Below are 115,343 nucleotides of genomic sequence, written 5' to 3' on the forward strand. Positions count from 1 at the left end.
AGGGCTATGATCATCATGGCGCGAGCTCCACCAATAAGGGTACCTATTCCGGCCCCTGCCACCCTGCTGAAAAAGCCCGATTTTTTTGGATGCTCATGGAGGGAGGAATCTGATTTTCCACCTACCATCAACACATAAATGGCACGCAGTATAAACTGGGCAATAGCATAACTGAGCATGAACAATACGGCGAATCGCAGCAGCGGAAAACCCTCTATCCCCGCCACAAGCGTATAATAAAATTGCTCAATCCCGCTTAGTTTTCGCTGTGGCAAATGCTCCATGTAAGCTGCCAGCCATTGTTGCACCTTCGGTGAAAGCCACATGGCTAATCCGAGCGAGCACAAAATACCCGCTACAGTCAGTATGCCATCCACAATAAGACTAAACAGCGCCCCTACAGATCTGGAAGCTCCTCGTCTCCAGCCCTGAATCAACGACAGCAGTACAATGACAATTAAAAACACCGTCACGCCATTCCAATGAAGAATAGGCTCCAGCCAGGATGGTTTCATTGTGTTCCTCCTGTCTCTACGGCGACTGTGGCGACTGTGTTACAGCCGAGCCTTTCGCACCTTCGATATATTTCTTGACGGTATCGCCCATACTCCACTCGCCCAGCGACATCCCCTGAAACCATACCTTGACCTTGTCACCATCAAATGGACCTTTCACTTCCAAGTTGGAGCTGGTTACCGAAAACGTACCATCCGCGTTGGATGTGTATTGGGCATCCCGTCCCTCTTTGATCATCATGTTCAAGGCCTCGCTCTGAACCTTGTTAATCGCATCATCCTTTGCCTGAGTAACGACCTTGCCGACCTGTTCAAAGGAAATGCCACTGTAGATAAGCAAGCCTGCAATTACGACGATGACAATCAGCCATTTTATGAGAGTTCTTACAACCTTCAATATGACTAACAATAGGACAAGCCCAATTAATATATACAGCCAATTATCTTGAACAATCTGCCAATTATGTTCCAAAAACTCTCTCCAGACGCCCTTATCCATTTCGCTACACTCCCGTTTTCAACTACATGATTCGAATTGCAAAATTGTCTCTGTAATTATACATGATTACGCAATGTCCTGTCAGCTTAGGTCTTATACATACCTTGTCTTTCAATTCTTGTCCATACAAAGTGGTCTATGTTCGTCCAATCCAGCGTACAACTTAGGAAGGGCCAATACGAAGTAACATGAAAGTTTACATTAGGGAAAGGGGGTCATTCACATGAAAACAGCCCTCTGGCTGTATCTCTTTTTGTTCATTGCCTTTTTTGATCTGCATGCGCAATATCCTATTTTGACGCCATTCGCCATCTCTCTGGGGGCAGCTCCTACCTTTATCGGTTGGATGATGGGGATTTACTCTCTGACTCACCTGCCTGGCAATTTGATGGCAGGTCCCAAAGTCGACAAACACGGCAGTCGCCGATATATTATGTTCAGCCTGACAGCTGCAGGCCTGATCCTGATCATTCAATCGTACATCCATACACCGTGGGAATTACTTTTTCTGCGTGCGATTAGTGGCTATGTGTTGGCTTTTTTATCTCCAGCCTGTCTGGCCATGCTGGCGCAACTGTCTGATCATCCGGTTACGCAGGGTAAATATATGTCGGGGCATGGTGTCGTCCATACGTTGGCCTCTGTTCTGTCTCCAGCCGCAGGCGCATTTATCGTAGCCAGTTTTGGCTTTAGCGAGACATTTAGTTCCCTTGGCATCATTCTCGTAATCACGGGGCTTATGGCTTATTTCACCTTACCCAAAAAAGCACCCGCTCCGCAGGCCCAATTATCTGATGGTCATACGATACCTGCTCCACTCTCGGCAGCACAGACGCGGTTACCATTCAATTGGCGTTACCTGCTTTTACCTTTTGTTTTGGCGTGCGCACAAGGCATTTTATTTTATGAGATCCCATTACGAAATAACGGTTCTGCGTCCATGATGTCCACCGGATTGCTTTTTTCCATCATCAGTTTGGGAGCACTCTGTACGCTTAGTTTGCTTTTTCTGAACAAATATTCACCGATGGTCAGGCTACTTTGTGGCATTATTCTGATGTCTTTAAGCTTCTATGCACTCGCCACCACGCCCGAAGCGACAATAGGCATCATCCTGTTTATTTTGGGAACAGCCAAAGGCATCATTTTTCCAGCGCTGGCCTCTCTCTTCATACGAATTGGAGGTGCTCGATTGGGCAAAACCTTTGCCCTGCAATCCATTGCAACGTCAATCGGCTCCTTTGCCGGGCCTGTACTGGCGGGTCAGCTTCCGGATCACATATCCCCTTTTTTTATCGCATTTCTGATTCTGATGGCTGGCCTGCTATTCGTTCCCGTTAAGCGCATATCTCCGACGCCGCCACTGTCTGCCACAGGACCTTATCATTCCTAGCTAGTCTGAGGCAGTGGGTATGCTAAAATGCTATCTTTAAAGCCCAAAATGCCGTTCCAGAGGGCAGATGCACAGTACACTATACCCCTATCCACATAGACTATTTTGACTGAACATTCACTAATAAAGGGAGGTGCAGCCTGTGAGCCACTGTCATCCTGTAAGCCCTTGCCCTGTTTTTGGAACTTCAACTGGCACCATTCTTGTTCTTTATATTCTGCTCGTCATCATTCTCCGTACTTGCTGGTTTTAATGTCTAAATTGCCCTAACATGTTGTCCCTTGTACCCATGCCTGCCACTTCTGGCAGGCTATTTTGTTATTTTTTGCATGAGAACCCTATTTGGAGCTACACTATACTCATATTCTTCATTTCCCGGGGAATTTCGAGCATATGTATCAGACAAGGGGTGAGCTTAAATGGCGATAACCGTGATCGTCGAAGGGAAAAATGACCGCAGCAAACTTCGCCGATTACTTGACCCGGAGGTTCACATTTTATGCACCTTCGGCACACTAAACTCTATAAAACTGGAATCCCTCCACAAGCGAGCCAAGCACGACGAAATATATTTATTTATGGACAATGACAGCTCAGGGAAAAAAATAAGGGGTGTGCTTGCAGACTCTTTTCCAGATGCCTACCATATGTATACCCGCAAAGGATACGCTGGCGTAGAAGGGACTCCAGACGAATATGTGATCGCTCAATTGGAAAAAGCAGGATTGGAAGAATACATTATATACCCGCCACCTGTTCTTTAGTCTTGAATAACAAAAAAGGCTGTCCTCAGGCCGCTTTCATGCCTGTTGGACAGCTATATGGTGTACTATAAAATGCCTCTAAAATGACATTAGAATTTATGAACCGTATCGACGATCATCAGCAAGAAGCTGAGTGTCAGATGGTTAATGGAAAAGAAAAATACTTTTTTGGCCCAGGAATCCGTTTCTTCTTCCTTAATCGTAAAACCTTTAAAGGCATAGAATGCCCACAGCACGGACAGTAACACGGACACGATCATAAAAATCATACCGGCATATCCATAAGCATACATAAGGATGGGTACCGGAATCAGCAATACAATATAAGGAATCATCTGAATCTTTGTCCGATGGATACCTTTTACGACTGGCAACAACGGAAATCCTGCTGCGCGATATTCCTCAACTCTGCGAATAGCAAGTGCCCAGAAGTGAGGCGGCTGCCATAAGAACAGGAGAGCGAATAAAAGCCAAGCGCCCATATCAATACGACCCGAAGCGGCCACATAACCAATTACAGGAGGCATTGCACCAGAAATACCGCCGATGGATGTACTCCATGTAGATGAACGTTTTAACCAAAGTGTATAAATACCGACGTAGACGAACATACCAAGTAATCCCAGTAACCCTGCCTTTACACCAGAGAAGAAGAATAGAACAGCTAACCCTACAACACCCAAAATAATAGCGTATGACAACACCGTTGTAGGGGTCAGACGCCCTGTTGGCAGTGAGCGATTACGTGTACGCTCCATTTTCAAATCCAGCTCACGGTCAAAATAGTTGTTAAAAACACAAGAAGACGCCATAACTAGCATTGTACCTAAAAGTGTAAGAATTAGCTTTATATAGTCAACGTCCCATTGCGATGCTAACCAAAAACCACCAAAGGCTGCAACCAGATTGGTACGAAGGATGCCTGGCTTGGTAACTGTAATAAAATCTTTCCAAGTGCCCGCTTTGCCGGGTGGTTTAGATTTTACAGAATAGGTAGCCGCATCCGAAGAAGTCTTATAACTTATATTATCCATTGTGAGTAACTCCCCCTTAGAGATGTATGAATTCGGGAGTAAGTTGAACTCCGATATAAATTTTATCATATACCTACCCCAAAAAGTTTGACAGAAAACGCACAAAACGTTCACAATTCCGATGGCAAATCGCCCCTGCTGATCGTTTACAGTAAATTTGGGTAGTAATAAGTACAGGAAACAATACAAAAGGAGCGACAGATATGGATACAGCCACACACTTTGTCATGGGAATCGGATTGGCCGGTCTGGCCTACACTGACCCTGTCGTCGCCGGAGATCCAAAGTTGGCCGCAGTGGTGCTGCTCGCTACAGTTATAGGGTCACAAGCTCCGGATTTTGACACTTTGCTTCGGTTGAAAAATAATGCAGCCTACATTCGCAATCACCGTGGACTGTCGCATTCAATTCCCTTCTGGTTGATATGGATCTTGTCCATAACAGGGCTAATTTGCCTGATCTTCAGAGATGTGCCCCCAGGTCATGTAGCATTATGGGTAACGATTGCCGTCTGCCTGCATGTATTCACAGATTTATTTAATACGTACGGAACACAGGCATTCCGGCCGTTTACAAACAAGTGGATATCTTGGAATATCATCCATATTTTCGATCCCTTTATTTTTGGCACCCATGTTGCTGCGATTATGCTGTGGATCACCGGATTGATTCCACCCGCTCCCTTATTTATTACGCTGTACGTCATTATTGGCCTGTATTACATTTGGCGAACCTGGAGTCATTTTATTACCAGAAAAGCGGTACGTAATATGGACAACGAGCGTCAGGAGGGCGACAATTATTATATCATTCCCACCGTATCATGGAACCGGTGGCATGTGGTAAAAGCTCATCAGAATGGAAGTTATGACATCGGTGGATTAAATGGCTCGCACTTATTTTGGACGAAACACGCAATTCCATCCACACATCCTGCCGTAGAAGCATCCAAATCCTATCGCGATGTGCAGGCATTTCGCTATTTTTCCTCCTTTGCCGTTGCCGAGGTGGAAGAACTGGAATGGGGCTATATTGTGCGATGGGGAGACGTCAGGTATCGACACCGGAGACAATATCCATTCGTGGCTGTGGTCGCGATGGATAAGCAGTTTGGGCTGATCAACAGTTATATCGGATGGCTCAGTGACGAAAAGATGCAAAAACGCCTTTCCCTGCATACGAATTAAAATCTGCTTACAAGCTAACAACCAGCCGTATGAACAAGAGACAGCAAGTTCCCCCTTAATCTGGGAGCTTGCTGTTTTTTTGGCCATTCGCGCCAAAAATCACATCTCATGAAAGCGCCCTCTTGACGAAGCGGACTTGCGTGATTCACAATGGTCATAAGCCATGCGTAAAAAAAATCCGGAGCATGATCGCTCCGGATTTTCTTCATGACAGTTGCTCATAATACAGCTTCCAAGATGGAGTGTTTATGTGTATTACTGCAAACGGCTGCTGCCCGACAAGGATTGTTCTGCTTGTTGGACTAGCTTTTTCGTAATATATCCCCCAAGAGAACCTGTTTCGCGGGAAACAACATTACCGAAGTAACCGTCCTGAGGGATGGTGATGCCAAGTTCTTGAGCTGCCTCATATTTTAATTGTTGTAAAGCGGCGTTGGCCTGCGGTACTTGCAGGTTGTTTGAACGACGTCTGCTCATATTTGAATCTCCTTTCAGTTCTTTGTGAGTGAGGTTCATTGCAAGCTTGCAAGATTATTATGGCTCGCTTACAACTACTTATTCCTGAAATTCAACATTCGAACACTGGAGGTTTTTACCAATGAGCAAAGGTTTATCCCTATGGTTCGCCGTTTCATCCATTGTCCTGCTGACCGCAGCCGCTATATCCATCAGTTATTCCGCATGGCTTGCCATTCTACTGGGGCTATTATCTGTCGGCAATATTGGCTGGGGTTTCGTGGTCAAAGCCCGACAACGCCGCTCCTAATCCAATCCTATAAAAGGCCTAATTCGTTTCGCCTCAATATGCTTTAGCGTAGACGTGGCAGAAAGCCCATGCGCTCTTTGACCGCAGACAGCGTGACTTCAGCAGCTTCTTGTGCACGCTCTGCGGATTGGGCCAAAATATGTCCAATTTCACCAGATTCCCGGATATCGCGATAGCGTTGCTGAATCGGTTCAAGCATAGCCACAACCGTCTCTGCCAGTTCTTTTTTAAATGTCCCGTACATTTGGCCTTCATAACGATCCTGCACTTCTTGGAGCGACAAACCGGAACACTGGCTGTAAATGCTCATTAGATTACTAATTTCAGGTTTATTGGCCAGATCATATCTAACCTCACTGCCAGAATCGGTCGTAGCGCGGCTGATTTTCTTGCGTATGACTTTCGGTTCGTCCAGTAGCGCAATAAAACTGCCTGCATTCGGATTACTCTTGCTCATTTTTTTGGATGCATCATCCAGGGACATAATTCTCGCCCCTACTTCAGGGATATACGGCTCGGGAATTGTAAAATAATCTCCATAACGATGATTAAAGCGGCCAGCCAAGTCCCGTGTCAGCTCCAGATGCTGTTTCTGATCTTCGCCCACCGGGACGAGATCCGCGTTGTAGAGCAAAATGTCAGCTGCCATCAACGACGGATATACGAACAACCCTGCTCCTACGGAATCCTTGCCAGCAGCCTTGTCCTTAAACTGAGTCATACGTTCCAGCTCGCCCATATTCGTCAGTGTTGTCATCAACCATCCCAGCTCAGCATGCTGAGGAACATGGGATTGTAAAAAGACGTTGGATTTCTCTGGGTTAATACCCGCTGCAATAAATAATGCCGCTACCGCCTCCGACTGCTCGCGTAATTGAGCTGGTTCCTGCGGTACGGTAATCGCATGAAGATCTGGAACCATAAAGTAACATTGGTGATCCTCTTGCAATTTGACAAAGTTTTTCATTGCACCAATGTAGTTGCCCAAAGTAAGTTGTCCGCTAGGCTGAATACCTGAAAGTACAGTTTTCATACTCTTCCTCCTCCGATTATTTCAATATTTAGAACGCAAAAAGGCCCCGCATCCTCAAGGGACGCGAGACCGTGGTACCACCCTTATTCATTGCCGTCAGCCTTTGCTTATCGGAGCTATGCGCCATGACTGATTGCAATCTTAAAGCTCCGTTAACGGGGAGCAATCGGCCGTCATACTGAGGACTGTAAAATCCTGTTCTGTGCGGCACTCCAAGGTCCATTCAGCAATGCAGGCTCACCGGTTCCCATCCACCACCGGCTTTCTGAAGAGCTTATGCGAAAGCTTACTTGTCCTCATCATCGCGTTATCCATGTCATTACTTTCTAAACTACATTAATGATAATTCCGCATAATGTTATTGTCAAATGACGATTGTGCCCTACGATCAAAAATCTGTTATCATAATGACACGAAGCTTCAACCGATTATAGTGGACAAAGGAGCATGGATATGAAACAAGTGACCAAAGAACACTGGAACGGTTACGACACGTATGTTTTACATAGTGGTGAACTGGAGGTTACGATGATCCCTCGCCTCGGGAATAATATTATCTCAGTGCGTGATCTGAAGCTCGACAGGGATATCGTACGTCGGCCCGGTGAGGAAGAATTGGCTTTTTATTTACAAAAGCCTTATCATTTTGGCTTGCCCATTTTGATTCCTCCTGGCCGAATTCGCAAAGGACAATTTGAGTTTGACGGTGTTCCTTACCAGTTCGACCGAAATACAGCCAATGACAACCATATACACGGTCTGCATCGTAATCAATCCTGGCGCTGCAGTGATATTGAAGAGGATGAAGAAGGTTGCAGTGTCACTACCGAGCTTTTGACAGAAAGTGATCCGCACTGGATGGAACAATTCCCCATTCCTTTGCGTCTGGAGATGACGTATCGCTTGCAGGGTGCTATATTAAGTCAAACACTGCGCGTAACCAATTTGGGTGAAAAAGCAGCCCCATTTGGCTTGGGATATCACACTTGGTTTATGGTGGACGGAGAACCTGAGCGCTGGCGCCTAAAGCTACCTGTAAACGGCGTATATGAACAGGATGCTGAACAGCTACCTACAGGTATCATTACTTCGTTGAATGACTTGGAACAGCTCTCTTCGGGTCTTTCTCTGAAAGGAACGAATCTAGATACGTTGCTGCGGGCAACGGAAGGCCCTGCTGTAGCTCTTTTGACTCGTGATGATGGTTATCAAATCCGCTACACAGCAGATGAGCAATACTTTAAGTATTGGGTGTTATACACCAAAGGTGAATGCGATCAGTATCTTTGCATTGAGCCTTATACCTGGCTGTCAGATGCTCCTAATTTACCTGATCCTGTTGAAGGAGGCGGGCTGATCCGTCTGGAGCCTAAGCAATCCATCGATCTCAAAACTCAGATTCATATCATATATCCGTAATTTCCCTCTAGTCACTTTCCTTCCTTCGGCGCATATTTTCATAACTCTGTCGCATACTAACCTCATCACAGCCGAAGGAGGTGACTACACATGAATGAAGCTAATCAAGGCAGAAGTCGTCGCAGTAACAACCTTGTTGTTCCTCAAGCCAACAACGCACTGCAACAATTGAAATATGAAGCTGCACAAGAGCTGGGCATCACCATTCCGGCAGATGGTTACTACGGTGACATGCCATCCCGTGAAGCTGGTTCTCTGGGAGGCTATATCACTAAACGCTTGGTACAGCTGGCCGAACAGCAATTATCAGGACGTTCAGGTCAATAAGCGTCATTATTCCACATGAGCATTCCGTTCATCGTAATTTACCAAAATGCGTTATAACGGGCATATAACATAGGCGGTCTTCCCAAGGAAGGCCGCCTTTTCTCTTTTTTAAATTAGGATTTTGCAAAATTCTCATATTGATGATTATTCCGAATTAGCCGCTCGGTATGTAGGCTTGTTGTAGCGGATCATGAGATTCGCCATGTTGTAGTTGGACTCCAGTGTTGCATCTACCAAAATCGTTCCTTGTCTGATGGCAAAATCGAAAGCAATCTCACCATGAGTCCAGCTACGCTTATGATTTAGCGTTTCTAGGGCCATACGCCGAAAATCCTCCCGATGCTTTGCTGATAACCCCGGTTCTACTGCTGCTAACGTGCCACCTTTACCTGCAAGCGGATTATGGCGAATCCCAAACTTCCCAACTACATTGTTACGTATTTGTACAAATACGATGCCTGACGACAAACCCGCCAGTTCATTATCCAGTTCTTTTAAAACGATATCCATCTGCCTTGCCAACGACAATTGACCTACTTCATCCATTACAAAAACCCTCCTATATACCTTGTTCAAAAATAATTAATAGGTCTTACGACTCAATTATATGCGAAGATTTTTAACCTTACAATCAAAACCAACATAATTGGGTATTTATAACTATTTTCTAAGTATATCCATCATTTTAAATTTCGCCAACAGGTAATGTTAATTACACTTCGACATTTTGCGACTTTGTTCATCATCTTCTGCAAAAATTACAAAAAAGGCCTCCCTTATAGGAGACCTTTCAAAAGTGTAAATCCGTTATTTTGTCATTTGTAAAAATTGCTCAATATCCTGAACAGTAACTTGCGCAGCATTACGCCAGAAGTCAGCCTGTGTTAAATCGGTACCTAAGTGCTTGGAAGCCAATTCTTCGACTGTCATGCGACCAGTATCACGCAGCAAGACATCATATTGGTCGGCGAAGCCGTCAGGGTTTTCCTTCGCAAAAGCGTAAATTCCTGCACTGAACATATACCCGAATGTGTACGGGAAGTTGTAGAAAGGAGTGTCCGTAATATAGAAATGCAGCTTGGATGCCCAAAAATGAGGATGAGCCTCATCCAGGATACCACTAAACGCTTCACGCTGCGCTTGTTCCATCAACTCGCTTAATTGTTGTGCTCCTACGACTCCTTTTTTCCGCAACTCGTAAAAACGGGTTTCAAATAGGAAACGGGCATGAATGTTCATAAAGAAGGCTACACCACGCTGAATTTTATCCTCCAGCAAAGCTACCTTCTCCTGACCCTCGGCAGCTTCCAGCAAAGCATCTGATACAATAAGTTCTGCCAGCGTCGACGCCGTCTCAGCTACGTTCATGGCATAATTCTGATTCAATGGGTGCAATTCATTCATCACATGCTGGTGATAACCGTGTCCGAGCTCATGGGCCAGTGTCGAAACGTTGGATGGTGATCCGGCATAGGTCATAAAAATACGGGTCTCTTTGCTTAGACGCAGAGATGTACAGAAACCACCCGGACGTTTGCCAGGACGATCCTCTGCTTCAATCCAACTTTTCTCAAAAGCCATTTGGGCAAAGTCAGCCATTCTCGAGCTAAATTTACCAAATTGCTCAACAATCGTTACAGCAGCATCGTCGTATGGGATTTTAGTGGTTGATGTTCCCAGCGGAGCTTCAACGTCATGCCAGGACAGCTTCTCTAAGCCCAGCAGCTTTGCTTTCCGCTCCAAGTATTTAACTACAATAGGCTTTGTTTCATTAATAACCTGCCACATCGTATCCAGCGTTTGTGCGGACATACGGCTGATTTCCAGCGGTTCTTTAAGCACATCTGTCCAGCCTCGTTTTTCATATAGCTTCAGACGGAAGCCTGCCAAATGATTCAATGTATCCGCGCAATAGTCCTCTACCTGAGCCCATGCCTCTTCCCAACGTGCAAACACATCTTTACGTACGCTGCGATCTGCTTCATCCAACTTATTAGCTGCCTGACCTACAGACAGGTTTACGATCTCGCCATTTTCTGGTACAGGGATCGTCATATTTTTGACAATGGTATCATAGAAGTCGCCCCATCCATGGTAGCCATCCACTGCCAGATCCAATGCAAGGCTTTCCAGCTCAGGAGCCATTTTTTCACGTGCTTCGTTCCGATATTCGTTCAGGACAAAAGAAATCGGCTGGATAGCTTCGCGCTCCATCCATTTCTGCCAAATGTCTTCACTGGTTTGTGCCAGCAAGTTCTGGAAAGATACTAAAGCACTTTTCCCTTGGGCATACAGCGTGTTGACACGCGCTCCCAGTTGAACAGCCAGCTTGTCGTGCTGGTTTTGAGCAGTTAGACAAGAGACAAAGGAACCCGCCTGCGACGCGCCATTAAACAGCTCCTGGATGCTACTCAATACACTATCCAGACGCTCGGTATCCAATACCGTTTGTGGTACTTTAGCTGCTTTAAGCTGGGACTGCAGCTGTTGGACCTTGCTTTCCAATTCTTCCAAAAATGCATGGAATGAGGCAGAGGAAGACCCTCCGCTAAAAATAGATTCCAGATCCCATGTTTGCTTTAACGGTGTTTTCATAATAGTTCCACCTTTCTTTTTTGGCGAATTCATGTGGTTTCATATACAATAAAGCTACATCGTGATAGTAAATCACTACAATTGGGAGGAAAACAGAATGAGACCCTTACAAATTTCGCCGGAAACGGCTGTGAAATTATCCGAAAAGCTCGGTATTCCGCTGGAACACCTTATGCATACACCCCAGCACATTTTGATGCAAAAGCTGGCCGAACTGGCTAAAGAAGAAACCGCTGACCCGAACGGCGGAGAATCGGACAAATCATGATCCCTTTTCATAAAACCTGGCCTTATGACATCGTCATGGGAGACGTTTATGTACAGTCTTGTCCGTTTTGCGACCAGGATAATGTATTGCTGCCCCTGAAGCCTAAAGAACTTAAGCTCATACACGAAGGTATGAAAAAGCTGCTTGTGTTTCCATGTTGCCATAACAAGGTTACTTTAGTGGATTGTGATGACGATTATTTGCTGTCAGATACCACATTGCGTCATCATTAATTCATGAGTTGTAAGAGAATATAACCCGTTTTACAAACAAGGTGTGAACCATGAGCCTAAATCGGCCATAGTGCACACCTTTATTTCTTCAGGAGGAGCTTGCGTCTTGCATTTCCTCCGGCAGTTGGAAATTTTTAGCCATCATTTGTTCTCGCAGTACAGACCACTGTTCGCGGGAAGCCCGGATCATGGCTGCATCCATAATCTTTTTGTCATTAATGACACGCGAAAACCAGCGTACCGCTTCGTTAAAGTTCCCTGTACGTCGATGCAATTCACCAATCAGATACAGCAGTTTGGCATTATTCGCCCCGACACCCTCCAGCTCATAAACCCGAACGTAAGAATCCAGACTAAATTTGAGAAAGCGAAGCTCCTGCTCCTCATTTCCCTGGTATCTGTACATCCATGCGATATGCTGTAATAGACTGGCTACTACGCGTTCCTTTTCTCCGATGACCTGGGCACAGAGTAAACCCAGTTTATACGTTTCTAATGCCTCTTCCCAGCTACGATGCCCGCCATATTCGCGAGACTGCCAGCGATTACCGATTTTATCTCTAAAAATCTTGGTTTGCTGATCGCTTAACTGAACGGTAGAGTGCTCTGTCGAGGTAAACCCACAATGAGGACAGACCCTTACGACATAAAAATCCGGATTTTCATTCTTATAATAAGCGCAAAAATCTGAATCTGTACGAATGGCCTTCTTTAGGCTTGGTCTGACACGAGATGTCTGAAATTCTTCTTCACAATGTGTGCAGGTGATTTTAATCTGATATAACGGTTCAAGTTCCAATGTTTTTACAACCCTCTCCAAAATTCGGCAATCCCCGCAAGCTTACGGGGTATTTACAAAATGATGCGCAGGACCAGACAAACGGTTAAGTATGATGGAACGAAGCGGCTCCTCAATGCCCGTATCCGTTAACGCACCTGCCATACAAGACAACCATGCCTCTGCTCGCTCCTCCGTTACGGGAAACTTCATATGTCTCGCACGTAACATTGGATGACCATATGCATCAGAAAAAAGGGACGGTCCTCCAAAAAACTGGCTCAGGAACATAAACTGCTTTTCCTTAACCGGTTCCATGTCTTTAGGAAACAGGGGACTTAACAACGGATCTTTATAAACTCTCGGGTAGAAGGCCTCAATAATAGCACGAATACCTTCCGCGCCCCCAAGGTTGTCATAAATGCTCAGGCTAGGGTTCACTTTTCCTCCAACTTTCTGTGCTATGGTAATAAATATACACCCGTATTATAACAAAAAACAAAAAATGACGCTAAAAATAAGCGTCATTTTATCAATTTAACATATGAAGAGGATGTGCTTCGTTGCACATAGCTTCGTCATTCTATAAATACAATTAATAACTCCGCCAATCCTCTTCACCGGAATGGACGAGAGAGGCACGAATAACATACACAAAAGCACATACGAACAGACCGGCAACGATACTCATCCTGATCACTCCATCCTTAAGGTTATGGATCGTTGTTTTCCTATTTTAACATACTATTTACAAAAATACAGCAACAAATGTAACCGTTTTCTTTATTTTTTTGTACTCTTTGTCCATCCCCGACATAGGTATAATAGTACAACTCCAAAGGAGGGGCCTCTATGTCGCTATACCGTCGTTACTCGCTTCCTCTGCTCATCCTTTCACTGCTATTCCTATTTATACTTATGGCTGTATACCCGCAATCTTCTCTGAATGCCGGGCTTCGGGGGCTTGCCATCTGGTGGGACGTGCTGTTTCCGTCTTTATTCCCGTTTTTCGTTATTTCCGAGCTTCTCCTCGGTTTCGGAATTGTTCATTTCATAGGTGCGCTGTTGGATCCGCTGATGCAGCCTCTATTCCGTGTACCTGGCTGTGGAGGTTTTGTCGCTGCGGTCAGCTGTGCATCCGGTTACCCGATTGGAGCTAAACTAACAGCCAAGCTGTGGGAGCAAAAATGGATCACACGCATTGAAGGAGAGCGTTTGGTCGCATTTACGACTTCCTCTGATCCGATATTCTTGATCGGTGCGGTTTCCGTTGGCTTCTTCCATCAACCAGAAATTGCACTCGTGCTGGGCGCGGCTCATTATGGTGGTGTGCTCATCATCGGGCTACTTATGCGCTTCCACGGTTCCCGTTCAGGGGAAACAGATACTCGCAGCGACCGCCCTCAACCTACTCCAAAAGCCTGGTCGAAGTCCACGAATACAAAAGCTGCAGGTCGCAATAGACAGCCTGGACCCCTACGCCAAGCATTATATGCCATGCATACAGCTCGTTTGGAAGATGGTCGTCCATTGGGTGAGTTACTCCGTCAGGCGATTACTTCCTCCCTACGCCTTATTATTGTCGTAGGAGGGCTAGTTGTATTCTTCTGCGTCATTTTAGAAGCTTTGACGAACTCCGGTTTAATGAGCGGGCTTCATCTGCTTACGGCAAACCTCTTGACTGCATGTGGTCTTCCTCCTACGTTAACGGAGTCCATCGTAGGTGGCATTTTCGAAGTCACTTTAGGAGCGCAGGCCGCAGGTAAAGCCACGGCAGCGGTACCATTCAAGGTAGCCGCAGCCGCTTTTGTGCTCTCCTGGGGCGGGCTATCGGTTCATGCGCAGGTTGCAAGTATTTTAAATATGACGGATCTTCGTTATATGCCATTTTTGTTGGCCCGGGCTGCGCACGGCTTCATCTCGGCACTGCTCGCTCTCGTGTTATGGCAGCCTCTGATGGGGCAGGGAAGCTCTCCAGTCTTTTTTCCAATATACGACATCGTATGGTCCCCTGGCTTCTCGTCCGCCATGCTGTTGCAAAGTCTGCTGTTTCTTGGCTTTATACTGGCTGGAATGCTTAGTCTCTCATGGTTGAGTGTGGGTACACGTCGCTTATACGTACGTTTGAGAAGAACACACAGGCAATGAACGATTGTGTTCTTGCTCATAATTGATTATGATCGATATATACCCATGACAAAGGAGCTTTTCATCTTGAGATATTATGTTCTGGATCGCGGGGATCAGCACTCCATGGACTTGAGTCAGCAATTTCACCGTCTTGCCCAAGAAAAGAATTTCAAGCTGGATGCCGAATCGCCGGAAATCGTCGTGTCTATTGGAGGCGATGGTACAATGCTTCATGCGTTTCATACCTTCATCGACCGCATTCCGGATATTGCCTTTGTTGGTGTACATACCGGTCATCTAGGCTTTTACGCCGATTGGCGTGCGGACGAGCTGGAGGAGCTAATCCACCTGATGAGCCAAAGCGGATCTGAGGGACCGCTTAACCCGAGAATCGTTAAGTATCCACTGATTGAGTTGGAAATTCACAAGAAATCAGGCAATGCTTCTTTTATTGCCTTGAATGAGTTTACGTTAAAAGGGGTGGATGGCACTGTCGTTGCCCAAGTAGATATTAACGATATCACCTTTGAAATGTTTCGCGGTGACGGTATATGTGTTTCTACCCCCTCAGGGACGACCGCCTATAATAAAGCACTTGGCGGAGCTATGGTTCATCCCACCATTGAAGCATTGCAATTGACTGAGATCGCTTCCATTAATAACCGCGTGTATCGGACACTAGGATCGCCATTGCTACTGCCCAAACATCATCATTGTGATATTTTTTCACGGAAAGATCAGCGTCTTTTATTGACAGTAGATCACCTGAACTTTCCTGTGGATGACTTAATCTCTGTTCGATGTCAGGTCGCAAGTCAGAAGATCAGCTTCGCTCGTTACCGTCCTTTCCCATTTTGGGATCGAGTACGCAACGCCTTTCTTAATTAGAACCTGTAAAAGAGCCGACTCTGGCTCTTTTTTTACAAACAAAACGGTTCCTGAAAATTCAGGAACCGTTTTGTTGTGGAGCAGTAAATGTTTTATTCTTTTTACTACCCTCAGTTTTTTCGGCTTTAGCAGCTGGATGGGTCTGACGCTGGCCCTCAGGTTCACGTGAGACACGAACTTGCCGTCCCTCCCGATTTTCCTTTGGTTGACGCTCATAGCGTGGTCCACGTGATTCCTTTTTATCGAAATTCCCTTGCTGATTGCGCTGTCTACGCGGTTCGCGGGCTTGCTGCCCTTCACCCGGATTGCGTCCATCCTTCGCTTCACGTGGTTCTCTTGGCTGGCGCGAATCACGTGCTTCACGTGGCTCACGTTGCCGATTTCCTTCACGTCCTTCTCTGGATGAACGACTTTCACGAGCTTCACGCGGCTGTCGCTCACGTACTTCCTGGGCATCCTTCGGTTCCCGACGTTGCAACTCGCGTGGTTCTCGGAATTCTCGAGGCTGCTCCACTCGCGATTCCTCCGTAGCTATGGAATCCTGTTGTGGTTGCGGCCACTCCTGTTCTCCAGCTGTATGTTGCAATACTTCTTGCTGCTCTTCGGTTTCTAACGTTCCCGCTTGTTCCCTTTGAGCATCTACCAACTGCTGAATATCTGGAGCAACGATTTCATCATTGACGCCGTTTTTATTAATCACTTCACGGCTTTTTTGCAGCACAAAATAGGCACAGCCAAAATTGCAGTATTCATTAATGTAATCGTCCAGTACCACTATAGATGTATCCTTATTTGCTTTGGGATGGCCGTCTCGATAAAAGCCCTTCAGACGCAGCTGATTGTAACCCCAATCACCAATAATGTAATCATAGCGATCCAGCACTTCACTATACCGATCACGAAACGCTTCGGGATTCCATCCGTTCTTGTGATCCTGCAACAATTCATAGTTTTTACCACCGATTTGAAACAAGCTATTCTGACCGCCTTTCCCGGATCAAGCCTGCGAAAGGGCGCTTTCTTCCTTATGCTGAGCGGCTGACTTCACCTGCTCATGCGCTTGGTAGGAGCTGCGGACCAACGGTCCAGATTCAACGTGGCTGAATCCCCGCTGTAATCCCTCTTCCTTTAACTTCGCAAAATCTTCCGGTGGATAATATTTTTGCACATATAAATGTTTCTCGGACGGCTGCAAATATTGACCAATTGTCAGAATGTCACAATCGACTTTACGCAGATCATCCATGGCTTGTAAGATCTCGTCCCACTCTTCTCCGACACCTAGCATGATGCTTGATTTCGTTGGAATAGCCGGATTTAATTGCTTCGCACGTTGAAGCAGCTCCAGAGAGCGACGGTATTTCGCTTTAGCCCGAACCTTGTCGGACATGCGCTCCACCGTTTCAATATTATGATTCAGAATATCTGGTTTGGCATCCATGACGATTCGCAGCGATTCAATATCGCCCATAAAATCGGGAATCAATACTTCTACACTGCACAAAGGTAACCGGCCGCGAATCGCACGAACCGTTTCTGCAAATATAGTAGCGCCCCCATCTTTTAAATCGTCGCGAGCCACACTGGTTACGACACAGTGCTTCAAATTCATGTTCCCAGCCGCTTCCGCGACGCGATCAGGCTCCTGCAAGTCAAGTTCCGTAGGCAATCCCGTATTTACTGCGCAAAAACGACACGCACGCGTACAAATATCACCCAAAATCATAAATGTAGCTGTCCTATTGGCCCAGCATTCATATATATTAGGGCATCGTGCCTCCTCACATACGGTATGTAATGTCTTGGAACGCATCATGCTCTTGATTTCTTGATAGTTATCGCCTGTCGTAAGTTTAATACGAATCCAGTCGGGCTTAGCTTCCTTCTCTTTTCTAGACAATGGCATAGACCTTCTTTCTGATAAGCTTAAGCTGTCATTGTCATACATTATAACATGAAAGCCATGGAAAAACCTCCATTCATTGTTCCCTTTTTGATATGACATTGATGCCGAAAAAAGTAAACTTTTTATATGGATAAAAGCGGCGGATATGGCTCAATCTAAACAAAAGCGCCCTATTCACGCTATTGAATAGGGTCTAGAATTTACTGGGCGGTTAAGCCCTTCTATAGGAGGTCGGTTCACGTGCCTTACCCTACGCGGACAGCCCGCGCTGTTCGTCTGTTATCGCTGCTGATATGCGCTGCTACACTGACAACGGCCTGTCCGCTTCCTGCCCATGCCTTTGCCAATCACTTACAATCCTCGTCCGCCGGAAGCAGCCTGACAGTTAATGTAGATGCTGAACATGCACAGTCTTCAATGTATATTTCCAGGCTTGCTTTATATCGTTCCATCGAAGCCCTGACAGGAGTCCCTTGGTACAGGCTGGCCGCCATCGACCAGTATGAACGTACACTTACGGTGGCCCATCCCAAAGATCGCAAGCATGCAGAACGGACCATAGGTATTTTCGTTACGGGACCGATCTGGTCCGGCTTGATGAACCCTGATTCGGAGGATCAAAATCCACGTTCCATAGAACTATTTTCCGGGCTGGGACAAGACGGTTCGGGTGATGGAATTGCTGACCGTAATAATGACAAGGATCTGCTGTTCAGCATCGCATCTTATCTCGGAAAGTATGGAAACAACGAGGATGAATTTGGTATTGCTGTTTGGGAATATTACCATAACAGCCGCGCAGTTCAAAGAGTTCAGCAGTTTGCCAAGCTGTATCGGACGTATGACAAGCTGGATCTGGTCAGTCAAGCTTTCCCCCTTCCTTTAGGCAGCATTTATAGCTACCGCAGCACATGGGGAAGCCGTCGCAGCTGGGGGGGCTACCGTATACATGAAGGAACTGATCTGTTTGCTGGCTATGGAGTTCCAGTTCGCAGTACCTGCTACGGTGTAGTTGAAATGAAGGGCTGGAATCCCTTTGGAGGATGGCGCATCGGAATCCGAGATCTCAACAACCGCTATCACTACTATGCGCACCTTTCCGGCTTTGACAAAACCGTTCACAACGGAGACGTCGTTACACCTGGCCAGACGGTTGGCTGGGTCGGAAGCTCGGGCTATGGAAAACCCGGTACCCAAGGCAAGTTTCCACCGCATCTGCACTATGGTATATATCGGGACAATGGCTGGGCAGATTGGTCCTTTGACCCGTATCCATTATTAAGACAGTGGGAGCAGTCCGAACGCAAAGCGCTCAAAACAGGAAAGACAAAAGGGACCTCCTCATAGGGTCCCTTTTATTTTTCCAGAGCAACTCACGCCACTCCACTCTGCTCTATGGCGTTGGGGGCTGACTAGAGGAGTTTGGGTCTTCCTGTACCTCTGGAACACTTACTATGCTGGAATCTATAGCGCCGCTACTCTCTATGGAATGGGGAGGCAACGCCAACTGCGGAGCGGCTGCACCATTTTTACCTACTGGTTTTCCCTGATTGTCATAGTAGTACATCGGAACGTTGCCCACCACCAGCAAATAAGAAACGGGGATTTCCGTCTCCACAATCTGAGGTTGCATCTCAAACGGTATAACCACAGACACTTCCGTCGTAATCCGAATATACACTTCAACCAAGATCATGTTTATGCCCGCATCCTGTTGCCGCGTATTTAAATCCACCTTGATCGCTCCATGCGGCTCCACCTTTAGAGGAATCTTGGGGCCATAAGCTGCCAACAATGGACTGCCCAATGCCTGACCAATCGGAACGCTCTCATCAAAATGGCTCATGCTGTCCATCGTTGCCTTAACTGCTTTGAGCGTGTCTGACGTAATTCTCATATGCTCTGCATAATTCAGAACAAAGCCGGAGGTTCTTCCTTGTGCATCCGTTCTCCATTCGATCAAATTATCAGCTGTCTTCCCCTGCTCTACCTGTGCTGTAATTGCTGAATTAATAGCCTCCGTCGCCATTTGTTTGACCCGCACTTTTGCCAGATGCATCATGGGCGGCTTCAAATGCTGCTCCACATAAGCAGCCACCTGTATGATTCCTACCAGCAGCGCCAGTACCACAATCAAAAATACTCTACGTCTGCCGCGTCGCCTTCTGTTGGGCGCGCTGTGCCATTGCGGTCTTCTCATCATCCGATCCCCCCGCAGCGTTGAACTTACCCTACAAGGATATGCAAGGAAGGGACGAAAAAGAAGCCGCCCGTCCGGCAGCTCCTCTAGATGGAACAAATATATAATTGCAAATATAAGGTGCACTCATTATTTGAAAATATGGTCAATCTTTTCGATATCAGCCTGACTCAATTGGACATTTAGCGTCTTCAGATTCGCCAGCACCTGCTCCGGCCCCTTCGCCCCTGGAATGAGGGCATCAATCGAATCGCGGGTCAAATACCATGCGAGCACTACGTGAGCAACCTCTGCATTCAACGCATTGGCAATCTCCCGTACCTGCTCCACTTTGTCCAAATTAAGAGCAAATGTATCTCCCTGAAACAGTGGATTATTCGCTCTAATGTCCGTGAAGGTCATGTCTTTCGTATACTTACCACCCAGCAATCCTGAAGCTAGCGGGAAATAAGGCACAAACGAAATGCCATTTTCCTTGGTATAAGGCAGCAGATCCTTCTCAGCTTCCCGTTGAAACAAATTATATTGGGATTGGAGCACATCTACATAACCGTCGCTATTCGCATCCTTAAGTTGTTCAATGGAAAAGTTAGATACGCCAATAGCCTTGATTTTGCCTTCGTCCTTAAGCTTCTTCAGTTCTCCGACTGCTTCTGCCTTCGGCGTAGCTTCATCGGGGAAATGGATATAGAACAGATCGATATAATCGGTCTGCAATCTTTTCAGACTGGATTCGACGGATTCACGCAAAAAAGCAGGCGAGTTGTCAAAAACGACCTCTCCGTTCACAAATTTGTGTGCACCCTTCGTGGCAATAACAGCTTTATCACGCTGACCACGCTCTTTCAATACCTCACCAATTAATCGTTCCGAGTGCTCAGGTCCATAAATAAAAGCCGTATCCAGAAAATTGATGCCGTTATCCAAAGCTGTGCGAACGACTTCTTTGCCCGTTTCATTGTTCAAATCGGAAAAGAGATTATGTCCTCCCACCTTATTTGCACCCAAACCGATTGGTTTTACATATAAATCTGTTTTACCAAGACGCACTTGCTCTGCCAATTCACGTCATCTCCTTTTCGAAAGTTACTTCCATTTTATTATTAAATTCCAAAAAAGGCAAAGTGCGTACCTGGCTGCTGAGCCCCATCCTATTTTCTTTTTCGCTTCATACTACGAATGGTCGTTTTTGTGGCCTGATCCACCCGATATGATTCCGTGATTTTTTGCAGAGCTTTATTGAAAGTAAAATCATCCAATGTATTATGATTTAAATACGCCATCGTTGCCTCAGGCAGTTTGATATAACAGATCGATATCGCCCATGCTACCGCCATTTGTACATAATAATCCTCACGATGGGTCTGATCTAGCAGAGCAAACACCCGGTTCATATACTGTTCCTCAATATAAAAATTCAGAAGCATAACTACACCAAACCGAATTTCATATTCTTTCTTGGAGAGCAAGTAGGGTTGAATAAACTCCCACACCCGTTCTTTATGATGTTTGGTGATTTTCAATCCGGCACAGAAACTATCACATACGGACCAATTATCAATTTTAGGAACAAACTTGGCGGTATAACTCAAAACTTCCTCTATATCCGTTTTTACAGAACCAATCACCATGCCTTGCAGCATGACTTCTTCGAAGTGATCACTTTCAGCAGTCTCCAGATAGAGACGCCAATCCCCTTTGGCGATATTTTGAGCTAGCTTACGCAGCATTGGCAGACGTACACCCAGCACATTATTAATCGTCGGAAGCAATGCAGCCGTGAATTTCTGAAAATCCGCATCCACATATGACAGTATTTGTTCTCTGATTGTTTTCTCCATCGTTTCCACTCCCTGATTTTTAACGAAATGAAATACTCCACAAATAAATGGAGGCCACCGAACCATAAGGCGAATAGACTCGGCGGTACTCCTCGAATTGCTGCTTGGTCAATGTATCCAGATGGTACAACTTCATCATTCCCCGTCGAATAGCCATATCACCCCAACTGACGACATCTGGACGCTCCATGCAATTCATCAGCATCATTTCAGCCGTCCAAGGTCCTATCCCTTGCAGCGAGGACAATTTCTCGATCACCTGTGCATCGGAAAGCTCATATAATTTCTGTAAATCCAACAGGCCCTGCTCGATCGACTGGGCTATATTAAGGATACATGTGGCCTTTTTCATGGTGATGCCACAGCTTTGAATATCTAAAGCCGTCTGAACAGCTATATTTTGTGGAGTGATCACGCCTAACTTCTCCTGCATCCTTGCCCATATGGTCTGAACCGCCTTGGCCGATATAAGCTGTCCCACAATTGCATGAACGAGCGCCGCAAACAGGTCAGGAATGATCACCCGTTCTACCTTGCCCATTTGCGTCATCGCTGCACCAAGTACGGTGTCTACGTTTTTTAGATAATTGATTTCCTTGTCCCCATAATCAAAGTTTTTGGTCATTACGGTTTGCATTCGTTCTCCCGCTGCCCCCTTATATGGTTCACTCTTGGTTCAATGGCATAGACTTCTGTTCCATCAAGGTTCGAATCCTTCTTTGCTCACGTAGAGCTGTTCTTTCGGGAAAACATGGAGAAAACGTTCATAAACCGTCTTATAGGCAGCAGGATGATACCATTCTTCCAGCCCCAATGACTCGTACAGCGCACCTATTTTTAAGCTACGCGTTCGTCTCCCCCCACTGCCATCTCCCATAAAATAATCATCAATACAGACACGGTTGACCAGAGGCAAAAGCTTGTCTGCAAAATGTTCACTGCTTGGAAGCATCGGAGCAATCGTAGCTTGCGTCGGTACACCTGCCTCCTTTAAGAGATGCAGCGTTTGGAGACGAGCCTGGATGGGAGGAGCTTCCGGGGTAAAATGTTTGCGTATATCTTCTCGATCTGTTTCTACAGTCATACTTACACGAACACGATCCCCCAATCGGAGCAGTAAATCGGTATCCCGCCGTACCAGTGGACTGCGCGTCTGTAAAAAGAGAAAATCTGGTGGCTCATCCACCATCACCTCCAGCAGAGACCGGGTCACCTCTTCCTTGTACTCAGCAGGCTGATAAGGATCTGTGCTTGACGACATGAAAATCGTGACTTTACCTTTGGATTTGGCTCTACGAAGTTCCTTGCGAAGAATATCTGCCGCCTGATTTTTAATATCAACCCATGTCCCCCACGCTTCCTTCCGAAATGTGGAGACTGGCAATTGGCGTACATAGCAATACGAGCAACCAAAGGTACAACCTGTATACGGGTTCAACGAGTGTGTATACCCTGACAAGAAGCCGGTCCCTTTATTCAGAAGTGTCTTTGGGGATTTGTAATACTCATTTTTCATACTGAACCAACGCCACTCTTTCCTTTTCGAGCTGCAAAAGCTTAACCTTCATGTCCAAACCACCACGATATCCGGTCATAGCTCCATTTTTACCAATGACCCGATGACAAGGGACCGTAACCAAAATCGGATTAGCACCGATGGCGGCCCCCACCGCACGAACAGAGGCTGGTTTTTGAATAGCGTTGGCAATATCTGAATAGGATAGTGTTTCCCCATACGGAATATCACACAACGCATTCCAAACCGCCAGCTGGAATGCAGTCCCCTGAAAGTCAAAGGGCAATGTAAATTGGGTGCGCTCCCCTTGGAAATATTCAATCAGCTCCTTGGCATAGGGCTGTAAAGCAGCATCCTCTTCAACTAAAGGGCTACCGGGAAATCGACTTCCTGCCCATGAAAACAATTCCTCTACAGGATGATTGGGCGAGCCCACATAACATAGTCCTTCCGATGTAGCTGCAATATATAAATTCCAATCCTCATGTGTCAACAATGACCAATAGATCGTTTTATTTATTTGATGTGCCATGCTGTGTACCTCCATTTTATGTTGCTTTCGATTTGAGTTGGCGATATTGCAATGGGGTGTAGCCTGTATTCTTTTTAAATAACGTAATAAAGTAAGGTGCATTGGACAGACCTACGTTCTCCCCCACTTCCGCAACAGATATATCTGAGCAGATGAGCAGCTCCTTCGCTTGTTCCAACCTGGTCTGCTGTATATATTCCATCGGGGTTAGATGCATGACCCGCTTGAAGGTACGATGTAAATGATACGGACTTCCATGACTTATCTCAGCTAGGATGTGCAATGTTAAGTCCTTCATATAGTTAGAATTCACGTATTCTGTAACCCGTGCGATCCATTCATCATCAGGCAATCGTTGTCCTATCGGTTTACATCTTTTGCATGGACGAAAATGCTCGGCCAATGCCTGTTCCGCTGTTTTAAATAGACGGATGTTCTCTCTTTTGGGAGGTCTGGATTTGCAGGAGGGGCGACAAAATATTCCCGTTGTCTTCACAGCGTACAAAAATACCCCATCATAAGACTTGTCGTTTTCTACGATAGCTCTCCACTTGTCGTCAGTTATGGATAAATCGGATGTTGTCATTCAAATCCCCTCTCTGATGCAAATGTGGCTCCCCACATACCATGGCAGGATTATTCAAAATCCCTCTGTCTAAATTATAAACTAAATAGTGAACATATGTACCCTTCTTGGAATGTAAAGGCAAGATAACGAAAAAAAGATGACTCCCCGCGGAGCCACCTTTGATCTTACTTATCTATCTTATTTAGGCTTAAAGCTTGCTCGGTTTAGCGGTGATCGTCAACTCATCTGAAAGAGGCTGATATTCCTTTGACCAGTACTCGGTATTTGAAATACCTGCCTTCTCCGGGTCAAACACCGGGTCAAGCCCTTGCCTCCGCTGCTGTTCGTAATCCTTAAGCACCAGAAGAGCAGGCTTGGCCAACAGAATCATAGCAATCAGATTCACCCAAAGCATAATGCCGACACCCATATCCCCCAGTGTCCACGCCAACGCAGATTCCTTGACAACCGTTCCATAGAATGTCGAACCCAGAATAACCAGCTTTAACAGGAACATAGGCCATTTGGCTTTACGATCGGCAATCAGGTAGGCCATATTCGTTTCAGCGATATAATAATAGGCGATAATGGTGGTAAAGGCGAAAAAGAACAATGTAATGGACAAAAGACTCGACCCAAAACCCGGAAATACCGATTCGATGGCAGCCTGTGTATATTGAGTTCCTTCTTCAACACCCGGAAGATGCTGCACAATATAGCCCCCACCTGGTCCCTTCACATTGTACATCCCTGTAAACAAGACCATGAAAGCCGTAGACGTACAGACTAAAAAGGTATCTACATATACAGAAAATGCTTGAACCAGTCCTTGCTTTGCGGGATGAGACACTTCTGCGGCGGCGGCTGGATGGGCACCAGAGCCTTGTCCTGCTTCATTCGAATAAATGCCTCGTTTTACCCCCCAGGCAATGGCTGTCCCTGCTATACCACCGAACACTGAATCGATACCGAAGGCACTGCGAAAAATAAGGGCAAATACATCGGGAAGCGCAGTAATGTTCGTCATCATAATATAGAAAGAGACAAGGATGTAGCCAAGTGCCATAAAGGGTATGACTACCTGTGCCACATTGGCAATTCTTTTTACACCACCAAATATGATAAGCGCCAGCAACACGACAACTACTATCCCGGAAACCTTCATATCCATACCAAACGAACTATGAAAAGCTACCGCAATCGAATTCGATTGAGTTCCCGGCAACAGTAAACACATAGCGACCAACGCTACAACTGCGAAAATAACCGCAAACCATTTTAAGCCTGTCCCTTTTTCAATATAAAAGGCCGGGCCGCCTCGATACTGACCATCACGCTTTACCTTATAGATCTGAGCCAGTGTAGATTCAACAAACGCAGTGGCCGATCCGATAAAAGCCATGACCCACATCCAAAATATTGCCCCGGGTCCTCCCATACCGACTGCCAGTGCAATCCCCGCAATATTCCCCGTTCCTACACGTCCTGATAACGCCATCGTAAAGGCCTGAAATGAGGATACACCTGCCTCAGAACTTTTCCCTTTAAAGACAAGGCGAATCATCTCTTTGAAATGTCTGATTTGCAGAAATCGAGTCATAATTGAAAATAATAGCCCCACGCTCAAACAGACATATACCACAGGATTGCTCCAAATGACGCCATTTACTGCCTCTGCCCACTTCTCTAACATTCCTTGCATTTCCCCCTGATCCATCAATTCATATTCAGTTAATGTTTTCAGAAAATTTTTCATATTTACAAGAAATTATAGAATAGTTTTCACAACCGTACAAGCTAATTTAATTGACATATTGTCAATTACAAATCGACTTATCTGCTACCTGAAAGGACGACAAAAAAGCTCTGATGATCCGGGAATATGGATCATCAGAGCCTTGTCCTTAAGACATTTAGGCAATGCTTTCTTTCTCATTCAGAGCGCTAGACAGTTTCAACAGCGGGGCCTGCTCCGTTACCTCTCCTTGAGCGATTGGAAGGACTTCAGTATATTCGGAAGAATTCGTAATGATAACTGGCGTAATCGTAGGATAACCCTCTGCCCTGATTTGCTCAACATCAAACTCAAGCAGTAGGTCCCCAGCTTTCACCTGATCGCCTTCTTTGATATGGGACGTAAAATGCTTACCGTCCAGCTTGACCGTATCTACTCCGACGTGAATCAGAACTTCTGCGCCATGATGCGAAACAACTGCAAGCGCATGTTTTTTCTTGAACGCCACGGTGATGGTTCCATCGAACGGGGCTACGACTCTGCCCGTTGTCGGTTGGATGGCGATACCTTTACCCATAGCTTCCGAAGCAAATGCTGGATCGGGAACCTCCGACAGAGCGACCACCGTTCCTTCAATCGGGCTTAGTACCTCTTCATTAGAAACTGCAACTGTAGATGTCGATTCTTTAGCCGAATTGTTAGTAGTTTCCTCTTCTTCAACTGGATCTTCAAAACCTAAAATATAAGTCAAAATGGCCGACACCAGGAATGAAACGGTAATCCCTAAAATCAATCCTGGGAAGCCTTGTCCGCCAGGACCGTAAAAGATCGGCAAGGTCAGCAATCCAGGTGCGCCGGAGGCAAATGCTTGCGTTCCCGCTTGACCGATAATGGCACCACCGACAGCACCACCGATAATACCTGCAATAAACGGACGTTTCAACGGCAGCGTAACCCCATAAACTGCTGGCTCCGTGATGCCGAACAAAGCGGTAAGTGTAGCGGAACCCGCTAGTGTTTTCAGCTTTTTATTTTTCGTTTTCAGCATAACACCGAACGAAGCGCCGGTTTGAGCAAAGATGGATGCCGCAGCGGAAGGTTTGATCCCGTCTCTGCCATTAACAGCAATATTATTAATGAATACAGGTACAAGACCCCAGTGAACACCGAAAATAACGAGCAACTGCCAGCAAGCACCAAGAATTGCTCCAGCCAGCAGCGGACTAAAGCTGAACGCAGCAACGAGCGCGGTAGCGATTGCGTTGCCCACATACACCCCGACTGGACCAAAAACCATCAGGGTCAGAGGAAGCATAATTACAAGTAGAATCAAAGGTGTAATAAAGTTTTTGACACTCTCATGGATCACGCGATTGCACCATTTTTCCAGCTTACTCATGACGATAACGGCTAAAATTATCGGAATAACGGTAGATGAATAACTCATCATCACAATAGGAATACCGAAAAAGTCTGTAGGTGTACCTTCTGTTTTCAACGTGACAATGGTCGGGTAAAGCAGCCCTCCGGCGATGGTCAGAGCAACGAAGATATTACCTCCAAATTTCCGTGCCGTTGTAACCGCTAACAAGAGCGGCAGGAAATAAAACAAGCTGTCAGCCGCAGCATACAAAATCATATAAGTAGTGTCTTTCGGAACCAACCAGCCGAGGTTACTCGCAATCAGCAGTAGACCTTTCAAAATACCGGACCCCGCCATAACTCCGAGCAACGGTGCAAAAATACTGGAAATTACGTCGATTACAGCGCCAAACCCTTTCTTGCCTTTAGCTGAATGATCTTCTTTTCCAGTTTCATTTAAAATGTTGGATACTTGGCCGATGGCATTATACACTTCTGGTACTTTGTTGCCGACCACAACCTGGAACTGGCCACCGCTCTGCTTGACCGTAATAATTCCATCAGTTTTCTCCAGCTTTGCCTTGTCTGCTTTTGCCTCATCTTTTAGTACAAAACGCAGGCGCGTGGCGCAGTGTACGAGCGATACTACATTTTTTTCGCCGCCTACCAGGTGCACAATTTCTTTAGCAAGTTGTTCATAACTCATGATGGACACCTCCATGTTCTAAGGGGCTTTTTACCATATTTAGGCACACAAAAAACCTAAGCCTTGAAAAATGGTGGGCACTTGAGTCCCGCAATTTTTCATGACTTAGGTTTTGCCTGCATAACCAGTAACAATCCCAGTTAAAAATTATTAAATTCCTGTTACTCACATAATACATTTAATCTACCATATTTGTCAACAAAAACATTTTAAATATATTTTTGATTCTTTTTTACTAAAAAAGTTCAACTTATCTGTTCACCACTCGTTCAATATGCACAGTCAAATACAGCTTTTCTTCGTTCGTCAATTCGTGATTGTATTCTTTTTTTACAAAGGTTCCGATTTTCTCAGTACAAGCAGCTGCTTCCTTGTGCTTTTCCTTAATCATGTCATACAAATGGTCATAGTTATTTTCATAGTGATTTCCCTTAAATACGCGCTGGGCAAAAAATTTCAGATGCGTAATAAAGCGGAAATAACTCAAAGAATCCTCGTCAAAATCAACCTTAAAATGGTACTTTGCGATATTGATAATTTGCTGGATAAACTTCGTGATACTCATGGTTGTAATGACTTCCTCGTTCATTTCAGCATTTACGATGTGAAGGGCAATATAAGCTGCTTCATCTACAGGCAGTTCAATATCGAGCTTTTGTTTGATTTGTTCCAGCGTTTTCAGACCTATCGCAAATTCTTCTTTGTATAGCTGTTTGATTTCCCACAACAACGCGTTTTTGATTTCCAATCCTTCCCGGTATCTTTCAACAGCGAAATTGATATGATCGGTCAGCGAAACATAAATATTTTCGTTCAGCTTTCTATTCAGATTATGCTTGGCGTCATTTATGACTTCCTCTACAATCATGATCAAATCAAGCGGTACCTCACGTAACAGCATTTTAAAGTTATCGGACGTCTGTTTGTTTTTCAGAGCAAATACCTTCTGAATTCTGGTTTCGTCTACTTTGTCTCCAGGCTTTTTCTTAAAAGCAATCCCCCGACCCATCACCACGAGTTCGGTACCGTCCGTCTGGTAGACGCTGATTACATTGTTGTTAATGACCTTTGCTATGTTCATCTTGATCCCCCGTTCCATATGCCAGCAAGAGCCACACTTGCTCCATCCTCTTTATTGTAAACAGAAAAAAACCGAAGCACGCCAAATAAACAAGACTGTAACATCTTCTTATTTGTGGCTTAGGTTTTGCCTGCTACGCAGTAACAATCCTAAAAATGATGGAATTGCGTCAAGTATAGCCCGAAGAGGAACGATTGTCAACGCTTTCAATGAAGAAACGAAGATCGGAAATCCCCGTGGGCCCGGGATGTCCGATCCTATTTACTTGTGGTACGATTATTCGCCCAGATTTTCTCCGTCGGAATGAATTACGTTTTTGTACCAGTGGAAGCTTTTCTTTTTAATCCGTTTCAACGAACCTTCGCCTTCGTTGTCGCGGTCCACATAAATATAACCGTAACGTTTTTTCATCTCTCCTGAGGAAGCGCTGACAATGTCAATAGGTCCCCAACTTGTGTAACCGATAATTTCGACTCCGTCTTGAAGAGCCTCACCCATTTCGGCAATATGCCGCTTGAGATAGTCGATCCGGTAATCGTCGTTAACTTCTCCTTCAGGCGAAACCACATCATTGGCACCAAAACCGTTTTCCACTACGAACAGAGGCTTTTGGTAACGATCATGCAATTGGTTGGCTGTGATGCGGAATCCTTTGGGATCGATCGTCCAGCCCCATTCGGACTTATCCAAATATGGATTGGCTACGGAGCCGAATACATTACCACTGGTCATATTCTTGACGATTTCCGGGTCTGTGCTGGTCGTCCGGCTTGAATAATAGCTGAATCCGATATAGTCAACGGTGTGATCTTTCAGAATGGCTGCGTCGCCTGATTCCATCTCAATGTTTAATCCATGATCCTTAAAGAAGCGCTTCGCATAACCAGGATATTCGCCGCGTGACTGAACATCAATGAAGAAGTAGGACTCGCGGTCTTTTTCCATGCCCTGATATACATCTTCGGGATTACACGTATACGGATAGAAGCTGCCGGCAGCAAGCATACAGCCAATCTTCGCATCTGGGATAATCTCGTGACACGCTTTTACAGCCAGCGCACTTGCAACAAGCTGATGATGTGCAGCCTGGTACTGAATTTGTTTAACGTTTTCACCTTCTTGAAAAACAAGACCGGCGCCGAGAAACGGCAAATGGAGAAGCATGTTAATCTCGTTAAATGTCATCCAGTACTTCACTTTATCCTTATAGCGGGTGAATACTGTTTTGGCATAGGTTTCAAACAGACCTACCAGCTTCCGGCTCCGCCAGCTTCCATACTTCTCGACCAGATCCACTGGCACGTCAAAATGAGCGAGAGTAACGACTGGCTGAATGCCATGTTTATGCAACTCGTCGAACAAATCATCGTAGAATTGCAAACCTGCTTCATTAGGAGTAACGTCTTCTCCTGTTGGAAAAATACGAGCCCAGGCAATGGAAACACGCAGCGCCTTAAATCCCATTTCTGCAAATAGCGCGATATCCTCACGATAGTGATGATAGAAATCAATGGCTTGGTGGGAAGGATAGAATTCGCTTTCAAGTGGAGTCAGTGAAGGAACATTCCCTTTCATTATGCTTCTTCTCTTCTCTCCGGTAGGCAGTAGATCCACCAGACTCAATCCTTTACCGTCCTCCAAATAAGCACCCTCGGCCTGATTGGCAGCAAGAGCACCGCCCCATAAAAAGTCTTTAGGAAAAATATAACTGGACATAAACATTCTCCTTCCAAATGTGTAATAAAAGGGGTAGCGAAGGGTGACAGACAATAAAAAAAACCCAAACCAGCCTGTGTACACTTACAGTGTAAACAAGCCAATTCAGGTTATGCCCTATCGGTAACATCCCATGAAAAGGTTATACGTATTTGTTTGAAACTCTAACAAAGATTTGGGAACCTGTCAAATTCATTTGATAAATGACACGCAGCCCCTGTGGGTTATATCATACAACAGCATTAATTCAAATGCCTATTGGGTAATGAATTGAACCATGAAGGAAACCCCAGATAAACGACTTTACGAAAGATACCTGGCTGTTCGTCTTTGTCTGGAAGGGCACGTGTTTTCGAAGATCGCCGATCTACTCAGTCGCTATTTTAAGATATTTTGTTGCAAGAAATTTAGAAAATCCCTTTGCATAGAGCCAAGAGGAAGAATTTTTTTGATTATCTTGAACCTCCAATGCTGTCCTTTAATGTTAAATGACCATATTGCAGAAGACAGATATATGGAATGATATTTTTGTTCTTGTAAATCAGCTACTTCAAATTCAACTTTCTGTACTACTTTAGTGGAAAATAGATTGAGGAAAAGGATAATAATTTTACCATTATTTGGGAGTAATATAGCTCGACTTGTCCAAGCCGAAAGGCTTTGAGGAGTTGAATAGCAGATAAGCATGTTAGGTTCTCTATGCGATTCAGTTAGCTTATTAATAGTTTTTTTGTTAATGAATATCATAATCAAATACCTTTCTATTTGGATGTTCAAATGAAATGACATTTTAAATAGTATCTTCCAAAATATTCAAAACTTGAATTGTTTCCAGTTGTTAATCCGTTTCATAAACTGGCCGACATGAAGCTTAATCTTATAAAACCTCTAAAAAAACACGTTATTCGCCACATTGGATTTAAGCCACAGCCATAGCCCCTCTACTGGATTTAGGTTGGGACTATAGGGCGGAAGAAAGACCAGGTGCAGGCGTAGATGTTCCTATCTCATTTGACAATATAATTAGTCTCATTTAATGTTATGAACCACATCTGGTGCCTCTTTTATCTGATATAACAAAGGAGGATAACCATTTCGAAATACCAGAACATCAGGCACATGTAACCAAAATTTTTTCTCTAATTTTTTTGTTTTATATGGGATGGGGACTTCAACGGGTTGAACATAGTAATATAATGTTGAAACATCCACCTCTAGAAAATAATAAAATAAACACTCATTCAATGAGTGGCACTCGACAGTACGCTTCATCTTTCTACTGTGAAAACTTCCGATGATGTGAGGCCTTTGCCAGCTGATTTTATTATCTACTCTCCGTTTTGGTGAGAATTCTTGGTCTCTTGTAGCCAGTTTTTATTATTCTACATTAAAGATTCCATGTAGAAAACCTCCCTTCCTGGTAATCAATATTACCAACCTCCAAAGCGTAAATCACTCGGCTATAATGCAATGCTAAGTTTGACTTCTGGCCCACAGTCCGTTATCAGATACGGTTGCTCGACAAGAAACACCGTGCTGAAAATGCGGTTTTCCTCTTTAGGAATATATCCCCTTCTCCTTTCGGGTAACAAATTAATTAGCTGATCTAGTTTTTATCTTTTCATAAATAAAATTAAGAATAGAGATTTTCACATGTAACCTCTAAAAAAGCGACACTACATATTTTCTGCAGCGTCGTCTCGTTAGTGTTATTTTTAATTGTTGTTTCAAAGTGTCTTATGGCAGTTATTAACCACATATAGCTTGAATTAAAAACGTTCTCAGAATATCTAAAGTAATTTAACGATACGGATTCAATTCAGACAATAATCTTTCTTATCTTTTAATAATTCATGCCTTTTATTTTCTTATAGAGCACAGTGTAAATGTATCCGGTAGATATATTTTTAGCTTCGCGGTATTGATCAATTTCTGTCATGAAGAACAAGTCCTTGTACTTCTCCGAGTATTCTACGAATCGTGTAGGTCCCGCCATAGCTCTAATGAACTTCTTTGCCCATTAGACGTCCTTGCATTTTTTTCAGCCGCTCCAGAGCTCCTTCTTCATCAATGGCCATGTCGTACATTTGGTGGGCAAGCTGGAACCCTTGATCACTGACCAGGGCTTGTTTCCATGGACGGGATATAATGGAGTGGGACAGATGTCTCGTTGAACGCGGTGCCTGCATGATCATCTCCGCAAGCTCCCATGCGCGAGGAAGAAGCTTTTCCCGGGGCAGGACTTCACTAACGATGCCCAGGTCCAAGGCGGTTTGACCATTGATATTCTTGCCGGTGTATGCGTAATATGCTGCTTTCTTGAAACCGATCATGTTCTGCAGTGTGAGCAGCATTCCATCTCCGGGAGGTGTGCCTCCCAGATAATGAGGATCAAAAAAGTCCGCGTCTTCAGTACAAATGGTAATATCGCAGAGAGTTGCGAGTTCACAGTGCGTTCCCGGCCCGTTGATCGCCCCGATGGTGGGGATGTCAATGCAGAATATCAAATTTTCAAGCAGTCTCAGCGATTCATGATACTGTTCGAGCTTCTTTTGCTTCGGCCAGTCCATAAATTTTGTATTCCAGACCTCAGGGTCCCCTATTACCCATTTATCCCCTGTTCCTGAAATAATCATTACCTCGTTCTCAGGGTCGCGGCCAATATCTGACCATGCATGGGACCATGCCGTATGGGCTTCCCAAGAATGCTTGTACGGCCCTCCGTCGGTATGCAACCGTACTTCGATGATTCCGTCACGGCGGGTCATTAATAGAAATTCCTTGTATTTCTCCGAGTACTCTTCAAATTTGGTTGGTCCAATCATACGTCTCTCTGTCATTTCAATTCCTCCTGGTTTTGTTGAGATATTATCTATTACTTTCAAGCCAATCTCTGGCGAAAGCAGCGTAAGCCGCAGCCCCTTTGTACAGCACCTCATCCGAGAACATCGTCTTTGGATGATGCACAGGGTAACCATAGCCTTCCTCGGTATTGCCTGCGTTAAGAAATACTGAGGTACTTGGCACCGCTTGTGAGACAAATGCGAAGTCTTCCGATCCCATTAATTTCCCGCCGGGTATCAATTGGGTTATACCGATTAAGGAACTGGCACCAAAAGTGTTTGCAATCGTAGTTCTCATTTGACGGTTAAGCCCGCTGTCCGTTTTCACCTCAGGACATCCCCTGGTATAGATCACATCCACCTTTGCCTGAAAAGTTTCTCCGATACCTGCAGAAATGTCGTGGATACGGGTTTCCATTTTGTCCCGCAATGCGGCGTTAAATGTGCGTACGCTTCCTTTCATTCTGGCCGTATCGGGAATCACGTTGTTTGTACTTCCGCCTTCCATCACGCCAATGGTAAGGACGGCACTCTCAACTGGCGGAATTTCACGGCTGAGAATACCCTGCAGCGCCAGATGAAGATGAGCAGCCACATTTAACGGATCGACCGCGGCACTCGGCATTGCTCCATGTGCACCCCTTCCGCGGATGATGATTTCGAACCAATCAGAGGAAGCTGAGATAGCTCCACCGGCCTCAGGCACTACAAATTGCCCGATAGGAATTGGCATTCCGGTCAACACATGAAGCATCATGGATGCATCCACCTTAGGATTGTCAAGAATCCCATTCTTAAGCATCATCTTTGCCCCGTGCAGAGTCTCTTCACCCGGCTGAAACATAAGCTTAACCGTCCCGCGAAGCTGCTCTTCGTTGGCCTTCAGGATCTCCGCAGCTCCGAGCAGCATGGAAGTATGCAAGTCATGACCGCATGCATGCATGTTTCCGTTCAACGACGCAAAAGAAAGCTCCGTTTCTTCTTGAATGGGCAGCCCATCCATATCCGCACGGATAAGAATCACCTTCCCGGCATGTTGTCCGCCGATCGTAACCATTAGACCTGACTCTCCTACGGGAGTAGGCTCAAGCCCCATCGACTCCAACACCTCTTTTACGTAGGCAGTTGTCCTCGGCAAACTTAAATCAAGTTCCGGAACCGCATGAAGATGATGCCTGTGCTTGACCAATTTGTCCTGCAGCTGATGGGCCATACTCAAAAAATCTCCAGCTTCTTCAATCACAATAAACATCTCCCAAAGCACAAATTGAATGAACGTAAGAACAGGGTAAACATTCCCCCCTTCATATTTTAAGACTTTTTAAGAACACTTTTATCGTACTTTTAAATCCATTCGCTGTCAAGAGAAAATAAGACATTTTAAGAACATTATTTTAGAGGCTGCCGGAACATTGAAATATCACATTTATTGTGATATAACTCTTTTGATTGAACTGTTTATGAAAGGAATCTATCATGAAAATCAAGCTGGGTATTATCACGCCTGAGACCCATATGGACTATTTCCGCGCCATTGAAGAAGAAATGCGGCCCTTATGTCAGTTCAGGTTTCTTACAATCAGTAACTTCCGGGAAACAACAGACATCTATCTCAAAAACTTAGATTCGGTGGATGGATTTGTGATCAGTGGCAGGATGCTTTACGAGTCAATCGATAAGGAATGCCTGGATGAAAAAGTACCTGTTCACATTTTGCAGGATGATGAAAACCTGCTTTACAGGGAACTTTTCCGGCTGCTGGTTACAGAACCTGGGCTTGATATATCCCGGATCTATGTGGATTATGCGTATATAATCAAGTCTTTCAGCGAATTCCAGCAATACCTGACTCATGAGGGAAAGCCCATTGACAGCGGTGATCTGCTCGAACGGGTGGAGACAATGCTGGAGAACCATATCACTCTATGGGAAGACAAGAAAATAGACTTGTCCATCACCGCGTTCGGCCACTTTGTTCCAGAACTCAAAAAGCACGGAGTCAGATATATCTTAATCCGGCCCACTTTGGAAAACGTTAAAGAGACCATAAGAGAGATCATCAACGAGATTACTATCCTCAAGCTTAAGAGTCAGAGGGCAGTTGTCGCATGCTTATCGACCAGAACGGCGGATCCGCTATCTGAAGAGCAGCTTCATGAGCTAAAGGTCCTTGTCGGCAGGTTTCTGCGCAGCGTGAATCTGGCAGACACGGCCCAAATTTCGGAAGGCTTTGTCAGACTATACACCACCTACGGAAATTTCATGAAAATCACCACTAACGCGCATAACTGCACCCTACTGGAGTATCTGGAAGAGCGCATAAGCGACAAGGTGAAGATCGGGTGGGGCTCGGGACATGAATATTTTCAAGCTAACATTAACGCCACCAAAGCTCACAGACAGGCGGAAGCCTTTACGGGCAGCTGCAGCTTTTTTATAAACGAGGATCAGAAGGTTATCGGCCCAATGCGGAGCATGAATGTCATACAGTTCTCTGAACAGGGGGACCCGGAAATCATCGCGTTAGCCAAAACTATCGGAATAAACAACATCAACTTGCAAAAAATCATGTCCTATGCAGAAATCATGAGAACAAATAAATTATCCTCTGAGGATGTTGCTGGCTGCCTGTCCATGACCGTCAGAGGTGCAAACCGTATCCTTAACAAAATTGAAGAAAGTAAATACGTACAAACGGTATTTGAAAAACGAGACAACAGTAAAGGGCGACCCAAAAAATACTACGAACTGTTGTTTCTTGACAAAGAAGGGCGCAAATTAAGCAGATGACACTCATTGTTACGTTTGCCATTTCGACTTTAAATTAATGGCAAAAAAGGCACATTTTCAAAACTGAAAACGTGCCTTTTTTTTTGAGCTTGATTTACCAAGCCAAATCACTTCCTGGCCGGACGACCAGCTCTGCATATGCTGCCCCCTCATCTGCGAACAACCTAAAAACATTATTTAACTCGAATTTGTTTCTTTAACAACATGATTTGTCCGATATGATATGCATTATGAATACTTAAATTAGAAACAACTCCCCACCAAGGAGCATTAAAATATTCTGGAAGTTGTTTTGTGAGCTTTGATTCATCTGTTTCTTCTAAAATAACTCTCCAATTGCTAAATACATTCTCAAGTCTATTTAATGTTTCCTTCCAGCCTAAATCATTCAATTGATCTTGAGTCAAAGAAAATGTCTCATCATTGTTAATAGCATTATTTAATATAAATTCTCCTGCCTTAAAACGCTCAAGCCATGTTTCATTCCAATAAATAAGATGATTCACTATGGACCATATGGTTTGTTTATTGTCATTCTCAGTAACTGCTTCCGTTGCTGTTAGATCATCCAGTATATCCGCAAGAGGAATGAACCAACTCTTATCGTTATAACATGCAGTTAATTGATCTATTAAAATTGATTTATAGGTCATCAAATGCTCCTCATCTCTTAATCGATTTAGGGTTCTTTCGGATAACGTTCCTATATTCACGACTCAGCGAATGCCGGACCCAGGACGAAATTCCGCAGCATGAATATTATGTTAGATGTAACGGCCTACTTTGAATTACCTTCAGTCGTTCTTACAAAAGAAAAACACCAAGCCACTTCTACTTGGGTTTTCGGGGACATTGACTGTCTCATTTAGATGGTATAAACAGTCTCATTTAATAATATAATTAGTCTCAATTGATGTTATAAACCACAGCCCCATGTTCACTCTCTTAGTTTCGTTGTCTCATGGCCTCAAATAACAGCACCGTAGAAGCCATCGCCGCGTTCAGTGATTCCGCTTGCCCCTGCATCGGAATGAATACCGACTCATCCACCATGCGCGCGGTAGCATCAGAAATACCTTGGCCTTCATTCCCAATCACAAGCCAAGTGGAAACACGCAAATCTATGGCATAGCATGACAAGCTCGCATCCAACGAGGTGCTGAGCAAGCGGGCACCTTTACTTTTGGCCTGCGGCAAAAGCTCCTCCAGACTGCCTTCAATCACCGGCAGGTGAAACAACGATCCCATCGTGGAGCGGATCGTTTTGGGATTGTACAGGTCGGCACAGCCATGACCCAATATTACGCCTGCGGCTCCAGCAGCGTCCGCGCTGCGGATGATGGTGCCTACATTGCCGGGGTCCTGCACCCCGTCCAGCACCATTACCAGTGCATCCGGCTGCTCCAGCAATGCCTGGAATGCGCTGCGCTCCTCCTTACGCACGATGGCAAAGACCGACTGCGGCGTCTTCGTATCGGTGCATTTTGCAATGACCGCCGCTGACACGGGAACCCATTCCACCGGCTGGTCTGCTGGATCCAGGCCATTCAGCTCGGCGGGAATGCCCTTGTCCAAATCATAGGCGACGGTTTCGACAGCCGCGTCCGAACGCAGCGCTTCCTGCACCAGATGAATACCCTCGACAATATATTTATGCTGCCGTGTGCGATGCTTTTTCTCCAGCAGTTGCGCCCACTCTTTTACACGCGCATTATTCGGTGAAATGATTTCCATTCGTTTAACCTTCCGTTTCTTTGTCCGTTTCAATAAAAATAAATGATGTATCACTTGCACTTGAACACAAGCCCTCATTAGGCTGCAAATGCCAGCTCCAGCTTGGTCAGGTCATCCTTGTGGCCCACAATGACCAGTACATCACCCGGCTCCAGACGATCCTCGGCATAAGGTGAAATGTTCATTTCCTGATTTCTGCGAATCGCCATCACATTGCAGCCGAAGCGTGCACGTATGTCTAACTCTTTCAGGTTTTTTCCAATCATGGAATCGGCGGCTCTCATCTCCAAAATACTGTAGTCCTTGGACAGCTCGATATAATCCAAAATGTTGGGGGATGTCAAATGATGGGCTACCCGTAACCCCATATCCCGTTCAGGATAAACGACTTTATCTGCACCTATCTTTTGCAACACTTTTCCATGCAGCTCATTTTGTGCCTTGACCACAAGAGCTGGTACGCCCATGTCCTTGAGAATCAATGTCGTCAGAATACTGGCCTGTATATCTTCGCCAATCGCAACTACGATTACGTCAAAATTACGGATACCCAGCGCTCGCAGCGCTTCCTCATCCGTCGAGTCGGCAGACACCGCATGCGTCACAATATTCGACATTTCCTGTGTACGCTGCTCGTCCGAGTCAATAGCCAGCACATCAAAACCCATCTCACTCAGCGCACTGGCAACACTGGAACCAAAACGTCCCATGCCAATAACCGCATACTGTTTTTTTGCCATTCCTTCTTTACCTCCCGATCACCATACTGTCCGTCATAGTATAGCATATCATGCTACAAACATAAATTTTGACATACTTATGCCAAATGCTTCTCCATGTATACTGGACAACAGCCCAAGCCATAATACATACGATCACTACTACAACATACGGGAGGTACACATGCCCATTACAATGGATTTACGACAAGCAATTGTTCACAAAGTACACGGCAAATCAGAAGCTGATCTTACGGATATGATTATTGGGTCAGTGGACGGGCCTGAAGCCGCTCTGCCTGGATTGGGTGTCATTCTTGAAATCGCTTGGAAGCATATGAGCCCAAATCAACAGCACGATTTCGTCCATTTGGCACATGAACAAATCGATAAAATCAAACCCGTGCCTTTAACCTAGCTCTAGCTATTTAACTTTTTGTTCCAATTTAATTGTGCTCATTATTTTACCCGTATTCGAAAATGAAAATAGTCCACTCGCATTCACATCGAGTGGACTATTCGTTGTATACACTAAATGACTGAGATCAAACTGTTCTGCTTATTCAATCTTACGGAGCCATTTCTAGAAACTTAGCTGTCGGGTTTTTCTCCATAGCCGTACGCATGGCATACTCGTTTTCGAACAAGGCGACATAATTGCCCTTCTTATCCTTTACCAGCGTAGAGTTAATACGGAACTTGCTCGGGTCAATCTGCTCATCCACAATCCAACGTGCAAATTGGAATGGCATACGCTGAAGCTGTACATCAACTCCATACTCACCCTTCATGCGGTACTCAAATACTTCAAATTGCAGTTGGCCGACAACACCTAATAGTGTATCGTCAAAGCTTACCGTACGGAAAACCTGAATCATACCTTCCTCGGTCAACTGGTCAATACCCTTCAGATACTGTTTGTGCTTCAAGGCATTTTTCACCGTTACCTTGGCAAAAATCTCAGGCGAGAAGGTCGGCAATTCATCAAACACAACCTCGCTACCTTGGCTGAGTGAATCACCAATACGGAAAATACCCGGGTCAAACAATCCAATAATATCGCCAGGAAATGCCTCCTCGACAATATCACGGTCCTGTGCCAGGAACTGCTGTGGCTGAGACAGCTTAATCTCCTTGCCCATACGTACATGCTTAACACTCATCCCGCGTTGAAACTTACCAGACACAATACGCAAAAATGCAATACGGTCACGGTGAGCCGGGTTCATGTTCGCTTGAATTTTAAATACATAGCCGGTAAACTTTTCGTTTGTTGGCTCAATTTCCCCAGCTGTACTACGGCGTGGCTCCGGTTTAGGAGCAAGCTGAAGGAAGTTTTCCAAAAATGTTTGTACACCAAAATTATTAATCGCACTGCCGAAGAATACCGGTGTTAATTCTCCGCGCTGTACTTTCTCCATGTCAAAAGGGTCACCCGCGACATCAAGCAACTCCAAGTCTTGGCATAATTGGTCATGCAAATATTCGCCCGCCATCTCACGAATGATCGGATCATTGTAATCTTCCACTTTTTGTACTTTAATCGTGGAATGGTCATCTCCCTGAAACAGCTCGACCTGATTTTTGACACGGTCATAGACACCGCACAGCTCGCGTCCTGTACCAATCGGCCAATTCATAGGCACCGAACGGATGCCAAGTACCTGCTCCAACTCCTCCATCAAATCAAAAGGACTGCGTCCCTCACGATCCAGTTTGTTAATGAAGGTGAAAATCGGAATTCCACGCTTCGCACAAACTTGAAACAGCTTAATCGTTTGCGCTTCCACACCTTTCGCTACGTCAATCAGCATGACTGCACTATCTGCTGCTGTTAATGTACGATACGTGTCTTCACTGAAATCCTGGTGACCTGGCGTGTCCAGAATGTTGATGCGGTGACCATTATAATCAAATTGCATCACTGAGGATGTTACAGAGATCCCCCGCTGTTTTTCAATCTCCATCCAGTCACTCGTGGCGTGTTTGCTTGCTTTACGCGCTTTAACTGAACCAGCAAGACGAATCGCGCCCCCGAACAGCAGCAGCTTTTCCGTCAGTGTCGTTTTACCCGCATCCGGGTGAGAAATAATCGCAAACGTACGCCGTTTGTCGACTTCCTGTTGAAGTATATCTGTTGTTTTACTCATTTCACATATCCCTTCATGATCAAATCCATTGCATTCCTGCTCAAGCTATTCATAAAAAGGCCATGATGCACGCCTGTTTTCATAAAATCATCGGCTCTATCGGCTCATTGCCGTTAGCCCCATTATTCGGCGTACCCCGTTACCATATTCATTATAAATACGATCTATTTACATGTTTTAGCCTGCCTTTAACTTAATAATCAGTTGCAAACTGAAAACCTGAGACTAAGCTATTATAGCACACTCCGAACGCAAAGCATCCCCTTACGTCCTAAACAGGACATAGGGGGATGCAGGACAAAACGGGATTACTGAACGCCGCCTACTCGCCAGATGACATTATCTTCATCCTGACCGCTAACCGGCCACCACTTGAAGCCATCCTGCTCCAATAGCTTGTGAGCACCTTCCGGTCCCCATGAGCCTGCAGCATAGGTTTCCAGCGTATCCGGGGTCTGCTGCCATGCTTTGGCGATTCGATCGACGAATCCCCATGCCGTGGCAACCTCATCCCAACGCGTGAAGTACGTCGAATCACCCTCAATCGCATCCATCAGCAACCGTTCATAAGCCTCCGGTGAGTTGATACCCACCATACAGCTTTGGCAAAAATCCATAGCCAATGGCTCAATATCTGATTCCGAGCCAGGTTTCTTGGCATTAATTTTAATGTAAATGCCCTCCATTGGATTGACCCGAATTACGAGCAAGTTCGGTTCCAGCTTATGCTTTTGACCGAGGTACACGTTCGTTGGCATGCTCTTAAATTCCACAACAATCTCCGTTGTTTTTACAGGGAGACGTTTGCCCGTACGAATATAGAACGGTACGCCAGCCCAACGGAAATTATCAACAAACACGCGTGAAGCAAAATAAGTCTCTGTGTTTGACTGTGGATCAACCTTGTCTTCTTGGCGATATCCCGGCAACTGCTGACCGCGATAACTGCCTTCGATGTATTGACCACGCACCACATTGGTTTTCACATCGTCAGACGTTTCAAAAGGGCGCAGCGAACGCAGCACTTTCACCTTTTCATCACGGATATCCTCAGGCAACAAACGACTAGGTGGCTCCATCGCAATCATCGTTAGCATTTGCAGCATATGGTTCTGTCCCATATCCCGCAAGGCGCCGGAATGATCGTAGTAACCTCCGCGTTCCTCCACCCCTACCGTTTCACTAAGCGTAATTTGCACATTGGCAATATGCTTATTATTCCACAGTGGTTCAAAGAAGGCGTTCGCGAAGCGGATCACCTCAATATTTTGTACCATTTCCTTGCCAAGATAGTGATCAATCCGATAAATTTCTTCTTCGGCAAATACTTCTCGTATTTCAACGTTCAATTCTTGTGCAGATTCGAGGTTATAACCGAATGGCTTCTCAATGACAAGACGATTCCACCCTTTGCCATCCATCATGCCGCCATCTTTCAAACTCTTAGACACGCTTCCGAATAATTCAGGAGCCAAGGCCAAATAAAACAACCGATTTCCCGGTATGTTAAACTTGCTTTCTATAGACTCCGTCTGCTGTCTCAACTCATGGAACCCTTCGACATTGTTGATATCAAGCGATTTATATTCAAAATGCTCGGCAAATGCCTGCCAATCTTGATCATTTTCTGCTTTGTAGCGACTAAACTCCTGTATGGAAGCATACAGGTCATTACGGAATTCTTCCTCTGTGCGAGGACGCCTTGCTACACCAATAACGGCAAAATCCTCAGCAAGCTTGCCTTCGCGGTACAAGCTGTAAATAGCAGGAAAAAGCTTGCGACGAGCCAAATCGCCCGTAGCGCCAAAAATAAACAGAACTGCGCCTTGCGTCACAACAGATTCTTTAGCAGGTATGTCAGCCATGTAGTACCTCATTCTTCCCATGTCAAGATTCCGCAATCCACAATCCCCGAAATCCGCATGTAGTATTGTGTATATTTATACAAGATCATACTTGATTTTCGAAAAACATGGAACTAAAGATTTGATGATATTTTAGCATATCCTACATGGATAAGCTATCCGATGAATCATCAATTTACCTTATAAGTCAGTATTCAATCGTGATGAGCGGAAAACCGAGCGTTATACGTGTATCCTGTTGCTCCTTATCTTCATGTACAGCCATCTGCATCTGGACCTGATGCTCACCGCTTTGAATCATTAACGGCAGCTCTGGAGCTTCATAGGATATAGCCACAGTAGTCGCATCCGTATATCTTTCTTTGGCCTGCATGGAGATGTTCCCTGTTAAGCTCGCTTCTGTCAGTTTCAACAGTTGATCTTTGGATTCCTTTGTATGCAGCGAACGCTGAAGGGCCGTGTTCCACTGCGCTTGAATCCCCATAGACTTTAATTGCTCAGCACAGAGTTTATGAAGCTGAATCAACGGCTCACGTCCTGCATCGTTGCTCTCCAGTTGAACGACTACATACCATTGCCCAGTTTGACGTTCCATTACATTTAAGCGGATTTTTAGATCCTCACTATTACGAACAGAACGATAAACCGTGTGTCCATTTTCCACGAGTTTGTTTACTGTGGGTATATTCAGCTGATCAGCTATCTGTGCCGCTACATCTGCCGGCTCTTCATGGTTAGAAATCCAATCGCCTTGCCACTTCACAACCAGCTTATCCAGCGTACCCGGGGCCTGGTCCGAGATGGTTAACAATGAGCGTAAAGCCGTTTCTGCCTCGCGGGAATCATATCGGTTTGTCTGAAGGGTTCCGTAACGCCAGCCAGCCAGTACCAGCACCGTTCCTATTACCAAAATCGTAATAATCCCTTTTCTAATCAACTCTGCTTTTAGCATTATCGTTCCTCCCGCTCCACAACCATCCGATTCCCACACCTACGCTCTGAATACTTTCTTTTTCGGCTGGTTTGAAATCTATGAATCTATTAATAGCATTCCCGTTGTCAGAGGTTTTATACACACAGCAATACGGCAAAGCCCTTCTAAAATATTCATCTGCCTACTGGGTGTTCGACCATACATCGTAGGCACCGTAAGAATAGACTATGATCACAATGCATCTTACACCAAAAGAGGTGAAATCATGTTTCCGATTTATCCTGTAAATGAAGCCAGTGTGGCACCTCATGGTGGACGTCTGGTCTGTGCCGTTATGCGTGATGGTACACGACACATCGGCATCTTAAGTGGGTGTAGCAAAGGCAAGCTGATGTTGAACGGATATCCACCCTCCTTTCCTGGCAGTCTCTATGCTGGGAGCTACAGTAACAAAGGAAAACAAACCCCTAAAAAGATTTCCTCTAAAAAGAAAAAAAGGAATCCTAAAAACAAAGTTCGCACCTCTGCCAAACTAAATGCCTTAATTAAGCCGCCCAATGCACCTCTGAGTCCATCCTTTCCTTATGACGCAGGCGGATTTGCTGGAAATGGCTATAGTAGTTATGGAAATGGCAAAGCAGGCTATCGCGGTGGGTACGGCGGATATGGATACGGTGCAGGGCTTGCACTAGATCTGACTTTAATCGCCTTTTTATTCCTCCTGATCTAAACACCTTGTTATAGAACACAAAAAACCGGAGAACTATTATCGTCTCCGGTTCTTTGTATTCGTTTATTCTACATTCTACTCTGCTAATCCGTTCTTATAGGCATAGATCGCCGCCTGTGTACGGTCTTCCACTCCTAATTTAGCGAGAAGGTTCGTGACATGGAATTTTACCGTCTTAATCCCGATAATCAGCTCGTCTGCGATATCCTGATTAGACTTCCCTTGTGCCAACAGGCGAAGTACCTCCATCTCACGATCAGTCAGCTCCGTATGGGCGGGCGCTTCAGCCTGTGGCTGGCGGAATCGATTCATCATCTTGGAGGCCACCTGTGACTCTAGTACGGACTGTCCACGTGCAGCTGCACGGATCGCATCCGCTATTTCGGAAGCGCGAGACGTTTTAAGCAAATAGCTGAATGCCCCTGCCTCAATGACCGGATACATTTTCTCATCGTCTAAATAACTCGTCAGCACAATCACCTTTGTCTCTGGAAGCAGACGAGTTACTTGGCGTGTCGTTTCGATGCCATCCATGCCATCCATGACCAGATCCATCAAAATCACATTTGGCTTGTATTCGGAAGCCAACCGTATGCCTTCTTCTCCGCTTCCGGCCTCGCCGACCACTTCAATACCTTCTTCCGTCCCCAGCACCGCCGCAAGACCAATTCGTACCATTTCATGGTCGTCTACCAGCAGTACGCTAATCGGTAATTCCGTTTCCATGATCATCGTTCCTTCCGCTTTCATCATTAATAACTGGCACGGACACCTCAATCCGTGTCCCTTTTCCTGGAGCCGTTATATACTGAATCGCTCCCCCAATTTCACTGACCCGCTCCTGCATCGTGGATAATCCATATGAAGTCTGCTTTTTCTCATCCAGCTCAAAACCAATACCGTTATCCCGAATCGTCAGCCTGATGGAATCTGGGCGTTGCACGATACGAATTTCCATGCGGGTTGCTTTGGCATGGCGCAACGTATTAGACATCGCTTCCTGCACAATACGAAACAAGTGGTTCTCAATGCCTTTAACCAACTGTACTCCGCTTTCAATCTCAAAATCAATCTCCATCGGTACCTTTGCCTGCAACTCTTGTACCAAATCACGCAAACCCTGCTCAAGCCGTTTCCCTTCCAGATAGACAGGCCGCAGATGAAGTAGTAACGCCCGCATTTCGGATTGTGCCACGGAAGACATTTCTTCAATTAGTGCAACTTGACGCTGCGCTTTATCAAAATCCTTATCCAGCGTCCTTCCCACAGCCGTCGCGGTCATTGAAATAGCAAATAATTGCTGTGATACGGCATCATGCAACTCTCTGGCCAGCCGCTGCCGCTCCTCCACAATCGCAGTCATCCGTGCCTGTTCCGCCAACTGAGCATTATCCGTGGATAAGCGTTGTAAAGACGTAACTTGTTCCTGCCATTTACGTCCAATCCGTTCCAGCTGCTCTCCCAGTCTACCAAGTTCATCATGCCCTAGGGGCGGCAACTCACGTGCAGGGGTTCCCTTTTCCCACATCAGCAACGTCTCTCTCAACATTTCCAGTCTGCTTTTAAAGCGGTAGCTTTCATAAAATCCGTACATTGCCCCTGTACCAATCAACACCAGTATAACGGCTCCTGCAACTTTCAATATCATTCCCCAGGTTGGGAACGACTTCACATATCCATATGTATACAGCATATAAAAGACAACTACGCCCACAACAACACACAGGAGGATACCTTCACCCATACTGCGGGTTACCATGTTGGACGCTTTTTTATGATTCATCCCGGCTCCTCCTGATTCAATAAAATCGGACGCGAACATCGCCCGCCAAGTACGAAACAACAAACTTCACTTTATACTCACTCTGCTCAAAATGGGGAGACTTCCAAACTAGTCGATTGAGCATCCCCGCCTCATGGTCCCGGTCGAACTGAATCTGTCCGAACAATATGAACATCTCCACCTCTACACCGTAATTATCCGGTAGGGTGATGTCAATATCACCGAAGATCCCCTGCAAAAATATGACGGGCTCACGTTCCTCTGGAAGAGCCAACGTCAGGTCGGCATCCACGTCCCCAACCACATGCCATATGCTTGTGCTGCGCAGGCTCCAAGGCACTTCATCCCATTTATGATTGGATATAAAATTGTGCTTGAATATGGAGCTTTGACCTTTATGCAGCTTCCTTGAACGTGAATAGAATATAGCTAATGATGCTAGTGTAACTACAACAAACAGGAACAAATGATCCAGCACTAACAATCCAGCACCAATCGCGAGCATCGTGTAACCCTTTTTGATTTTGGAATTGCGGATCTTATATATTCCGGCCAACATTAGGATCAGTGCAACCACGGAGAGGAACCCAATCCACTGACCGAATAAAATGATAATTCCGATGCCAATCCCTGCCAGTGCCAAGGCTGATTTTCTTCTCTCCATGCTGCACCCCCTTTTTGTTTATACAGGACGGAAAAGCCATAGTGGCGCAACATTCCGCCATATGGCTTTCCTGAACCATACAGATTAGGCACGATCATCGACCAATGTCCATTCCATACAGCATATCATAATGTCTTGTTTCCGAGTAGTCAGTCCTTCTTCATATCGACTGGTTTAACACCTGTCTGAATTTTGGACTTAAGCTGTTGAAGCTGCTCATCCACTTTAAACTGTTTTTCAGCCTCAGCCGGATTAACATATGCTTCTCCTGGAGCTTGACGGTAAGGAGCACGCAGTACGTCAGCTTCAGCTTCCATTTGCATAATTTTTTCTTCCATACGGTGGAAGCCCAATGAAGCAGACCCACTTTCAATCGTATGCAAACTATTGATTTGAGACATTTGCTTTTTGGCTTTCGCCATTTGAGCACGGGATACTAACTCATTGCGCTTGTTGCGCATTTTATAGAACTCATCTTTCATGTCGTGAAGCTGTTGTACTAATTCTTTTGCTTGAAGCTCAGCTTGTGTATGCAAGTCGCGGTATTCGTCCTGCTTTTGCACAAAATAAATCTTCTCTCCCAACAGCTTGCGCGCTACTTCTTCCTGACCATTTCGCAATGCGGATTCGGCTTGCTTCTCACGCTCATTGGATACACGTACCGCTTCCTCTAAACGCTGTTTCATACGTCGTTCATTCGCCATTTGCTTGGCAACCGTTACCTCAGCCTCGTGAATTTCCGCCTCCATATCGCGCAGATATTGATTCAACATAATAATCGGATCTTCCACTTTATCCAACACTTCATTCACCGATGCTCTTGTCATATCCTTCATTCTTTTAAAGATCCCCATTATTTACGATCTCCCTTCTCAAATTGCTCTACTTTTTTGCGTAACTCTGCCAATTCTTTTTTCATTGCCTTTTTCTCAATATCTTCCATCATGGAATCCAAGTCATTGTTCTGACCTGTGTTAAATTTGGATGAGTTGCGGGCATCTTGACCAAAAAACGGGTTCGAATTGCCATATGCACCGCCCTGGTTGTAACCAGTTCCCTGCCCATACTGCGATCTTGTATTGTTACTGCCATAATAGCGTGGATCCTGTTGATGGTAGGGCCCGCTGTCAGGGCCAAATCCTCCATCGAAAGGAGATCTCGGCTCCTTGGAGATAACCAGTGCCGCAATCACATAAATCATAAATGTGGTTCCTGCTGTAATAAAGAAACTGATCACAACCAGAATACGAATCCATGTTGAGTCCATTCCTGTTGCGTCAGAAAGACCGCCACATACACCTGTTATTACTCTATCCCGGCTTGATCTGTAAATTCGGGTCATTATCAAATTACTCCTTCCCGCTGTTGTTCAGCTTGCTTTTCAGTCTCGCCCACTCTTGTTCGAGCAGCGATCCACCGCCTTGGGCATCCTGTGCATGGTCGCCCTCACCCCGACGTAAATCACGCAGACTCATCGTTTCTGCTTCCATATCGGCTACCCGGTCTTCCAAGCGGTTGAACATTCGGGGAACATTTCGTCCACCGTATGTACCAGCCCGTTCGTTCATTTGCTGCTGGAGTCTCAACGTCTGTACACGTGCCGCATAATACTGACGCTTGCTGTGTACCGTTTGATATTCTGTCTTTAACGTATCTAGCTGTTGTTCTAGCTCACGTAGTGATTCACGGCTCTGCTCCCACAGTTCTCTATACTGCTCTTCTTTTTCTGCATATAGCATTTTCTCCTGTAGGGCCAGCTTCGCAATATGTTCTTCATCAGCCTTCAAAGCCAGTAGCGCCTGTTCCTCCCGTTTGGTCTGCATGGACAATGCATGATCCAACTGCTGCTTCATCTGTCTTGTATGCATCGCATACTGTTGATGGAGTTTTTCCGCTTCGGCAATTTCCTGGCGGGTATTATACAAGAACTGGTCAATCAGTTGCACTGGGTCTTGGCTTTGTTCCAAATGCTCATTGAAGGTTGCTACTGTGATATCGCGCATTCTTCGAAAAACACTCATTTGCATCTGCTCCTTTCACAATTCGTATCCCCATAATCAAAACTTCGTTACTGCAATATTTCTTCATTCGCTAAACTGCTAAAATCAGTAACGTCTTCTGCGGTCACTCAGCAGGGAAACACCAAATATGATCAATCCGATTGCCAGTAGTGGTCCCAGAAGCCAGGACAGTTTGCCGAGCAAAATCAGTACCCCAAGTACAAGTACGATCCAGCCGAAGAGCGCATTTCCTTTTTTCACACCGTAGTAGCCTAGCATAACCATAGCTATCGGAATTAAGTAACCAATCAGATGTCCTAAAAAGTGACCGAAAAACGGAGTAAACTTACCGAGCAGCATAATCGAACCCAACACGATCAGTACAATGGCTAACCCATTCCCTTTGTTAACTCTCATCATCTCTCACCGCCTTTCACTGTGTCTTGCTTATGTCCTTATTGTACGCTGAACAAGCGTTTGACAAAACGGACCCCAGACGGTTTTTGAACCTAGACCTAAGTCGGGGATGAGTATAGACCTGCGGCTATCTTCCTCTATGCTGTTCTGCTGCACGGGCTATCGAATGTTGCTCACCCGCTTGCTTGGAACGTAGTGAAAGGACGAGACAAGCCAGTAACGCTATAGCTGCAACCATATAAGGCAGATTAATATGAACATCGAACAACAGTCCTGCAATTAATGGTCCAATCACATTACCCAAGCTAGTATAGGATGAGTTCATGCCTGCCACAAAGCCTTGCTCATCTCCGGCCTGCCGCGATAGAGAAGTACTTACTGCCGGGCGAAGGATATCCATAGCCAGAAAAATGATGAAGGTCGTCAGCATAATCATCATGTACTGTTCAGCAAATAGGGTTAGGAAGATGAACAGGCCCCCAATAGCCAAGCAGAGATGAATTACTTTTTTCTCTCCAAAACGATTAATGATCCATCCAAATATAGTTGCTTGGACAACTGCTCCCAAAATGGAGCCTGTCGTTATGATGATGGCAATATCCATCGGTGTGAAACCATATTTATGGTCAACAAACAGTCCAAACACGGTTTCGAAATTCGCTAACCCAAAAGCAACGACAAATACAATGAGTAAACCCATGAAATATGGAGATTGATATGACTTGGCAAATTGCTGCAAAAGATTTTCTTTTTGACGTGGAAGCTCTCTATTATATTGTTGCTTTTCCTTGCTTAAAGACTCAGGCAGCACTAACACAGACAAGATAGCTGCTATTCCCGCAGCTCCAGCTGCCGCAAAGAAGGGAATGCGTATTCCATATGTGGCAAGCAATCCGCCAATCCCTGGCCCGATTATGAAGCCTGTGTTGATCGCCGCATTGATCATGCCCATTCCCTTGCCTCTTTCCTCAAACGAGGTCACGTCAGCGACATAGGCCATTATAGAAGGAGTCAGCAACGCTGCCCCTGCTCCACCCATGATTCGTGCTATGAACAGGGTAGGAATGGAATGAGCCAGTCCAAAAACAAGCTCTGATAACATGAAGATGAACATCCCAGAAACAATCAATTTTTTACGTCCATAACGATCAGACAACTTTCCTGACAATGGTGATAATAAAAGCTGAGTCAACGCAAAAGCTGCAACCATCAGTCCCATCGAAGAACCATTCATCCCTAGCTCACTTATAAATTTAGGTAATACAGGGACAACTAAGCCAATCCCCATGAACGCCAAAAAAATGTTAAGCATCAATAACAGCATTGCTCCTCGATTTCTTGTGAGTATAGACATATTTCCACCCTTCCTTTTCCGTATCTCTTTATTCGATATCAGGTAAACTTCATTATCCCTTTTCAAAAAACAATTGAAACTAAAAATGTTTTCTTAGTTTTCATATAAAAAAGTGGCCTCTTCAAATATGCAGCATATTGTTGAGGCTATTTTTTAATTCTCGACCAAACCGAACAACAAAATATCTACAATAGAATAAGTAGCTTCCTCTACCGTCACACTGTTATCCAGAAAGAAACGCTGATCAAGCGTTAAATTTACAGATTCAATAATAAGCTTCATGATCAGAGCCTCATTTTTGTTCACAATAATTCCTTCTCGGATGCCTTCCTGAATTAATGTTCTAATCGGAGACCAATCATTTAAATCGGCATGTACCCTTTTCCATTGTTCAGGATAATACTTTTTCATCTGGTCCAATATCCTTAAATCGTAAAACTTATAATACAGAGGCATGACCCTAATCGACTGCTTAATCTTGTCTAACAAAGATAACTCATTATTTTGGATAATCTGCTCAGTTTTTCGAATCATATCATCATTTGTACGCTCAATAAGTGTTTCTAAAATAAGCGTCTTAGACGAAAAGTTTTCATACAACGTACGCTTGCTAATAGCGAGTCTTTTCGCAAGATCATCCATCGTAAATTTCAATCCATTTTCATGAACTTCATCTACAAAAGCCTCCAAAATTCTTTCCTGCATATTCTTCCTCATTTCTTTCGCGCTCGGTAAACTAGAAAAGTTTTTTCAGTACCATCATCTTACGATAAGATCAAAGCGCTGGTCAAATCCATGTTAACCTTGTTGCCAAAATCATGAATATATAATAAAAAGGATGATAAAATGCCTTTAAGCATTTTATCACCCTTTTGTGTATGAGCGAGAGGACTAGAACCTCCACGGTTTCCCACTCGATACCGAATATAATATTGATAATACCTTGTTTAATGAAGGGAGATAAGCGCTGCTCGTCGATTTCGACCCGCAAGGTAATCTGTCAATGTACTTTGGTATTGAGCAGCGGGATCAACTTCCGTAGCTATGGTCTGCGACAGGACTAACTCAGTTGCTCAGTATCAAGGAATTTAGAACACTTGTACAACTTCTTTAATATCATCAATTTCCTCAAGAATTGCGCGCTCAATAGCAACCTTTAACGTAATCGTAGCACTTGGGCAACCATTGCAAGCTCCCAAAAATCTTAATTTTGCTATACCGTTCTCAACTTCGACCAGTTCAGCATCTCCACCGTCACGCAGTAAGAAAGGACGTAGTTTGAGAAGAACTTCCGATACTTCATCGAATAAAACTCCATTTTCATCCATTATGTCAATTCCTCCCATTTTCTTTACCAACCGTCATTCATACCTTTTTTCACCCTAGATCGTCTGAGTGATCCTTTGCTTTTTGCCGAAGAGTGACCTCTTGATCCGAAAGTTCCCTTATAAGCGTAAGAATAGAGTCTAAAGGTATCATCACACCACAACTTGCGCTCAATCCTGACAGCATATTGAAGCAGAACTGAAGTTTTCGTATCTCTCGGGTAATTTGAGCTAGTTCTGAATCGTCCGAATTATTTTTCTTCATTACTAGCACCTCTTTAAAGAATGATAAAGGTTTGATCTATTAAATTAATGAATCAACCGATGCTTCCTTCCATCTCAAATTGAATCAACCGATTCATTTCAACGGCATATTCCATTGGCAATTCTTTGGTAAACGGTTCAATAAAGCCCATTACAATCATTTGTGTAGCATCTTGTTCTGTAAGCCCGCGGCTCATTAAGTAAAACAATTGTTCCTCGGACACTTTGGATACTGTTGCCTCGTGCTCCAAAGTAATCTGATCGTTTTTAATTTCATTGTACGGAATCGTATCTGATGTTGACATGTTGTCCAATATCAACGTATCGCACTTAATATTGGACTTGGACCCTGCGGAATCGCGGCTGAAGCTGGACAACCCTCGGTAGTTTACTTTTCCGCCCTGCTTGCTGATGGATTTGGATATAATCGTAGATGTTGTCTCGGGAGCAAGGTGAATTACCTTCGCGCCAGCATCTTGATGCTGATCTTTACCGGCTACGGCAATAGACAGGATGGACCCCTTGGCTCCCCGTCCTTTCAATAATACTGCCGGATACTTCATTGTTACCTTGGAGCCGATGTTGCCGTCCACCCATTCCATTGTGGCATTTTCTTCTGCCACAGCCCTTTGGGTTACCAAGTTGTAGATATTAGGAGCCCAATTCTGAATGGTCGTGTAACGGACACGGGAATCTTTCTGGCAAATAATTTCAATAACTCCACTATGCAGAGAACTGGTACTATAAATAGGTGCTGTACATCCTTCAACATAATGGACAAAGCTGCCCTCTTCGGCAATAATTAATGTCCGCTCGAATTGACCCATATTTTCAGAATTAATACGGAAATAACCTTGTATAGGAACCTCGCACTGAACCCCCTTCGGAATGTATACAAAGCTACCGCCTGACCAAACCGCACTATTAAGCGCCGCAAATTTATTGTCGGCGGGAGGGATGATCGTCCCAAAATGTTGCTTAAACACTTCGGGGTATTGCTTTAATGCACTATCCGTATCAAGGAAAATAACGCCCTGATCCTCCAGTTCTTTCCGCATGCTGTGATAAACTACTTCCGACTCATATTGAGCGGATACGCCCGCCAGGAACTTTTGCTCCGCTTCAGGGATTCCCAGCTTGTCAAAGGTTGCTTTGATCTCGGAAGGAACCTCCTCCCAGGTCTTTCCCTGTTTTTCAGAAGGGCGAACGTAATACTGGATGTCATCAAGATTTAGCCCGGTCAAATCCGCTCCCCATTCAGGCATCGGCATTTTGTAGAATTGATTCAAAGCTTTCAACCGAAAATTGAGCATCCACTCCGGCTCTTCCTTGATCCGGGAAATTTCCCGGACAATCTCTTCCGTCAGACCTTTTCCAGATTGAAAAATAGACTGGTGCTTGTCGCGAAACCCATATTTATATTCGCCCATATCTGGTGCTTTTTTAGCCATTGGTATCACTCCTTTTTAACCTTTCAAGATTCATTTTGATTTGCTATGATCTGCCGAGCTTGCTTTCCACTAAATCTTTTAGGCGACTGCGAACACCTTCCAGCGGGATCTCCGAAATGACAGGAGCGAGAAATCCGAAAATAACAAGATGTTCGGCTTCACTCCGTGATATCCCGCGCGACATCAGATAATAGATTTGCTCTGCATTTACTTGCCCCACGGATGCAGCATGACCCGCGGTTACATCATCCTCATCTATCAGCAGGATCGGATTGGCATCGCCGCGAGCTTTAGGACTTAACATAAGCACGCGTTCTGTTTGCTGACCATCACAATGGGTTGCACCTTTTTCAATCTTTGTAATGCCGTTGATAATGGCCGTAGCTTCTTCAAGCATGACTGCACGCGTAATCATCTGGCTTACCGAGCTTCTGCCAAAATGCTGAGCTTGAGTTGTATAGCTCGATTTTTGATTGCCCGTGCCAATAGCAATCACCTTATTGTCGGAGACCGCCCCGTTGCCTTGTAGCAAAGTCTTGGTATCGCTCACGGTATAACCATTGTTCATCTCACCGATAATCCATTCCACACCCCCATCAGCAAGAACGACCGCCCGTCGCTGGGTGAAATCTGTTGTAGTTACAGCAAGCTGATGAACCGAAGCTACTTGCACCTTTGAGCCCGCCCCCGCGAAGACCTCCGTCACACCGTTATGCAATACCTTGACATCATCACCACTCGATACACAATTATCCACATAAGTGATCTTGCTGTTGCTCCCTGCCACAATTAAGACGTGAGGAGCAAAACACACACCGCTTGTATCGTTAAGAAAGATCGCTTGAATAGGTGCTTCAACCTCTACACCGTCTGGGACATATAGAAAAACGCCACCACTCCATAAGGCACTGTGTGCAGCAGATAAACGATGTTCTTCTGGCTTTACTGCCTGAAAGAGATAACGTTGAACCAGCTCCTCATGCTCTTTTGCCGCAGTATGCAGATCCGTTAAAATGACTCCCTGGGCGGCTAAGCTCTCGGACAATTTCGTATACACTACATCCGAGTTGAACTGAACGATTAGTCCGCCTTTCACCGGAGAAGCAACCAAACCTCGAACAACCTCCGGCGCTTCCTCCAAACTAGACCACGCATTCTCAGCTTTGTAATCTCCACTTTCGTAGATATCCCATTTTTCAAGATTGATTTTCTCCACTTTAGGCAACTCCAGCGTCCCTTCCAGTTCGAGTGCATGAACGCGGCGTTCAATCAGCCAACGAGGTTCATCCTTAGCGCTTGACCATGCGCGTAAATCGTCCACATTCATTGAAACTCTAGCTTGTATATCCACGTGCTGTTCCTCCTCTCCGGCTTTTAAGCATCCCTTACCGTCTCATCCGTAATCCCAAGTTCCTCCTTCACCCAATCGTACCCTTCAGCCTCCAAACGGTGGGCAAGCTCCGGACCGCCAGATTTAACTATCCGGCCTTGCATCATGACATGCACAAAATCCGGGGTAATATAATTCAACAGTCGTTGATAATGGGTGATGATTAAAAAGCCTCTATCCGGGCTGCGCATCTCATTTACGCCATTGGCCACAATACGCAGTGCATCAATATCAAGCCCTGAGTCCACTTCATCCAGGATCACAAACTTGGGTTCAAGTAGCATCATTTGCAAAATCTCATTCCGCTTTTTTTCACCGCCAGAGAATCCCTCATTCAAATAACGATGCATAAATTCCGGGTTCATCTCCAGCCCCTTCATTTTGCTCTCCATTTCACGGATAAAACGGATTAAGGATATCTCATCGCCTTCTTCACGCCGTGCATTGATGGCACTTCTGAGAAAATCCGAGTTGGTCACGCCAGCAATTTCACTTGGGTATTGCATTGCGAGGAACAAGCCTGCCTGGGCACGCTCATCCACCTCCATCTCCAGAAGGTCTTCATTGTCCAATGTCACCTTACCGCCAGTAACCTCATATTTGGGATGGCCCATTAAAGCTGAAGCCAATGTACTTTTTCCCGTCCCATTAGGCCCCATAATCGCATGAATCTCTCCGCCATGAATCTCCAGTGTGAGCCCTTTTAAAATTTCTTTCCCTTCAATCTTGGATCTTAATTCCTCAATCTTTAATGTCGTCATTTATCGTAAACTTCCCTTCGGAGTATTCTTCGGCACGCGCCACCAAATCACTCATAAATTTTCCAATAGTCTGCAGCTCAACCTCTGAATAGGATTCAATGAATTGGTAAAACCTTTCTTCTTTTTCTTTGTGCATTTCTTTATGCAAATGATAAACGTGTCTTCCCTTATCCGTTAAACTAAAGTAAATCTCCTTACGATTGCTGTTCAGTTGACTTCTCATAATGAAGCCCATTTCCAGCAGCTTTGCACTAATTTTAGTAATGCTAGCTTTGGACAACCCCATCTTCTCCACAATCCCGGTATGATTTATCGGTTCATAATCACCAATGCAATCAATAACGTGCACACTAGTAATATTGTTGGAGAGCATGTCAATCTGGTACTTTTTGGCCTGTTGCCGAAACGAGTTAAATTCTTGTTCAGTATACAGCTCATTCAGATGTAGCATTTTAATATATTGCTCGTAAAGATGACCTTTAAAATGATTTTGAAACTCCAATTTCCCAATCTCCCCTCTCTTGTAGTAGTTGCAGACCAAGTTCAGTGTCCCCATTAGATTTTTTTGTTCACTAGTAAACAAAATTATATTAACACAATTGATATTGATAATCAATATCAATTGTGTTAAATGTGGCGCAATTTTGGAGGCGCTTTTCATGGGTTTGTTGTCATTGTCATAGGCCTCATGCTGTGTTTTGACTAGGGCACGTCCCGGAAATGGTTTTGAATACCGCTGATCAATCCTGCTTTGCGGGGGTTGAACAATGGAACCAATTCGGCAGCATCCGGATGGATCTGGTAACCGAAGCCAAGTCCAATACCGTTGCCTATGAACGTCATGGTACACCTGCCACAGACTGGGGTCGCTACCGTAAAAAGAGGACGAAGGTGGTGCTTGGCCGAGCTGTTTTAAAGCCGTATCGCCGCGTTTGAGTACGCTATCGTGAGCATGTATGGCAATGAATAATCCGTCAGTTACCTGTGGTGGATATGTTATGGGGCCAAAGAGTAACCAAAAACTGTGGTTATTGCTGGTGAATCCGAACAGGCGATGCTCCATTCTAGCCAGCACCGATCTAACACTGGAGGCGACCTAGATCATCGAACTTTATACCGCCCGGTTCAAAAACAAATGTACCTTCTGGGCGCTAAAGCAATCCATCGGCGGATTCAGCTACCACTTTTGTAGCAAATCCATTCCGAAGCTCAACCGGTATTTGAAAAAGGATCGGGTTCACCCTCTGGAGTTGTTGGAAGAGGAGAAAGCGTAACGGGACATCCGCCTAACTGTAAAGATGAGAATGGTAAACGATAACCGAAATGGATCCCTACGGAGCTTAAATAAAAGGAACCAAGAAAAGAGCCGAAATCTTGCTTCAGGAAGCCAGGAAGAATTATCATATGGAAGGACAAGCACTCGCGGTTGAAAACGAAGATATGCTGTAAGAGTAAAAGCGGCTACTCTATCCGGTAATCTGCCACTGGTGGACACGTTCTATGAGCTTCTGATTCGTATGAAGGAATAACAGGAATCCTATCGCTTATCTTCTGACAATTCTTATTGTCTTGAATACCTGGAGTATATTTATGTATATTTATGTAGATGTATTAGGGGTAAGCATGAAAGAAGTTCAGGAATGGTTAGGCCACAGCGATTATGCAACAACGGCAAATATTTATTCGCATCTGGAATACAACTCAAAGGTGTCTTCAACTCAAGCAATGAGTGGGGTACTAAAGCTCAAATAAAAAAAAGCTCACTAGAGAATGTCTCTAATGAACTCTTTTAGTTAATACCGGCGAGAGGACTCGAACCTCCACGGTTTCCCACTCGATTTTGAGTCGAGCGCGTCTGCCATTCCGCCACGCCGGCGTATTCAATTATGGAGGCGCCACCCAGATTTGAACTGGGGAATAAAGCTTTTGCAGAGCTTTGCCTTACCACTTGGCTATGGCGCCAGAGTATAACAAAGCGGACGACGGGAATCGAACCCGCGACCCTCGCCTTGGCAAGGCGATGCTCTACCGCTGAGCCACGTCCGCATAAAGATGGCTGGGGATATAGGATTTGAACCTATGCATGACGGAGTCAAAGTCCGTTGCCTTACCGCTTGGCTAATCCCCAATAAGTAAAGGGCGGCCGATGGGGCTTGAACCCACGAATGCCGGAGTCACAGTCCGGTGCGTTAACCACTTCGCCACGACCGCCGCAAGTAATGAATAATTGGCAGGGGCAGCAGGAATTGAACCCACACCAACGGTTTTGGAGACCGTTGTTCTACCTTTAAACTATGCCCCTATAAAACTGGTGGAGGATGATGGATTCGAACCACCGAACCCGTAAGGGAGCAGATTTACAGTCTGATGCGTTTGGCCACTTCGCTAATCCTCCAAAAATGGTGCCGGCGAGAGGACTTGAACCCCCAACCTACTGATTACAAGTCAGTTGCTCTACCAGTTGAGCTACACCGGCACATAAAATATTCAATTAAAAGTGGCTCGGGACGGAATCGAACCGCCGACACGAGGATTTTCAGTCCTCTGCTCTACCGACTGAGCTACCGAGCCTTAGAATAAGGCTCTTCATTACACGTTATAATACTAATGGCGGAACTGACGGGATTCGAACCCGCGATCTCCTGCGTGACAGGCAGGCATGTTAGGCCTCTACACCACAGTTCCATAATAATTTTTAATTGGTTGCGGGGGCAGGATTTGAACCTGCGACCTTCGGGTTATGAGCCCGACGAGCTACCGAACTGCTCCACCCCGCGACAATAATAAATATAAAATTTTCAAATGGTGGAGGCTGAGGGGCTCGAACCCCCGACCCTCTGCTTGTAAGGCAGATGCTCTCCCAGCTGAGCTAAGCCTCCACACCGAAACACTTTTCATATTATACCATAATAAACTTTTTATTGCAAGTTTTTTTATGATATTTTTATGACCCGTAGGGGATTCGAACCCCTGTTACCTCCGTGAAAGGGAGGTGTCTTAACCCCTTGACCAACGGGCCATACAATAAAATAATTATGGCGGAGAGAGAGGGATTCGAACCCTCGAGACGCTTTTGGCGCCTACACGATTTCCAATCGTGCTCCTTCGGCCAACTCGGACACCTCTCCATATGGCTCCCCGAACAGGACTCGAACCTGTGACAACTCGATTAACAGTCGAGTGCTCTACCAACTGAGCTATCAGGGAATATTAAGCATTTGTTTCAAGGTTACACCCTGAAAACTGGATCCGAAACTCATTTGCGTTTTATTTTTAGGATAAGCCCTCGACCGATTAGTATTGGTCAGCTCCATGCATTACTGCACTTCCACCCCCAACCTATCTACCTCGTCGTCTTCAAGGGGTCTTACATACTGGGAAATCTCATCTTGAGGGGGGCTTCACGCTTAGATGCTTTCAGCGCTTATCCCTTCCGTACATAGCTACCCAGCGGTGCTCCTGGCGGAACAACTGGTACACCAGCGGTACGTCCATCCCGGTCCTCTCGTACTAAGGACAGCTCCTCTCAAATTTCCTACGCCCACGACAGATAGGGACCGAACTGTCTCACGACGTTCTGAACCCAGCTCGCGTACCGCTTTAATGGGCGAACAGCCCAACCCTTGGGACCTACTTCAGCCCCAGGATGCGATGAGCCGACATCGAGGTGCCAAACCTCCCCGTCGATGTGGACTCTTGGGGGAGATAAGCCTGTTATCCCCAGGGTAGCTTTTATCCGTTGAGCGATGGCCCTTCCATGCGGTACCACCGGATCACTAAGCCCGACTTTCGTCCCTGCTCGACTTGTAGGTCTCGCAGTCAAGCTCCCTTCTGCCTTTGCACTCTTCGAATGATTTCCAACCATTCTGAGGGAACCTTGGGGCGCCTCCGTTACTCTTTAGGAGGCGACCGCCCCAGTCAAACTGCCCACCTGACACTGTCCTCGCACCGGATTACGGTACCAAGTTAGAACCTAGATACGATCAGGGTGGTATCCCAAGGATGCCTCCCCTCAAGCTGGCGCTCAAGGCTCAACGGCTCCCACCTATCCTGTACAGATCGTACCCAAATTCAATATCAAGCTGCAGTAAAGCTCCATGGGGTCTTTCCGTCTTGTCGCGGGTAACCTGCATCTTCACAGGTATTAAAATTTCACCGGATCTCTCGTTGAGACAGCGCCCAAGTCGTTACGCCATTCGTGCGGGTCAGAATTTACCTGACAAGGAATTTCGCTACCTTAGGACCGTTATAGTTACGGCCGCCGTTTACTGGGGCTTCGGTTCATAGCTTCGCTCTTGCGAGCTTACCACTCCCCTTAACCTTCCAGCACCGGGCAGGCGTCAGCCCGTATACTTCGCCTTGCGGCTTCGCACAGACCTGTGTTTTTGCTAAACAGTCGCTTGGGCCTTTTCACTGCGGCCCCCTCGGGCTATTCACCCTACCGAGGCACCCCTTCTCCCGAAGTTACGGGGTCATTTTGCCGAGTTCCTTAACGAGAGTTCTTCCGCGCGCCTTAGAATTCTCTTCTCGCCTACCTGTGTCGGTTTGCGGTACGGGCACCTTCTCCTGGCTAGAGGCTTTTCTTGGCAGTCTGAGATCATGACCTTCGCTACTACAATTTTCGCTCCCCATCACAGCCCAGCCTTAACGATGTGCGGATTTGCCTACACACCAGCCTCACTGCTTAGACGGACATCCATCCGTCCGCGTCACTACCCTACTGCGTCACCCCATCGCTCATAACGGATTACGGTGGTACAGGAATTTCGACCTGTTGTCCTTCGACTACGCCTATCGGCCTCGCCTTAGGTCCCGACTTACCCTGAGCGGACGAACCTTCCTCAGGAACCCTTAGGCTTTCGGCGGATCTGATTCTCACAGATCTTTTCGTTACTCATACCGGCATTCTCACTTGAATGCAGTCCAGCGCTCCTTACGGTACACCTTCAACCCGCATTCAACGCTCCCCTACCCCTGATGCAAGCATCAAGCCATAGCTTCGGTGGTGTGTTTAGCCCCGTTACATTTTCGGCGCAGAGTCACTCGACCAGTGAGCTATTACGCACTCTTTCAATGGTGGCTGCTTCTAAGCCAACATCCTGGTTGTCTGTGCAACTCCACATCCTTTCCCACTTAACACACACTTGGGGACCTTAGCTGATGGTCTGGGCTGTTTCCCTTTCGACAATGGATCTTAGCACTCACTGTCTGACTCCCGGAACTAAATCTATGGCATTCGGAGTTTGACTGAGCTTGGTAACCCTTGCGGGCCCCGCACCCAATCAGTGCTCTACCTCCACGATTCTTCTTTCCGAGGCTAGCCCTAAAGCTATTTCGGGGAGAACCAGCTATCTCCGGGTTCGATTGGAATTTCTCCGCTACCCCCACCTCATCCCCGCATTTTTCAACATGCGTGGGTTCGGGCCTCCAGTGCGTGTTACCGCACCTTCACCCTGGACAGGGGTAGATCACCCGGTTTCGGGTCTACGTCCACGTACTCATTCGCCCTATTCAGACTCGCTTTCGCTGCGGCTTCAGCTCTTCACCTTAACCTTGCACGGGAACGTAACTCGCCGGTTCATTCTACAAAAGGCACGCCATCACCCATAGATCGGGCTCTGACTTCTTGTAAGCACACGGTTTCAGGATCTATTTCACTCCCCTTCCGGGGTGCTTTTCACCTTTCCCTCACGGTACTGCTTCACTATCGGTCGCCAGGGAGTATTTAGCCTTGGCAGATGGTCCTGCCGGATTCATACGGGGTTTCACGTGCCCCGCACTACTCGGGATCCGTCTCGGAGAGAACCAGTTTTGAACTACAGGGCTTTTACCTTCTCTGGCGGGCCTTTCCAGACCTCTTCATCTAACCGGTTCCTTTGTAACTCCATGTGAGACGTCCCACAACCCCAAGGAGCAAGCTCCTTGGTTTGGGCTAATCCGCGTTCGCTCGCCGCTACTGACGGAATCACTATTGTTTTCTCTTCCTCAGGGTACTTAGATGTTTCAGTTCCCCTGGTCTGCCTCTATTCTGCCTATGTATTCAGCAGAAAGTGACTGTCGATGAAGACAGCCGGGTTTCCCCATTCGGACATCCCCGGATCAAAGCTTGCTTACAGCTCCCCGAGGCCTTATCGTTGTTCGCCACGTCCTTCGTCGGCTCCTGGCGCCTAGGCATCCTCCGTGTGCTCTTTGTAGCTTAACCTAGTATTTACATCGTAAATACGATTTGCTTTGAATTTCGGTTCAACACTTACGTGTGAATGAAATTCAAGGCAGCTACCTTTATTTCACTTGTTTACACAAGATCAGCTTAAAGGAATATTCTAAAACGCAATTTCGTTTCGGTATCCAGTTTTCAAGGTGCAATTCGCTTCATCGAAGCGAAACCCGATGAATATTACGGTTCCACACGGATGTGTGAATGAAGTATTCGTCGAAGCTTGAGAGTTTGAGCTCTCAAAACTGAGCAACGAGTGAGTAACAGGCCTAAACCTGAGTTTTGAAGCTTACGCTTCATATTTGAATGTTTCCATCGCAGGAAACGATTCTCCATAGAAAGGAGGTGATCCAGCCGCACCTTCCGATACGGCTACCTTGTTACGACTTCACCCCAATCATCTACCCCACCTTCGGCGGCTGGCTCCCTTGCGGGTTACCCCACCGACTTCGGGTGTTGTAAACTCTCGTGGTGTGACGGGCGGTGTGTACAAGACCCGGGAACGTATTCACCGCGGCATGCTGATCCGCGATTACTAGCAATTCCGACTTCATGTAGGCGAGTTGCAGCCTACAATCCGAACTGAGACCGGCTTTTCTAGGATTGGCTCCACCTCGCGGCTTCGCTTCCCGTTGTACCGGCCATTGTAGTACGTGTGTAGCCCAGGTCATAAGGGGCATGATGATTTGACGTCATCCCCACCTTCCTCCGGTTTGTCACCGGCAGTCTGCTTAGAGTGCCCAGCTTGACCTGCTGGCAACTAAGCATAAGGGTTGCGCTCGTTGCGGGACTTAACCCAACATCTCACGACACGAGCTGACGACAACCATGCACCACCTGTCTCCTCTGTCCCGAAGGAAAGGTCTATCTCTAGACCGGTCAGAGGGATGTCAAGACCTGGTAAGGTTCTTCGCGTTGCTTCGAATTAAACCACATACTCCACTGCTTGTGCGGGTCCCCGTCAATTCCTTTGAGTTTCAGTCTTGCGACCGTACTCCCCAGGCGGAATGCTTAATGTGTTAACTTCGGCACCAAGGGTATCGAAACCCCTAACACCTAGCATTCATCGTTTACGGCGTGGACTACCAGGGTATCTAATCCTGTTTGCTCCCCACGCTTTCGCGCCTCAGCGTCAGTTACAGCCCAGAGAGTCGCCTTCGCCACTGGTGTTCCTCCACATCTCTACGCATTTCACCGCTACACGTGGAATTCCACTCTCCTCTTCTGCACTCAAGCTCCCCAGTTTCCAGTGCGACCCGAAGTTGAGCCTCGGGATTAAACACCAGACTTAAAGAGCCGCCTGCGCGCGCTTTACGCCCAATAATTCCGGACAACGCTTGCCCCCTACGTATTACCGCGGCTGCTGGCACGTAGTTAGCCGGGGCTTTCTTCTCAGGTACCGTCACTCTTGTAGCAGTTACTCTACAAGACGTTCTTCCCTGGCAACAGAGCTTTACGATCCGAAAACCTTCATCACTCACGCGGCGTTGCTCCGTCAGGCTTTCGCCCATTGCGGAAGATTCCCTACTGCTGCCTCCCGTAGGAGTCTGGGCCGTGTCTCAGTCCCAGTGTGGCCGATCACCCTCTCAGGTCGGCTACGCATCGTCGCCTTGGTAGGCCTTTACCCCACCAACTAGCTAATGCGCCGCAGGCCCATCCACAAGTGACAGATTGCTCCGTCTTTCCTCCCTCGCCCATGCAGGAAAAGGATGTATCGGGTATTAGCTACCGTTTCCGGTAGTTATCCCTGTCTTGTGGGCAGGTTGCCTACGTGTTACTCACCCGTCCGCCGCTAGGTTATTTAGAAGCAAGCTTCTAAATAACCCCGCTCGACTTGCATGTATTAGGCACGCCGCCAGCGTTCGTCCTGAGCCAGGATCAAACTCTCCATTAAAGACCAACCGAAGCTGGTTTATAGAAAGAGCGATAAGCTCATGTTGAAACTGACGAGATAAAAAATATCTCTTGTTTGATTTTGCAAGCAAAATCGTTTTACTCACTCGTTGTTCAGTTTTCAAAGATCAAACCTACATAACGTCTTACTTTGTTTCACCACCGCGTCTCAGCGGCGACTTAAATAATGTAACACATAACCTCATTTTTCGTCAAGCTTTTTTTTGAAAACTTATTTTTTCCGCTTGATGCAACACGTTTATCCTGCTTTAAACAGTTCAAAACTATTCATGCTGCTTAATGGGGCGAGTTATAACTTATCACATATTTTATATACTCGTCAACCTAAATTAATAATTTATATTTTTTAACTATTTATAAATACTAGATCATGTGCAAAAAAAGGAAGAAAAGTCGGTTTAACAACCTTTCTTCCTGACAAATCAACCCCTGTACATCAAATAAGAGAGTAACGCAGTTCACGATTTTGCCCGCGATCCCTAAAATCCCCGGCAGCTGTTTCTCTAATAAGTGATCGATATACCAGTTTACGGAGCACGACGGTAAGATCCAATTGGAGATTCTTTAGCTCAGGATGGTTAATAAGTTCATTTATAGACCAAGGTTCCCGTCTGCTGCCTAATATACGGAATAGCGGAGAGGAGCACTCCTCCATTTTTGACATAACTGAAAATTCACAAGCAAGCAGTACTAGTTCAACCCGTTGTTCCAAGGTTTCCGTACTTAATGTGAGTTCGTTATACAGTTTGTCAATTGTTCGATCCAGAGGCTGTACCTGAACCCATAAGTGAACCTTTGGATAAATCCCCCGTTCAATGAGTTCAATAGATGCCCAATGATCCAATGCTTTCAGAACACTTTGATAAGCGTCAATGATCCGCCCTTCTCGCACCGCTCTTTTACCATGAACGTAATTGACCAGAAAGCGGGAGAACTCATGAAATCGCTTCTGCTCCCGCAGTGGATCGTTAAACTCAACAATTTCCTGTCTTAAAAAACGAACCCTGTCATCCCTTTCCCAGACAATACGCCCTTCTAGCACATAATCTATAATGTTGGCTTGTTCACCAGCGATAATCCATTCCTTCAGACAACTGAGCGTTGCGTACAACACTTGGCATCTTAAACCATTCATAAATAAGTGTTGAATAGAACGGACTGGCTTGGTGCCTTCTCCAATAATTAGAATAAGTTCATCAAAGTCATACAACATTGAACCGTGAAAATACTCTCCCGGTTTTCTGTACGAAATAATACCTATCGAATCCTCCTGCAACAATTCATCATATATCAGGTTTAATTTGGTTAGCTGCACTTCTCCCTCCATACCTGCAAGGCGGCTATGACCGCAAATTGGATATTTGGATACATGTGATCATTTCTACATAAATAAGAAACTTCCTTCTTCAATTGTAATTTTTTTATCTTATTCACTTATTTTTTTCAGTGTTATCCAAGCGTCTTTATCTGCAAAGCTTCGATTCCACACACCAATTCCTCCGAGCTTCAGCGATTTGGCAAGTTCTACTCTTGCCTTCAGAGATACCTGATCCTCCAGCCAAATCTTTTTGACTACGCCGTCTTCTGTATACTCGACATAATTCTGGCCTTCGGAAGCTCTAAACTTGGGCTTCAACTTAAATTGGGCTATGATATTGGCTGCTGACTCCATACCAAGTGATTTGGAGGTGACCTTAATCTTCCCTTCTTTGGGAGTCTCGGACCACACGCGAGTATATAATGGAATACCTAAAACCACTTTTTGAGACGGCACTTCATCTTCCCGAATAATTCGCTTAATTGACGCTTCCGTCCATGGTAACGAGGCGACGGAACCAGCTTTTGGACTAGCCGCCCAATGCTCATCATACGCCATTACCATGAGATAATCTGTTATAGTCCCCAATGCTTTTCGATCCAAAAAAACAGACCACATCTCACTTTGAGATTTAGGCGTAACATCAATGGACAGTATCAAATCATGTTCCCGAGCCATCGGTTTAAGTTCACGCAAAAATTGGGTGACATTGGGGCCATCCTTTGTATGAACATTTTCAAAGTCGATATTAATACCGTCCAGATCATTTTGTTGAGCAAGTGAAATCATCTGATCTACAATCGACTTTCGACGTTCAAAGGTAGACAAAGCTTCTGTTGTTAGTTCGGGATTAAAACTGTTGCTCAACAACCCCCAAACCTCCATACCCTTGCGATGTGCCCAGCTGACATAAGAAGGATCCGCTTTGCTTTCTACAGTGCCCTCATGATCGACGACACTGAACCACGTAGGGCTCACCACATTTACTCCAGGCATAGGATCAAACTTGGAAGGATCGGGCTTGCGATTATAGACGGCTTCCCAAGCGAGATTCACTGGTCTCCCCTCCCAATGCTTCTCCGATATGGACAAATCGTCCTTAACCGAAGGAATCACAAGCTCTTCTCCTTCAGCGATATGGTCTGATTTAATGTATCCTGCATAGCCATTGTCTAACTGCACAAAATACCAATCACCCTGTTGGGACCAGATACGTACTTTCGTCCGCTGAGGTACATCTGTCAAAATAAAAGATAGGCTAGAGGCTTCTTTACGTAAGGCAATTCTAGCATCCTGTTGCCCATCCTTCTTTTCTACATTACCCAGCCTGACCTTCTCGCCGGCCTTCATCAAGATAACGGCACCCGTTACAGAGTCTTCGTGTATAGAAACGCCGTATACTTCACGTACAGCCTCTATCGGGATATATACCTCTCCACTGATCACCTGGGGGGCTGCGCTCAGCGCATATGTTTTACCATTCAATTCCCCTTGTGCCTTCGAAACCTTCATATAGAGCAAGCTTTGTCTCGTCGCCATAATGACGGTTTGGCTGTCATCCTCATAGCGAACCGAAGGATCAATTTGACTTTGCACCAATTTAAGCGGCATCAGCATGTTCTTGCCGGAGCTTTGAGCTTCATACCCAGTCAACTTGCCCTGCATAAAAATAGGACGGACACTGCCCTGCCAATCGGGTTTCTCATGAAGGGGATTACCAAACCATACGACAGTAATTGCGCATATAATCGCTGCAAATAATAGCAGGCTTGCCGCTCCTTTGAATCGTGAACGTTTACGGCGGCGTCTGGAATGATTTCTGGCCAATATTGAACCTCCATTGTATGAACTTTGAATTCCGTATTTTGTAACCTCAACAGATTACTTGAAACAAAAGTAAAGTGATTTAAACAAAAAAACGCGGTAAATCCCCGCTTACGGAGAATTGCTCACGTTTCCAATCCATTACAATATATACATACCGCACAAAAAAACTCTATTCCTTGTTTCGTTACGTTTGTTTGTTACTACAAGTTTTGCATACTCCGTGTAACTCCATACGATGTCCATGCACTTCGAAGCCTGTTTCCAACGCAGCATGACGTTCCACATCAGCCAAATAGGGATAACTGAAATCTTCAATTTTTCCGCATTTTTCGCAAATGATGTGATAGTGCTCCGAAATATTGGCATCATAACGACTGGCGTTATCTCCATAGGTCAACTCATGTACCATACCCGCTTCTATAAACATCTTTAAGTTATTATAAACCGTAGCCACACTCATACTTGGAAACTTGGACTCAAGCGCTCGATATATTTCATCTGCAGTCGGATGCCCCATGGTTTCCATCAAATAGTTTAATATGGCATGACGCTGGGGTGTTATGCGTACACCTGTCTTCTTTAGAAGTTCCAAAGCATGCTGGACGCGTGCTGCCATATATGTCCACCGCCTTATCCCTTACTTACGATCCTATCAATTACCACGCATCTATTTACAACTTACTTCTAAACCTACTCACATTGTACGGTCTACTCAAGTTTCTTGTCAACGCGCCGTATTGTCGCCGGATGCTCCTATAGAGGTATCTGTCTCGGGAGCTCTAGGTTCAGCCGGAGAGATTTCAGATGTATCGGGCGCAGTCGTACCCCCGGAATCTTCCAAGTCGGGTAACGACGGCATCAGTAACTTTTTAATGGTTAAATTACTGTTGCCCTCCACGTTGATCGCATACTTGCCTGTCCCGTTTTGGCCTGAAATACTTTTACTGTCTATTTTAAATGGAAAATCGGATTGAAGATTACCATAACTGCTTGAACCCTCTAACTGAAAATCTCCATTCGACGGAAGATCCAATACGATATCACCGACAGCACTGTATATTTTCCAATCTCCGCTCACCTGTTCGCTATGCACTTTGATAGAGCCATTAAGCGAATTAGCATTCAGCTTGGCTGTAGAATTCAACACATTCATGTCCCCATTCTGAGTATCAACAGTGATATCTCCTTCCGAACGAGCAAGCTGAATGTCACCTACCATGGTATGTAGTGTGACAGCTCCCTCAATATCGCCTGCCTGCATGTCGCCTCGGTTCGTGCGCACATCCACATCTCCAGAAATCCGATGCAATTTAACCTGACCGTTCAGCGTGCCTCCCTTGACATTGCCGATAGCGTCATTAACGATGAGATTTCCATTACCGCTCTCGAGTCTAATGCTGTCAATAGCATCAACTCCATTCAAGGTAATATTCCCGTTGGAGGTTCTAATCTGCATATTGAACCGTCGGTCCTCAGGCACGGTGATCAGCATGTTCACACGGGGCTGACGTTTGCTTGATGCTCCGTATGACTGTGCCTCCGGACGAATCTGGATAGTCTTGCCGTCGGTAGAAGTCAGTGAAGAAGCTTGAGCAATCTTGTCCGCTTCGGCAGCAGGCGCTTGATCCACCCATAGAGTCCCTCGTACCTCTATATTGGACACAGGTCGTCTGATCAGTGTTACATCACCATTAACCGAATCAACTATTAAATCGGACGTCTGCATAGTTACAGGTACCAGCACACCACCCATATCATACCGATTCTCTTTAGCCTGGCTAAAATCCATAGAGGCTGACGTCAGATTGAGACTGACCCGATTCCACAGATACATATAATGATTTTGCTGGGTCACGATAAAAACCGAGGCTGCCACTACCAAAGCGGACAGAATCCCCTTTAGGTCAGGTCTGAATCGCCTTCCATTGTCAGACTTGCCTTCTTTCCGAAAGTACACAGCAAAAAAAATTAGATACTCCAGTCCCCAAAGCACGAAGATTACGGGCCACCAAACGAGGAGTTGAAGCATATATTCAGTATTTTGAAACACATCTACAATAAGCAAAATGCCTACAGCCATCAACAGAAGCGAAGAGGTGTAGCGCCCGACTCTTATTTTACGGTGCACGCCAGCTTCACCCTCTTTCTTTCAACTTTTTACGCTTAAAGGTCAGAAGGGCTTCCCTTAGAAAAAGGAATAAACCGATCATCATTAATAAAATAGCCAGCGTAAGGAATCCATAATCCTCAAAGAAATTGCTCAACCAGCGAGGTTTCATGCGAAACAAAATCATAAGCCCACCGCCTGCCACCATCAGCACAGCAAAAGCAAAGCCTCTCTCCCACGTATAAAAAGGACTACTTTGCTGGCCTCTAGCATCCATTCGTACATAACGATCGGGCTTACGTCGATAGCGAACCATATAATCTGCAGACTGTAAGACATCATATACATTATAAAAATATAAAACAGGTATGAACAATCCAAGCAAAATAAGTAATGGAATGTTGATCCTTAAGCCGTCAGAGGAAACATACAGCATCGCAAAAATATCTAGCAGGAGCAATACAATAAAACTAAGCCCCCTGATAAACAGTCCTAAAAAAAGATGTCCTAGTCCGGGTAACAATGCCGCCATGATAATGGCAATCACTTTGCGAAATTTAGCGTATTTTAGACGCTTCCCCTGTCTGGGCTGTTCCCGCTGTTCCGATGCTTGTAGCTGTCCAGCCTCTCCAGACGGTAACGGTTGTTCCGAGTTCATGCCATCCTCCCCTTTGAATCCCATACGTGGTTCCGCTGAAAAACATTTCAATGCTTACATAGTACCCCAATCAGATTTAAGAGTAACTGTTAAAAAAAGGTACCCTATTACTCAACAGAGACTGCAGCTATATCTTCCCATTGTCGTAAATCTGCTGCAATACGTACAGGATTAAAATCATGACGGGCCAGCACCTCTAGGGAAACCTCCATACTCTGCCGATCTGGATGTAATTCGTGAAATGGGACATTTTCATGTTCTTTAATCATTATTTTACGTATTTCCACTTTTTCTTGCTCTAAATAAGTCGAAATCTGATCCAGCAATCCGTGAGAGGCCAATCCGTACAATGTAATAAGATGGCGCTTGCGTCCACGCATATACCGAAGTTCAACTTTGTTAAACACCCATAAATTTAAAAATACGAGCACTGTCGCCGCTATAGATGGGAAATAAAACCCTGCTCCAACCCCAAGGCCAATAGCAGCCACGACCCAAATGGAAGCCGCAGTCGTTAGTCCGGTAATGGATTTACCTGTGAACATAATCGTTCCTGCACCCAAAAAGCCTACGCCAGTGATCACAGCGGTAGCCAAACGAGCGGGATCTATGCGTACATTAGCTTCTTTAATAAAATCGGCAAAGCCGTAAATGGAGAGTAGCATAATCAGCGTCGAACCAAGGCTGACCATAATATGAGTCCTCAAACCAGCTGCGTGATTGGAACGCTCGCGTTCAAACCCAATGAATCCACCGAGAAGCATGGACAGTAAAAGCCGTAAAATGATATGTGAATCGTCTATAATCCACGGATTATTCATTCGAGTCTCTCCTCCCGGTTATGTCGTGCTTCCCACTCCGGGTGCGCGGTTTGTGGGCTTATGTGCATTTTTAATGTCAATTTGATACCTCAATGCTATTCCACCTTATGCAGATGGTAGGTAGTTAATTCCACGCCTGGAGCGACCTCAGCCGCAGATACGGGACGAAAGCCATGTTTTCGATATAACGCCACCGCAGGAGTATTTAGAGTTCCTGTAGAGACGATAAACAACGGGATATTTTGATATTCATTCAAAACATGCTTCATTAAAGAATCTGCAATGCCTTTACGAAAATGATCTGGGTGAACCATCATACGTGTAAGGGTAAGCGAATCGGGCGATTCGGACTGCACAGCCAGTGCTCCTAGCAATTCACCGTCCTCCAGCCACCCATAAAAAGACTCTCCACAGCTTCTCAGCGTATCCAATGTATCCATCAGTGGAGGAATTTCATCAAACCCAATCAGCTCAGCTTCCAGCCTATAGGCAACATGCTGTAGACGCCATATCTGACTGACGATATCATCATCTTCCAATGAACATAGGGTAACCATGCTGTTTTCCCTCCTAAGGAAACTCATAAAATGCCATCAGGTTCTAAAGCTTGTTCGCGCCAACCATTCTTAGCGGCTATGCAAAAGGGGCCTGTCCCTAAAAGACAAGCCCCTGTCAAATCTATGCCATTAGCGGTTCAGCACTTCCGTCAGCAACTTATTAGCAAGGCCAGGGTTTGCCTTCCCCTTGCTCTCCTTCATCACTTGACCGACTAGGAAGCCGATGGCCTTTTGCTTGCCAGCTTTGTAATCCTCGACCGATTGCGGGTTAGCTGCTACAACTTGTTCGACAATTGTAAGAATCGCACCCTCATCACTGATTTGTACAAGCCCTTTTTCTTCGACAATTTGCTGTGGCAGTTTATCACTTTCCAGCATTTCCTTGAAGACCGTTTTAGCGATTTTGCTATTGATCGTTCCCTTCTCCAGCAGTCCGATCATTTCACCCAAGCCCCGACCGGTCAATTTAACCTGCGACAGTTCAATACCGGCACTGTTCAAATAACCGAGTAGATCCCCCATAATCCAGTTGGATACTGCTTTGGCATCCTTGGTGAATTGAAGGCTATCCTCGAACAAATCGGCCAATGGCTTGGAGGACGTAATCACCTGGGCATCATACTCAGGTAATCCATATTCGGAAGTGTAGCGTGCTTTACGCTGGTCAGGCAATTCAGGAATCGAAGCACGGATGCGCTCTTTCCATTCCTCGTCTATATGAAGAGTAACGAGATCCGGGTCTGGGAAATAACGATAGTCATGGGCCTGTTCTTTACCACGCATGGATAAAGTTTTACCTTGTGCTTCATCCCAACGACGTGTCTCCTGTACAATTGTTCCGCCTTCGTCCAGCGTCTGCTCCTGCCTGAACTGCTCATATTCCAGTCCGCGCTGTACGCCACGGAAGGAGTTCATGTTTTTCAGTTCCGCTTTAGTTCCTAGCTCTTTTTGTCCATGCGGACGAAGACTGATATTCGCGTCGCAGCGAAGTGATCCTTCCTCCATCTTCACATCGGATACGTCACAATACTGCATAATGGCACGTATTTTTTCCAGATAGGCCTTGGCTTCTTCCGGCGAAGATATTTCCGGTTCCGAAACGATCTCGACCAATGGTGTGCCGACCCGATTAAAATCGACCAAAGATGCGTAGCCACCATCAACATGTGTTAATTTCCCTGCGTCCTCTTCCAGATGCAGTCGAGTAATACCGATACGCTTTGTCTCACCATTCACTTCAATATCAATCCAGCCATTTTCGCCAATGGGTTGATCGTATTGTGAGATTTGGTAGGCCTTAGGTGAATCGGGGTAAAAATAGTTCTTGCGGTCAAACTTGCTCACATCAGCAATGGTGCAATTCAGCGCCATTGCTGCTTTCATCGCATAATCAACGGCCTGACGGTTCAATACCGGCAATACCCCTGGATGACCGAGACAGACCGGACATGTATGAGAGTTGGGTGGTGCTCCGAAGGATGTCGAGCATCCACAGAATATTTTAGACTTCGTATGCAATTCCACGTGCACTTCAAGTCCGATGACCGTCTCATACTTGGATGTAGTTGTAGACATGAATAGGTTCCCTCCTTTTTGGCAAATTACAGCTGCGGACGCTGCTTGTGAAATTCGGTATTTTGTTCAAAAGCATGAGCTACGCGTAGCACGGAAGACTCGTCAAAGGCTTTTCCGATGATTTGTAGTCCGACTGGCATTCCATCCGCTAGACCACACGGAATGCTAATGGCTGGCACACCAGCCAAGCTCACCGGAATCGTCAAAATATCGTTCAAATACATTGTTAATGGATCGTCCACTTGCGAGCCGATTTTGAAAGCAGTTGTCGGTGCAGTAGGTCCGATAATCACATCATATTGTTCAAATACACGATCAAAATCCTGTTTAATCAGTGTGCGCACTTTTTGAGCTTTCAAATAATAAGCATCGTAGTACCCAGAGCTGAGCGCATAGGTACCTAGCATAATCCGACGCTTCACCTCAGGACCAAAACCCTGCGTACGGGACTGATGGTATAGATCAAGCAGGTTGTCTGGATTGTCAGAACGTACACCATAGCGCACGCCGTCAAAACGTGCCAGATTGGATGACGCTTCGGATGAAGCCAGCAGGTAGTATGTCGCAACCGCATATTCCGTGTGTGGAAGAGATACCTCTTCCCATACAGCGCCCAATCCTTCCAGCGTTTTCAGTGCATCCAGCACCTTCTCCTTGACCTGAGGATCGACGCCCTCACCAAGATACTCTTTAGGCACAGCGATACGTAGTCCTTTTACATCCCCGGTTAAAGCGTTCAAATAATCAGGAATGTCTACCTTTGCAGAAGTGGAGTCCTTCTGGTCATAACCTGCAATGGCTTGTAGGACATAGGCCGAATCCTGAACATTTTTAGTAATGGGTCCAATTTGGTCTAAAGAGGAGGCAAAAGCCACCAGTCCAAAGCGGGATACTAGACCATAGGTTGGTTTCAGGCCAACTACTCCGCAGTAAGAAGCGGGCTGGCGAATGGAACCCCCTGTATCCGAGCCGAGCGTGAAATAAGCCTCACCCGCTGCAACAGCCGCAGCCGAGCCGCCACTGGAACCACCGGGAACACGTTCTAAATCCCAAGGGTTACGTGCAGGGAAAAAGCTGGAGTTCTCGTTAGAGCCGCCCATGGCGAATTCGTCCATGTTCATTTTACCGAGTGTCACGGTTTGCGCTGCGCGTAACTTGCTAACAACTGTGGCATCGTAAACGGGATCAAAATTTTTCAAAAACTGACTGCCACATGTTGTACGCAGCCCTTCTGTCACAATATTATCCTTAATGCCAACTGGCAGGCCAAACAACAACCCTCTTTCCTCTCCGGAAATCAGTTGATCATCCAGCTGACGTGCGGATGCACGGGCCTGTTCCTCGTCAACGGTAATATAAGCTCTGATCTTGTCTTCCCGCGCACCAATTGTCTCCAGAGCGTGTCCTACCAGATCACTCACGGAAATTTCCTTTTGATGCAGCTTGTTATGTATCTCGGGCAATGTGTTATTGAACAAGCTCAATTTGCATCCTCCTTTCAAATATGAGATCTATTCCAGAACAGCAGGAACCTTAAACTGTCCGTCTTCTTCTTCAGGTGCATTGCGCATCACTTGCTCATGTGTCAAACTTTCGCGAACTTCGTCGTCTCGCATGACATTGCTGACGTGCAGCACATGAGTGGTCGGCTTTACCTGCTCCGTATCCAGCTCATTCAGCTTCTCCGCATAATGGAGAATGGCGTTTAATTGTCCTGTCATCGTTTCTTCCTCAGCCGCGGTCAGATTCAACCTGGACAGCTTGGCTACGTGACGGACATCTTCCGTGGAAATGTTCATACAAAACCCTCCTCATGTATATGAGGATTTTGCAAAAAATCCAATAAGCGACTGAAATCGAATTTTGCAAAATCCTGATATTAAAAAATGCTGCACCGAACTTTGAAATAACGTTTTTAATTATAGGATAGAACCCTTTACAATTCAATCTTTGACGCGGTACAGAAGCAAACTGCACTTCGATGAGGTAAATGTTGCTAAAAGAATATAAAAAAAGCACCTTTCGGTGCTCTTTCGTGAAAACTATAGGAGCTGAGATTGTGCCCTTTATATATTCTTAAAAAGAATCGACCGTAGCCGACTTCTATATCCAAGCACGCAAATTGACTTGTCTGATAAAATCAGCCTGTGACAACAACTCCGCCGCGGTTTCTTCTTCCTCAGTCTCTACCGAATCAATACCACCGTTCATCACATGCATGAACAGTTGCTCATTATGGGTAGCAAGGGCGTAATCTATCAGCGCTTCACGCTCAATCCGCTCGGCTTCCAGCTTGAGAATACTCTCTTCCAGCTCGATGTCTCCGGATGGTACAAAAAAATTGCGGTTCACCTTCGGTACGCGAATGACATAGTCAAAAGCATTGTCCGCATTACGGTCGTAAGCAATGATATAACCATGTTCGCCCACAGGAAGATTCTGCTCAAAAGCATCCGCGACGATCATAATTCTAGCTCCTAAATGATGCATCGTTAGCCCCCCCGTTTGTCTGAACTTATCTGCTAAGTCTACTAAAAAAAAAGTAGCTTGTCTATATGATCTATGTATCTTCATAATCGACCGTCTCCACGTCCCAACCTGTGTTCATTCAGCCTCACATGCCAGTTTTGTGTAGGGATTCCGCCCCGTCGTTTCACCTTTTTCCAAGTTATGATCTTCGGCTCGGAATCTGCCACAGAATCTTCAATATCTATTATATTGGGAACCCGGAAACTACCTCCAATCTCACGTTGTACCCCATATATATGTTTTCTTTTCATTCTTGCTCCCCCTTGTGATCTGACGGCCTCATGCCTCTTTATCCTCTTAATGGGCAAAAAAAAGAACGCAAACCGGGATTCATCCACAGCTTGCGTGCTTCGCGAGTTTAGTATGTAACTTCAATAAATTTATGTTAACAAAAATAAAAACCTTTGTCTATACATAATTTATAATTTGTTGTCGAAATGGGGCAAAACCTGTCACACCTTTGATTTTGCCCCTACTGAACATTCATCACATTTACCGGATATACGGATTGTTAGCTTTCTCATAACCGATGGACGTTTTGGGACCGTGACCGGAATAGACTGTAACGTCATCTCCGAGTGGAAACAATTTGTTCTGAATAGAATCGTATAGATCCCGTTCGCGGCCGCCCGCCAGATCCGTGCGTCCAACGCCCTGACGAAATAGCACATCCCCGGAAAAAAGATCTTTGCCGCATAAAAAGCTGACACTTCCGGGTGAATGGCCCGGTGTATGGAAAACCCGGAACGTGTGACCGATCAGGTTCAATTGTTGACCTTCTGCCAAGTCATATTCGGCTGGTTCCGTCGAGATCGGAGGGGATGCCTCTGGCCACATCAAGGAGCCATTCAGCTTAGGAGATGTAAGCCAGTCTTGCTCCAAGGCGTGCAGATAAACCGGGCAGTCTTTGGCATTGCGAATCTCCTCTACTCCTCCGATATGGTCAAAATGGGCATGCGTCAGCAGGATAGCTTCAATCGTCAGTGGCTCAATGGCTCTCAGCAAAGGACCCGGATTCATCCCTGGATCAATAATAACAGCGCGCTTCGGATCATCTCCTTGAAGCAAATAAGCATTCGTCTGGAGCGGGCCGAGATTAAAACTGCGAATAGATAATGTCATAAGTTAAAATCCCGAGATCAGCTCGCGTAATTCCTGAACAATTACAGGATGGACCTCGGTTCCCTCCCCATATTTTCCAGCCATTTCTTTACGAGCAACTGCGATTTTTTCTTGATAATCATCGGCTTCCCGATCTGGATTTTCACGTTTGAATGCGATCATAATTTGTTGAACATGTGCAGGGCGTGGTCCCCAGTGGCCAAGTACATGACCTCCCGTATCCGCAAAAATCACAATCGGCACAGCACGTCCGCCCATTGTCAGGAAGTCGTCCATCAGCGCCTGATGATTTTCCAGAATCAATACTTCGGTTGGAATCCCGCTATTCTCCAACGCGCGGAACACAACTGGCACATTGCGTACTACATCCCCACACCAGTCGGCAGCCAATATAAGCACACGCAGATCATCACGATGGTTCAGGCTTTCAAAAAACTCCCGATCCTCTTCGCTGCTCCACACAAACTGATCGTATCCAGAGCGGAAGGCTTCTTTGTTCTTTTCCATGCCCTCCATAAATTGTTCAGGACTCAAGCCCTTTCCGAAATATTGCGATACGTTAGTACGGCTCATGTTATACACTTCCTTTTTTGTTTTTGGCTACAATCCATTTGATAACAAAATAAATGATCAAGAGCGCAAGAGCAACCAGCAAAATCGGTTTGATGTAAGGTGCTGCCACTTCGTCAATTTGTTCCCACTTGTCTCCCAACAGCATACCTAAATATATAAACAAAACAGACCAAGGTATAATCGCCAGCGTTGTCAAAATAATAAAGCGCCATACGTTCATTCGAGCCAACCCGGCAGGGATTGAGATCGCGTGACGAACAACAGGGATAAAGCGAGCTGTAAAAATGACCCCTGTGCCATATTTATTGAACCAGGCTTCAGCGTGGTCAACATGACTTTTTTTGATGAGTATGTATTTCCCATACTTATCTAAAACGGGTCTGCCGCCATAGCGTCCAATCCAGTAAATGAACAACTGGGCCAGCACCCCGCCAATCGTTCCAAACACGACTGCGCCAAAAAAATTAATATGACCCGAGGACACTAAAAAACCGCCATAAGCGAGGACTATTTCACTTGGAATGACCTCCACCATCAAGCCTAGCATAATACCAAAATACCCAAGACTACGAATGATCTCAAACAAATAATTAATGATACTAGATATTTGGTCCATCTCTCTTCCCACTCCCTGCCTGTTTCTCTATTTTCATTTAGTGTATCACAGCGGCAGAACAAGTCGCCACTTCGTCCAAAAAGGGAAGTCAGTGACCCCGGATCCTCTGCCCGCATAAGTTGTGAGAGAGAGGAGGGGGTACAATATGCCTCCCGGCAAATTCCCCAAACATGACAATTCACAATCCCGATTACCCACGGCTCGTGGTATCCGCCGCGCATGTACCAAAGAGTTGTATCGAACCTGCAAACGTCTGCCTGTTCACATTGCTCCTGATCTGGTCAAGCAGGGCGAAGAACTATACTGCCGCAAGGTCGTCGGACACCTTATCTGGATTGCGGAAAACCATAGTAATCGCAAACTACTGTGCGACTGGTGGGATGAAGATGTCAGCGAGGAGCTCGCGGCATTGTGGAAGGTGGATCGCGATGTCTTGTGCACCGCTTTTAGAAATGCCTATGGCGGATAGATGTTTGTGTACTGCAATCATGAACTGTGAACTACAAAAAAGTGGAGCCACCCCGCAGTGGCTCCACTTTTACTATATTCCTAGCTATGTGTCTGCTTTTTCCCCGCTCCTTCGGGAAGCAAGTCCGCACAAGCGCGTTCCAAATAAGGATCAGCATGAATAAAATCCCGAAATGCTGTGTATTCACGCCACAGAACGGATTGTTCTCCCGCTTGCCCTTTGACGGCACGAATCAGAATATTTTTAGGTGTATGCTCCATGTCGATAAATTCCAATAGCTGTGTCCGATATCCCATCATATCCAGCAGTTTGGCCCGGATTCCATCCGTTGCCAGTGCAGAAAAACGCTCCTTTAAAATGCCGTGGGAAAGCAACGGCTCCAATACCGGATTTTCCAGTTGGTTAAACAGCTCATGCTGGCAACACGGAACCGACAAAATGACGGAAGCACCCCAGCGAACAGCCTTTTCCAGCGCCGCATCTGTTGCAGTATCACAAGCGTGCAAGGTAACAACCATATCCACCTGTTCCAGTTCGTTATAGTCTGCGATATCACCGACCAGAAACTCCAACTGTCGATATTGCAGCTTTTGAGCCAGAACATTACAGGCTTCAATGACATCTGCCTTCAAGTCCAAACCAACGATCTGCAATGGTCGCTTTTGCTGTACAGCCAAATAGTGATACAACGCAAAGGTCAAATACGATTTGCCACAGCCAAAATCCACAATCGTCAATGGGCGGCCTACCGGAAGGCTAGGTAATACATCCTGCACCATTTCGAGAAACCGGTTAATTTGACGAAACTTATCATACTTGCGGGCCAGTACCTTACCATCCTCATTCATAATCCCCAGCTCAATCAGGAAAGGAATTCGTTCCCCTTCTTCGAGCACATATTGCTTTTTGCGATTATGAGACAGGTCGGCTTTACTTTTGCTCGGTGACTTTGTCAGAATGGATACTTTATATTTTTTACTGATCAGCACTTGGTAGTCTGCATCCTTGGCGCATAAAAGTCCTTGGCGGAACGTGTCCTCAAACAAGGCAGTCATACGCTCGTTAGCTTCGTCAGGGATCAGATTTTCATGAATGACTTTGTTGCTGTAATGAAAAGCAAACTGGTAATGCAGTTTGTTTTTCAATTCTACAGGTTTAATTTGTACTTTAGTAAAAGAAGCATCCTCCCGTTTGCGAAGCTGACTCAGCGTCGCTGTTATGAGGGATCCTCCCGTGGTCAATTGGTATATAAGTTCGCGCAGTGAATCCAAAAGGTACATCTCACTTTCTTTCATGTAATTGGGTGATCTCGGTCAAACCCTCGGTGACTTCCTGGCGTGAAATTCCACCCAGCTCCAGCTCTGCATTGGTCTTATCCAGTAATTGACTATAAAACGTCTCCGCTTCCGCTAGCAGCTCTGGCTGCTCCCATGCCAATCCAAACCAGACATCGGCGGCTTCGTCCAACCTGTTTTCTCGCTCGTAATGAACAGCCAGCAGCTTGCTGGTTTCAGGGGGGAGCTCATATTCGCGCACCAGCTTCACGATACACGCTATTCGTTCAGGCAGGACCTGCAGATCACGAGTCGCGCCATTCGTATCGCTGTACAAATATAAATGAAGAGATTTCATCAAGATTCGTATACCTTCGTCTGTTCTGCTGGTTTCCAGGTAAATCGCGGCTTCTTCCTCCAAAATGCGAGCCACCTGCTGAAGCTTATCCGCTTCAATTCCAGGGCCCAATCGGAAAAGCTCAATAATTTGTTCCGGCGGCAATCGTCTGAGCAGATCTGAACGAAGACGAAACTGCTTGTTGAGCAGGTCATCTAGCTGTTTCAGCGCTTCGATGTGTTTATTTTCGCGCCTAAGACCGAGCACCGATGCTACTGCGGATGTCAATTCTTCCATCATACTGAGCAAATAGTCTTTTCTAAGCAAGCCGTTCCCTTCCTTTCATCCCGATGCCTAGACAACCAGAAACTTCTGTCTTCTGATTGTATGACATCCTTGTCTAAAAGCCAAATGCCACCGCCATGCCGCAATTTCATTTAACACAATTACAAATACTTTATAGCATCAAAGATTCGACACTCAGAAATCACGTATGGCACGTAACATTCCGTTAGTACAGTGTTTTGTAGCCGATCATGGACTAACGAAATAGAGTATTTGAAAATTTGATATTGATTCTCCGTTAGTCTCGTGTTATTTTTGTTTCATTCGAAACAAAAATAATCTTTATTATTTATTGATTCATATAATAAAATAAAATATTTATTTTCATTCGAAACAAAATTATGCATTGATATTTTACAGGGGAGGACGTTTAAGTATGGGAAAAAAATTCAGTGCGATACTACCGGAATATAAAGAGTTCATACAGCGACAGCATATTTTCTTTGTAGGATCAGCACCGATATCCGAGACGGGGCATGTGAATATTTCCCCCAAGGGATATGATTCCTTTCGTATTTTGTCAGATCAGGAGGTAGCCTATCTCGACTTGTCGGGAAGTGGCAACGAAACAAGTGCGCACATTATAGAGAACGGACGGGTAACCATCATGTTCTGTGCATTTGAAGGCGAGCCCAGTGTATTAAGACTCTATGGTACTGGCACAGTCGTGTTGCCCAATACAAAGCGTTGGAATGAGCTGTATCCTCTCTTTAATCCACTTCCTGGAGCAAGACAAATCATAGTAGTTGATGTTCATATGGTGCAGGATTCATGTGGTTTTGCAGTTCCCTTCATGACTTACACGAGCGAACGGGAAAAGCTGAAGGACGTGGCGATTCAGATGGGCGAAGAAGTACTTAAAAAGTATGCATACGAGAAAAGTTTAGAGAGTATTGATGGTTTGCCGACGGCGTTTGCCTTGAACAAAAATAATATGACTTAGGTATTCTGCACATTAACCGATATGATACAACAAGTCAGCAAAATTCAAATAAACTGAATGTATAGTGACCACATCTAAAAACAATTTGCATACAAGAAACCGGAACCTTCTGACGATCACATCAAAGGGTTCCGGTTTTTGGGCTTACCTTAGTCTACTTTTTCAAGTTTTGCTCCAAAAACGCCAAGATAGCATTAGCTAATAGCTCCGGTGCCTCAAACAGGCTCATGTGACCTGCTTCCGGCAGGGTAACCTGAGTTACTCCGGCCCGATCTGTTGTAAACGTCCGCGCTGGAGGAACCGCCTGATCCTGCTCCCCCGCTACTAAAAGAGCTGGCAAGGCAGAAGCCGACAACACATCCCGTCGGTCAGGACGCTCGCGCATAGCCAATGATGCTCCTACAGCTCCTTGCGGAGGTGTTTTGTAGCCAATTTCTTTGACTTTAAGTAATTGGCTGGACATCGACTCCACATGATCAGGAGCAAACAGTCCCGGTACGAGTCCATCTACAAAGTTGGTAATCCCCTCCGTTTGGATGGTAGATACAGCCTTGTTACGCTTTTCTTTACCTTCGTCCGTATCTGCATAAGCTGTGGAATGAATCAGTCCAAAGGCTGTAAGGCGCTCTGCATGTCTTTGCACTGCCGAAAGGGCTAAATAGCCTCCTAGGGAGTGACCAAACCAGGCAGCCTGAGGGATGTCCAATTGTTCTTGAAGTTTAAGCACATCATCTGCCATTTGATCAATCGTATAGGCTCCTAGTGGAGCATCGCTGCGTCCGTGTCCACGCAAGTCTGGAACAATACAACGATAGCTTGGGGACAGCAAGGGAACAACCTCATCCCAATAGGAGGAGCTTCCGCAAAATCCGTGCAATAGAATGATCGGATCTCCTTTTCCCTGTTCGGCATAGCAGATCGTCGTTCCTTCGCATAATACCTTTTCCATGTGGAACCCTTCCTTCTCTGTATATAATCTATTGGATCTGAATATATTAGTGAGTAGAACATGCTGATGTATATTATTAAGCAGACGATCAATATCTGAAACGGTAACCCTCTGGAAAATCTTGCGAAGCTGTTTTTAAGCCAAATTCACAAGCCGCCGCATTAGCAATATGCGCAGCCATTGTCATGACCAAGTGAAGCGAAGTCATTTGGAGTGTCCAATAGGGTTTGGGACTGCGCTCATTCACAATCGCTGCAACACTATAATGACCCACAGACGGCAGAGACAGCCCTACCGATCGCGCAGGAGTTAGCGGTTCACACGCAATAAGAAACATTCCCGTTGAGCCGTGCTGTCCAAGACAAGCATCTATGGCGATCACATGATGATCTTGGGGAATGCACTCCAAGTATGGAACCAGATGATCCGCATCACAGGGCTCCGACATTGTCCCAATCACGTGCGGAAAACCTTGCTCCTTGAGCATGGTGCCTACCAGTGGCCCCAGTGAATCACCCGACGAGCGATCTGTACCGATACAAACAAAAGTCAACTTATCTATAGCATGCTGATGATGAATTTCTCGGAAAAACGGCGCGAGTCCATCTCGATCTGTTTTCTTTACATTATGTTCTAAGGACGAGCGTCCGGGTGCGGAAGCTCGATTATACAAAGACAACTTTGCCCATCCTCCTTGATTCGGTTGTATATTGGTAATCTGGCTTTCAGTACATTCTACAACAAAAACATGATACAATACAGGCAACTTCCCCTGTTATGAAAGGATGGAAAATTAACGATGGATTTGTCTGTACCGTCTCATGCCAACATTGAGTATATGATTGAGGGCATTAAAACCAAGCTCCGTATGGCGAGTGGTGCTGCTATGCAAGCTTCCGCTTTCTCGCTGGAGCAATACGAGGACATCCATGATGTCTATGATATGGTGATAAACAAGCCTAACCTGAGCATTTCCGAGGTTGAAGCTATTGTTTCTGAACTGGGTAGATTGCGTAAGTCCTCCTGAATCAGCCTATAGGAATACAGCTTAGCTGTATTACAACCTATCATCATGAGCAACAGCCTTCATGCCAGTGGCCCTGTCACCGTAAATAAAGCTCGTACCTCCGCTCGCTTCAACAGACGCGCAACGGGGATACGAGCTTTATTTTTCGATTGCATATACGCATTTTCATACACTTCTTCACTCAAGGATGCTTCAAGGTAAATCTGCTAACACCAGTTCAGATATATCCTCATTACCTGTAGCTAGTATCTTTAATGCACAACTTTTTTGAATTCGTGCAGCATCACCAGGCCCTAACTGAAAATCTCCATCCTGGCACGTAACTTCCACATGACCGCTAACTACATAAATGTGGGTGCGGCGCTCCTCTTGCTGCGGATATTCAAGCTGCTGGCCTTTTTCCAATCTGCTCAGATACAGATTTATATCCTGCGCGATGGATAACGTTCCCTCCACTTCTGAACCAGACACAACAGGCTGAAGCCGATTTAGGCGTTCACTGTGCTTGAATCTTTGCACCTGATAAGAAGGCTGAATGCCAGGGCTCTCGGGTAAAAACCACATTTGCAAAAAGCGAACCGATCTTTCATCCCCAGTATTTCGCTCTTCATGTTCAATCCCGATGCCTGCACTCAGAACCTGAATCGAGCCGCTTTTTAAATCCTGCTCATGTCCCAAGCTGTCGCTATGATGCAATTGGCCTTCAATTACATAAGTGACGATTTCCAAATCGTGATGCGGATGTCTTTTGAAGCCTTGCTGCGGTTCAAGTTTGTTATCATTATGGGCTAGCATACAACCAAAATGGGCATTGCTCGGATCTTCATAATCGGCAAATGAAAAGCTAAACTCACTATGAATCCATCCTTTATTTGAGGTATGTCTTTCTGCCGATGTCACTATTTTAATCATCCTTAACACCTCCATGGATTACAGTTCCGTAAAGCAGCCTTGCTTCGTGATGATTATTCCACTTTCGGCCCTGGCATTACAAACACTGTGATACGATCCCTTTACCCCGGGCTTAAATGCCTCAATCAGCCTGTCGTCTCCGTCGAGTTTTGCTCTTAAGTTCATTATTAGTTAAGTTAATAGTACGAAAAATTAAATCTATTACAGCCATAAGGAGGAGATTTATTACATATGCTATCCCATAAACCCCAACCATCCCGGTTCCTACCAAGCTATTTGCGTCGTAGTCTGTATGCATCTATTATCATGATCGCTGTGATGCTTCTCATCGCCTACTCTGTGCAATGGATTGGCACGGCTCCTTTTCTATATTGGGATGAGCGTATACAGGATGCTATTTTTCCAGACACAGCAGCTACTCATGACCAATTGCTAACCATCGCTATATTCATTACGTCTTTCGGTTCATTCAGCATGTCGTTAATTATCGCCCTCGGTGCTGCTACCTTATGCTGGGTCTTTCTTCGTTCAAAAGCTTATTCCTTTGCGATCCTAAGCAGCTTTACGGCGATGTGGGTGCTGAATACGCTCATTAAAGAAATTCTGCAACGGGAACGCCCGTCACTTCAACATTTGGTTGAAGCCGGGGGCTACAGTTTTCCCAGCGGTCATGCGATGATTTCCATGGGATTTTACGGCATGATATTTGCCATCTGGGCTATAGAACGAAAGATTCGTGAGCGTTCGCTCTTCCTCCCGTGCGTTCTTGGTGCACTGCTCATTATATTGATTGGACTAAGCCGTATATATTTAGGAGTTCACTTTCCTACAGATATTGTGGGTGGTTATATTGCAGGCATCATTTGGCTGGCGTTTACCGTTCCTATGATCTATTGGCGAGCGAAAATGCAACTTTCTTCTCCCCCCCGCCCATAACGTCCGATTCGGCTTTTTGTTTCACTCCGGGTCATGACGTTTATATACGAAGTAAGCAAGGCACAGCAATATCGAAGCTCAGCATTTATCAAAAACGTTATCGTTTGTGAACTTAGGATAAGGGAGGCGATCCTTGTGTGGGGAATTGTACTAAGTATTGTAATGGCCATTATTATCGGATTGATTGGCGATGCACTAGCTGGACATGAAATGCCTGGCGGCATTGCAGGCTCTATGATTGCTGGATTTGTAGGAGCTTGGCTAGGTGTCATGCTGTTGGGAGACTGGGGCCCGGTCATCGGAGATTTTGCAGTCATTCCAGCCATACTTGGAACCGCATTGTTCGTATTCTTGCTCGGACTTGCGTCCAGGCTATTGAGAAGGGCTACCTAACATTTATATATATTTTTATTCTATAAAAGGAGTGATATATCATGAGTAACATTGACAATCAAAATATGGCAAGCACTTCAGGTTTTGCAAAGGGTTTATTCATTGGAGGTTTGATTGGTGCTGCGGCAGCCCTGCTGTTCGCTCCAAAGCCGGGTCGCGATTTACGTAGTGATCTGTCCGAAAAAATGACTGTTGTCTCCGATAAAACGAAGGATGTCGCATCTGTAGTTAGCAGCAAAGCGACAGATTTGGCCAAAACCGTTTCCACTAAAACAGCAGATGTAGCCAAAACGGTATCCGAGAGTAAAGACAACATCGTATCCAGCGTAACCAAAGCTTCTGCCGATGTCGCTAATGAAGCGGCCAAAGCGGATAAAGAAGTTATGGATGCAACCGCTCAAGCAGCCAAGGACACTCAAAAACAATTAAATGCAAATTCCTAATAGGAACACATTCCGATTACAACCAAAATAATATCCAAACACTGAACAGCCAGCATGCAAGAAGCTGGCTGTTTTTAAATGATAGAAAGGCTGGGATGACAATGAACAAACCAAACTCCTATGGAGATGATCTTGCTCGGAACAACAAGAGAACCTTTCACCCCCTCCAGGCTCAAGATCAGCCAGATGAGATTTCATCCAAGCAGACCTCTTCTACTCATCATCATGTTAAAACACATGATCCGGAGAGAGACTTTGATGTAAATGAGCATCCTTTTGAACTTCGCCATGAGGTCAAGCGGCTTAACAAACGCCTAGATCAAATCGCAGATACATTGGAAAAAGCAGAATTCAAAGATATTATAGAGAACTACTCCAGCACGAAAAGAAGAATTATGAGCAATCTGACTGCAGGGATTGCACGTGGTCTCGGCCTTACGCTGGGTACAGTGGTCATACTCGCCTTGCTCGCTTGGTTGCTCAGTTTCCTGGTACAGTTAAATCTTCCGGTCATCGGAGATTTCATCGCCGAATTATTAGGATATATCAAAATGAGCCAAGGTACTAAGTAATTGTCCCTATCTCAATTAAAAACGATCCATCGTAACCGATATAGACTCCCCAAAGAGCTTCCTGTTACGATGGATCGTTTTTTATTTGTAAATTATAACAGCTGTAAGCAGCCGCTACAATTTGTTGCGCTTGTTAGTTTTCAATAAGTCTCCTGTCCACCCCTTCATCATCAGCCAGCCGTACATTCCCGCCATACTTAGCAATGTGGCAATAATCACGGCGGTAAAACCCCAGCCTGTTTTAATCCAAGGCAGATTTTCAAAGTTCATGCCCCAAATGGCCCCCACTACAGTGGCAGGTGTAAAAACGGCGGTCACAATGGTGAGCGTCTTCGTAATCTCATTGCCCCTAAAAGCGGAAATGGCCTCGTCAATAGAGATCAGGGTGTCGATTTCCTTTTCATAATGCAGGAAAAGTCCTTCCATCCGAGTCACACGGTAAAGTAACTGCTTAAAAAAGCGATTCTCCTCCAGTTTATCCAAATATGCCTCCCGAGAAGCCGTTACCAGCTCTGAAAAAGGAATGAACATATTGCTCCAATACAACAGCTCGAAACGTGCATTCAATATAGAATCCATCAGTGTACGGGCATTTCTTTTCTCCATGTCCTCTTCCAGTCTTCTCAGGTTGATCTCGAACTTATCCATACCTGTATGAAAATAATGAAGCACGGCTCTCGCCAATACAAACATGCCGTCAGCTGCATCCTCACACTGTTCCAGCATTTTTTGGCGTTCCGCGGTGTGCATAATTTCACGGGTGTTTTGATCCAAATTTAACGTCACCAGCTTCTGGTTTAGAACCAGAAAATAAAACTTGTTGCAATTGCGTTGACTATCGATTTCCTCTTGAACGGAGTAGATCAGCGACCCGTACATTAAGGGCTGATTGCCATCTGGAAAGCGTACAGATATAAAGCTGGATGGAATGTCCTCTACCTTGTCCAGCCATTCTGCGGCTTCTGGAAGCTTCTCCTTCAAGTGCTGTATGACCGAATCTTGCCAATTCCCAGCACTGATGTCCCACCATTCCCATCCTCCACGAAAGGAAGAAATCTGTTCAAATGCTGTCATGGATTCCAACCTTCCTCCCAACCTTTTTCGCTTTATAAAAAGGACACGTTTCCCCAAATCGGAATAACGTGTCCTTACGATGTGACATCAAATATGTTAAACCAAGAATTCCGCGTTTTTCTCATGAAATAGAGGAATTAGACATAATCTGCTTCAGCTTTTCCGTAGCCCGCTTCTGAATACGGGAAACGCTCATCTGTGATACGCCCAACGTCTGGGCAATCGCACGTTGAGATTGACCGTCCTGAAATGCCAGAAGAAGCACCTTCTGTTCCTGCTCCTTCAGTTGGCTTAAAGCCTGCTGCAAATCCATTCGTTTTTCCACAGTGTCATAATCGTTAGCATCCGAGCTAATGAGCTCGCCTAACGTAGCTGCACTCTCTTCCTGGGATAAAGGCGAGTCCAGTGAAACATAGTGATAGCACTCACGACCAGCAAGCACCTCGATCGTTTCTTCCACGGTTAGATCCAAATAGGTCGCAATCTCGTCCACATTGGGTGAGCGTTCCAACTTAACGGTCAGTTCATCAATAGCATGTTGAACAAGCGCACCCTTTTCCTTAATGCGGCGAGGAACCTGGATGTACCAGGATTTGTCGCGCAAATAATTTTTCATATGTCCCAGCATACTTTTCATAGCGTACGGTTCAAATGGGATACCCAAGCTGATATCGTATTGCTGAAGCAGACGTATCAAAGCCATCTGACCGGTCTGATATAAATCCTCGTATAAGTCCGGACGGTTACGGGAGATTTTCCCGGCAGCCATCTTGACCATCGGCTCATACTTGCGGATCAGCACGGTAGCAATCTCGTTATCCTTGGTTTGCTGGTACTCCCAGATTAGACCAACGGCTTCATCCATCGACTCCGGGGGAGTTACCTTTTCATTCATACTCTTTCCTCACTTCTGGTCAAGCGCTTTACCAGCACCACTTCGGTGCCTTTTCCTGTCTCATTCAAGATATGGACATCGTCCATAAGCGCCTGCATGAGATAAAAGCCTAATCCGCCTATCTGTGCATCATTCAACTCCTTGTCATGCAAGGATGCGATACGGGACGGGTCCTCCACGCGTTCAAAGCTCTCCCCTTCATCTTTGACACGAATGGACAGCGAAACTTCATCAAATTCGAATGTCACTTCCACGACTCCCCCCTCATGACCATATGCATAAAGGACAGAGTTATTACAGGCTTCCGATACAGCCACTTTCATGTCTTCAATATCCTCATAAGAGAATCCCATTTTCGCGGCAATACCGTATAAATTTAATCTTACAATATCAACAAAGTCAGCAGTTGCCGGCAAATTAAGAACTACTTTTTGAATTTGAGCGTTCATTTCTTTTTCTTTCCTTTCCTATTGGGAATTCTCCTGGGGGACAAAGAATTTGGCAATACCAGTCATATCAAATAGCTTTTGAATTTGAGGCGGTACCTCTTGAACAGCAAAGCGAGACTCCATCCCATGCCTTGCTTTTAAAATGGATAACAAGATTCCAATACCTGTGCTGTCAATGTATTTAAGGTCTCTCAAGTTAATAATCAAATCTTGGCTGGATTCCCCCACCAAAGGCTCCATCACCAGACGAAAATCAGGTGCTACCGAAAGATCCAACTCTCCACTCAGATAAACGGTATTTACGCCATCGGTTGTTTCTGTAATTGCATTAAACTTCTCATTTTTATTTGTATTCATAGGCCTACTCTCCCAAAAAAAGATTTCCCTACATACTAACCCATTATAAGAGCGTTTGAATCACGGTATAACTTTTTAAACACTACCAAATGCCACCATCTAAGCTTCATTGATTTGATCTTTACCCGGCTGCATTGGAAAATGGTCCGGAGAATGCCGTAGCAACGCCTGTTTTACACTGCTGATTTTAACGGGCTTACTAATATAATCGTTCATCCCCGCTTCTATACATCGAGGCTGAATACCCTCCATCACATTAGCCGTCATGGCGATAATGGCAGGTTGGGATCTTCCCACCAATTGTTTACGCATTCTCCCCGTACACTCCAGACCGTCCATCACAGGCATCTGCAAGTCCATAAAGATATAGTCATAGTCCTGATTAGCCGTGACCATATCAAGCGCCTGCTGTCCATCTGCTGCCACATCTGAAGCCAGACCGAGCTTATCCAGTATATTAACCATCAGCTTCTGGTTAATCGGATGATCATCAACGACCAGTACAGGTCTACGACTTGGAGATTCCTGATGTGGAATTTCCCAATCGTGGCTGGACTCCCCCTCCAGTTCATTTTCCTGAGCAAAGCCAAGCTTCATTGTGAAATGAAACGTCACGCCCTGTTCTCCGCTCGTATCTACGCGGATATCTCCGCCCATCATATTCACTAAGGTTTTACAAATGGCGAGTCCTAACCCGGTTCCACCATATTTACGTGTCATTGAAGAATCCAGTTGGGAAAAGGGCTGAAACAACCTTTCAACCTTAGCCGGATCAATACCAATGCCCGTATCCTTCACAGAAAACTCAACGGTAAGTCCATTATCGCTTTGCTCTTTGACAGATGCGAAGACATACACCCCGCCCCGGTCTGTAAATTTGACAGCATTGGATATCAGGTTAATCAGCACTTGACGCAATCTTCCCATATCTCCATATAACACAGGAGGCATCTGTTCATCGAGAAAATAAACCAGTTCCAAGTTCTTTCGGTTCACTTCTACCGTAAATAGGCTGAAAACTTCCTTGATACAGGAAACCAGATCAAAAGGATATTCCTCTACCTCCATTTTGCCTGACTCCAGCTTAGTGAAGTCCAGAATATCATTAATGACTGCTACCAGCGCGTCTGCACTACGACGGATGATATCGGCATATTCCTGTTGGTCGCTTTGCAGCTCCGTCTCCATCAGCAAATCAATCATTCCAATGACGCCGTTCATAGGTGTGCGGATCTCATGGCTCATCATCGCCAGAAATTCCGTTTTGGCATTGGCAGCAATCTCCGCTGCCTCCTTGGCGGCAATCAGTTCGCTGTTCATCTTCTCCAGCTGCTGGGTCTTCTGATGAAGCAGATGGGACTGTGTCTTCAAACGCTTATTTGTCAGATACATTTGCACGAAACCTTCAATTTTGGACTTGAGAATTTGAGGGATGAACGGCTTAACCATATAATCAATACCGCCTGCTGAATATCCCGCAAATAAATGCTCCGCTTCCTTGCTGTTAGCTGAAATGAAGATAATCGGAATATCCTTCGTTTTCTCTCTGGCCTTGATTAGCTTTGCGGTCTCAATACCATCCATACCCGGCATCTGCACATCCAGGACTACGAGTGCAAATTCATCTTTTAATAGACATCGCAGCGCTTCTTCCCCGGATGTGGCCTTTACCAGATTATATTGTTCACTCTCCAGCACCGCCTCAAGAGCGAGCAGGTTCTCAGGTCTGTCATCTACCAGCAATATATGAATCGGTTCATGAAGCCCCATGGAATCCTCCTAAGCATCTCTATTTAATCTTCCGGTATATTTTTTCTATCCGGTCCAGCGGCTCGTAGGAATCACTATAATCGGTAAAATGTATGGATTCCTTGGCCCCAAGCACCAACACGCCAAAATGACTCAAGCTATCATAAAACAACCCATGTACATGGTTGCGAAGTTCGTCGTTAAAATAGATCATGACATTCCGGCAAAAAATAACATTGAACTCGTTAAAGGACCGGTCTGTCGCTAAGTTGTGCTCCGCAAAAATAATATTTTTCCGTAAAAAAGGATGAAACATCACTGAATCATACTTGGCTGTATAATATTCAGAGAACGATTGTGTGCCCCCGGACTCCAAATAATTTTTGGTATACAGCTTCATTCGGTCGATCCCATATACGCCTTCCTTCGCCTGCTGTAAAGACAGGTTATTCATATCCGTCGCATAAATGCGGGCCTTATCATATAAGCCTTCCTCATGCAGCAAGATCGCCATAGAATATACTTCCTCACCCGTGGAGCAACCTGCATGCCAGATTCGAATGTACGGATACGTTCGCAAAATAGGAATGATTTTCTGTCTAAAATTCAGAAACAGCTCCGGGTCACGGAACATCTCGGTCACCGGAATGGAAAGGCTCTGTACCAGCCTATCGAAGGCGCTGCGATCATGCAGCACCTTCTCCTGAAGTCCTGATATCGTGCTTACATTCTCGGACTGCGCATGATAATAAACACGCCGCTTAATCGAAGGCAGAGCGTAGTTACGAAAATCGTAGCCGTACAGCCGATGTATACCTTCCAGCAACAGCTCAATCTCAATCAATTCCCGCTCAGCATCATTCGATTTCACTTCATTAGCAGCATTATCCGCCATATCCTTAGATGTCATAATCTCTCTCCAATTCCTAAATAGGTTTTGCCTGTGCCGCTCCCATCATGTGTCGATTTATATTACCCATTTTTTTGGGTTACGAATACAACCACACCCGCATTAATGATAAAAGTTGTTCGGTTTGAATCGGTTTTTTCACATAATCGGAAGCGCCTGCCTCAATACACTTGGAACGATCATCCTTCATGGCCTTGGCTGTCAGGGCAATAATAGGCATCTTCTCGAATTGTGGCATTAGCCGGATACGTCGCATCGCTTCATATCCATCCATTTCCGGCATCATCATATCCATCAGCACCAGATCAAAATCAGGTGTCTGTTCCAGTAGTTCCAGTGCTTCTCTTCCATTTTCCGCAAAGGTAACATCCATACGATAGCTTTCCAGCACACTGGACAGAGCAAATACATTGCGAATATCATCGTCTACCAACAATATTTTTTTACCTTCAAACAGCTCTTCCTTGTTGTATAGCTTTTGCAAAATTTTGCGTTTGTCGTCAGGAAGATTCGCCTCTACACGATGCAAGAACAGCGTTGTTTCGTCCAAAAGCCGTTCCGGCGATTTAACATCTTTAATAATAATAGACTCTGCATATTTGCGAAGTTGCGTTTCTTCTTTGTTATCCAAATCTTTGCCTGTATAAATAATGATCGGCAGATCAGCTAGCTGCTCGTTCTCTCGAATACGATCCAGCAGCTCAAAACCAGTCATGTCGCTCAGCATCAGATCCAGTACCATGCAGTCATACCGCTGAGTGGCCAGCTCATTCAGTGCTTCCTGACCTGTCGATACCGCCGTAATGGCAACATCATCATGATCGATCAGCTCAATAATGGATTTACGCTGATTATCGTCATCTTCAACCACAAGAAGACGTTTGACCATTTGGTCTGTATACGATTTTATATGTGAAAATGCTTTATCCAGACTTTCCTTCGAGGAAGGCTTTTTGAGATAGGCAATCGCGCCCATCATTAGGCCCTGCTTCACATCATCTATGACTGAAATAACATGCACTGGAATATGACGTGTCGATGAATTTCCTTTTAGCTCGCCTAAAATGGACCAGCCATCCATCACAGGTAATTGAATATCTAATATAATAGCGTCCGGCAAATAAGACTGAGCCATGTTGAGCCCATCGTCTCCTTGGAGAGCGATCAGTGCCTTAAAGCCCCGGCTACGGGCCATATCGTACAAAATATTAGCAAAATTAATATCATCCTCAACAATCAGCAACACTTTATCCTGCGAGGTAATCTCGTTTCGGTCGTCCCCTGGATGTATAATGTCCTCCGCTTTGTTTTTCGAAGGCATCTGATATAATGGCAACTGTTTAGCAGGCATAATCATGGGAAGGTCCGTTTCTGCCGAGGCTGCAACATTCTCAAAATCCGAATTCACATCCGTGCCATTAAATTCCTCTCTCGAATGAGAATCCATATCCTCAGCCGTTGGCGTTTGTTCCGGCAAATACAGTGTGAAGCAACTGCCCTGTCCCTGCTCGGATTCCACCGTAATCACACCGCCCAACAATCTGGAAAGCTCGCGGCTGATTGACAGACCTAGTCCTGTCCCCCCATATTTCCGGCTGGTTGTACCGTCTACCTGCTGGAAGGCTTCGAAGATCAGATCCGTTTTATCGGAAGCAATCCCAATGCCCGTATCATGCACAGATAGAGCCAGATAGGATCTTCGTGGATTTAGCAGACCCGGAAGCTGTTCTCCATTTGCCCGAGATACACTGAAACGAATAGATCCTTCCGTGGTGAACTTGAATGCATTGGACAACAAATTACGTAAAATTTGTTTGAGACGATAACCGTCACTGATAATGGCATCTGGCAAGTTCTCTTCGATCTCGGTATGCAGTTGAAGCCCACGTTGGGCTGCGACCGGAGCAAAATTCTGCTCCACAAACAGTTCCAGTTCCTTCAAGTGGACCGCTTCATGGTTAATATCCATTTTTCCAGCGTCCACTTTGGATAAATCCAGAATTTCATCAATCATTTTCAGCAAATCCGCGCCTGACATATAAATGGTTTGTGCATATTCCACCTGCTTCGGCTTGAGATTGCCCTCCTTGTTCTCAGACAAGAGCTGAGAAAGAATGAGCAAGCTATTTAGCGGAGTACGCAGCTCATGAGACATATTGGCCAAAAACTCGGATTTGTATTTGCTTGTGATTCCTAGCTGCATGGCCTGTTGTTCCAACTGAGCTCGTGCATGTTCAATCTCGTCGTTCTTTTCTTCCACTTCTCGTACCTGTTCTTCTAGCGCTCTGGTTTTGGCAATCAGTTCAGTATTAAAATGCTCCAATTCTTCTTGTTGACGCTGTAACAATTCCTCTGAACGCTTGAGTTCCTCTGTTTGCTCCTCCAAATTTTCGTTGGAGCGCTTGAGTTCCTCTTGCTGAGTTTGTAGCTCCTCGGACTGACATTGCAATTCCTCAGTAAGTGCCTGGGACTCGCGCAGCAATTGCTCTACACGCATCCGTCCCTTGATATTGTTCAGAATGATCCCCATGCTCTCTACTAATTGAGCAAACAGCTTCGTTTCCAGATCACTGAAGCGATCCAGTGACGCTATTTCTATAGCACCGATGCACTCATCTTCGAACAAAATAGGGAAAATCATAATTCCCACTGGCTTACTTTCTCCTAAGGCAGAGCCTATGGACAAATATCCGTCAGGAGCCTCTGTAATCAAGATCGGCTTACGATCCAAAACACATTGTCCGAGCAACCCTTCGCCTACCTGGATAACGTCTCTAATCGAATTTTCGCCAGTCACCTTTGCATAGGAGCCGTATAACTTAAATCGGTTGTCTTCTACATCTTTTCCTTGCAAATAGATGGCTCCATAACTGCCTCCCAAGATGGGCGTAAACTCACTAATGAACATCTGAGCAACCTGCTCCAGTGAATTTACGCCACGGAACAACTCAGTCACTCGAGCAGTATTGGCATTAAGCCAAGTTTGGTCCTTCTGCGTTTGAAGGACGGAATGTTCAAATTTCCGCTTTTCTTCCAAGTCTCCGGCCATTTGTTGAAATACACGAGCGACCTCACCGATTTCATCTTTGGAGGCAACACTCATTCGGCTGATGGCCCTGTACTTTCCCTTGCCAAAACCATTAATCATGAGATTCACGACATTTAGACCTTTGGCAATACTTGGGAGCACCCACAAAATAACCAGTAAGCCCATGATCAGGCCGGCGGCCATCAGAATTGTGGTAATCTGCACAGATTCTTCATACGCCAAATTGGCTTGCTTCATGTCGCTATCAATTTCCCGATCCTGAAAAACGGCAAGGGCATTAATACTATCCATCGCCTCCTCTTGGGCAGGCAAACCAGTACTATTGCGGAAAGCGTTAGCCTCATCAATACGATCTTGCCCCAACAAAGAGACCAGTCTTTGTTCGTAACTTAAAAATTCATTCCACGCGACGGCTACCCGATCAACCTGCTGTTGCTCTTCACTGGTGCCGGAATTCGTTTGCAGACTAGCCAGCACTTTCGTTCCAGTAGCCGAAATATCGTCCAGCTCGCGTTTGGCCTCACTAACGGAGGAACCTGGATTCAAGATCAGATTGGCCATCACTTTGGCCATATCGTTCACCTGCCCGCGAATAGCTGTTGTTTTCCGGACTTTCATATATCGATCCTGATAAACCTGATTCAACTGCTCATTCAGGCTCCCCATCCGGTCATAGCTGATTAGTGTCAGCACAAGGAGGATCGCCATAAGCGATCCAAAGCCAATCAGCAGTTTATTTCTGATTTTCATGCAAGCTCTCTCCCTCTTTCAACGAAATCCAGATCAGGCATTTATCATCATCACGATCTTGTGGCGCCTCTTTACGAAAAAAAGCATCCAGCATCGCTTCTTCATTCCATTGCTCATATTTACGCAGACACTCAGTCAGATACTCCAACTGCTCCTCATATTCACCTTCCACCGCCTCCAGCAAGCCATCCGTATACAAAGCGATATGCCCTGTTCCTTCATAATGAATCGTGTGCATTTCTGCATCAATCTTATCAAATAAACCAACCGGGCTGCATGCACGGTCAAATTTGGTAATGCTACCATCCTGGTTGAACAGCAAACCGGGAGGATGTCCCGCATTTACATAGTCAATTCGCCGTGCACGGGTATCAATCACCATATAAATCGCCGTAAAATAATACTGTACCAGCTGTTTGCCCAGATCCAGTTGATTAAAACGACGATTCAGCTCTTGTATGACCTTCTCAGGCTCCACATACGTGGTCACCGTGTCCTTAAGTACAGATGCAATGAACATGCAGAACAGCGAAGAAGAAATGCCATGTCCCATCATATCCAGCAAAATGATGGCATATCGCCCCTCCCCTAACGGATACCAAGAATATAAATCCCCTGCCAGTTCAAAGGAAGGCTGATAGAGCGCATTTACTTGCAGCACCGGGTCCTGAATGGCAGGACTAAGTACCGCTTGCTGCACCATCGCGGCCAGCTTCAACTCATCCTGAATTCGCTGATCCCGATCCTTATGCCAGTCCTTCTCCAATTTGAGACGCAAGGCAGATCGGATTCGCGCCATTAGCTCTACCTTGTTGATCGGCTTCGTGACGTAATCGACGGCTCCCACATCCAGAGCTTCAGCCAATTTTTTAGAATCACCTACAGCCGTTACCATAATAATCGGGATATCTTTTAAATGCTCATATTCCTGCACAATACTGCAAGCTTCAATGCCGTCCATTTCAGGCATCATCATATCCAGCAGCACCAGATCAATATCTGAAGGACGGGGCCTGAGACTAATGGTACGATCGCCTATTCCCAGATGCTCTAACATTTCTGCGGCCGAGTTAGCAGAGATCACATCCCGATAATTTTCTTTTTTTAGTATCTCACGAATAATAATGATATTCGTCGGGTTATCGTCAACAATTAGAATTCTCATTGGCTTCTCCTTATCTGTAACTCATGTATTATACTATACCTACTTAAACGGCAACACCCTTGTTGATTAGTAGTAGTGTTTCCGTAAGAAGGCATTCCAAAAACATAGATAAGGAATGAGGCTGAACCCCATTCCTTATCTATGTTTTTGGAGGACCCGCGAAACACTTGTGCTGCGGTCAACTTCCTCTTTTTCGAATCTAATGTCACGCTACTCTTATAGTGAACAGCGATATCACGCTTTTTTAGCAATGACCAGCACTTTCCCCTGATCCAGTTCTTTTTCATAAAAGTCAGCTTCCGTATCTGTAAATCCCAAGGAAGTAATTTTAGCGCGAAGCTCATCGCCGCGGGAACGGAACAAGTTGGCTAATGAATCGAAAACGCCCTCTTCCTTAATCCCGATTTCCTTGGCATCCACCGTATCGGCAATACGATCTGTCCGATCCTGATCATGAGCGAGCACGAACACATCCTCATAACGATAGCCTGTGTTACGCAACTCATTTACTGCTTCAACGGCTTGTACACCGTTATCTACCACTTTGGCATAAGATTTATGATTGGTCTGATTCATGTTTCTCACGCTCCTTTAAGGATTGACTTCTCTGACTATTACACTTCACATATCCATTTGAAACTTCCATGTTATGTCATGCCTTAAAAAAATCAATTACCATTCCGTTTCATCAAAAAACTCAACATACTTAGGTTTATCAGACGTCTCATCCATAAACACTTTGATTGCACGTTGTCCGCGTACATATACCTCTCCGTCTTCCGCCGTGAATTGCGAGCCACCCAGCGCCTGATCGAGCGTTTTCCGTTGCAGCGGCAGCCACTTATCATTCACCTTGATTCGACCGGCAGCAGGATCTACATGCACATAAGAAACGACGTCCTCACGCATACCTACCACAACATCTGGATATTGGTATTCTGTAGAAAGCAGCAACTTATCCTTTTTGACTCGCTGTGGCTTGCCCAGCTTTTTCAATACATCAGCACGTGTATCATCCAAAGATATGCCATTTAAGGTATGAAAATCTGCTGGTACAGCATGTGGAGCGGGTATCGTCTGCACAGTCCTAACCACATGTCCCGCTATTTGCGGGGAAACGGTTTGCTGAACCGTATCCTGTCCGGAAAAGGGAGTGAGCAAACCAGCAGCTAGTAATAACGTCTTCATCATAAATCTCACCCTTTCAATGAATTTCCTGTAGTTTACGGTTCAGCCACTATGCTACTGACGCATTTTCTGCCACACCCCAGCAGCGATGTCTACATAACCCAACCAGTTTTTACCTGGCTTGGCCGCAGGCTCCTCATAAGTCGCATTGTAGCTCTGAACCGTCCGCTCCGTTGCGGTCAAAGGTCTATTCGATGTCGTTGCCTTGATCGCGTTATCCGTTCTGGAAGTATTACTCGCAGCGCTATGCGATTTCTGAAACCGTGTCATTAACGCTGTTGAAGCCTGCTTGGCAGCCAACGTCACTTCGCTGAGTACCTCCCCCAAATTTCTAACCGATTCCATCACTGGCTCCACTTGCTTCAATTTATGATCAACATCTGCGGTGATGTCATTCGCATGTCGAACCGTTTGTTTTACTTCATAACTCAGTTCATCAATCGTTTTTTGTACATCCTGCAAGGTTTGAGTCACCTTATCCAAAGAGCCTTGTGCTGCTTTCAACGTTTTAATGAGGAAAATAACGAGAACTGCAAATGCGATAGCAATAATAAAAATGCTGACCTGTGTTAACATAGCGTAACCTCTCTTTCGTCTTTCACGATGATGTTTATGATTACTGCATAGTTACCCTTTAGATTCAGACACGAAACAACGTCCAGGCTGGCTTCTTCTCCGCTCCAAACGTTATGATTCACGGACTCTCACACCGTTTAAAACAACGTATAACGATGGCACAGACACGAATATTCTATAGAAGTCTCCATCATCTGCAACCATGCTCTATCGGGGCGTGAGTATGCCACATTATATACAATTAAAGGAGGATACAGAACATGCTAAAATGGTCCGCTTTATTCTTAATTTTTGCTGTGATCGCCGGTATCTTAGGTTTTTTTGGTATCGTCGTGTCCGTAGCTGCTACAATCGCTAAAATATTATTTGTGATATTTCTGGTGTTGTTCGTCATTTCACTCTTCACCAGAAGAAAACGGGTTTCATAGTTATCGGATGCTAGCTGCACAAAAGCAATATTCTAAATGTCTATAAAAAAAGGATGTTCCCACCCTGGTCAACAGGGCTGTGGAACATCCTTTTTGATGCAGCTTTTTAACAGTTAGCGGCGCTTTTATTGAATCACGCTGCCCCCAAACAGGAAACGGTCCTGCCAAGGCTTGCTGAAATCCGTAACTTTTACACCGCCACCCGCTACAGAAAACGTATGGAGAAGCTTGTTGTCTCCCAAATATACAGCTACGTGTGTAATCGTTTGGGAGGAGTTATCCAAGGACGTGTACGCCCCGGAAGATGCATTATAATTTGTAAAGAAGAGCAAATCGCCACGCTTCAGCGTAGTCATGTCCGTATTCGGCTGACTGTTTTGCTTGATCCACTCACCCTGTGAACGAGAATCTGCCGGAAGCTGGATACCTACAGCCTGACGGAAAATTTGACGGGTAAATGCCGAGCAATCAAAAGTAGCCGTACTGCTACGATCCGAACCATATTCATATGGAGTTCCGAGATAAGTCATCCCCGTGTTAATAACCTGCTCTATTGCAGCCGCTGCATCACCGGAAAATATGTTCATAGTTGACGCAGGAGAGGCTGTCACAGGTATTGCAGTAGTATCAGGAGTGGTTGTCACCGGAGCAGACACAGGCTGCTGCACAACAACGCCCTCACCAATACGAATATACTGTGGAGACGAGCTGACGTAACCCACCGTACCACCAGCATTGGTAACCTTGAACCAATAGGCATTACTTGGATCGGTAATCGTAACGACATCCCCTGCATTCAAATAGCCCAAGACCTCGGAAGAAGTGGATGCCTCCGCCCGCAAACGAACGGACGTTTGAATCGTAGCTTTCGTTTGACCGGCAGAACTATTCACTGAGGCCACAGCCTCTTTAGCTGAAACATTTTTAACTGACTCTGTGGCTTCCGATTTACGAGTGGTAGACGGGGTGACAGCAGCAGCGACGCTGGTAGCGCCAACTTTTATGTACTTGTCGGAGCTGCTAGTGTATCCGGTTACTCCATCAGAAGTCTTGATCTTATACCAATAGCTGTTGGTTTTCTCCAATACCGTTACGGCCTCTCCCTGCTTCATAAAGCTGACTACATCCCCTGTAGTCGAAGGACCGGATCTAAGCTTTACAGCCGCCTGAATAACCGCCTTCTGTCCCGTGGATGCTGTTGATGCCGCTGCGTCAACCTGACCCGGCGCCACATGAATTGCTGTCAACAGCGCGGCTGACGTCATGAGCATTCCCATCACGCGTCTTCTCAATGTTGCACCTCCTGGCTGTTTTTACGAATTTGAAGAGCATATCCAATTCCGACGAATATAGCCGGACATGCCTTCATTATAGTAAAAGCAGCAGGAAGAGAGATATAATCCAAACGTCACAAAAGGAAGCGTATACGCCTTTTACATATAGGTCTAAAGTCATTTTTAATACTAACTATTTAATAATTAATCTATAATTTGGGTTCTACATGGACATGGACATGCATCGTATTATGAACCTCTTGTAGGCGCTCCTCAATCCGGTCGCTGATCCGATGCCCTTCAATCAGGCTGAGTTGCGGATTCACCTCAATGACCACATCCACTAGTGCATGATTGCCGTGTACACGTGCCTTAACGTCCCGAATCCCCTCTACTCCAGGTATACGGGCAATCGTACTTCGTAAGTCAGACAGTTCTTGCTCATCAAATCCATCGGTCAAGCTGTGTGTGGAATCCTTAAAAATATCCCACGCTGTTTTGCAAATGATACATCCTACCGCGATCGCAGCTACAGTATCCAGCCAGGGTAGCCCGAACTGTGCGCCGATAATGCCAACTGCTGCCCCAACACTGACAAGTGCATCCGATAGATTATCCTTGGCCGCTGCCAGCAAAGCCTTATTGTTAATTTGCCGTGCCAGCCTGTTATTGTACAAGTACACTCCCAGCATAATCACGGCACAAATCACAGCTACACCCGCGGAGGTGATATCCGGTATTTGCTTTCCGCCCTTGAAAATTCTGCCAATCCCATCAATAAGCACCTGCAAACCGACGACAGCCATAATAAAGGACGCCAGCAGCGCCGCGATCGTTTCTGCCCGAAAATGTCCATAGGCATGATCAGAGTCCGGTGGCTTTTGGGAAATTCTCAGTCCAACCAGTACAGCAACCGACACTACAATATCGGTGACATTATTGAAGCCATCCGCCCGCAATGCGCTAGAAGCAAATATATACCCGCTAATCAGCTTAAAGGCGGACAGCAAGAGATAAGCAGCAATGCTTACCCACGCCCCACGCTCACCTTTTCGGATTTCATCATAGACATTTACCACAACGTAGGACACTCCTTCAAATATATAGTTCCCAGCAGAACGACCTCACCGGGCCCAAAAATAAAAATAGCAGCATCGCTGCCTTGAACCCTCAACATTAACTTTTCAAACAAGCAGCGTAGCTATCCTGAAAATAACAATTCACCTTTGGGTAACTGTTATTTTCAGGATAGCAGACGAACTTTGTGTGGGTCTAGAGAAACAGTCTTTCCGCTCTGCATCGCTGTAGGAACAACGAAAAAGTATTGCCAGGCCCCATTCCTGTAGGTTACACAAAACATTTTTTCCTTCACACAAAAAACAGACGTTTTCTCTCCCGCCCCACCCCAGATGGGTGTTATCATTGTTGCCCTTGTCCCTTCTTTTAAAAACGTATAAAATGAGGACACAGCCGCGTTTTTCTTCAATCCAACATGATTGACATGAATCTGGCGGCAACAGGAGGAATTTATTCATGAGCGATGCCAATGAACCACGTAAAGTTAATCTCGCAGATGCCATTCGGGAAAAGCTGGCACAAAAAAAACAGCAGTCCGGCGCTTCACAGCAGGGCGGCTTTCAAGGCGGTTCCACCAAAACACTTAAAAGCCAAAATACGAAGAAGCCGAACAACCAACGCCGTCGTACAGGCGGATCATAAGCCACCTCATAGCCTTTATAGGGTACCAAAGGTCTGGCGAGGTCTATCTTACCTCACGGCCAGAGCCAAGTAAGCTATGGGCATGGCACAAAAACGAAAAAGAGGAGTCTCCCTGCCATCTCAATGGCCTAAAGGAGCTCCTCTTTCGTTTATCTAGTTGTTGAAGATAGCCGGTTGGAATTTTAGCCGATTTCTACCGGATACATACGTTCACGCAATTTCGCGATTTCTTCATTTTCCAAGTATTCATCATAGCTCATCGTACGGTCGATTACGCCGTTTGGTGTAATTTCCACAATGCGGTTCGCAATCGTTTGAATAAACTGATGGTCATGAGATGTGAACAATATAGTACCGTCAAAATCAATCAGACCATTGTTCAGCGCTGTAATGGACTCCAAATCCAAGTGGTTGGTCGGTTCTTCCAGCAACAGCACATTGGCACCGTTCAGCATCATTTTCGCCAGCATACAGCGAACCTTTTCGCCCCCGGACAGTACACTTGCTTTCTTAAGTGCTTCTTCACCAGAGAAAAGCATACGTCCCAAGAAGCCACGCAGGAACGTTTCGTCCTGATCCTTGGAATATTGACGGAGCCATTCCACAAGATTCATGTCCACACCTTCAAAATAGGTGGAATTATCTTTCGGGAAATAAGCTTGGCTAGTTGTAATCCCCCAAGAAAATTCTCCGCTGTCTGCTTCGATCTCGTTCATCAATACTTGGAAGAGCGTCGATTTAGGCAAACCGTTCGGCCCAACAAACGCGATTTTATCGCCTTTGTTCACAACCAGACTGAACTCATTCAGCACTTGCTCGCCTTCAACGGTTTTACTGAGGCGGTCTACTGTCAAGAGTTGTTTGCCTGCTTCGCGTTCAGGTTTGAAGTTCAGGAAAGGATATTTACGGTTCGATGGACGGATGTCGTCCAGCGTAATTTTATCCAGTTGTTTTTTACGTGAAGTAGCTTGTTTGGACTTGGAAGCATTCGCGGAAAAGCGCTGAATAAAGGCTTGCAGTTCCTTGATCTTCTCTTCCTTTTTCTTGTTGGCATCACGCGTCAAGGCAAGCGCAAGCTGGCTGGACTCATACCAGAAGTCGTAGTTGCCGACGTACATCTGGATTTTGCCAAAATCGATATCCGCAATATGCGTACATACCTTGTTCAGGAAGTGACGATCATGGGATACGACGATGACGGTGCCTTCATAGTCCATCAAGAAATTTTCCAGCCATTGAATGGATTCGAGGTCCAAATGGTTGGTAGGCTCATCAAGCAGCAAATTGTTCGGACGACCAAACAACGCTTGAGCCAGGAGAACACGTACCTTGTCATTACCACTCAGCTCAGACATGTTCTTGTCATGCAGGTCGCGAGGAATACCAAGACCGATCAGCAAGGAAGCTGCATCCGGCTCAGCATCCCAACCGTTCAGCTCCGCAAATTCGCCTTCCAGTTCACCGGCACGCAGGCCGTCTGCTTCAGTAAATTCTGTTTTGGCATACAGCGCATCTTTTTCCTTCATGATTTCATACAGACGCGTATGACCCATAATAACGGTTTCCAGAACCGGGAATTCATCGTATTCATAATGGTTCTGCTTGAGCACTGCCATCCGTTCGCCCGGTGTCATGTGAACCTCGCCTGAATTGGCTTCGATTTCACCGGAAAGAATTTTCAAAAAAGTGGATTTGCCCGCGCCATTCGCCCCAATCAGGCCGTAGCAGTTCCCAGGAGTAAATTTGATATTTACGTCTTCAAAAAGTGGGCGTTTCCCATAACGAAGCGTTACGCCGCTTGTACTGATCATATAAGCATACCATCCTTATCATTAGTAAAGTGCTAAACACAAAATTACCGACGGCAATAGTATAACACACAAAAGATCGGATTCGAACCGTAGTATAAGCATAACCGTCCCTGAATCTCATCCAATATCTTATAAATAAAATAAAAAATGCTTCTGTCTCCACGGTTGTCACCTGACAAAACACATGGACCAGAGCCATTTTCATGTTTTAAATTCGTTGAAATGCCGTGAGGACAAACGCGTTATTCAGTCGCAGCAATAATGTTCCGTATGCTTGTAAATGTCAGGAAGCCCCGACTCCTATCGGAATGAGATACATGCCCGCTTCATCATCCTGTTTGATTACGACCTCCACATCATAAACTGCCTGGATCAGTTCAGATGTAACGACCTCTGTAGGTGGGCCGTTCGCTATAATACGCCCTTCCTTCATGGCAATCATTACATCGCTATACCGAATAGCATGATTGATATCATGCAGCACCATCACGATTGTCAGTCCATGTTCCTGGTTTAACTGCCGAATGAGCTCTAAAATTTCAAGCTGGTAGTACATATCCAAATAGGTGGTCGGCTCATCCAAAAATAAAATGGGCGTCCGCTGTGCCAAGGCCATTGCAATCCATACACGCTGCCGTTCTCCTCCTGAGAGTTGATCCAACGTGCGAGTTCTACGTTCGTTCAGGTTAGTACAGGCTATCGCCCACTCAATCGCCTCCTCATCCTCGTCACGCCTCGCTGTGAACATGTTCTTATGCGGCAACCTGCCGAAGCTTACGAGCTTTTCTACAGTCAGGTCGGAAGGTGCCTCGTTCTGCTGATGGACTACCGCCAATTGACGGGCCAGCTCCTTGGGCTTGTAGTGGGCTATTTCTTTGCCGTCCAGAATCACCTGGCCCAAGCGGGGAACAGCATTGTTGGACATCACGCTGAGCAGCGTCGATTTGCCGCATCCGTTGGGACCAATAATGGTCGTAATCCGTCCCGACTCAATAACAGCATGAATAGCGTGCAGACGATCTGTTTTCCGATCATATGAGAAGGTTATATCCTTAATGTCCATAGGTGCGATCCGCCTTTCTGATCAGGAATATCAGGAACGGCCCGCCAATGACGGCCATAATAATAGAAGCCGGGATTTCATTGGGAGCAAGCACCGTCCGCCCCAGAGTATCCGCGAGCAGCAGCAACAAGCCACCGCATAAGGCTGAAAATGGAATCAACCACTTATGATCCGAGCCAACTAGGTAGCGGGCACAATGCGGAACGAGCAGGCCGATAAAGGCAATCACTCCTGCGATGGCTGTAGCCGTTGCTGCAAGCAGCACTGCAATCACAGAAATCAAAAGTCGTGCGCGCGTTACATTGAATCCCAGATTTTTAGCTGTTTTATCTTGAAGGGACAAGAAATTGCACCAAGAGAACACGAGCATGGCCAAAATTAGTCCAATCCCGCCATAGGTCACAATAACCTCGACATCTATCCATTTTTTCATAGACAAGGTTGAAGTAGTAACCTGGTTAATGCTGGTGACCGCATAACTGCCTCGATAATTAAATGACTGACCTAAACCAGAAAAAATGGCATTCACAGCTACCCCGATCAGAATGAGACGAATCGGATGCAAGCCGGATCTCCATGAAAATCCATAAACCATTAAACAAGCTATCGCACCGCCAATAAATGAAAAGAACGGCATCCAGAAATAAAGCATTGGAAAGACCGTCACCGCAATCAGCGAGATCAATGCTGCTCCCGAAGAAATGCCGATAACTCCGGCATCTGCCAGCGGGTTTTTCATAACAGCTTGCAGCAAGACACCCGCCACTGCAAGTGCTGCACCTGCCATAACGGCTACGATAATTCTCGGTAGTCTCAGGTCCTTGACCACATTCACCTGATCATCTGTACCTGTCCACAATCCGGTGACCAACTGACTCAAATCCACCTTGAGACTACCTGTCATCGCTGAATATAACATGACGCCGACGAGCAAGACCATTACAACAATAAGACTCCAACCTTTTTTGGACATGTCATCAGCCTCCTTTAATTCGAAGGATACAGCATTTTCATCAGCTCATCTAGCGCCGAGTTTGCCGCTAGATTCCCTGTTGTGCCAAACAACGGTTCAGGCAGATCATAGACATGCCCATTTTTCACAGCGTTGAAATGCTTCCAGATATCGTTGGTTTTGAACTCTTCATCGAACATTTTCACTACTTCATCCGGCATCCCGTGTGCAGCGCGCAAAATGATATCAGGGTTGGATTGCTGCAAGGCTTCGGTATTGTGGGCAATGAACTCCACCTTCTCGCCCTGAACCACATTTGTTCCGCCTGCAATTTTAACCAGATCCCCAATATAGGAATGCTCGGTAGCCACCAGATAGCTTCCCGGTACTCCCAGCAAAATCAATACTTTAGGAGATTTCTTCCCTTTGATCTTTTGTTGAATCTCAGTTACTTTGGCATCCAACGCTCCATTAATCTCTTTAGCCTTTTCGGCTTTGCCAAACGTGTCTCCCAGCTTTTGAATTTCTTTTTGCATATTCGCGAGACTTTCAAAATTCAAAAATTCGGCATTGATGTTCAAATCTTTAAATTTAGGCTCCAGATCATATTTCAGTGTCGTCACCGACAGTACATCCGTCGGCTTCAGTGACATCACTTTTTCCATGTTGGGACTCATCGGATTACCCACATCAGGCACATCCTTGTAACGGTCAGGCAGCACTTTCGTGCTTGTCGGCTTACCTGCCAAATCCAGGCCCAGCGCATCCGTGATTTCCGCAATGGCTACCGTAGTCGCCACAATACGAGGAGCTTGAGCTTTACCGTCAGACGACTTTCCGGTTGCATCAGATGTTGCCGCTGATTTCGAACCATCGCTCTGATTCTGTCCAGCCTGTCCTCCTCCCGAACATCCGGCCAGCAACAAGATCACGATGCCGATTAACATATACAAACAAAACGATCTTCCTTGAGCCCATGCTATATATCGTTTCATGAAAATCCAGTCACCTCAATTCAAAATATAGAACTGCATTAGGAACCCTAACTTTTCGGGTATCAGGATTTAGCAAAATTCGACTCCAGTCGCTCCAAAGTGCAATATATAGACGAACTAGACTGTTTGATCTACATATTGTTCACTAGAAGTCGCTTATTGGATTTTTGCAAATTCCTCGGGTATGTAAATGCTGACAAGTCTTGACGCCGAGGCACCAAGACTTGCTTGCATACAAACTTTGCTGTTATTCGGGCTTCATTGAGGTCACAACCTGAGGCTACTTCGCTTTCAGGCTTGCTTCATCAAATTGGAACTGAACTGTATACCAGTGATCATACGGCACTCCGCCAAGAACCAAGCCAGGCACAATAACGTGTGTGTAAGCACTGATTTTCTGGGACAAGTCCCCTACCTCGAATTGAACGACACGTGTATCGCCGGATGTCGAGATCACTTCTACATCTTTCAGGGTACCGTTTTGCTCCACTTGTAAAGTTGGCATCCAAGAACTATTTTTCAATGTCACTTGGATATAGCGCTTGTCTCCCTTTTCAATCAGTGTGGCTGGCTTGTCGAGATAACCGTCCATAACGGAAGCTTCACTCGTTTTGTCTTTAAATACGTTGTAATTAATCGTGTATTGCTTCTCGGAAGCCATTTGAACCGGTTGCTCAACTACTGGTTTGGTTTCAGCTACAGATGCAGTTGTTTCTGCTGCCTTGTCCGTAGAAGCTACTATCGGTTCAGTAGGGGTTACGGTTGTAGCTGTATTGACCCCCTCACCTTTAAGCGATGCACGGTCAAATTGAATCTGTCCGCCGAATTTCTCATTTAGAATGTATTTCTCAGGCAGATATACCTGTGTGTACACACTTAACTTCTTATCCAGATCAGGTACTTCGAACGCAATCGTGTGCGTGTCACCTTTAGTGTCCGAACCCATAATCATCGGATTGGCATAACGGCCTTCAAAATCCGTTTGGAATAGCTTCAAAGCCTGGTTGTCCGTAACGGTTACATGAGCCTGAACCTTGCCATTTTTCACAATCAACTTCGCTAGACTCTGCACAAAAGGAGCCACTAGAGAATCCTTGTCTGTTCCGTTCGCCAGTACACGGAAGTTCGCAGTGTACTCTCCATCGGCCAAGTTATTTTTCCCCTGTTCTACTTCGTCTGCTTTGGTTTCGTTGTGATAAGATACATTGCTGGTATCGAATTTAAATTCAAAATCATATACCTTTTCTACTCGATCCTCCGCCTTGAAAACCATCTGAGCGCTACTTGCCACTTTAGGAGCTTCGTAGACAACCAGTTGGCCTTTTACATTGCTCTTAAAGTCACTTACGCTAAAACGAACATGCTTCGTATTGCTTGCTGCATCTTCCTGGGTCACTTCTGCATCTCGGTAGTCCCCGCTTGCGTTGTCCCAAATACGCAGCGCCTTCACTTCATTGCTGTTTTGCAGCTTCAGACCTACAAACCGTTTGTCGCCTTCCACGACCAATTGCGCCGGTTCGTCAGTGATGAAGCGTTGAGCCTGTGAATCTGCTGCTGTTGAGCCATCTGACAAAACAATACTGAATTTCAAAGCATATTTACCATTGGCAAGCTTGTCAAAATCCAGTTTAATCATGGGATCAGCCGCCCCTGAAGAGGTAGGCTCAACAAAGCTTCGAATGGTAGCAGGCTCGAATTGGAACTGCACATCATACACGTGATCATATGGGATACCACTCAAATCCAATCCAGGTACGATGACATGCGTATTCACTGTCACTTTATCCGACAGATTTGGCACTTCAAATTGTACTGTTCTTGTATTTGCGGAGCTTGATTGATCGACAACCTGAGCCTCTGCACCATTTACTTTGAACGTTTTGATCCAGCTGCTCTTGTCCATTTTGATCTGAATGATATTTTTACCAGACTGTTTTAACAGTGTGGCTGGCTTTTGCATATATCCATCCATCACAGATATTTCATTGCTTCCGTTTTTGAGTACGGAGAAATTAATGCTGTATCTGCCATTTTCAACTGGGGTTGTGGTTCCGTTATCCGGTCCTTTAGCTGTAATGCTGCTGCGGTCAAATTGCAGACGAAGCTTATGATCCATCTCATAAACCCCACCTGGATAGGTCGTGCTCACATGTACCTGTGCATTCAGAATAGCGTCCAAATCCGCCACTTTGAATTTCACAACACGTGTATTAGCATTCCTGTCCTCACTAACGATATCTGCATCCGTAAGTGTCCCGCTTTGTTCTGTTTTAAACTCTGTCACGGTGGTGCTGTCTTTGATGGTAAAGGAGGCTTCATACTTGCCTTTTGATACCGTCAGTGTGGCCGGAGACAATAAATATTGCGCCATGGCCGATTTTTGATCTTTGATTGCGTGCAGCGCATCGAAGTTGATTGAATACGTTCCATCAGCTAAATTCTTTCCGGGCGTGCCTGGTGTGCCTGGCGTCCCAGGATCAACCGGGGTTGTTGCCGCTCCTAATTGAAGATCGACATCATAGGTTTCTACATAGTTCAGCTCAGGCCAGTTGATGCTTACCCATGCATTCAGTTTGGCAGGCACTTCCTTAACCTCAAATTCGATAACACGTGTATTCGCCGTTTGATCTTCACTTACTACGGTCGTGTTGGTCAATACTCCATTTTGTTCTACTTTAAAGCCGTCAATTTGTTTGCTGTTTTTCAAAGTGAACTGTACATATTTCTTGCCTTTACGTTCAACCAGAGTACCCGGTTTTTCTGTATATCCATCCATCATAGACTTTTCACTTGAACCGTCTTTTAACAGCGTGAAGTCCAGATTTGACGTTACTGGAGTTGAACCGTTGTCCGTTCCCGAGATACTGTTTTTATCGAACTGAAGACGAAGTTTATGGTCCATCTCATAAACCCCACCTGGATAGGTCGTGCTCACATGTACCTGCGCATTCAAAATCGCGTCCAAATCCGCTACTTTGAATTTCACAATACGTGTATTGGCGGTCTTGTCCACACTTACAATATCTGCATCCGTCAACGTTCCATTTTGTTCAGTTTTGAATTCCGTCACTGTAGTGCTGTCTTTAATGGTGAAGGAAACTTCTTTTTGTCCCTTCGCTACCGTCAAAGTTGCCGGAGACAACAGATACTGTGCCATGGCTGATGGCTGATCTTTTGTGGCGTGCAGGGTATTAAAATTAATAGAATACGTTCCATCCGCCAAATCTGATGGGGCGGTTGCAGAAGACATCTGAAGATCTACATTATAAGTATGCACGTAGCCCAGCTCAGGCCAGTTGATGCTCACCCATGCGTTGAGCTTGGCAGGCAGTTCTTTCACTTCAAACTCGATCACTCGTGTATTCGCAGTTTGATCTTCACTTACAACAGAAGTGTCGGTTAACACCCCATTTTGCTCTACCTTAAAACCATCAATCTGTTTGCTGTTCTTTAATGTGAACTGGGCATATTGTTTACCTCCACGCTCAATTAGTGAGCCTGGTTTCTCCGTATACCCATCCATCATAGACTTTTCATTGGTTCCATCTTTCAAAAGGGTAAAGTCCAAATCAGAAAGTTTTTCTCCTGCATTAGGAGGCGTCACCGGTGGTGTTACAGGTGGAACCGTTGGATTCTCCGTTGAGTTTTTAAGTCTCAAGCTGGAAGGATCAAACTCAATCCATTCCTTCACTGAACGATCTGGATCGGTATCTACATACCACGGAGAACTGCTATTAAATCCAAACTCCGTATTTACATTTTGATGAAAATCATAAACATCGAAGCTTACAGTCCCGGAAGCTTTCCCAGAATCCACCTCTATTTTTGCGGGAACTGTTTCCCCGTTTTGTTCTACTAAAAATTTCGATAGCCCTTGAGTTTCCGCAAACTTAAATGAAAAATGGTATTTTCCATCCTTAATGATCAAATCTCCAGGATAGGTATAGTTTGTTTTGAAACTCGAATCTCTGGTGTTACCGCTGACTGTCTTTCTTAAAGGTTTGTAATCAATCAGGTATTCTCCATCTGCATAGGTCGCATCTGTGGTAGTTACAGCATTGGTAGGCTCAGCATATGTGCTAGGTACTTCTACCGGCATCTCATAAGTAGCATAAGTAGCACTAGTGACTGTAGTGCTTGAATCGGGCAAATTTTGGGAAGTGGAATCAACTTCAGGGGTTGCTCCTACGTATGGTGAAAATAAAGAAAACAACATTAGAATAGCAGCGAATGTCGTAATGTATTTGTTAAATCGGCTTTTCAAGGTGATGTATCCCCCTACTTAAAATATACTCATTTGGGGCATTGAAAGTAAGCTCCAAATGAGTATTCAATTCAAAATTATATTTTCAAAAAGAAGCCTTAGATATCGCTGTCGTCGAATTGGAATTGAACAACATAGTCGTGATCGTACGGAATACCACCAGTGTATTCTGCAGGCACACTTACATGCAGTTTAACGTTCAATTTTTGAGACGGGCTAGTTACAGGGAATTCGACTATTCTTGTATCCCCTGATGTGCTTACCACAGTCGCATTCACATACTGACCGTTTTGTTGAGTTTTGAATTCAGTAACCCATGCACTCTTGGTAATAGCTACTCTCACTTTATATTGACCATTCGTAACAATCAGTGTGGCTGGTTTTTTCACATAACCATTTGTATCCATGTAAGATGGCTGAGTGGTTCCATCTTTATAAACGGTATAAGGCAATTGATACGTTCCATTAGGCAAAGCCGCATTCGCCTTATTGGCAGAAAATGGGGCCAGTACCACAAAAACAAGCGCTGCCATCAGTACAGTAAGCATTACTTTTTTCAAAGACAATTTTTCCATACGATTCATAATCATGTTCATGTTCTTAATCTCCTTTACGTTTTATTTTTGGATTATATTTCGTCGAATTGCAGTTGTACATCATACTTGCCTGTGTAGCCGATTACTGGGATTGTGATTTCAGCGTAAGCATTCACTTTTGCATTCAGATCAGCAACCTCGAATTCCACTACACGAGTGTTGCTAGCAGTATCTGTGCTCACTACAGTCGCATCTTGCAGTACGCCATTTTGCTCTACTTTGAACGTTGTAATCAGATTGCTGCTTTTCACAGTCAGACGAACGACATTTTTGCCGTTAGCTACCGTAACCTGAGCAGGCTTCGTCAGGTAGCTATCCAATCGAGAAGTCTCATTGGTTTGATCCTTCAGAACGGTGTAGTCTACGTTGTACGTGCCGTCGGCTGCTGCCGCTTTAGCTGAGAATGGAGCAACAAGTGCAAAAACAAGCGCTGTCATGATCAATGCTACGAATACCTTCTTAAAAGAAAATTGCTCAAAGCGATTCATTACCATATTCATATCTACACACACTCCTCCATTTTTTATGCTTGAATTTGTGTTGATTTTATGAACGATAGAGATGGCTTGAATTTACTTCTTGGAAGATTTAGTTGATTTTGCTGACTGGACGGCTGCTACTTTTTTGACACTTTTGGAATCAAAAGCGAAACGGATCGTATAGTCATGATCGTAGTTATACGCAGGGACAGTAACATGGATTTTAGAGATTAGCGGGCTGTTCACACTCGTAATTGGAAATTGTACGGTGCGGGTATCGGTTTTGGCATCCTTATGGATGACCTTGGTATCGATGATTTTGCCTTTGTAATCTACTTTAAACCCAGTTGTCCATTCGCTATGATTCAGCTTAATTTGCATGGTCATTTGACCTTTTTTCACATACAACTTAGCTGGTTTTTCAAAATAATCATTAGCCATGGACACCGAGTCATTTTCTGCCTTGAGGATATTGTATTTGAGCGTGTATGTACCATCCGCCAATTTTGGAGAAGCCGCAGCGGCTCCTACAGATGACGAAGTTGGCCAAAAGCTCAGCACACTCACCAGCAGAAACACAGCAATAATTGCAGAATACCCCTTCTTCATTTTGACAGCAGTCCCTCCCCACGAGAATAAACTAATTGATTATCATTCTCAATTGGTAATTTAAAAAAAATAGCTCTTTTCGAGCTTGTCTCCCCACCTCTCTATTCCATAATTTCGCAAAATAAAGTAAACCCATCACCAATATATCTTACACTTTTCGAAAATGTCAATATGTATTTGCGTGTATGAAATCCCTTGATATATGCTATTTTTTAAGAAAAATTTGTAGTTCCTTCTTCTTTAATTCGAATATATCCCTTTTATTTTTAGTTCAAAATTTATTTAAAAATTTTGTTTTTTTAATTGACATTGCCCAGTGATATTCATTATCATTCTCTTATATATAATTGAAAATGATTATCATTATTGTTTAACTCGAAAATTGCAGGAGGAATAACATGAAATCTTATATGTTGTGGTCGTCCGCAGTGCTTTTATTGGCAGTTACCGGATGTAGTAATGGTGCCCCGACCACAGATCATAAACCAACCAGTGCCTCCGTATCTGCCACTTCTGGCACGACAAGCAGTGCAGCCATCCAAGTTACTGATTTTTCAAAACGGACGTTGGCGTTTCAAAAGGTTCCTCAACATATCGTTGCGCTCAGCAATGGCGATCTGGATATTATATACGCATTGGGCGGGACAGCCGTAGGAAGACCCAACTCCAATGGACCTGTCGTCGTACCTGCTGCTGAGAACGTTCAGCAAATAGGCTCCACTCATGAAGTAGATTTGGAGAAAATTACGATGCTCAAACCGGATGTCGTGCTAGGCAATTATCCTATGAATGAAAAAGACATTCCAGCCATTGAAGGAGTAGGTTCACAGCTGCTGCTGACTAGTGCCAATTCAGTTCAGGATATCCAGACACAAATTACACTGTTCGGACAATTACTACAAAAGCAAGCCGGGGCCGTAAAGCTGAACCAGCAAATTGACCAACAAGTAACCAAGCTACAAAAGGAAACCGCTTCTGCCTCCAAACCGAAGGTGTTGCTCGTCTACGGAGCCCCGGCTACGTACATGGCGGCACTGCCGAATTCACTGAGTGGAAACATTCTGGAAGCTGCGGGTGGCTCTAACATCGCCGCTGATTTTCCGGGCCTGCAAAATTTCCCGCAATATGCGCAGCTGAACACAGAACGCATCATACAGGCTGACCCTGACTACATCTTCATCATGACTCATGGCAATACAGAAGATGTTAAAGCTGCATTTATAAAGGAAATGCAGGAAAATGCAGCTTGGAACGGAATCCGAGCAGTTAAAAACAATCAGGTCGAGGTTTTACCTTCAGATCTGTTCGGTACGAATCCGGGCACACGGGTCACTAAAGCGCTGGATTTGATGCATCAAAAGCTGTATCCGGCGAAATAGGCGATGGCGATGAACAAACTACAGCGCGCCAGAAGACGCACCATCGCCTGGATTACCCTTCCGATTCTACTGCTGGCCGTCTCTGTGTACGGTCTAGCCTACGGTTCGGTGTCGATTCCACTTCAAGAAATCAATCATGTTTTGCTACATAATGATGAATCTACATATCGCACGATCCTGATGGATCTCCGGCTACCCAGAGTATTAGTAGGTTTACTGGTAGGAGCTTGTCTTGCAGCTTCCGGAGCCCTTCTTCAAGGTGTCATGAAAAATCCATTGGCTGACCCTGGCATTATTGGTGTATCGGCTGGAGGTGGACTTGCCGCCGTCATTACGATGGTGATGCTTCCCCAGCTTAGCTACCTTCTTCCGATAACCGCCTTTTTGGGAGCCTTTCTGAGCGCAATCGTCATTTATCTGCTGGCTTGGGACCGAGGGGCGTCGCCTGTCAAAATTGTGCTGGCTGGCGTTGCGATCAATGCGCTGCTGGGCGCACTCACCAACGGCGTAATGGTCATGTTCAGCGACCGCGTACAGGCCGTTCTTCCTTGGCTATCCGGCGGATTAAACGGAAGAAGCTGGCATCATCTGGAGTTCATGGCGCCTTACGCCATCATTGGATTAATCGCCTCTTTCTTTGCGATTAAACCTGCTAATTTACTGCTACTGGGCGACGATTCAGCACAGCTGCTGGGCCAGCGAGTAGAGCTTCAACGTATGCTCATTATCCTGCTTTCTGCCCTGCTGGCCGGTACAGCAGTCAGTGTAGCCGGGTTGATCGGCTTTGTAGGACTGGTCGTTCCCCATGTCATACGGCTGCTAATCGGGGAAGATTATCGTTTCCTCCTTCCCCTTTCCATTGTGGGCGGCGGAACGCTGGTTGTTCTCGCAGATACGGTGGCGCGATCCTGGTTTGACCCGATTGAACTGCCTGTAGGTATTTTGCTGGCCGTCATTGGGGCACCGTTCTTCTTAATCTTACTCAAGAAACGGGGGAATTTCGGATGACAGC

At 45.5% G+C, this 115,343-nt stretch carries 113 protein-coding genes, 15 tRNA genes, 2 rRNA genes and 2 pseudogenes (2 of these 132 running past the window's edge); 29 read left to right on the forward strand and 103 right to left on the reverse strand.

Annotated features, from left to right (window positions below):
* Together MKY98_RS21185 and MKY98_RS21190 are read right to left on the reverse strand one after the other, a co-directional pair.
* Positions 1-515, reverse strand: the start of a protein-coding gene (locus tag MKY98_RS21185) for a transglutaminase domain-containing protein (RefSeq protein WP_069012604.1). 637 nt of this gene lie to the left of the window's left edge; 515 of the gene's 1,152 nt are visible here — the first part of the coding sequence; its start codon is at positions 513-515; the stop codon falls past the left edge of the window.
* A gap of 16 nt (positions 516-531) precedes the next feature.
* Positions 532-1,014, reverse strand: a complete 483-nt coding sequence (locus MKY98_RS21190; RefSeq protein ID WP_029518209.1) for a hypothetical protein — start codon at positions 1,012-1,014, stop codon at positions 532-534.
* A 223-nt stretch (positions 1,015-1,237) separates the two neighbouring features.
* Here MKY98_RS21190 and MKY98_RS21195 point away from each other — a divergent pair, with 223 nt between their 5' ends.
* The 3 genes and pseudogenes from MKY98_RS21195 to MKY98_RS21205 all read left to right on the forward strand — a co-directional run bounded on the left by MKY98_RS21195 (position 1,238) and on the right by MKY98_RS21205 (position 3,171).
* Positions 1,238-2,407 carry an MFS transporter gene (locus MKY98_RS21195; protein WP_069012603.1) on the forward strand — a complete coding sequence of 390 codons (1,170 nt, stop codon included), beginning with the start codon at positions 1,238-1,240 and terminating at the stop codon, positions 2,405-2,407.
* Between the two features lie 184 nt (positions 2,408-2,591).
* A pseudogene (locus MKY98_RS21200) lies at positions 2,592-2,660 on the forward strand (YjcZ family sporulation protein); the annotation flags it as partial.
* Positions 2,661-2,826: 166 nt separating this feature from the next.
* Entirely contained in the window at positions 2,827-3,171 is a 345-nt protein-coding gene (locus tag MKY98_RS21205) for a toprim domain-containing protein (RefSeq protein ID WP_029518206.1), read from the forward strand.
* Positions 3,172-3,260: 89 nt separating this feature from the next.
* Here the strand turns inward: MKY98_RS21205 and cyoE are convergent, their stop codons facing one another.
* Entirely contained in the window at positions 3,261-4,205 is a 945-nt protein-coding gene (gene cyoE, locus MKY98_RS21210) for a heme o synthase (protein ID WP_013311855.1), read from the reverse strand.
* 203 nt (positions 4,206-4,408) lie between these two features.
* On the opposite strand from cyoE, the gene MKY98_RS21215 reads away from it, so the two are divergent.
* Entirely contained in the window at positions 4,409-5,392 is a 984-nt protein-coding gene (locus MKY98_RS21215; RefSeq protein WP_029518205.1) for a metal-dependent hydrolase, read from the forward strand.
* Between the two features lie 255 nt (positions 5,393-5,647).
* Here the strand turns inward: MKY98_RS21215 and MKY98_RS21220 are convergent, their stop codons facing one another.
* The gene (locus MKY98_RS21220; RefSeq protein ID WP_013311857.1) at positions 5,648-5,869 is read right to left on the reverse strand and encodes an alpha/beta-type small acid-soluble spore protein; all 222 of its coding nucleotides are present in this window, start codon (positions 5,867-5,869) and stop codon (positions 5,648-5,650) included.
* Positions 5,870-5,990: 121 nt separating this feature from the next.
* On the opposite strand from MKY98_RS21220, the gene MKY98_RS21225 reads away from it, so the two are divergent.
* Positions 5,991-6,158, forward strand: a complete 168-nt coding sequence (locus MKY98_RS21225) for a hypothetical protein (protein WP_007431986.1) — start codon at positions 5,991-5,993, stop codon at positions 6,156-6,158.
* A gap of 43 nt (positions 6,159-6,201) precedes the next feature.
* Here MKY98_RS21225 and trpS read toward each other — a convergent pair whose 3' ends face one another.
* A complete protein-coding gene (trpS, locus tag MKY98_RS21230; RefSeq protein ID WP_029518204.1) occupies positions 6,202-7,191 on the reverse strand; it encodes a tryptophan--tRNA ligase in 990 nt (329 codons plus the stop codon).
* Positions 7,192-7,644: 453 nt separating this feature from the next.
* Between trpS and MKY98_RS21235 the strand changes: the two genes are divergently transcribed.
* Positions 7,645-8,610, forward strand: coding sequence for an aldose 1-epimerase (locus MKY98_RS21235; protein WP_029518203.1), 966 nt, complete (start codon positions 7,645-7,647; stop codon positions 8,608-8,610).
* A 90-nt stretch (positions 8,611-8,700) separates the two neighbouring features.
* On the forward strand, positions 8,701-8,937 hold the full coding sequence (locus tag MKY98_RS21240) for an alpha/beta-type small acid-soluble spore protein (RefSeq protein ID WP_013311861.1): 237 nt from the start codon (positions 8,701-8,703) through the stop codon (positions 8,935-8,937).
* A gap of 144 nt (positions 8,938-9,081) precedes the next feature.
* On the opposite strand, the gene MKY98_RS21245 is transcribed toward MKY98_RS21240, so the two are convergent.
* Together MKY98_RS21245 and MKY98_RS21250 are read right to left on the reverse strand one after the other, a co-directional pair.
* Positions 9,082-9,483 (reverse strand): hypothetical protein, encoded by a 402-nt coding sequence (locus MKY98_RS21245; protein ID WP_029518202.1) that lies wholly within the window; start codon positions 9,481-9,483, stop codon positions 9,082-9,084.
* A 261-nt stretch (positions 9,484-9,744) separates the two neighbouring features.
* On the reverse strand, positions 9,745-11,532 hold the full coding sequence (locus MKY98_RS21250; protein ID WP_341011224.1) for a M3 family oligoendopeptidase: 1,788 nt from the start codon (positions 11,530-11,532) through the stop codon (positions 9,745-9,747).
* 97 nt (positions 11,533-11,629) lie between these two features.
* Between MKY98_RS21250 and MKY98_RS21255 the strand changes: the two genes are divergently transcribed.
* Together MKY98_RS21255 and MKY98_RS21260 are read left to right on the forward strand one after the other, a co-directional pair.
* A complete protein-coding gene (locus MKY98_RS21255) occupies positions 11,630-11,800 on the forward strand; it encodes a YycC family protein (protein WP_014277894.1) in 171 nt (56 codons plus the stop codon).
* Positions 11,797-12,033 (forward strand): hypothetical protein, encoded by a 237-nt coding sequence (locus MKY98_RS21260; protein WP_029518200.1) that lies wholly within the window; start codon positions 11,797-11,799, stop codon positions 12,031-12,033. The genes MKY98_RS21255 and MKY98_RS21260 overlap by 4 nt, the downstream gene beginning before the upstream one ends.
* Before the next feature lie 88 nt (positions 12,034-12,121).
* Here the strand turns inward: MKY98_RS21260 and MKY98_RS21265 are convergent, their stop codons facing one another.
* Both MKY98_RS21265 and MKY98_RS21270 read right to left on the reverse strand, forming a co-directional pair.
* Complete coding sequence (locus tag MKY98_RS21265; protein WP_049817024.1) at positions 12,122-12,853, reverse strand: DUF2225 domain-containing protein; 732 nt, start codon at positions 12,851-12,853, stop codon at positions 12,122-12,124.
* A 21-nt stretch (positions 12,854-12,874) separates the two neighbouring features.
* Complete coding sequence (locus MKY98_RS21270) at positions 12,875-13,252, reverse strand: globin domain-containing protein (protein WP_029518198.1); 378 nt, start codon at positions 13,250-13,252, stop codon at positions 12,875-12,877.
* A gap of 411 nt (positions 13,253-13,663) precedes the next feature.
* On the opposite strand from MKY98_RS21270, the gene ylbJ reads away from it, so the two are divergent.
* Together ylbJ and MKY98_RS21280 are read left to right on the forward strand one after the other, a co-directional pair.
* Positions 13,664-14,959: a sporulation integral membrane protein YlbJ gene (gene ylbJ / locus MKY98_RS21275; protein WP_039272721.1), complete on the forward strand. Its 1,296-nt coding sequence runs from the start codon at positions 13,664-13,666 to the stop codon at positions 14,957-14,959.
* Between the two features lie 66 nt (positions 14,960-15,025).
* Positions 15,026-15,829, forward strand: coding sequence for an NAD kinase (locus MKY98_RS21280; protein WP_013372943.1), 804 nt, complete (start codon positions 15,026-15,028; stop codon positions 15,827-15,829).
* Between the two features lie 58 nt (positions 15,830-15,887).
* On the opposite strand, the gene MKY98_RS21285 is transcribed toward MKY98_RS21280, so the two are convergent.
* Both MKY98_RS21285 and lipA read right to left on the reverse strand, forming a co-directional pair.
* Positions 15,888-16,802 (reverse strand): YutD family protein, encoded by a 915-nt coding sequence (locus tag MKY98_RS21285; protein WP_069012602.1) that lies wholly within the window; start codon positions 16,800-16,802, stop codon positions 15,888-15,890.
* Positions 16,803-16,826: 24 nt separating this feature from the next.
* The gene (gene lipA, locus MKY98_RS21290) at positions 16,827-17,729 is read right to left on the reverse strand and encodes a lipoyl synthase (RefSeq protein ID WP_029518195.1); all 903 of its coding nucleotides are present in this window, start codon (positions 17,727-17,729) and stop codon (positions 16,827-16,829) included.
* A gap of 246 nt (positions 17,730-17,975) precedes the next feature.
* Here lipA and MKY98_RS21295 point away from each other — a divergent pair, with 246 nt between their 5' ends.
* A complete protein-coding gene (locus tag MKY98_RS21295) occupies positions 17,976-19,082 on the forward strand; it encodes a M23 family metallopeptidase (protein WP_069012601.1) in 1,107 nt (368 codons plus the stop codon).
* A gap of 46 nt (positions 19,083-19,128) precedes the next feature.
* Here the strand turns inward: MKY98_RS21295 and yunB are convergent, their stop codons facing one another.
* The 14 genes from yunB to MKY98_RS21365 all read right to left on the reverse strand — a co-directional run bounded on the left by yunB (position 19,129) and on the right by MKY98_RS21365 (position 35,087).
* Complete coding sequence (yunB, locus tag MKY98_RS21300; RefSeq protein ID WP_051718005.1) at positions 19,129-19,938, reverse strand: sporulation protein YunB; 810 nt, start codon at positions 19,936-19,938, stop codon at positions 19,129-19,131.
* Between the two features lie 126 nt (positions 19,939-20,064).
* Entirely contained in the window at positions 20,065-20,997 is a 933-nt protein-coding gene (locus tag MKY98_RS21305) for an aldo/keto reductase (RefSeq protein ID WP_069012600.1), read from the reverse strand.
* An 89-nt stretch (positions 20,998-21,086) separates the two neighbouring features.
* Positions 21,087-21,776 carry a DNA alkylation repair protein gene (locus MKY98_RS21310; protein ID WP_069012599.1) on the reverse strand — a complete coding sequence of 230 codons (690 nt, stop codon included), beginning with the start codon at positions 21,774-21,776 and terminating at the stop codon, positions 21,087-21,089.
* 19 nt (positions 21,777-21,795) lie between these two features.
* Positions 21,796-22,413 carry a DNA-3-methyladenine glycosylase family protein gene (locus tag MKY98_RS21315; protein WP_069012598.1) on the reverse strand — a complete coding sequence of 206 codons (618 nt, stop codon included), beginning with the start codon at positions 22,411-22,413 and terminating at the stop codon, positions 21,796-21,798.
* Between the two features lie 63 nt (positions 22,414-22,476).
* Complete coding sequence (locus MKY98_RS21320) at positions 22,477-23,292, reverse strand: SPL family radical SAM protein (RefSeq protein ID WP_029518189.1); 816 nt, start codon at positions 23,290-23,292, stop codon at positions 22,477-22,479.
* On the reverse strand, positions 23,282-23,824 hold the full coding sequence (locus tag MKY98_RS21325; RefSeq protein WP_029518188.1) for a methylated-DNA--[protein]-cysteine S-methyltransferase: 543 nt from the start codon (positions 23,822-23,824) through the stop codon (positions 23,282-23,284). Before MKY98_RS21325 ends, MKY98_RS21320 begins: the two co-directional genes overlap by 11 nt.
* Positions 23,825-23,840: 16 nt before the next feature.
* Positions 23,841-24,410, reverse strand: a complete 570-nt coding sequence (locus tag MKY98_RS21330; protein WP_069012597.1) for a bifunctional transcriptional activator/DNA repair enzyme AdaA — start codon at positions 24,408-24,410, stop codon at positions 23,841-23,843.
* A gap of 190 nt (positions 24,411-24,600) precedes the next feature.
* Entirely contained in the window at positions 24,601-26,085 is a 1,485-nt protein-coding gene (locus tag MKY98_RS21335; protein WP_069012596.1) for an alanine/glycine:cation symporter family protein, read from the reverse strand.
* Positions 26,086-26,305: 220 nt separating this feature from the next.
* A complete protein-coding gene (locus MKY98_RS21340) occupies positions 26,306-28,195 on the reverse strand; it encodes a beta-glucoside-specific PTS transporter subunit IIABC (protein WP_029518186.1) in 1,890 nt (629 codons plus the stop codon).
* Positions 28,196-28,445: 250 nt separating this feature from the next.
* Positions 28,446-29,276 (reverse strand): BglG family transcription antiterminator LicT, encoded by an 831-nt coding sequence (gene licT / locus MKY98_RS21345; protein ID WP_029518185.1) that lies wholly within the window; start codon positions 29,274-29,276, stop codon positions 28,446-28,448.
* Positions 29,277-29,552: 276 nt separating this feature from the next.
* On the reverse strand, positions 29,553-30,992 hold the full coding sequence (locus MKY98_RS21350; protein WP_069012595.1) for a 6-phospho-beta-glucosidase: 1,440 nt from the start codon (positions 30,990-30,992) through the stop codon (positions 29,553-29,555).
* Between the two features lie 888 nt (positions 30,993-31,880).
* Positions 31,881-31,982 (reverse strand): transposase, encoded by a 102-nt coding sequence (locus MKY98_RS21355; protein ID WP_081317620.1) that lies wholly within the window; start codon positions 31,980-31,982, stop codon positions 31,881-31,883.
* Positions 31,983-32,992: 1,010 nt separating this feature from the next.
* A complete protein-coding gene (locus tag MKY98_RS21360; RefSeq protein ID WP_029518183.1) occupies positions 32,993-33,832 on the reverse strand; it encodes an enoyl-CoA hydratase/isomerase family protein in 840 nt (279 codons plus the stop codon).
* Between the two features lie 28 nt (positions 33,833-33,860).
* Complete coding sequence (locus tag MKY98_RS21365; RefSeq protein ID WP_069012662.1) at positions 33,861-35,087, reverse strand: M20 metallopeptidase family protein; 1,227 nt, start codon at positions 35,085-35,087, stop codon at positions 33,861-33,863.
* 224 nt (positions 35,088-35,311) lie between these two features.
* Here MKY98_RS21365 and MKY98_RS21370 point away from each other — a divergent pair, with 224 nt between their 5' ends.
* On the forward strand, positions 35,312-36,625 hold the full coding sequence (locus tag MKY98_RS21370) for a hypothetical protein (protein ID WP_029518181.1): 1,314 nt from the start codon (positions 35,312-35,314) through the stop codon (positions 36,623-36,625).
* A 173-nt stretch (positions 36,626-36,798) separates the two neighbouring features.
* Here MKY98_RS21370 and MKY98_RS21375 read toward each other — a convergent pair whose 3' ends face one another.
* From MKY98_RS21375 to MKY98_RS21385, 3 genes and pseudogenes are all read right to left on the reverse strand, one after another.
* Entirely contained in the window at positions 36,799-37,278 is a 480-nt protein-coding gene (locus MKY98_RS21375) for a DinB family protein (protein WP_069012594.1), read from the reverse strand.
* A 292-nt stretch (positions 37,279-37,570) separates the two neighbouring features.
* Positions 37,571-38,359 carry a TrmH family RNA methyltransferase gene (locus MKY98_RS21380; protein ID WP_069012593.1) on the reverse strand — a complete coding sequence of 263 codons (789 nt, stop codon included), beginning with the start codon at positions 38,357-38,359 and terminating at the stop codon, positions 37,571-37,573.
* A gap of 77 nt (positions 38,360-38,436) precedes the next feature.
* Positions 38,437-39,102, reverse strand: a pseudogene (locus MKY98_RS21385) (potassium channel family protein); the annotation flags it as partial.
* Between the two features lie 160 nt (positions 39,103-39,262).
* Between MKY98_RS21385 and MKY98_RS21390 the strand changes: the two are divergent.
* A complete protein-coding gene (locus tag MKY98_RS21390) occupies positions 39,263-39,496 on the forward strand; it encodes a small acid-soluble spore protein SspI (protein ID WP_016819939.1) in 234 nt (77 codons plus the stop codon).
* A gap of 151 nt (positions 39,497-39,647) precedes the next feature.
* Here the strand turns inward: MKY98_RS21390 and MKY98_RS21395 are convergent, their stop codons facing one another.
* The 3 genes from MKY98_RS21395 to MKY98_RS21405 form a co-directional block, all read right to left on the reverse strand.
* On the reverse strand, positions 39,648-41,228 hold the full coding sequence (locus MKY98_RS21395) for a peptide chain release factor 3 (protein WP_029518174.1): 1,581 nt from the start codon (positions 41,226-41,228) through the stop codon (positions 39,648-39,650).
* Positions 41,229-41,536: 308 nt separating this feature from the next.
* Positions 41,537-43,093 carry a glucose-6-phosphate dehydrogenase gene (zwf, locus tag MKY98_RS21400; RefSeq protein WP_029518173.1) on the reverse strand — a complete coding sequence of 519 codons (1,557 nt, stop codon included), beginning with the start codon at positions 43,091-43,093 and terminating at the stop codon, positions 41,537-41,539.
* A gap of 187 nt (positions 43,094-43,280) precedes the next feature.
* A complete protein-coding gene (locus MKY98_RS21405; RefSeq protein WP_069012592.1) occupies positions 43,281-44,045 on the reverse strand; it encodes a YwmB family TATA-box binding protein in 765 nt (254 codons plus the stop codon).
* 247 nt (positions 44,046-44,292) lie between these two features.
* Between MKY98_RS21405 and MKY98_RS21410 the strand changes: the two genes are divergently transcribed.
* Complete coding sequence (locus tag MKY98_RS21410; RefSeq protein ID WP_069012591.1) at positions 44,293-44,757, forward strand: hypothetical protein; 465 nt, start codon at positions 44,293-44,295, stop codon at positions 44,755-44,757.
* A gap of 75 nt (positions 44,758-44,832) precedes the next feature.
* Here the strand turns inward: MKY98_RS21410 and MKY98_RS21415 are convergent, their stop codons facing one another.
* From MKY98_RS21415 to MKY98_RS21480, 14 genes are all read right to left on the reverse strand, one after another.
* Positions 44,833-45,483 carry a response regulator gene (locus tag MKY98_RS21415; protein WP_013372995.1) on the reverse strand — a complete coding sequence of 217 codons (651 nt, stop codon included), beginning with the start codon at positions 45,481-45,483 and terminating at the stop codon, positions 44,833-44,835.
* Positions 45,461-46,540, reverse strand: a complete 1,080-nt coding sequence (locus MKY98_RS21420) for a sensor histidine kinase (protein WP_029518169.1) — start codon at positions 46,538-46,540, stop codon at positions 45,461-45,463. Before MKY98_RS21420 ends, MKY98_RS21415 begins: the two co-directional genes overlap by 23 nt.
* Positions 46,541-46,556: 16 nt before the next feature.
* On the reverse strand, positions 46,557-47,204 hold the full coding sequence (gene liaF, locus MKY98_RS21425) for a cell wall-active antibiotics response protein LiaF (protein WP_029518168.1): 648 nt from the start codon (positions 47,202-47,204) through the stop codon (positions 46,557-46,559).
* Between the two features lie 149 nt (positions 47,205-47,353).
* Entirely contained in the window at positions 47,354-48,058 is a 705-nt protein-coding gene (locus MKY98_RS21430) for a PspA/IM30 family protein (RefSeq protein ID WP_013311895.1), read from the reverse strand.
* Positions 48,058-48,546, reverse strand: a complete 489-nt coding sequence (locus MKY98_RS21435; RefSeq protein ID WP_029518167.1) for a PspC domain-containing protein — start codon at positions 48,544-48,546, stop codon at positions 48,058-48,060. Before MKY98_RS21435 ends, MKY98_RS21430 begins: the two co-directional genes overlap by 1 nt.
* 7 nt (positions 48,547-48,553) lie before the next feature.
* Positions 48,554-49,225, reverse strand: coding sequence for a PspA/IM30 family protein (locus MKY98_RS21440; protein WP_013311897.1), 672 nt, complete (start codon positions 49,223-49,225; stop codon positions 48,554-48,556).
* 84 nt (positions 49,226-49,309) lie between these two features.
* Positions 49,310-49,621, reverse strand: a complete 312-nt coding sequence (locus tag MKY98_RS21445) for a LiaF transmembrane domain-containing protein (RefSeq protein WP_013311898.1) — start codon at positions 49,619-49,621, stop codon at positions 49,310-49,312.
* A gap of 127 nt (positions 49,622-49,748) precedes the next feature.
* Complete coding sequence (locus MKY98_RS21450; protein WP_256026131.1) at positions 49,749-50,999, reverse strand: MFS transporter; 1,251 nt, start codon at positions 50,997-50,999, stop codon at positions 49,749-49,751.
* A 129-nt stretch (positions 51,000-51,128) separates the two neighbouring features.
* Entirely contained in the window at positions 51,129-51,680 is a 552-nt protein-coding gene (locus MKY98_RS21455) for a TetR/AcrR family transcriptional regulator (RefSeq protein ID WP_029518165.1), read from the reverse strand.
* A 383-nt stretch (positions 51,681-52,063) separates the two neighbouring features.
* Positions 52,064-52,303, reverse strand: coding sequence for a NifU family protein (locus MKY98_RS21460; protein ID WP_013373004.1), 240 nt, complete (start codon positions 52,301-52,303; stop codon positions 52,064-52,066).
* 314 nt (positions 52,304-52,617) lie between these two features.
* Entirely contained in the window at positions 52,618-54,015 is a 1,398-nt protein-coding gene (gene sufB / locus MKY98_RS21465) for a Fe-S cluster assembly protein SufB (RefSeq protein WP_069012588.1), read from the reverse strand.
* Positions 54,016-54,058: 43 nt separating this feature from the next.
* The gene (gene sufD, locus MKY98_RS21470) at positions 54,059-55,366 is read right to left on the reverse strand and encodes a Fe-S cluster assembly protein SufD (protein ID WP_370682683.1); all 1,308 of its coding nucleotides are present in this window, start codon (positions 55,364-55,366) and stop codon (positions 54,059-54,061) included.
* Between the two features lie 23 nt (positions 55,367-55,389).
* Complete coding sequence (sufC, locus tag MKY98_RS21475; RefSeq protein ID WP_069012586.1) at positions 55,390-56,166, reverse strand: Fe-S cluster assembly ATPase SufC; 777 nt, start codon at positions 56,164-56,166, stop codon at positions 55,390-55,392.
* Positions 56,147-56,668 carry a MarR family transcriptional regulator gene (locus MKY98_RS21480; protein WP_069012661.1) on the reverse strand — a complete coding sequence of 174 codons (522 nt, stop codon included), beginning with the start codon at positions 56,666-56,668 and terminating at the stop codon, positions 56,147-56,149. The genes sufC and MKY98_RS21480 overlap by 20 nt, the downstream gene beginning before the upstream one ends.
* Before the next feature lie 218 nt (positions 56,669-56,886).
* Between MKY98_RS21480 and MKY98_RS21485 the strand changes: the two genes are divergently transcribed.
* Together MKY98_RS21485 and MKY98_RS21490 are read left to right on the forward strand one after the other, a co-directional pair.
* Positions 56,887-57,102 (forward strand): hypothetical protein, encoded by a 216-nt coding sequence (locus MKY98_RS21485; protein WP_141695532.1) that lies wholly within the window; start codon positions 56,887-56,889, stop codon positions 57,100-57,102.
* Positions 57,103-57,789: 687 nt separating this feature from the next.
* A complete protein-coding gene (locus tag MKY98_RS21490) occupies positions 57,790-57,918 on the forward strand; it encodes a hypothetical protein (protein WP_256026129.1) in 129 nt (42 codons plus the stop codon).
* 45 nt (positions 57,919-57,963) lie between these two features.
* On the opposite strand, the gene MKY98_RS21495 is transcribed toward MKY98_RS21490, so the two are convergent.
* From MKY98_RS21495 to MKY98_RS21650, 32 genes are all read right to left on the reverse strand, one after another.
* Positions 57,964-58,042, reverse strand: a tRNA-Leu gene (locus MKY98_RS21495).
* Between the two features lie 11 nt (positions 58,043-58,053).
* Positions 58,054-58,128 (reverse strand) — tRNA-Cys (locus tag MKY98_RS21500).
* Positions 58,129-58,140: 12 nt separating this feature from the next.
* Positions 58,141-58,212, reverse strand: a tRNA-Gly gene (locus MKY98_RS21505).
* 7 nt (positions 58,213-58,219) lie between these two features.
* Positions 58,220-58,294: transfer RNA gene (locus MKY98_RS21510), tRNA-Gln, on the reverse strand.
* A 10-nt stretch (positions 58,295-58,304) separates the two neighbouring features.
* Positions 58,305-58,377, reverse strand: a tRNA-His gene (locus tag MKY98_RS21515).
* A 17-nt stretch (positions 58,378-58,394) separates the two neighbouring features.
* Positions 58,395-58,468: transfer RNA gene (locus MKY98_RS21520), tRNA-Trp, on the reverse strand.
* A gap of 7 nt (positions 58,469-58,475) precedes the next feature.
* Positions 58,476-58,561 (reverse strand) — tRNA-Tyr (locus MKY98_RS21525).
* Positions 58,562-58,566: 5 nt separating this feature from the next.
* A tRNA-Thr gene (locus MKY98_RS21530) sits at positions 58,567-58,642 on the reverse strand.
* Positions 58,643-58,664: 22 nt separating this feature from the next.
* Positions 58,665-58,737 (reverse strand) — tRNA-Phe (locus tag MKY98_RS21535).
* A 37-nt stretch (positions 58,738-58,774) separates the two neighbouring features.
* Positions 58,775-58,851 (reverse strand) — tRNA-Asp (locus tag MKY98_RS21540).
* A 15-nt stretch (positions 58,852-58,866) separates the two neighbouring features.
* Positions 58,867-58,943 (reverse strand) — tRNA-Met (locus tag MKY98_RS21545).
* A gap of 26 nt (positions 58,944-58,969) precedes the next feature.
* Positions 58,970-59,045: transfer RNA gene (locus MKY98_RS21550), tRNA-Val, on the reverse strand.
* 68 nt (positions 59,046-59,113) lie between these two features.
* Positions 59,114-59,185, reverse strand: a tRNA-Glu gene (locus MKY98_RS21555).
* Positions 59,186-59,202: 17 nt separating this feature from the next.
* A tRNA-Ser gene (locus tag MKY98_RS21560) sits at positions 59,203-59,294 on the reverse strand.
* A 3-nt stretch (positions 59,295-59,297) separates the two neighbouring features.
* A tRNA-Asn gene (locus tag MKY98_RS21565) sits at positions 59,298-59,373 on the reverse strand.
* 67 nt (positions 59,374-59,440) lie between these two features.
* Positions 59,441-62,368: ribosomal RNA gene (locus MKY98_RS21570) — 23S ribosomal RNA — on the reverse strand.
* Between the two features lie 353 nt (positions 62,369-62,721).
* Positions 62,722-64,277 (reverse strand): 16S ribosomal RNA (locus MKY98_RS21575).
* The 16S and 23S rRNA genes sit together here with 15 tRNA genes alongside, the layout of an rRNA operon.
* 456 nt (positions 64,278-64,733) lie before the next feature.
* On the reverse strand, positions 64,734-65,612 hold the full coding sequence (locus MKY98_RS21580) for a nucleotidyltransferase-like protein (protein ID WP_081317598.1): 879 nt from the start codon (positions 65,610-65,612) through the stop codon (positions 64,734-64,736).
* A 111-nt stretch (positions 65,613-65,723) separates the two neighbouring features.
* A complete protein-coding gene (locus MKY98_RS21585) occupies positions 65,724-67,442 on the reverse strand; it encodes a glycosyl hydrolase family 18 protein (protein WP_069012010.1) in 1,719 nt (572 codons plus the stop codon).
* Positions 67,443-67,626: 184 nt separating this feature from the next.
* A complete protein-coding gene (locus tag MKY98_RS21590) occupies positions 67,627-68,058 on the reverse strand; it encodes a Fur family transcriptional regulator (protein WP_029517193.1) in 432 nt (143 codons plus the stop codon).
* Positions 68,059-68,166: 108 nt separating this feature from the next.
* Complete coding sequence (locus tag MKY98_RS21595) at positions 68,167-69,570, reverse strand: DUF4097 family beta strand repeat-containing protein (RefSeq protein WP_029517192.1); 1,404 nt, start codon at positions 69,568-69,570, stop codon at positions 68,167-68,169.
* Between the two features lie 7 nt (positions 69,571-69,577).
* Positions 69,578-70,231: a hypothetical protein gene (locus MKY98_RS21600; RefSeq protein ID WP_069012013.1), complete on the reverse strand. Its 654-nt coding sequence runs from the start codon at positions 70,229-70,231 to the stop codon at positions 69,578-69,580.
* 83 nt (positions 70,232-70,314) lie between these two features.
* Complete coding sequence (locus MKY98_RS21605) at positions 70,315-71,028, reverse strand: MgtC/SapB family protein (RefSeq protein ID WP_029517190.1); 714 nt, start codon at positions 71,026-71,028, stop codon at positions 70,315-70,317.
* 95 nt (positions 71,029-71,123) lie between these two features.
* Positions 71,124-71,585 carry a GNAT family N-acetyltransferase gene (locus tag MKY98_RS21610; RefSeq protein ID WP_029517189.1) on the reverse strand — a complete coding sequence of 154 codons (462 nt, stop codon included), beginning with the start codon at positions 71,583-71,585 and terminating at the stop codon, positions 71,124-71,126.
* Positions 71,586-71,714: 129 nt separating this feature from the next.
* The gene (gatB, locus tag MKY98_RS21615; protein WP_069012008.1) at positions 71,715-73,160 is read right to left on the reverse strand and encodes an Asp-tRNA(Asn)/Glu-tRNA(Gln) amidotransferase subunit GatB; all 1,446 of its coding nucleotides are present in this window, start codon (positions 73,158-73,160) and stop codon (positions 71,715-71,717) included.
* Positions 73,161-73,186: 26 nt separating this feature from the next.
* Positions 73,187-74,644, reverse strand: coding sequence for an Asp-tRNA(Asn)/Glu-tRNA(Gln) amidotransferase subunit GatA (gene gatA / locus MKY98_RS21620; RefSeq protein ID WP_023990257.1), 1,458 nt, complete (start codon positions 74,642-74,644; stop codon positions 73,187-73,189).
* A gap of 27 nt (positions 74,645-74,671) precedes the next feature.
* On the reverse strand, positions 74,672-74,959 hold the full coding sequence (gene gatC / locus MKY98_RS21625; protein ID WP_013311910.1) for an Asp-tRNA(Asn)/Glu-tRNA(Gln) amidotransferase subunit GatC: 288 nt from the start codon (positions 74,957-74,959) through the stop codon (positions 74,672-74,674).
* Positions 74,960-75,263: 304 nt separating this feature from the next.
* Entirely contained in the window at positions 75,264-75,650 is a 387-nt protein-coding gene (locus MKY98_RS21630; protein ID WP_025675434.1) for a hypothetical protein, read from the reverse strand.
* Between the two features lie 80 nt (positions 75,651-75,730).
* A complete protein-coding gene (locus MKY98_RS21635) occupies positions 75,731-75,940 on the reverse strand; it encodes a hypothetical protein (RefSeq protein ID WP_069012007.1) in 210 nt (69 codons plus the stop codon).
* A gap of 241 nt (positions 75,941-76,181) precedes the next feature.
* The gene (locus tag MKY98_RS21640; RefSeq protein WP_069012005.1) at positions 76,182-76,811 is read right to left on the reverse strand and encodes an MBL fold metallo-hydrolase; all 630 of its coding nucleotides are present in this window, start codon (positions 76,809-76,811) and stop codon (positions 76,182-76,184) included.
* A 3-nt stretch (positions 76,812-76,814) separates the two neighbouring features.
* The gene (locus tag MKY98_RS21645; protein WP_029517186.1) at positions 76,815-77,384 is read right to left on the reverse strand and encodes a thioredoxin family protein; all 570 of its coding nucleotides are present in this window, start codon (positions 77,382-77,384) and stop codon (positions 76,815-76,817) included.
* Between the two features lies 1 nt (position 77,385).
* On the reverse strand, positions 77,386-78,000 hold the full coding sequence (locus MKY98_RS21650) for a DedA family protein (RefSeq protein ID WP_029517185.1): 615 nt from the start codon (positions 77,998-78,000) through the stop codon (positions 77,386-77,388).
* Between the two features lie 145 nt (positions 78,001-78,145).
* Between MKY98_RS21650 and MKY98_RS21655 the strand changes: the two genes are divergently transcribed.
* A complete protein-coding gene (locus MKY98_RS21655; RefSeq protein WP_029517184.1) occupies positions 78,146-78,469 on the forward strand; it encodes a hypothetical protein in 324 nt (107 codons plus the stop codon).
* 80 nt (positions 78,470-78,549) lie between these two features.
* Here MKY98_RS21655 and MKY98_RS21660 read toward each other — a convergent pair whose 3' ends face one another.
* Both MKY98_RS21660 and MKY98_RS21665 read right to left on the reverse strand, forming a co-directional pair.
* A complete protein-coding gene (locus MKY98_RS21660) occupies positions 78,550-79,764 on the reverse strand; it encodes a class I SAM-dependent methyltransferase (RefSeq protein WP_069012003.1) in 1,215 nt (404 codons plus the stop codon).
* The gene (locus MKY98_RS21665) at positions 79,751-80,407 is read right to left on the reverse strand and encodes a DUF6483 family protein (protein ID WP_069012001.1); all 657 of its coding nucleotides are present in this window, start codon (positions 80,405-80,407) and stop codon (positions 79,751-79,753) included. The genes MKY98_RS21660 and MKY98_RS21665 overlap by 14 nt, the downstream gene beginning before the upstream one ends.
* 394 nt (positions 80,408-80,801) lie before the next feature.
* Between MKY98_RS21665 and MKY98_RS21670 the strand changes: the two genes are divergently transcribed.
* Positions 80,802-81,368, forward strand: a complete 567-nt coding sequence (locus MKY98_RS21670; protein ID WP_069011999.1) for a pyridoxamine 5'-phosphate oxidase family protein — start codon at positions 80,802-80,804, stop codon at positions 81,366-81,368.
* 154 nt (positions 81,369-81,522) lie between these two features.
* Here MKY98_RS21670 and MKY98_RS21675 read toward each other — a convergent pair whose 3' ends face one another.
* Together MKY98_RS21675 and yyaC are read right to left on the reverse strand one after the other, a co-directional pair.
* Positions 81,523-82,317 carry an alpha/beta fold hydrolase gene (locus tag MKY98_RS21675; RefSeq protein ID WP_029517180.1) on the reverse strand — a complete coding sequence of 265 codons (795 nt, stop codon included), beginning with the start codon at positions 82,315-82,317 and terminating at the stop codon, positions 81,523-81,525.
* Positions 82,318-82,405: 88 nt separating this feature from the next.
* Complete coding sequence (gene yyaC / locus MKY98_RS21680; RefSeq protein WP_039273804.1) at positions 82,406-82,996, reverse strand: spore protease YyaC; 591 nt, start codon at positions 82,994-82,996, stop codon at positions 82,406-82,408.
* Positions 82,997-83,116: 120 nt separating this feature from the next.
* Between yyaC and MKY98_RS21685 the strand changes: the two genes are divergently transcribed.
* A complete protein-coding gene (locus tag MKY98_RS21685) occupies positions 83,117-83,344 on the forward strand; it encodes a DUF1128 domain-containing protein (protein WP_029517178.1) in 228 nt (75 codons plus the stop codon).
* A gap of 192 nt (positions 83,345-83,536) precedes the next feature.
* On the opposite strand, the gene MKY98_RS21690 is transcribed toward MKY98_RS21685, so the two are convergent.
* Positions 83,537-84,256 (reverse strand): pirin family protein, encoded by a 720-nt coding sequence (locus MKY98_RS21690; RefSeq protein ID WP_069011995.1) that lies wholly within the window; start codon positions 84,254-84,256, stop codon positions 83,537-83,539.
* Between the two features lie 231 nt (positions 84,257-84,487).
* Here MKY98_RS21690 and MKY98_RS21695 point away from each other — a divergent pair, with 231 nt between their 5' ends.
* The 4 genes from MKY98_RS21695 (at position 84,488) to MKY98_RS21710 (ending at position 86,600) form a co-directional block, all read left to right on the forward strand.
* Positions 84,488-85,192: a phosphatase PAP2 family protein gene (locus MKY98_RS21695; protein ID WP_069011993.1), complete on the forward strand. Its 705-nt coding sequence runs from the start codon at positions 84,488-84,490 to the stop codon at positions 85,190-85,192.
* 135 nt (positions 85,193-85,327) lie between these two features.
* Positions 85,328-85,585, forward strand: a complete 258-nt coding sequence (locus tag MKY98_RS21700; protein ID WP_069011991.1) for a GlsB/YeaQ/YmgE family stress response membrane protein — start codon at positions 85,328-85,330, stop codon at positions 85,583-85,585.
* A gap of 41 nt (positions 85,586-85,626) precedes the next feature.
* Positions 85,627-86,028 (forward strand): YtxH domain-containing protein, encoded by a 402-nt coding sequence (locus MKY98_RS21705; RefSeq protein ID WP_029517175.1) that lies wholly within the window; start codon positions 85,627-85,629, stop codon positions 86,026-86,028.
* Between the two features lie 95 nt (positions 86,029-86,123).
* Complete coding sequence (locus MKY98_RS21710; RefSeq protein ID WP_049816975.1) at positions 86,124-86,600, forward strand: DUF5665 domain-containing protein; 477 nt, start codon at positions 86,124-86,126, stop codon at positions 86,598-86,600.
* Between the two features lie 114 nt (positions 86,601-86,714).
* On the opposite strand, the gene MKY98_RS21715 is transcribed toward MKY98_RS21710, so the two are convergent.
* From MKY98_RS21715 to MKY98_RS21765, 11 genes are all read right to left on the reverse strand, one after another.
* Positions 86,715-87,674 carry a magnesium transporter CorA family protein gene (locus tag MKY98_RS21715; protein ID WP_029517173.1) on the reverse strand — a complete coding sequence of 320 codons (960 nt, stop codon included), beginning with the start codon at positions 87,672-87,674 and terminating at the stop codon, positions 86,715-86,717.
* Between the two features lie 121 nt (positions 87,675-87,795).
* On the reverse strand, positions 87,796-88,569 hold the full coding sequence (locus MKY98_RS21720) for a sigma-70 family RNA polymerase sigma factor (RefSeq protein WP_013311929.1): 774 nt from the start codon (positions 88,567-88,569) through the stop codon (positions 87,796-87,798).
* Positions 88,566-89,018, reverse strand: coding sequence for an anti-sigma B factor RsbW (gene rsbW / locus MKY98_RS21725; protein ID WP_013311930.1), 453 nt, complete (start codon positions 89,016-89,018; stop codon positions 88,566-88,568). Before rsbW ends, MKY98_RS21720 begins: the two co-directional genes overlap by 4 nt.
* Positions 89,019-89,036: 18 nt before the next feature.
* Positions 89,037-89,375, reverse strand: a complete 339-nt coding sequence (locus MKY98_RS21730) for an STAS domain-containing protein (protein WP_023990272.1) — start codon at positions 89,373-89,375, stop codon at positions 89,037-89,039.
* A gap of 99 nt (positions 89,376-89,474) precedes the next feature.
* A complete protein-coding gene (locus MKY98_RS21735) occupies positions 89,475-91,145 on the reverse strand; it encodes a response regulator (protein ID WP_069011989.1) in 1,671 nt (556 codons plus the stop codon).
* Between the two features lie 19 nt (positions 91,146-91,164).
* Positions 91,165-92,034, reverse strand: coding sequence for a CheR family methyltransferase (locus MKY98_RS21740; protein ID WP_029517171.1), 870 nt, complete (start codon positions 92,032-92,034; stop codon positions 91,165-91,167).
* A gap of 79 nt (positions 92,035-92,113) precedes the next feature.
* Positions 92,114-95,833 carry a response regulator gene (locus MKY98_RS21745; RefSeq protein WP_208332614.1) on the reverse strand — a complete coding sequence of 1,240 codons (3,720 nt, stop codon included), beginning with the start codon at positions 95,831-95,833 and terminating at the stop codon, positions 92,114-92,116.
* On the reverse strand, positions 95,817-96,998 hold the full coding sequence (locus MKY98_RS21750) for a PP2C family protein-serine/threonine phosphatase (protein WP_029517169.1): 1,182 nt from the start codon (positions 96,996-96,998) through the stop codon (positions 95,817-95,819). The genes MKY98_RS21745 and MKY98_RS21750 overlap by 17 nt, the downstream gene beginning before the upstream one ends.
* A 234-nt stretch (positions 96,999-97,232) precedes the next feature.
* Positions 97,233-97,574, reverse strand: a complete 342-nt coding sequence (locus MKY98_RS21755) for a general stress protein (protein ID WP_023990277.1) — start codon at positions 97,572-97,574, stop codon at positions 97,233-97,235.
* Between the two features lie 96 nt (positions 97,575-97,670).
* Positions 97,671-98,189: a hypothetical protein gene (locus MKY98_RS21760; protein ID WP_029517168.1), complete on the reverse strand. Its 519-nt coding sequence runs from the start codon at positions 98,187-98,189 to the stop codon at positions 97,671-97,673.
* 51 nt (positions 98,190-98,240) lie between these two features.
* Positions 98,241-98,762 carry a DUF948 domain-containing protein gene (locus MKY98_RS21765; RefSeq protein ID WP_029517167.1) on the reverse strand — a complete coding sequence of 174 codons (522 nt, stop codon included), beginning with the start codon at positions 98,760-98,762 and terminating at the stop codon, positions 98,241-98,243.
* 260 nt (positions 98,763-99,022) lie between these two features.
* On the opposite strand from MKY98_RS21765, the gene MKY98_RS21770 reads away from it, so the two are divergent.
* Complete coding sequence (locus tag MKY98_RS21770) at positions 99,023-99,190, forward strand: DUF1328 domain-containing protein (RefSeq protein WP_029517166.1); 168 nt, start codon at positions 99,023-99,025, stop codon at positions 99,188-99,190.
* 125 nt (positions 99,191-99,315) lie between these two features.
* Here MKY98_RS21770 and MKY98_RS21775 read toward each other — a convergent pair whose 3' ends face one another.
* The gene (locus MKY98_RS21775; RefSeq protein WP_029517165.1) at positions 99,316-100,482 is read right to left on the reverse strand and encodes a C40 family peptidase; all 1,167 of its coding nucleotides are present in this window, start codon (positions 100,480-100,482) and stop codon (positions 99,316-99,318) included.
* 191 nt (positions 100,483-100,673) lie between these two features.
* Complete coding sequence (locus MKY98_RS21780; RefSeq protein WP_341011230.1) at positions 100,674-101,543, reverse strand: cation diffusion facilitator family transporter; 870 nt, start codon at positions 101,541-101,543, stop codon at positions 100,674-100,676.
* 454 nt (positions 101,544-101,997) lie between these two features.
* On the opposite strand from MKY98_RS21780, the gene MKY98_RS21785 reads away from it, so the two are divergent.
* Positions 101,998-102,183 (forward strand): hypothetical protein, encoded by a 186-nt coding sequence (locus MKY98_RS21785; RefSeq protein WP_029517162.1) that lies wholly within the window; start codon positions 101,998-102,000, stop codon positions 102,181-102,183.
* Positions 102,184-102,365: 182 nt separating this feature from the next.
* Here the strand turns inward: MKY98_RS21785 and MKY98_RS21790 are convergent, their stop codons facing one another.
* The 8 genes from MKY98_RS21790 to isdC all read right to left on the reverse strand — a co-directional run bounded on the left by MKY98_RS21790 (position 102,366) and on the right by isdC (position 112,952).
* Positions 102,366-103,994: an ABC-F family ATP-binding cassette domain-containing protein gene (locus MKY98_RS21790; RefSeq protein ID WP_013311942.1), complete on the reverse strand. Its 1,629-nt coding sequence runs from the start codon at positions 103,992-103,994 to the stop codon at positions 102,366-102,368.
* 283 nt (positions 103,995-104,277) lie between these two features.
* Entirely contained in the window at positions 104,278-105,057 is a 780-nt protein-coding gene (locus MKY98_RS21795) for an ABC transporter ATP-binding protein (protein WP_069011985.1), read from the reverse strand.
* A complete protein-coding gene (locus MKY98_RS21800) occupies positions 105,047-106,030 on the reverse strand; it encodes a FecCD family ABC transporter permease (protein ID WP_069011983.1) in 984 nt (327 codons plus the stop codon). Before MKY98_RS21800 ends, MKY98_RS21795 begins: the two co-directional genes overlap by 11 nt.
* Positions 106,031-106,044: 14 nt before the next feature.
* Positions 106,045-107,004 carry a heme ABC transporter substrate-binding protein IsdE gene (gene isdE, locus MKY98_RS21805; RefSeq protein ID WP_069011981.1) on the reverse strand — a complete coding sequence of 320 codons (960 nt, stop codon included), beginning with the start codon at positions 107,002-107,004 and terminating at the stop codon, positions 106,045-106,047.
* Positions 107,005-107,284: 280 nt separating this feature from the next.
* On the reverse strand, positions 107,285-111,268 hold the full coding sequence (locus MKY98_RS21810; protein ID WP_069012153.1) for an NEAT domain-containing protein: 3,984 nt from the start codon (positions 111,266-111,268) through the stop codon (positions 107,285-107,287).
* A 98-nt stretch (positions 111,269-111,366) separates the two neighbouring features.
* On the reverse strand, positions 111,367-111,864 hold the full coding sequence (locus MKY98_RS21815; protein WP_039273678.1) for an NEAT domain-containing protein: 498 nt from the start codon (positions 111,862-111,864) through the stop codon (positions 111,367-111,369).
* 32 nt (positions 111,865-111,896) lie between these two features.
* Entirely contained in the window at positions 111,897-112,364 is a 468-nt protein-coding gene (locus MKY98_RS21820; protein ID WP_029519187.1) for an NEAT domain-containing protein, read from the reverse strand.
* Between the two features lie 72 nt (positions 112,365-112,436).
* Complete coding sequence (isdC, locus tag MKY98_RS21825; RefSeq protein WP_069012154.1) at positions 112,437-112,952, reverse strand: heme uptake protein IsdC; 516 nt, start codon at positions 112,950-112,952, stop codon at positions 112,437-112,439.
* Between the two features lie 398 nt (positions 112,953-113,350).
* Between isdC and MKY98_RS21830 the strand changes: the two genes are divergently transcribed.
* The 3 genes in view from MKY98_RS21830 to MKY98_RS21840 are tightly spaced (at most 9 nt apart) and all read left to right on the forward strand, a layout consistent with a single transcriptional unit that may run on beyond the window.
* On the forward strand, positions 113,351-114,331 hold the full coding sequence (locus MKY98_RS21830) for an ABC transporter substrate-binding protein (RefSeq protein ID WP_069012155.1): 981 nt from the start codon (positions 113,351-113,353) through the stop codon (positions 114,329-114,331).
* A 9-nt stretch (positions 114,332-114,340) separates the two neighbouring features.
* On the forward strand, positions 114,341-115,339 hold the full coding sequence (locus MKY98_RS21835; RefSeq protein WP_176715747.1) for a FecCD family ABC transporter permease: 999 nt from the start codon (positions 114,341-114,343) through the stop codon (positions 115,337-115,339).
* Positions 115,336-115,343, forward strand: partial view of an ABC transporter ATP-binding protein gene (locus tag MKY98_RS21840; protein ID WP_069012157.1) — the start only. It continues 784 nt past the right edge of the window; only the first 8 of its 792 coding nucleotides appear in the window; its start codon is at positions 115,336-115,338; the stop codon falls past the right edge of the window. The genes MKY98_RS21835 and MKY98_RS21840 overlap by 4 nt, the downstream gene beginning before the upstream one ends.

It is taken from the genome of Paenibacillus sp. FSL M8-0228, from assembly GCF_038007385.1.
Lineage (GTDB): Bacteria > Bacillota > Bacilli > Paenibacillales > Paenibacillaceae > Paenibacillus > Paenibacillus polymyxa_D.

Excerpts from the sequence above, each read along its gene's own strand:
- sufB (WP_069012588.1), bottom strand. The coding sequence starts at position 54,015 with ATGGCTAAAAAAGCACCAGATATGGGCGAATATAAATATGGGTTTCGC.
- MKY98_RS21605 (WP_029517190.1), bottom strand. The coding sequence starts at position 71,028 with ATGAATAATCCGTGGATTATAGACGATTCACATATCATTTTACGGCTT.
- rsbW (WP_013311930.1), bottom strand. The coding sequence starts at position 89,018 with ATGAACGCTCAAATTCAAAAAGTAGTTCTTAATTTGCCGGCAACTGCT.
- isdC (WP_069012154.1), bottom strand. The coding sequence starts at position 112,952 with ATGAAGAAGGGGTATTCTGCAATTATTGCTGTGTTTCTGCTGGTGAGT.
- MKY98_RS21335 (WP_069012596.1), bottom strand. The coding sequence starts at position 26,085 with ATGTTAGAGAAGTGGGCAGAGGCAGTAAATGGCGTCATTTGGAGCAAT.
- MKY98_RS21705 (WP_029517175.1), top strand. The coding sequence starts at position 85,627 with ATGAGTAACATTGACAATCAAAATATGGCAAGCACTTCAGGTTTTGCA.
- MKY98_RS21800 (WP_069011983.1), bottom strand. The coding sequence starts at position 106,030 with ATGTCCAAAAAAGGTTGGAGTCTTATTGTTGTAATGGTCTTGCTCGTC.
- MKY98_RS21220 (WP_013311857.1), bottom strand. The coding sequence starts at position 5,869 with ATGAGCAGACGTCGTTCAAACAACCTGCAAGTACCGCAGGCCAACGCC.
- MKY98_RS21455 (WP_029518165.1), bottom strand. The coding sequence starts at position 51,680 with ATGCAGGAAAGAATTTTGGAGGCTTTTGTAGATGAAGTTCATGAAAAT.
- MKY98_RS21190 (WP_029518209.1), bottom strand. The coding sequence starts at position 1,014 with ATGGATAAGGGCGTCTGGAGAGAGTTTTTGGAACATAATTGGCAGATT.
- MKY98_RS21600 (WP_069012013.1), bottom strand. The coding sequence starts at position 70,231 with ATGGGATTCAAAGGGGAGGATGGCATGAACTCGGAACAACCGTTACCG.
- MKY98_RS21360 (WP_029518183.1), bottom strand. The coding sequence starts at position 33,832 with ATGACAGAGAGACGTATGATTGGACCAACCAAATTTGAAGAGTACTCG.
- MKY98_RS21445 (WP_013311898.1), bottom strand. The coding sequence starts at position 49,621 with ATGAGAGTTAACAAAGGGAATGGGTTAGCCATTGTACTGATCGTGTTG.
- ylbJ (WP_039272721.1), top strand. The coding sequence starts at position 13,664 with ATGTCGCTATACCGTCGTTACTCGCTTCCTCTGCTCATCCTTTCACTG.
- MKY98_RS21655 (WP_029517184.1), top strand. The coding sequence starts at position 78,146 with ATGCCTCCCGGCAAATTCCCCAAACATGACAATTCACAATCCCGATTA.
- MKY98_RS21405 (WP_069012592.1), bottom strand. The coding sequence starts at position 44,045 with ATGCTAAAAGCAGAGTTGATTAGAAAAGGGATTATTACGATTTTGGTA.
- MKY98_RS21315 (WP_069012598.1), bottom strand. The coding sequence starts at position 22,413 with ATGCAAACCGTAATGACCAAAAACTTTGATTATGGGGACAAGGAAATC.
- MKY98_RS21675 (WP_029517180.1), bottom strand. The coding sequence starts at position 82,317 with ATGGAAAAGGTATTATGCGAAGGAACGACGATCTGCTATGCCGAACAG.
- MKY98_RS21330 (WP_069012597.1), bottom strand. The coding sequence starts at position 24,410 with ATGACAACATCCGATTTATCCATAACTGACGACAAGTGGAGAGCTATC.
- MKY98_RS21730 (WP_023990272.1), bottom strand. The coding sequence starts at position 89,375 with ATGAATACAAATAAAAATGAGAAGTTTAATGCAATTACAGAAACAACC.
- MKY98_RS21820 (WP_029519187.1), bottom strand. The coding sequence starts at position 112,364 with ATGAATATGGTAATGAATCGCTTTGAGCAATTTTCTTTTAAGAAGGTA.
- MKY98_RS21785 (WP_029517162.1), top strand. The coding sequence starts at position 101,998 with ATGAGCGATGCCAATGAACCACGTAAAGTTAATCTCGCAGATGCCATT.
- gatC (WP_013311910.1), bottom strand. The coding sequence starts at position 74,959 with ATGAACATTTCCACGGAAGATGTCCGTCACGTAGCCAAGCTGTCCAGG.
- MKY98_RS21215 (WP_029518205.1), top strand. The coding sequence starts at position 4,409 with ATGGATACAGCCACACACTTTGTCATGGGAATCGGATTGGCCGGTCTG.
- MKY98_RS21235 (WP_029518203.1), top strand. The coding sequence starts at position 7,645 with ATGAAACAAGTGACCAAAGAACACTGGAACGGTTACGACACGTATGTT.
- MKY98_RS21650 (WP_029517185.1), bottom strand. The coding sequence starts at position 78,000 with ATGGACCAAATATCTAGTATCATTAATTATTTGTTTGAGATCATTCGT.
- isdE (WP_069011981.1), bottom strand. The coding sequence starts at position 107,004 with ATGAAACGATATATAGCATGGGCTCAAGGAAGATCGTTTTGTTTGTAT.
- MKY98_RS21375 (WP_069012594.1), bottom strand. The coding sequence starts at position 37,278 with ATGACCTATAAATCAATTTTAATAGATCAATTAACTGCATGTTATAAC.
- MKY98_RS21835 (WP_176715747.1), top strand. The coding sequence starts at position 114,341 with ATGAACAAACTACAGCGCGCCAGAAGACGCACCATCGCCTGGATTACC.
- MKY98_RS21755 (WP_023990277.1), bottom strand. The coding sequence starts at position 97,574 with ATGAATCAGACCAATCATAAATCTTATGCCAAAGTGGTAGATAACGGT.
- MKY98_RS21390 (WP_016819939.1), top strand. The coding sequence starts at position 39,263 with ATGCCCATTACAATGGATTTACGACAAGCAATTGTTCACAAAGTACAC.
- MKY98_RS21640 (WP_069012005.1), bottom strand. The coding sequence starts at position 76,811 with ATGACATTATCTATTCGCAGTTTTAATCTCGGCCCGCTCCAGACGAAT.
- MKY98_RS21795 (WP_069011985.1), bottom strand. The coding sequence starts at position 105,057 with ATGGACATTAAGGATATAACCTTCTCATATGATCGGAAAACAGATCGT.
- MKY98_RS21225 (WP_007431986.1), top strand. The coding sequence starts at position 5,991 with ATGAGCAAAGGTTTATCCCTATGGTTCGCCGTTTCATCCATTGTCCTG.
- MKY98_RS21460 (WP_013373004.1), bottom strand. The coding sequence starts at position 52,303 with ATGGATGAAAATGGAGTTTTATTCGATGAAGTATCGGAAGTTCTTCTC.
- MKY98_RS21765 (WP_029517167.1), bottom strand. The coding sequence starts at position 98,762 with ATGTTAACACAGGTCAGCATTTTTATTATTGCTATCGCATTTGCAGTT.
- MKY98_RS21830 (WP_069012155.1), top strand. The coding sequence starts at position 113,351 with ATGAAATCTTATATGTTGTGGTCGTCCGCAGTGCTTTTATTGGCAGTT.
- MKY98_RS21490 (WP_256026129.1), top strand. The coding sequence starts at position 57,790 with ATGAAAGAAGTTCAGGAATGGTTAGGCCACAGCGATTATGCAACAACG.
- MKY98_RS21435 (WP_029518167.1), bottom strand. The coding sequence starts at position 48,546 with ATGACCCGAATTTACAGATCAAGCCGGGATAGAGTAATAACAGGTGTA.
- liaF (WP_029518168.1), bottom strand. The coding sequence starts at position 47,204 with ATGGAGAGAAGAAAATCAGCCTTGGCACTGGCAGGGATTGGCATCGGA.
- MKY98_RS21195 (WP_069012603.1), top strand. The coding sequence starts at position 1,238 with ATGAAAACAGCCCTCTGGCTGTATCTCTTTTTGTTCATTGCCTTTTTT.
- trpS (WP_029518204.1), bottom strand. The coding sequence starts at position 7,191 with ATGAAAACTGTACTTTCAGGTATTCAGCCTAGCGGACAACTTACTTTG.
- MKY98_RS21440 (WP_013311897.1), bottom strand. The coding sequence starts at position 49,225 with ATGAGTGTTTTTCGAAGAATGCGCGATATCACAGTAGCAACCTTCAAT.
- yunB (WP_051718005.1), bottom strand. The coding sequence starts at position 19,938 with ATGATGAGAAGACCGCAATGGCACAGCGCGCCCAACAGAAGGCGACGC.
- cyoE (WP_013311855.1), bottom strand. The coding sequence starts at position 4,205 with ATGGATAATATAAGTTATAAGACTTCTTCGGATGCGGCTACCTATTCT.
- MKY98_RS21410 (WP_069012591.1), top strand. The coding sequence starts at position 44,293 with ATGTTTCCGATTTATCCTGTAAATGAAGCCAGTGTGGCACCTCATGGT.
- MKY98_RS21250 (WP_341011224.1), bottom strand. The coding sequence starts at position 11,532 with ATGAAAACACCGTTAAAGCAAACATGGGATCTGGAATCTATTTTTAGC.
- MKY98_RS21770 (WP_029517166.1), top strand. The coding sequence starts at position 99,023 with ATGCTAAAATGGTCCGCTTTATTCTTAATTTTTGCTGTGATCGCCGGT.
- MKY98_RS21240 (WP_013311861.1), top strand. The coding sequence starts at position 8,701 with ATGAATGAAGCTAATCAAGGCAGAAGTCGTCGCAGTAACAACCTTGTT.
- MKY98_RS21205 (WP_029518206.1), top strand. The coding sequence starts at position 2,827 with ATGGCGATAACCGTGATCGTCGAAGGGAAAAATGACCGCAGCAAACTT.
- MKY98_RS21310 (WP_069012599.1), bottom strand. The coding sequence starts at position 21,776 with ATGGAGAAAACAATCAGAGAACAAATACTGTCATATGTGGATGCGGAT.
- MKY98_RS21690 (WP_069011995.1), bottom strand. The coding sequence starts at position 84,256 with ATGATTAAAATAGTGACATCGGCAGAAAGACATACCTCAAATAAAGGA.
- MKY98_RS21740 (WP_029517171.1), bottom strand. The coding sequence starts at position 92,034 with ATGACATCTAAGGATATGGCGGATAATGCTGCTAATGAAGTGAAATCG.
- MKY98_RS21430 (WP_013311895.1), bottom strand. The coding sequence starts at position 48,058 with ATGGGGATCTTTAAAAGAATGAAGGATATGACAAGAGCATCGGTGAAT.
- MKY98_RS21720 (WP_013311929.1), bottom strand. The coding sequence starts at position 88,569 with ATGAATGAAAAGGTAACTCCCCCGGAGTCGATGGATGAAGCCGTTGGT.
- MKY98_RS21365 (WP_069012662.1), bottom strand. The coding sequence starts at position 35,087 with ATGTTTATTGTGATTGAAGAAGCTGGAGATTTTTTGAGTATGGCCCAT.
- MKY98_RS21745 (WP_208332614.1), bottom strand. The coding sequence starts at position 95,833 with ATGAAAATCAGAAATAAACTGCTGATTGGCTTTGGATCGCTTATGGCG.
- zwf (WP_029518173.1), bottom strand. The coding sequence starts at position 43,093 with ATGGCTGACATACCTGCTAAAGAATCTGTTGTGACGCAAGGCGCAGTT.
- MKY98_RS21320 (WP_029518189.1), bottom strand. The coding sequence starts at position 23,292 with ATGAAAAATGAGTATTACAAATCCCCAAAGACACTTCTGAATAAAGGG.
- MKY98_RS21790 (WP_013311942.1), bottom strand. The coding sequence starts at position 103,994 with ATGATCAGTACAAGCGGCGTAACGCTTCGTTATGGGAAACGCCCACTT.
- MKY98_RS21760 (WP_029517168.1), bottom strand. The coding sequence starts at position 98,189 with ATGATGAAGACGTTATTACTAGCTGCTGGTTTGCTCACTCCCTTTTCC.
- MKY98_RS21590 (WP_029517193.1), bottom strand. The coding sequence starts at position 68,058 with ATGGCAGCACGCGTCCAGCATGCTTTGGAACTTCTAAAGAAGACAGGT.
- MKY98_RS21710 (WP_049816975.1), top strand. The coding sequence starts at position 86,124 with ATGACAATGAACAAACCAAACTCCTATGGAGATGATCTTGCTCGGAAC.
- MKY98_RS21260 (WP_029518200.1), top strand. The coding sequence starts at position 11,797 with ATGATCCCTTTTCATAAAACCTGGCCTTATGACATCGTCATGGGAGAC.
- MKY98_RS21635 (WP_069012007.1), bottom strand. The coding sequence starts at position 75,940 with ATGAAAAGAAAACATATATATGGGGTACAACGTGAGATTGGAGGTAGT.
- MKY98_RS21660 (WP_069012003.1), bottom strand. The coding sequence starts at position 79,764 with ATGAAAGAAAGTGAGATGTACCTTTTGGATTCACTGCGCGAACTTATA.
- MKY98_RS21420 (WP_029518169.1), bottom strand. The coding sequence starts at position 46,540 with ATGAATCATAAAAAAGCGTCCAACATGGTAACCCGCAGTATGGGTGAA.
- MKY98_RS21670 (WP_069011999.1), top strand. The coding sequence starts at position 80,802 with ATGGGAAAAAAATTCAGTGCGATACTACCGGAATATAAAGAGTTCATA.
- MKY98_RS21815 (WP_039273678.1), bottom strand. The coding sequence starts at position 111,864 with ATGAACATGATTATGAATCGTATGGAAAAATTGTCTTTGAAAAAAGTA.
- MKY98_RS21645 (WP_029517186.1), bottom strand. The coding sequence starts at position 77,384 with ATGAGCCGTACTAACGTATCGCAATATTTCGGAAAGGGCTTGAGTCCT.
- MKY98_RS21685 (WP_029517178.1), top strand. The coding sequence starts at position 83,117 with ATGGATTTGTCTGTACCGTCTCATGCCAACATTGAGTATATGATTGAG.
- MKY98_RS21715 (WP_029517173.1), bottom strand. The coding sequence starts at position 87,674 with ATGACAGCATTTGAACAGATTTCTTCCTTTCGTGGAGGATGGGAATGG.
- MKY98_RS21630 (WP_025675434.1), bottom strand. The coding sequence starts at position 75,650 with ATGCATCATTTAGGAGCTAGAATTATGATCGTCGCGGATGCTTTTGAG.
- MKY98_RS21370 (WP_029518181.1), top strand. The coding sequence starts at position 35,312 with ATGAAAATCAAGCTGGGTATTATCACGCCTGAGACCCATATGGACTAT.
- MKY98_RS21610 (WP_029517189.1), bottom strand. The coding sequence starts at position 71,585 with ATGGTTACCCTATGTTCATTGGAAGATGATGATATCGTCAGTCAGATA.
- MKY98_RS21325 (WP_029518188.1), bottom strand. The coding sequence starts at position 23,824 with ATGGCACATCAAATAAATAAAACGATCTATTGGTCATTGTTGACACAT.
- MKY98_RS21350 (WP_069012595.1), bottom strand. The coding sequence starts at position 30,992 with ATGTCCAGTTATATTTTTCCTAAAGACTTTTTATGGGGCGGTGCTCTT.
- MKY98_RS21395 (WP_029518174.1), bottom strand. The coding sequence starts at position 41,228 with ATGAGTAAAACAACAGATATACTTCAACAGGAAGTCGACAAACGGCGT.
- MKY98_RS21695 (WP_069011993.1), top strand. The coding sequence starts at position 84,488 with ATGCTATCCCATAAACCCCAACCATCCCGGTTCCTACCAAGCTATTTG.
- licT (WP_029518185.1), bottom strand. The coding sequence starts at position 29,276 with ATGAACATAGCAAAGGTCATTAACAACAATGTAATCAGCGTCTACCAG.
- MKY98_RS21245 (WP_029518202.1), bottom strand. The coding sequence starts at position 9,483 with ATGGATGAAGTAGGTCAATTGTCGTTGGCAAGGCAGATGGATATCGTT.
- MKY98_RS21485 (WP_141695532.1), top strand. The coding sequence starts at position 56,887 with ATGGTTTTGAATACCGCTGATCAATCCTGCTTTGCGGGGGTTGAACAA.
- sufC (WP_069012586.1), bottom strand. The coding sequence starts at position 56,166 with ATGACGACATTAAAGATTGAGGAATTAAGATCCAAGATTGAAGGGAAA.
- MKY98_RS21255 (WP_014277894.1), top strand. The coding sequence starts at position 11,630 with ATGAGACCCTTACAAATTTCGCCGGAAACGGCTGTGAAATTATCCGAA.
- MKY98_RS21735 (WP_069011989.1), bottom strand. The coding sequence starts at position 91,145 with ATGGGGCTTCATGAACCGATTCATATATTGCTGGTAGATGACAGACCT.
- MKY98_RS21380 (WP_069012593.1), bottom strand. The coding sequence starts at position 38,359 with ATGGAAATCATTTCACCGAATAATGCGCGTGTAAAAGAGTGGGCGCAA.
- gatB (WP_069012008.1), bottom strand. The coding sequence starts at position 73,160 with ATGTCTACAACTACATCCAAGTATGAGACGGTCATCGGACTTGAAGTG.
- MKY98_RS21750 (WP_029517169.1), bottom strand. The coding sequence starts at position 96,998 with ATGAGAATTCTAATTGTTGACGATAACCCGACGAATATCATTATTATT.
- MKY98_RS21415 (WP_013372995.1), bottom strand. The coding sequence starts at position 45,483 with ATGGAAACGGAATTACCGATTAGCGTACTGCTGGTAGACGACCATGAA.
- MKY98_RS21340 (WP_029518186.1), bottom strand. The coding sequence starts at position 28,195 with ATGAGTTATGAACAACTTGCTAAAGAAATTGTGCACCTGGTAGGCGGC.